Raw genomic sequence first — 115,343 nt, forward strand, 5'->3', positions numbered from 1 at the left:
GAATGAAAGCAATTCACAACCAATTTTTATAATAAATAATTCTTTTAAGGCTGCAATTCCTTTATGTTGCAGATGTGTTTGAATAGTGTAGTTTTAAACCTGTGTATTGACTTTTAAATTACGTTTAGGCTTCCCCTAGTCTAGCTATTTCACAGCAATAGCTTAAACATAAGAAAATTTGTAAGATTATCTTACTTAGCAATCGATAAGCATCTTAATTCAAAATAAATAATGTATTTTCGGAAAGAGTATTAACCTATTTTTTTTAATGCCCTTTAATTAACGGAAATTGAATTTTATAGAAGTGGAAATTACCATGTTTTTTGAATAATAATTTATAATCTATATTGGAATTATGACAGGGTATTATAGAATTTAATATTAGACAGCGGCCTTAAACGAAGGAATGTTACGACAACCTTTGTTTGATATTTCGCTATCGGGGAGAATATACTAATCTTTTACATCTTTTTTTATGAGAATTATACATTATCTTGATCCTGATCAGGTTTTTAACGCTTACAAGAAGCTTAAACATTATTTTTTTTATGACAATACTACTCTTTTTGTAAGAAAGAGTATAGCTAAATTCGAGAAGGAGAATTTCGATGGAATAAGTGATATTGATAAAATAAAAACAATTTTATATAGAAAGATTCAACATACCTTCAATAAATTGAGTAACTATCAAAATGTACCGTATACTTTGATTAAAACTCATTTACTACCCAAGAAAATTAAAAGAAATGCATCACATATTGTTACTACTAATAGTAAGGAGTTAAAAGAGATCGAATTAGAACGATTGAACGTATATGCTGACGTTCCTATAGAGATCCATGTTTTGTCAACTCTATGGGTTATGTACGCCGGTCGTTTTCTCGCTCCATTATTAAGCGAGTCTTGCTATGCTAATAAGCTTAATTTAGATATAAATGAAGAGACAGAAGATCCATATGAGAATTTGAAATTGTTCAAACCATACTTTGTACAATATCAACATTGGAGAGACGATGCGATCTTAAAGGCTGAAAATTTATTGGATGAAAAACGGAATGTTACTATTTTAAGTCTTGATGTAAAGGATTACTACCATTCGATCAGTTTGGACTTTGATAAAATTAAAAAAGATCTGAAAAAGAATATAAGAGATTATGCTAAGAAGAAAAAAGAATTCGACGTAGAAAGGTTTTTAGAATTATCGATAGATCTCACTGATATGCTTTTTATAGTACATAAGCTATACTCCGTACAGTTAAGGGATGTTTATCCATCAAATAAAAAACAGGATAGAAAATTAAAAAATAAATATCCATTGCCAATAGGATTACTTTCATCTTGTCTTTTAGGAAATTATTATTTAAAAGATTTAGATAAAATGATCGTTGAAAATATTAATCCAGCATTCTATGGTCGATATGTGGATGATCTAATGTTCGTTTTTTCGGATTTAACTGAACATTTTAAGCCAGACCTAAATTCTCCAACACTTTCCTTCTTATATAGAAATTTCTATAAAAAAGGAATTTTAGATATTCATCCTGATGGAAAAGTACAAGAAGTATTATTTACAAAAGTTGATGACAGTTGGCGATATAAGGAGTACTGCGATGATCTAAAAGTCGATGAAATTAATATATTTAAGGATTTTGGAATTTATAAAGATGATATAATTAAGCAATTGGTCAACTCAATTAAATTTACTATAAGAAATCCAATAAATATTGATCCTTGTATTGACAAAACTGAAAATATAGACTTGGGTTATTCTAATTTAGAAATACAAGTTTCGAAGACGGTTCTACATTATTTCGATTATAAGGAATCTAGGGCCGTATTAAATATTTTTAAGAAAAGGCTTAGAGAACAGAGAAGCGAATTTCGATTTTTACCAGATGAGGATGAGATAAGTGAACAGTTCGATGAAGAAGCTTTCAATTTAAAATATAATGATTCTGAAAATAAATTCAGAAGTATAGAGGACTTTTCAGAAAATAAATATGGTGCATCAAAATTTTTGGCAAAAAAGATTTTTGCTGTTAGTTTCGGTGATAGTGAGAATGATGATATAGCAAATCAACAAATACTTACCTTCTTTAAGGAATCGACTGCATTAAATTTCTACTCATTATGGGAAAAAGTAGCAACATACTTTGTAATTAGCAATCGCCCAGACAATTTGTTGATATTTAAAAGAAACGTGGAGAATGCTATTGATAAGCTGGAAATTAGTAAAGATTCGATAGGAAATGAAAATATTTCGAGCGATTATGTTAAGTCTAATTTGAAAAAGTCGCTTATAAATTATTTTAAGATCTCTGTTTCTATTGCACTGTCATTGAATCCTAAGTTAGAAATCCAGTATACAAATGGTACTGAGAAAGAACTATTTAAGGAATTACATCTTGATGCATTAATGCTTAGAAAGAGTAATTTATTTCGAACTTCATTAATAAAAGTTCCTGGTATAAATTATTTAAGGTTTCAAGATCCGGAATTTAGTTTATTAGGTAGTGACTATAACTCATATTTTCATCTTGAAAACAAAGAAATAGAAATAGATCTTTTAATCGCTAATTTGGCTCCTAATTATATCCCTTTCCATGAAATAAATATTTTGAAGATTGTTAGTAGGATTGCCAATATTGATATCACTGATCTGAAAAATAATAAAAATGGTAATAATCAAAAAAACAATTTAAGTGAGGGGTTTAATGTCAATGCACCAGAAAATGTAGTTAGTGAAAATAGATCAAATGATAGTGATCTACAATACGACAAGATAAATTCAATTCCGGATGAAGCCTTTGAATGGTATTATAGGTGTAATTATGGATGGAAAAAGAACTTCAATTCAGATATCAAAAAAAGAGAGCTCAAGAAAAAGTATTTTACTGTTTATAAAGAGGATGAAATTTCAAACGATCTTAAATATAATGAAATTGAAATACATGGGGAGAACATAGATGATTTTGACGATAAAGTAGATAAACGAATTGCTATTGCTAATATTAAGGTTGATGAAAGAAACGTGGAAAGAAGTTATCTAAAAATGCCTAATTTAGACCGAAAAAGACGAAAAACAATATTTAAATTATTAAATGAGGCAGATAGACATGAGTCTGACTTGATTATTTTTCCAGAAGTTTCCATCCCATATTCCTGGTTGCGGCTGCTCGCTGAACGCTCACATAAACGTTACATGGGTATTGTAGCAGGACTCGAACATTGGATTAATAACAATAATATAGCATTTAATTTCATGGTAACAATACTTCCATTTAAAGTTCATGAAAATGTAACATCGTTAATAAAGATCAGACTCAAAAACCATTATTCACCGAAAGAAAAATACTTATTAACAGGTTACAGACTGATTGTTCCAAAGCAAACTCTCAAGGATTATAAAATGTCTTATGATTTATTTCATTGGAGAAAAACTTATTTTTCCGTGTATAATTGTTTTGAACTGGCCGACATTTATCATCGATCGCTCTTCAAATCAAAAGTTGATTTTATCGTAGCTTCAGAATTGAATCCTGATACTGAATATTTCTCAGATGTTGCAGGCGCTTGGGTAAGAGATGTACATTCATATTTTATTCAAGTTAATTCCTCACACTATGGAGATTCTAGACTTATTCAACCGTCTAAATCATATAAAAAGGATCTTATTCAAGTCAAAGGAGGTGAAAACTCAACTATTTTAGTGGGAAATATGGAAATAGAAAGATTAAGAAATTTTCAATTAATGGAGTATCATTTACAAAAGGATAGTATTGAAAAAGAGAAGTATCATTTTAAACCTACTCCGCCAGATTTCGATAGGGATAACGTTACAATTAGAATGAATGATAGAAAAATTGGAAAAAGTATTTTATAATGGAAAATATGAGCTTTAGAATTCAGGATTTAATGAAGATTATTATACCTGGCACATTATCTTTGTTTTTTGCCACTTTATTAGTTTTATCTTATGAAAATTATGTTTGGTTAGTCAATAATATTAAAGATATTGTGGGGATATTTTTAGTGTTATTTTTTATAATTTGTTATGGTTTTGGTTATTTTATAGATTTTTTTGGTAGTATTTTAGAAAAAATCTATTACAAATTTAAATTTAAGCCATCCTATTATTTAATAAATGATATTGGGAAATATATTAGACTTTCGAAAAGAGAAGAAGTACTAGAAGAACTTTGCCTTAGAATGTCGCGGTGCACGACTAACTTATATAGCTCCAAAGAGGCCGAAGATATTTTTAAATTTGCTAATATTTTAAAGGATAAATCTCAAAACAGCAATAATAGAGATAGATTAAGAGAATATTACTTCTCTATGGTGTTTAGTAGGAACTTATCTAGCGGTTTTATTGTTTCATTGGTGTTATATTTAATTTATTTTATTTTCAATAATGCTACTGTTATGTTTAACTGTTACTCACTAATGTTATTTTTGCCATTTATAATTTGTGTTATTAGATGGAAGCAGCATGCATCTTATTATAGCCGACAAGTGTTTTATGTTGCGTGTGAAAATATCTTCAAAATTTAATACCTGAAATACGTTGAAAAACAGGATATTACAGATTGATTACAATGTTAATTCGGGGAGTGGTGAAGTCATTCCGCTTTTCATTTTCGCATTGAATAAATATAAAAATGCGCATTAAGAAACAAAAATGGTAGGGATAGCGGACTATCAGTCGTTTTCAAGTCGGATCGCTACTAATCTATCATTAAAAAATCGTTTTACTTCCGTTCATAATGATTTTTGTACATAAATATTAATGAAATAATAATAAAGGCAATGAAAGAATATCTATAGTCGAAACCTAAGTTGAATTCAAGAGGAATTGAATTTATAAAATCATTTACTAAGAAGTTTAGCAAGAACTTGCCAAAAGTTAGTAGAAGAAAAAGTCCTCCAAACATACCAAATACATAAATAAACAAAAGAGAAACCATCCACAAGTAGAAGTTGAAATTTTTTTCGGATTTAAATGGTTCGTTTAAACTAAGCTTATATTTTCTGTATTTATTCTCTTTATCAAATTCCTTTTGGGTGTATTTCGTCATTAAGTAGAAAAGTGTAATTAAAATTATATTAATTATCATATTAAAGTTGTTTTGCTTTTTGAAATTTCATAGTTAGTCGTTTTTATGCTTCATTATATTTCAAAAACGAAGAACGGACGAATATTCATGGGACAAATTTGTTTTTTTATTAAAACGTCCCGATTTTACCAAATTATTATGTCTGACTTTCAATTTTACAAAACTAAAATACCAGATTTAATGTGGCATTCGAAATGACCACATTCAACTTTTGGATTATAATGACTAGACGCCCATTTTATTTTTATTTTTAATTTAAATACTTCTGTACTAAATATCCTAGAAAAAAGATAAATATCCCCCAAGCTAGATTCAATATCCAATTATTTGCAACAATTTCCCTTATACCAGAAATTGTTAATCCATAGATTTCTTTTGGTTTTACTTTCACTTTCAAACTACCGTTTTCAGTTTTTTCAATTATACTCTCAATAATACTAACCTTGTTCAAAGTTGATTTATGAAGAGCAAGATAATTTCTGTTTTCAAAAGCTTCAGCTTCTTTTTTACCACTTAATGCATCCCTAAAAGATATTTCATTTCTTGCACACAAACTGAGTAATTTCCCACTTTCTCCATGATTTTCATAATCATAAGTATATATTTTGGAAAGTATCCGCGGTAGATCATACCTATTTTCAATATCAATCTCTAAGGGAGAACCACCAAGAATACGGAATCGAATTGAAATTGCTTCAAATCCAAAATTAGTATCTCGCATATTCCAATGAATCCATTTAAACTTAAGCCTTTCTTTAGCAAATTCGTAAAACTCATTTAGCATATAATATTCTAATTTATCGTAATCTTCATCAGATAAATTATTAAAATCCATTCTGTTAATTTGAGCCTGAATATGAATTGAAAATGATATGGTTTGTCCGGTTTGTAAATTCCGGATTGAAATAGAAGTTATTCGCGGGCTTCTACCAAATAAATTTACAAAAGACTCGCAAGAGTAATGTATAATTAGCGTCTTCTCTTTATTCTCTAAAGATTTTTCTAGGTCTTTCAGTCCTTCACTTCGCTGTTTTAACCTTTTAGATTGTATGAAATTCATGTGGTTATGGCTTTGTTGGATACAACAGCTCACGAATATCTGTGTCAAGAAGTTTCGCAATTTTGTACAACTCAGTAAGGGGCGGCTGCCGATGATTATTAACCCACCTTGAGACAGTTTCCTCAGTTTTTTTAATTTTTTCAGCTAGTTCTCTATTCGTTATTTTCTTTATTTCAAGAACTTCAGCTAGTCTGTTAATTTTAATCATATATTTTTCTTGTAAAAAGTTTGACTTTTTACGTCAAACTCTTATCTTTGTTTATGTAATAGCGAATTTTATATAACAACATGTGTTGTATTAAAACGAGTCTCTCTATTTGGGAATAAATCCGGCTTAAAATAAATACCCTAGAGAGTGCACGTGGATCGTCTATTATTACTGGAAATGTTTATCTTTACAAGCATATCCAGTAAGACGGTCCTTGCGTTTGTACTTCTGTAGGGTAAGGTAGTGGGCAACTGCTATCTGAATGGTTTTACTCCATTAAGCCGGATTTTCCAACTAATTACAGGAGGAGCAAGGGCCGACACTGCTGGTGTCGCTCTTGAAAAAGACTCGTTCACATAAAAACCAATAACGATTATGAGAACGAACACAAAAAACACCACCCATTACCCGCAATCGATCCAAGTTGGATTGACTGGGTATTCCCGCAAATCACTTTTAAAGAACATATTCCGCGCACCTGAATAGGTTGCGCTCCATCAAACACAGGCTGTAAAGAGCATTAAAAAGGGCAGGTCTTGACTTTCCTGTAAACGAAAAGACAGCAGAACCCTGTTCAGTCTAATGTCCCGCTATTTACGCCTGTAACCGACCTTTACACTTATATAATTGCATTAAAAAGGTAATATTGGCCAATGATACAGCTTGATTTAAAATTCGCACGTTAAAATTAAGCAATTTTTCATTGAGTCCAAACTTTTTACCCTTAGTTTTTATTGCAAGACGATATTACTGTAGGTCGGTCTTTACTTCTTTCCGGCAGGGAGCGCCATAATTAACCCTAATTTATGCTTTGAAATTGTATCAAGGCGCTTTTCGGACTTTTAATATTATTTGTCCATTTACCACAGGTCTGTTTTGATATGTGGTATGACAGGCCATTTTAACGCGAAAAAATCGCGAAAGGGGAAGCTATGCCTTTATCTGAGCCGGCACCTCAAGGTTTGTCACACTTGATGAAACTAAATTATGAACCAAAAATCAAACAATCTGCTACCCTTTGAGCTAGCATGTTATGAAATATACGACAATGGATACGATCCATTACATACCATTCGGGAGTTCTGGTCCCAACATACCATCACCGACTGTCAGGAAACCCTGTGGACACTCTTTGAAAACTATAGAAAGGGCATCGCACAGGAAGATGCTGCCGACGTAAAGCAGATGCACACCGTTTTGATGAAACTGTGCCGTGTGCTGATGGCTTATTTCCTGGTGCACTTCCGCAAGATCGAAATCGATGCGGTACCATTCACCTTTGCTGAACCTGCCGACGTCATTACGGCGGATCTGGAAGCCAAGCAAAGGATCCACAGTTTCTTTAACCGAATTGCAGAATAATACCTAATCCATAAGCAGATGACAAAAAGAGCTAATCTTTACGCTGCCTTATTGGATAAGGTAGTCAATATTCCAGTTATACAGTTTACATTTCTTGTAATCGTGTTCCTCTTAGTTTCTATGTTTAGTTTATCAGCTCAGACGCCCCGCGAGGACAGCGGGGCCAATGGGCTTTTAACAGTGTCTGGTACTGTGGTCTCCGCTTCGGATCGCAAACCGATAGCAGGGGTATCCGTCAGCATGGCCGATGAAAAGGGGCGGGCATCCTCCAAAAGTGATGGCTCCTTTACCATCGAAGTGAAAGCGAAGAATGGTAAAATACTATTTTCCCATTTGGGCTATAATGCACATTCATTGAATTATACTGCAGGAGTATCAATCGATGTCGAATTGATACCTATGGATAATAGACTGGATGAAACGGTCGTCATAGGTTACGGCACCACAACCCGCAGGTTCGCTACGGGTTCTGTTACCAAAGTAACCAGCAAGGATATTCAGCATCAGCCCATCAGTAACCCGATGCTCGCGCTGCAAGGGCTCGTACCCGGCTTGGACGTGATGCCAAGCAGCGGCATCAGCGGAGCCGGGGTGGACCTTAAAGTGCGCGGAATAAGTTCGCTTACGCAGGGTAGCGAACCCCTGGTACTGCTCAATGGCAATCCCATTGCGACGAATGGGCAGAATATTGCCGAACTTTCCAATGCGACCAAGTCGGGCTTAAGTTTGTTCAACGCCATTAATCCGGCCGATATTGAAAGTATCGAGGTGCTTAAAGATGCGGATGCCACAGCCATCTATGGTAGCCGGGGTGCCAACGGAGTCATCCTCATTACCACAAAGAAAGCTTTTGCAGAAAAGGCACATCTCAATTTTTCGTCCAATATTGGGGTTTCCAGCGCAGGAAATGTCATTCCGCTACTCGATACCAAAGGTTATCTGGCCATGCGCCGCGAAGCGTTCGCCAACAGTGGGCTGTCGCTGACGGAAGCAAACGCGCCTGATTTGCTGCTGGCAGATACCACGCGGTACACGGATTTTTCAAAATACCTTGTCGGTTCCAATAACCTGACGCAGGATTATAACCTCGGCTATGTGACGGGCGGTGACCGCACTTCTTTTCGTCTGAATGGAAACCTGCGCCGTGAAGCATTCCAATTTGACCGTTCGAAATCTTCGGATCGGTACAACATTGGGTTCAATGTCAACCACCGCTCTGCAGACCGTCGGTTTACGCTGGACATGGCAGGTAACTTTACGCAAAACAATTCCGACCTGACGGTGTATGATCCGGCCGCGTACCTTTACTTGATGCCCCATCTGCAGCTCCGTAATGACGATGGTTCGCTGAACTGGAAGATCGGACCGTACTCTTTTTCGAGTCTGGGTTTTACCAATCCGCTCGCGCAACTGGAAAATAGCTTCTCCGGAAAGTTCAAAAACCTGTTTGCCAATATCGGCCTGCAATATCAGCTTTATACAGATCTAAATCTGAAAGTAACCGGCGGTTATTCTTTTGGTAACAACAGTGAGAAAGCCCGTTATCCATCGACAGGAATAGATCCATCGACCTCGAATTTGCCCTTTGCAAATTTTTCAAACGGGAGCCGGTACAGCTGGATCGTAGAGCCGCAACTGGCCTATACTAAACAGCTAGGATTGCATAACATTAACTTTTTATTGGGTAGTTCTATACAACAGGATGGAAGTGAAAATACCTTACTGGCAGGAACGAATTATAGCGATGATAACCTCTTGGGAACCATTGCCGCTGCCGGGAAAGTAGTGCCCAGCTATACGCAGTCGCGGTACAAATATGCTGCTCTTTTCGCGCGCCTCGGATACCGATACAATGCACGTTATCTGCTCAATATCGCAGCACGTAGGGATGGTTCCTCACGCTTTGGACCGGGTAAACAGTTTGCCAATTTTTATTCCATCGGTGCCGGCTGGATCTTCTCGGAGGAAAAGTGGATGAAACAGCACAGTCCCTGGTTATCCTACGGGAAACTGCGCGGTAGCTATGGCATTACCGGAAATGATCAGATCGGTAACTATAAGTTTTTGGATACCTGGTCTTCCAATGCGCTGCTCTATAACGGGGTAGTGGGGATGGATCCCAGCATGCTCTACAATCCAGACTACGCCTGGGAAGCCAATAGGAAGCTTGAACTGGCCATGGATATGGGATTTTGGAAAGACCGCATACTCTTGTCTTTCTCCTATTACCGCAATCGGAGTGACAATCAGTTGATTGCTTATTCGCTGCCCTTTCAGGCAGGTTTTAGCAGTGTAAACCAAAACCTGGATGCCGAAATTGAAAACAAAGGTCTTGAGATCACTTTGGACGCCAATCTGATACAGGGCAGTCATTTCAGCTGGTCTACCAAATTCAATATAGCGCGCTCGAGAAATAAACTGCTCAGCTTTCCGGGGCTTGGAAACTCGTCTTACGCCAATAAATACGTGATTGGCCAATCCATTCGTACGCAAAAGTTTTACCGCTATACGGGCATCAATGCGCAGACTGGCCTTTATGAAATTGAGGATAGCAATGGCGATGGCAAATACACCATTCAGGATAGAACAGTGCTGGTCGATTATTCACCGGACTTTTTCGGTGGGTGGAGCAACACCTTTTCCTATAAAAGATGGCGTATGGGTTTTCTGGTGGACTTCAAGAAGCAGCGGGGCAATGGTGCGCAAGCAGCAAACCCCAATGCGCCCGGGCTTGGGCTTGTCAATCATGCGACACAGGTGATGGATCGCTGGCAGCAGGAGGGCGATGGGTCCGATTATCAGCGCTTTATTGCATCGCGGACGGATAAAGGCTACAGTGCTTTCCAGAATTTTCTTAATTCGGATGGAAAGATAACGGATGCCTCGTTCGTTAAATTGCGCAATGTATACCTCAGCTATAGTCCTGATGTGACTGTCTTAAAGTCTATAACAGCATTGGAACTGTTCTGCCAGATTCAGAATCTATGGACCTACACGCGGTACAAAGGCGGCGATCCGGAGATACAGAATTACTTGACCACGCCACCCATGCGCATTATCATGTTTGGGCTAAAAATCAGTTTATAAAATGGATCAAAATTTTAAAGCTATGAAAATTAACATACTACATATCTGTATCTCTAGCTGTATTGCATTTAATCTCCTGCTGCTGTCGGCCTGCAACAAGCTGGTGCAGGTAGATACACCGGATCATCTGGTCGACTCAGAAGTACTTTTCCAGTCGAAAAAGGGATATGAATCGGCGATGGCCGGCATCTTTATTCAGATGCGGGCACTCAACCTCTCCATGACCAATGGGGGTATGGAAGTGTACATGGGTGTAGCAGCCGATGAGATATATCCTACCTTAGTGGGTGGTGTTGAGGAGGAGTTTTTTAAGAATCAATTACAGAGTTCCAACGCAGTGGTAAGCAATTTTTGGATATATGCCTATCGGGGTATATATCGCGCCAATCTAGTGATCGAAAATGCAGAGCGCGATCAGATGCTTTCTCTTACCGACCGACAGAATTTTTTGGGTCAGGCACTTTTTGTCCGTGCATTCTTACATTTCCATCTATGTCAATTGTTTGGTGATGTACCCTATATTTCTTCGTCAGATTATAGGGCGAATGCTGTCAAAGCAAGAGATAGCAAATCAATAGTCATGGAATCACTGTCAAAAGATCTGGAACGAGCTGCAGAACTCCTCCCCAAAGAAATCAAGGGCGAGCGTGTTATGCCATCTTATTATGCCGCAATCGCATTATTGGCAAAAGTTAAATTATATCAGGGGCAATTTGAACAAGTACTTGATCTCACAGATGAGATATTGAGCAATAAAAATTTCACGTTAGAAATGGACCTCAACGATGTCTTTAAAATCAAATCGGCAGAAGTTATTTTCCAGATTGAAAGTACAGTAGCAAATACTGCTGTAGCGATGAATTTCCTTCCTTTTAGTCCCACGAGCAAGCCCATGTATGTCTTACAGCATGATCTGTTGCAAAGCTTTGAAGTTGAAGACCTCCGAAAGAAGGCTTGGACGGAATCAAATATACTGGATGGAACTGCTTATTACTACCCTACAAAATACAAGAACAAACTAATGACTCCGATTGAAGAATACAACGTGGTATTTCGACTGGCTGAGGTTTACCTGATGCGTGCCGAAGCGCTGTTTGGAGTTAAAGACTACGATCAAGTGCTATCGACATTGAACAGCTTGAGAAAAAGGGCAGGGCTAAAGGATAAAAAATACGCGGATGCAGTACAGTTATGGGAAGCTATCGTAACTGAAAGACGCCATGAGCTCTTTGTTGAAGGGGGCAACCGCTGGCTCGATCTCATCCGGTGGAATACCATTGATGACGTGCTTGGAGCATCAAAACCCTCTTGGCAATCCTTTGCAAAATATCTTCCTATTCCATCAAACGAAATTCTATTGAATACGCATTTAATTCAAAATCCTGGATATGATAATTAAACAATTTCTCTTTGTTGTTTTGGTGTTTTTTCTTTTTAAGGAAACTACGGCGCAACAGGTAAAGGTCGGCGATAAGCTGCCCGCAATGAATTTTAAACAGGTACTGGGTCCGGACAAGGAAATTGATCTAAAACCGAATAAGTACAAACTCACCATCCTGGATTTTTGGGCACACGGCTGTGGATCGTGTATCGCTTCCTTTCCTAAGGTCGAAAAATTACAAGCTATGTTTGGTGATTCTATTCAGATTATTCTGGTAAATTATGAATCGAAAGATTCTACTGAAAGCTTATTCGAAAAGCGTGACTGGATTAAAAAGCCCAATGTGAAAATGATCGTTGGCGATACCTTGCTTCACAAAAGATTTGCTGTGGTAGGCGTGCCGCATATCATTTGGCTAGATGAACAGCTTCAGATAAAATATATAGCTCGAGGTACCTCGCTCAATGCAGGGAATATCCGAAAGTTTCTAAAAGGCGAAAAACTAAACTCTAAGGAAGCCAAGCAAATGGTTGTCAAGACTTCTTTATTTGAGCGTGAATATGAATCGGATATGCAATCATTTAGTTACCTCGCACGGTATAATAGTGATTTTAGGTTTCGTGGAGGCGAATGGGGAAGTGCGCGAAGCTTTACCGCAAAAGGTATGACAGCAATAGATCTGATCAGATCTGCATATGCTGCAGACGGAACAGTGGATTGGCGAAGACCCTGGAAAACGGTCTTGAAAATTAAAAACCTCGATTTATGCCTGAAGCCAGACAATCTCGAAAATCCAGAAGATTGGCTTTACAATCATTCTTACGTCTATCAGCTTGTTATTCCGAGTGGAAGAGAGTCAGAAAAATATGAGATTATGAAAAGAGATCTCGCTAATCATTTTCCGCTTAAGTTTTATATCGATACCATAGCAATGGAAACATTGGTCTTGCGTAAAGTCGGAAAAGAGGACAAGTTGAAATCTAAAGGTGGAAAACCGGTAAACACTTTTCGGAAAAGAAATGAATCTGCCAAAGGTAGCATATTTGAAGATAAACGCAGGATTCTGAAAAATCAACCCTTCCACTATTTGCTGAATGGGATAAGGCCGCTAATAGAATATGATTTGGAAAAGCCTTTTGTAAATGATGTAGCTTATACAGCTAACGTGGACGTGGATTTTGATGGCTTAACTTTTGATTTCTTTACATTAGAGGCGCTGAATGAAGAGTTAATGCGCTATGGACTTCAACTCATTAATGAGATAAGACCTGTAGAAGTTTTAGTTATTAAGGATGTAGATTAGCTGGTAACGCCAAGCTTAGCTATAGAAAAGCCCGGATGAATTGATTTCATACCGGGCTTTCTACTGACCATATACAAACATTCGCTTACTTCAATACTATTAATTGTTGGATTGATTTATACGATGGTCTTCAGCTGGATTGGAGGGGGCAGGTGACCCGGGCGCTTGCGGTGTGGCAAAACCTACAATACAGCTTGCTTCCAGTTCATCCTGACAATTCGTAATCTGCTTGCTTCCACCGGGCATTGATTCTGACTTGGTTTGTGGTGTACTGTTGAGCTGTGCCCCTAATGTATTACTACTTGAAACGGAGTACCAATACAATGCAGGTTCTGCTTTTTCAACTGGTGTTACAGCTTTGCTGTTTTCGGTACCTTCGGATGTGAGCGACCAAGCTGATAATCCGATCATCATCGCCATACCTAGTACAGCTACGATATTTTTTTTGATGTTGTGAATGAGGTTCATGACCTTAATTTTTAAAATTGATTTAATCTTTCTTTTTTACTACCCGTTCCGACCGATTTTTCTGTGCGTTGCCATCGGCAGCCGAACTAGCTTCATAAATGTCTTTTGGCAGACTCGCCCTTTCTGCTGACAACCTAGCATCAGCATTCCGATGTCGCTTCACTGTCTTAGTTTTATTTAATTCATTCAGTTATGCCCTCCGCTTACAAATCTTTCCCCAATGACTGCTTTCAATCGAATAAACCGTCGACCATCTTATACCAAAGTTCGCCAGTAAATAGCAAGTGGGATATACAGAATCTGGACTCTCGTATATACAGAATCTGGATAATGGATGCCAATAGCTATAAAATGTATAATAGGGGCGTGTCAAATCATTGGTTATTGTGCTTAAAATATGCCGTTGGCGTCATGCCCGTTTGATTTTTAAAAAAGCGGACAAAGCTGCTGGGCGATGTGTAGCCGAGCTCGTAGGCAATTTCATCGGTGTGCATGCCATCAGCTATATACTTCTTGGCAAGGCGTAGCATAAACGCTATTTTGAGCTCCTGGGGGCTCTGTCCGTAATAGCTATGTATAAGTTGATGCAGATAGTCCTTACTGATTCCAAACCGGTAGGCAATATCTTCCAGTTTAAAATCCTGGCCATGCACTGTTACAGCCTGTTTGATGGCTGAATAGGCTGCTTTGGACTGTGTTTGCGATTGCGATATCTTCTCGTATTCTTCAAAAATCTTTTCCTTCGATAGCTGGATCAGTTTTTTGATGGCCCAGAGGATATTGACCTCGCTATCCAGGTCGCCTTTTTTGATTTTTGCCGCAATGGACTTCATCAATGAAATGGTTCGGGGCCCAACCCGAAAATCAATGCTGCAGCAGGATCGCTTGTCTCCATTTCGATAGGCATCGACCAGGTGATGCAAGAACTGGAAGGGGCGTTCGTTGCCAGCCCGGAAAATACTGCCGCGGAAATAAAAGTTGACAAGCGTATAGCTGCCCGCAGGGATGTATATTTCATAATCTCCTCTGGTTAAGTAGCAATAGCGTCCGCGATTGGAAGCGATGCTGTAACTGGTCTGCTGCCTAATATCCTTGATGTGAATAGCGGAGTCATCACTTAAAACATAGATGATATGCATATCGGAGCGCTTTACCCTTACCGGAATAGCGATATCGCTTGATAGCGCAACATCCAGCAGGTTGATGTAGCCAAGCAGCCCATCAAACTCCTGCAGGCAAGCCTGGCCAGAGGGGTGCCGGTAGTGACTTATCTTTCCATTTGATAGTGCTATCTGCGGCTGAATAGTCAACTCCGCAGGCGCACAGCACGCGCCAAAGACAGATTCAAGATGGAGATGTAATGCTTTTTTCATTCGCTTTAGGTGTATAAATTTCCCCCGGCCAGAATTTCGGGATGATCGGGGGAAGTTGATTTTTCGATAAGCTCCAATTGGCTTCCTACTGTTTTAAATTTTTCTTCATCTGATTACTATTTATGATAAATATGGCTTTTATTTGATCACGGATGCAAGTGTAGTGTCCTAACCTCCGCTATTTTGGAGGATAATTTTCCTTTTAAGTACCGCGAATCACTTTTTAGTAGATTTTATTTAGTAAATTGGATGATTAAATAATAACAACCTAAACCAATTAAGGGAATTCGAATGAGCTTATGAAGGGATTAAAACTAATTGCGCTGAGCCTGCTTATTGCCGTGCTTTTTAATTTGATCGGAACGAACGAAATCGGGCTAAAGCCTTTTTGGCCGCTCATGTCTTGGACCTATGTATTCCAATTTACCCTATCCATCCTCTTGCCTGTGCTGCTTACACAGGCGCTCCTAAAAGTTTTTTGGACCCATTGGCAGAAGCAATATCCCGATCTGAACCTGCTCGATAACGGCAAGATTAAGACCGAGAGCTTACCCTACACTAAGCGCATCAGGGCGATCTTATATACCGCCGCGGGGACTATATCCATCCACCTGGGTTGCATGTATGTGTTGTTTGATCGAATCGACGGTCAGGATAAGCTGTTTAGCATGTATTGCTTGTATTATTTGCCCTGGGTGAGTACGGGGTTGGTCGCCAATGTAATCGTTGTTTTCCGTCAAGGCAGGCTGTGGTGGCTAACGTCAGAAAACGTATTGGTCTTATTTGAGAAGGAGATTATGGCAAAGCAACATACCGTTGAAAATAGACCAGAAAGCGCAGGACGCGCACAGCTGCCTACGGTGTCGGATGCGTATATCGTACCCGGTTTTCTCTTTGACGTGCTCTATAATAGCAGCCCCTTCAATATCGAAAACTTGCAAAAAGATGCAGTACGGATGTTTGATGTACCCTTCTATTTTTCGCAGAAAAGAAAAAAGGAGATCATTCTGATCGACGGCAGCCGTGTGGACGGCAGTCATTTTGTGCAGGAGCTGGAACGGCTGGGGCTCGACAAATGGTATTTCCGTATCAGTAAAACGTGCCGGGTGAATATGATGCTCGTACGTTATCCTGTAGATCCTTATGCAACGCATCTGGAGTTTAGAAAAGAGGTGTTCGATTATCTGCATACAAAGATGTCAAAACTGGAAATCATGAGTCTACTGCTCGTCACGGAATGGATGCGTAAAGAAAAAAAACTAAAGGATTTTATCGATAACCTACATACACTGCGGCATGAGCACTGGGATCGCCTTATACCGCTAAACTGATGCATCCCGAAATTGTAAAACGCGATAGAGCGGGCGCGGCAGCCAGCCAACCTGTTCCCTATAGCACCCATTCTACAGGTGGACTTTGGCCTCTCCAAGTAGGATAAGATGACGTCCAACAATGTGGCACTGCAGCTGAATATTGCCCAGGCGGTAGGCGGTGCGTATCCAAACTTTAGCTCATATTACAGCAAGATACGCATTACTTTTTTCGGGCGTCTCTCTGATAGATAGACGTTTTATTTAGCTGTTTTTTTGCATTACGTAATTTATCAGTTCCACGCCCTTTCGGCTGACTTGTTGCTATTGGATAACCCGATATCCGCGGCGCTCAAAAAAGGGCTTTGCCGTAATCGAAGCATGGGTTGTAAATAGATCGCATCCGGCAGCATTTTCTAATTTATTGCACAGTGCAGTGGCAATACCCTGTCCCTGATAGTCTTTGTGCACGTAAAGTCGGTCGAGGTAGCCCGCTGTAGTGATATCACCAAATCCTACAAGCTGATTATTAACCACTGCAACGAAGGTATGGTGCGCCAAAAAGGATTCGTTCCAGGCCTCTAGGTCAAGCTGGCCCGTCGCCCACACATCCAATTGCTCCTGGCTGTAATCCGCTGCGTTGACCTTATGCACTGTATCATAAAATAACTGACTGATCTGTGCCAGATCGGAGGGCTGATAGTGTCGTATTTCCATTGTTTATTTTTAAGGGCTTCAAATTTAAGATTATTTGCACCATTGCCCAACTTTCTTGGCACTTTCTCCCAACCAAATCCTGCCTTTACAATAATCTTGCTCGTATTGGGCTCAGCTTTTCCTCGTAATAAATTCGAGCAGCGCCCGATGCCGTCCCGATGAAATCCCGATGAAAGCTGGGAGTTGATAGGGAATTGATTGCGTGTTGGCTTTGCAATGCTATCAATTTTTTTGTGCTAGAAAACTCAACGTTGAGATAAATTCGGTCTGTAATCGGTTAGGTTTCTGATGCTTTTCGGTCAGCTGTAAGTCTTTAATTGATTTGCTTTTTGTTGTTGATTTAAAGTTTTTTATGTTTGTTATATTAATTAAATGTGCCGGTATAAAACGGGGTTGGTATAAACTAATGGGAACTATTGTGCATGGAGCAAATGGGGGCTTTAAGGGTAAATCTGGCTCGGTAATCGGAAGTACGTGTATCTCCAAACGATACGCTCGACTATGCCAAGATCAGCATTGCTGATCTTGGCATATATGGGGCCGGGAGCGTAACGGTTTCTTTGGGGGATTGGTCACTTTATTACTTGTTAGAGAAGATATGTAATTCCACAGAATACGATTACCATTCAACACGCTAACTAAAAACAAAATCTCCTGAATGATTAATTTAAAAACATAGCAGTATCAGACATAGAATATAAAAAAATTGTTATCATACTTTTTGGTTTCAATTTGGTAAATTTGGATATCTGCGTTTGCTTAGATGTAAGCTACACAAACATTTTATTGAAAAACAGATAGAACCTTATTGGTTCACCTTTTGTAAAATCTATTTGTATAATCATTAAAAAAATAATATTTACTTTGAATGCGAATAAAAAGAGACGCTCTGTCGCCTCCACTTATAATAAAGAGAGAACCAAATCTAAGCTTATAAAAGCGGTAGGTAAAATACTCATAAAGGAAGGACACCAAAACATCCGGATCAATAAAATCGAAGAAGTTTCAGGGGTAGCTAAAAAAAGTATATATGATTATTTTGGAGGACTTAATGGGTTAATAAAGGCTTATCTTGATCAAGTTGATTTCTGGAAAGTTGTAGAGCATAAATTAGGGACTAAAGAAAATACTGAACTTCCAGATATAAGTGTCGATTTTTTGTTCAATCTTCTAAAAAGCGATTTTCAGTATTTTTTTAAGTCAACAGAAATGCAGAAAATTGTCTTATGGGGAATAAGTGAAAAGAATAAGATCATTCGGATGATGAATGAAGATAGCGAGAAACTTGGCGAACTGATATTTGAGAAAGCTGATGATAAATTCAAGGGGACTGAAGTCGATTTTCGTGCGACTACAGCTATATTTGTTGCTTCAATTTATTATATGGTTTTACATTCTAAAAACAACGGCAGTACTATGTGTGGAATAGATATCTCTACCGAAGCTGGAAAAAACCGCATTTTCAATGCTTTGTACCGTCTGATAAATTTAACATATAAGGATGCTGACGAAAAGTTCTAAATTTCTATTCATTCATTTATTTAAAATATTTTATCTTTTAATCTAAACAACCGATTAGACTACCGCGATAAAGGTTAAGAATAACGTCCAAATTTTGCCCACCATTTAGTGGTAAAATTATATATTTAAGGAATATATTAATTTTCACGAAAATATAACCTTAAATTATGAACCATCAAAATCTTATGGACGCAATTGACCTGAGTATCTCAGAAGGCGTTAAGAGAGGAATACTCCATTTAAACCAAGAAGGCATTCTTACAACGGACAACCAAATCAGAATAAACGGTTCCAACTTAGTAAATTTCACTTCTTGTAGCTATTTAGGCCTTGAGCATGATGTCCGGTTAAAAAATGCGGCAATAGCTGCTGTAGAAAAATATGGAGTACAATTTTCTGAATCTAGGGCATATGTATCTATTGGCCTTTACAGTGAATTGGAAGAACTGATGAGCAAGATTTTTGGATCCCCGACCATTATTGCCCCAACCACGACATTGGCTCACCTATCGGCTATACCAGTGATCTTAGACTCCCGAGATGCAGTAATAGCTGACCAACAACTTCATAACTCCGTACTGAGTGGGATAAATGTTTTTCGTGCCAATTGGCCTATTCATTTCGAAGTTCTTCGGCACAATAGGATAGATTTGTTGTTCGAGAGGATTGAAGTCCTCCAGAAAACCCATGATCGAGTGTGGTATTTTGCGGACGGAGTATATTCCATGTTCGGCGATCGATGTCCTTCAGATGAAATCTTCAATCTATTGAATGCATACCCTTCGTTCCATACCTACATTGATGATGCACACAGTATGAGCATAATGGGTAAACATGGAAAAGGATTTATACTTGGTGAACGTGACATTCATGACAGAATGATTGTAGCATCATCTATGGCCAAAGCATTTGCCACCGGTGGGGGAATCCTGGTACTCCCGAATAAAGAAATCGCAAGGAAAATAAGGGCATGTGGAGCGCCCTTTAATTCTTCAGGACCATTGCAGCCAGCCACTCTTGGAGCCGCTGTAGCCTCAGCTAAAATTCATCTATCGGAGGAGATTTATGCGCTTCAAGCTGAATTAGTAAGTAGAATAAAATATGCTAATTCTCTTTTTAAGGAAACATCATTACCGGTGATTTCGAATTTTGATTCGGGAATATTTTTTATTGGTACATCGAGATCGGAACTCGCTTACATCATTATGGAAAAAATGATGAAGAGGGGATTTTTTTTGAACATCGGTGTATTTCCAGCTGTTTCTAAGAATCATTCCGGTATAAGATTTACAATAACTGTGTTACAGTCTTATGAGCAAATAGAGATGATGATTATGATCCTAAATGAAGTGTTTTTAGAAACATTAAAAGAGCACCAGTACACAATCAACCAGATCTATAGTGCATTTAAGGTCGTAGCCCGATTGGACGATCGGCCAAATGGTGAATTCCTGAGTTAACATTTACCACCATTTGGTGGTAAATTACACACTATTTAGTGATATTGATACATGAAAAAAAATAGATTTTTATGTTTTTTTATAATTTTAAAAATCTTTAAATCAAGTGTTTATGTGTGAATTTCAAAATAGAAAAAAATAAAAAAAATTTCTTTATTGACCATTTGGTAAAATATATGTATAATTGTTTATTATACTCCTAAATATATGGAAAGAACCAAATCCAAACCGACCAAAAGAGTTAGAATAGTCTATATGCAGTTTATTCTACTTCTGACAATTGCTGCGATCTCATGCTCAAGAGACCATGACGTCATTGACGAAACGGAATCACAAAACCAATTTGTTGGCGAAATATCTCTTTCAGACGACGAAATTACTGGTCTCAAATATGCGGAACCTAAAGAAATTTCTGAGGGACAGGCCATACAAATAGTTAACGATTTCCAATTGAAATTTCAAAAGGATCCGCTGACGAAATCATTTAACAATACCGCTTATTCAATAATAAAAAAGACCTTTATTGATAAGGAAGGTACACCTTTAAAGAATAAAACCTTGACGAAAGGTAATTTTGAGGATCAAATGCCCGTATATGAAATATTAATAAGCACGAATGGAACAAAGTCTATCGCCTACGTTGCCGCAGATGAGAGAATTTCAGATATCATCGCAATTGTACCTACAAAAAATGGTATTTCTCTTAATGATGTATCAATCGACCCAATGTTGCAACTTTCCCAACAGACTCATGCTAAAAATGTTTCAAAACTGAACAATACCGTTGATTCTATCAATGCTATAACCTTAAAAAAGTTAAAAGACAAGTTTGGTACATTGCCAAGGTCAAATGTTTATCAGTCTTTAAAAAGAAATATTAAAACTACATCGAATAAATCGGTGGAAACGAAGAGTATGGTGCAGGGTACTATAAATAATCTCCTTTCACAAGTAGGCCCTCTAATGTATACTTTTTGGCATCAAGATTATCCTTTTAACGACCAAATGGCACCAAGTACTGATTGCGGAAAATATTCCGCAGGATGTATGGTAGTTGCTATCAGTCAAGTTATGGCATATTATAGACCGAATTTTAGTATAAAAGTTAATAATGCAACAACGCCACTCAATTGGAGTTTAATAACCAACAATTATAATGGAACTGATGCGTATGGGGAAGACTACCAATTTTCTTTATCTGCCAAACCTCATGTAACAGGTTTAATTAAAGCGATTTATGATCAAACTGGAACATCACCTTCTTGTTCCGGATCTTCAACTAATGCTTCAACTGGCATAAACTTCATGAAACAGTATTTCACTTTCAATAACTCTTCGAATCATACTCCTGGAATAAATATGAGCGATATAAAAAGCTCTTTGGATATGAATAGGTTGGTCTTTGCGACAGGGAAAAGAATACCTACTGGTGAAAGCCAAAAAGTAGGTCACGCATGGGTTGTGGATGGATATGCGGTAACAGAGTTAAATCCAGGGGAGTCAATTGTGGGTAACAATGTTTGGCAGCGTTATAACATGTATTTGCATGCAAATTTAGGTTGGGGGAGACCAATTATTGGTTGGTTTACAAATTTACATGGCACAGGTTGGTATTTGGTCGGTAAAGACAACAATGGATCACTGAGCTTTCAAGCGAATCAGGAGCAAGACTATAATATTGATCTAACATTTTACTCAAATATTGTTAAAAAATAATTTATTAAACCAAATATAATATTATGAAAAAGCACATTAGAAAAATCTGTGTCGTCATTCTTGCAATTATGGTTGTTTTTGCGGCTTGTCAGAAATCGTCCGAGCCTAAGAATAACGAAACGATAGAACGCAAAGATCCCAAAAAAGAATTTGGAAATTTTACTCCTTATACAATAAAGTATTATGATGACAATAATAGGGTAGATATCCATTTTGTGGAGACTCCGATGGTCTTTACCCTCAATCTTAAGGAAAAAAATAGTCATTCTTATCTGGAAATAGTCAAGAGTTCCATTAAATCAGCAACTCCTGTCCTTGTAAGCACTTATGAGGGTGGTATGATCGGAAGTAAAATTGAGATTGCCACAGTTGAAAAATCAACAGATGCCGTAATTGAAAAATTTAAGAAAGAAACATATTCGCCCGATGCGACGCCTTTATCAAAGGAAAGTGACATTGTACCAATGCCGAGTGAAGCAGTTATGAATACCGTTTTTAATCAATGTAAAAATGACCCTGACCAATCTTTCGCCTTCAAACCTGACGGCTGTTATGCACGTGCACATAAGATGATGGCTGTAATCAGCCAGAATGGTTATATGAGTGGTAAACAATTTGTTTATGGAAATTTGGCCGTAAATATAGGCGGTGGTTGCTGCCAAACTTGGGGTTGGCATGTTGCTCCCCTAATAAGGTTCAGGAATGCTGCGAATCAAATTGAAGTTAGAATCTTCGACCCTTCGGTTTCAAGCACACCACTGACAAAAGCTCAATGGGAGACATTAATCACAAGTTCCTGTACATCTGGATCAGGTATCGCATTAAGATTTTTAGCTAGACCGGAGGTATATAACAGAAATCCGAATACTGGACAGACAACAACTGACAACAATCTTACAAAAACATTCTGCACATTGAATTTATATAAGCAATATTCAGGTGGATGTATGGGACTTCCTCCAGGGGCTTGTTCTTGGTAAGAAAATATGATCAAAATGTATATTAGCCTATAACAAGTTATGAAATTTATTTTAATATTCACCCTACTTTTAGCGCTATTCTTTTCAACAGGCTGCTCAAAGGACAATGATAACCATATTCCTGAAGAAGTTCTTGTTGAGAAAATTTCTGGAACCATTCCCAAGACGATTGATCTGAATGGAAGGAAGATTGAAGATTGGTTAATTTCATATGGTAATTATAACTACAATACCCAATTAATAGGTTCAGAAGTCATGGGAACAGCTATAGGAACAGGGTATAACAACCTTTATCGAGCCTCTATTTTATTCGCCCCAAAAGATTGGCGAAATGAATTGGGTGAAATTCCATTGGTCAAATCATTGCCGCCTAGCAAGCCAAACTTTAAAAATCAGAATACATTGGATTCAATTTTATGGGCGGATATTCTTTACGCAAATTATGATGGCGAAAAAGTTTCTGAAATCAATGGGCTTGAATTTTCGCATGCTAATGCCCTGTGGGATTTCCACTTGGATGGGTTCCCAGAAGGAACAACCATTAAATTAACTCAATTGGCAAAGGGTGAATTTCTACCCTATAAGAAAGGTGATGGAAAGTTTCAATATGTTATGATGGGAAACTGGTGGACACCCGACCATTCAAAACAGTATATTTTAGCATATGTAGAAAATGAAATATACAAAATTGAACTGGATATGAACAAAAAGAACACGATCTATCGATTTGAACTCCATTTCGATAAATTAACTAAAACTCTAGTCATCAAAGAATTGAAAGAAGCTGTATGGAGCGATGAGCCTTGGCCTGAAGATTCAGAAATTTCCAAAAACTTATGACACAACTCAAGACATATATTTTCATCGTTCTATCTTTTATTATCATAAATGGTTGTGAGAAGTCCAATGATAAACCGCAAGAAGAGTTTGAGCATGGGATCCTTATATATATTGGGGCCAACAACAATCTTCATTATGATGCCATTAATACAATTGAGAAGATAAGGGAAGGTGCAAAATCACTGAAGAAGGATCAGGCCATTGTTGTTTATGCTAAAACTCAATCAATCTCTACACTACTAAAAATAACTAGGTCTGATAACGGGGTGAAGATCGATACCCTTAAGAACTTCAGTTCAGAAAATTCATCGAATCCAAATTTTTTGAAAGGAGTGGTCGAAATTACAAGAAACTCCGTTAGGGCAAAAAAATATGGATTAGTGCTATGGTCACATGCAACTTCTTGGATCCCCCCCACAAATTCGAAAACCAAATCTTTTGGATCTGACGACTTTCAGGAAATGGATATTAAAGACCTCAAATCAGCTTTGCCGGGGAAATGGGAGTACATTATGTTTGACGCCTGTTCCATGGCAAGTATTGAAGTATGTTATGAATTGAAGGATATAGCAAAGTTTATCCTTGGCTCTCCTGCGGAGGTTCTGAGCACGAGCTTTCCTTATGATGTTATTCTGATGGATCTGTTCAAAGGTGAGGAAGGGCTTGTAAGGGTCTGTTCTAAGTTTATGGAATATTACCGGAAACAAACGGGCCTATATGCCTCTGCTACAGTATCTCTCATAGAAACATCGCAGCTATCAGATATAGCCTTACATACACAACGCCTATTGCAAATGAAAAAGCCAGTAGAAGACTTCAATAGAAGCAAAATTCAATCGCTGGATTTTGATAATATAGGCGATGTGCCGGCTTATGATTTTATAAGTTTTCTAAAACAAAACTTTGAAGAAAGTGAATATGGCGAGTTAGCGCATTCGATCGAAAAATCGATCCTTTTTAAAGACCATACATCTGAATTCTTTAACTTTCCGATTAAGGAATATTGCGGACTCAGTATTTACCTGCCTGAAAAAAATGATCCATATCTAAATTATTATAAAACCCTACTTTGGTCAGGGGACAGTAAATGGCACCAATTATTTTAAATTATAATTTATTTTATGAAAAGAACCCTATCAGTATTACTTCTTATTTCGTTAATGGGATGTAATAAGACAAAACAAGAAATTCAAATAGAAGCACAGGATAAAGTAAATCTTACGCCAGTTGAATACAAGAGCATATTCATAAATGAGGGTGATGTAATCAACAATGAAAATATTGGTAAGTTACTTCAAGATTTTTCGGAACAAACCATAGACCCAAATTTGAAGACTAAGACCTCCAAATCAGTAAAAATTGTAAAGATGGAACCATTTAATGTAGGTACCAAATCAAGCTCTTCAATTAATACAAAATCTTTATTGAATGTTCTTTCTGTTTCTGAAAATGGGGATTCGACGTCTTCTTTGATTTCGGTAGATGCGAGATTACCTGCTGTATTAGCTTATATCAAAGGTAGTAGAGCCATAACCGAGAATAAAGCCCCCGAAGCTGTCTCCTTAATGTTAAATGCAGCATTGAAATCTTACGAGGATAAATTAAATGTAGCAAATAATCAAAGGGATTCGATTAAACTAGCAACAATATCTAAAATTTCTCAGAAAACGTCAATACCTAAAGAAGATCTAAGCCCTGAAAAGATAAAGTCCCTCATTTCTGTCAAAACAGAGATTGGAACAAAGTCTCAAATGCTCAAAGACCCTAGAGATCTGTATACAAGTTGGGTTGTTATTAATAATTATATCCCATTTTTGAGAACCTCTTGGGGGCATGCTATGCCATATAATCGATTAATGCCACAGACCTGTACAAATAATTGGCTTTGGGATTATAGATTCCCAATACCTTCATCTGCTGTTGCAATTGCTCAGATTCTTGCATTTTATAAACCGGCTGTTACAATGAATGGTATGACAATGGACTGGACTTATTTGACTGTAAATAAAGAGATCCATGAGGAAACCGATTATTTTGGAACCTATGTTCAAGATCCATTGTTACGTAGAAATATGGTAGCCGAACTCATGAAAGGAGTTATCGCTAATTGTAATATAAGTTATACTTGTACTGGAAGCTCAATGACAATTACTCCAGTAAAGAATTATCTCGCTACTTTTCAGATCACAACAGGAGCAGAAACTGGACTCACATGGCCACCTATTAGAAATTCAATAGCTGATTTTAAACCAGGCCTGCTTTATGGTCAGACTGACGCAGGTCAAGGCCATTTTATGGTCGTTGATGGGGGTATGCTGATGAGAACAACTCCAACAGACTATATTGATTTTCATTTCGTACATGTTAATATGGGGATGGGGGAAGCATATAATGGTTATTATTTGCAAGGTGACCAAAAGTTAGAGCCAGGTTTTGCAACTTTTACCAAAAACTGGAAATTACTTCCTTCGATCACAAAGAATTATACAAATTAATCACCAACTTCTGAACACCTAATTGATACGCTATAATATTTCAATTCTGGTCTTAAGATGTTAAGTCAGAACTTCATAAAAAGACAAGAAAGGATCAAATTTACAATGAACTGCGGTACTTTCTTGTTTTTTATTTGTGTTTCTCTAGATAGCACCACTCCAAAATCTGATTAACTGCTTTGAATATCCTAGTTTTACCTTCTTCTGTTTTCAAATCGATCTCACACATTTTCACTCCCGAAGTTTTAGCATGTAGCACCATATAATATATGGCAGATACCAGAATGGTATTTATTGCCCTAAAATCTACATCGGTACCTTTAAAATCTTTATCTGTTAATTGAAAGATAACTTTTCCAAATTCTTCCCGCTCTTCGATCAACTTTTCCAATGATGTATTTTTTTCACTAATACCCCATAAAATTACCTTTTGCATCTCTACAGATTTTTCAAGATAGTGGAAATTGTCCTTTAGTAAGGAAAGCATACTTTCTTTTGATATTGAAGATGTTAAATTATATGCATTTTCATTAAAATCTCTTTTTCGTTGATTCCAAAAATCAACTTGATCTAAATATGCTTTGGTAAGCCCATCAAGTCCATTAAAATAATTATATATTAATTGTTTACCAACCCCTGCTGTTTCTGCAATTCTGTTAATTTTAATAGCATGAAATCCCTCTTTGCGTAATAATTTTCCAACTGCATTAATCAATTTTTGCTTTGTTTTTTCTTTGTTTCTGATGATAATACCTTTTGCCATTTAATACTCTATATTTAATGTAGCTCGAAGAGCTTGTTTAACAAAGATAAGCTTTAGAATCATCATTAAGACTCACACTAAAATTGTTTAATAAAAACTGAACATATTCGATTTTTTAACATTCCCGTTTATGTAAGCCGGATCTTCATCAAGACACCTTCATCATCCGTCAAAGGAACCTGGCAGGTCGTTTAAAGCACAAGAAAGTGCCAACCGCCATAAAAAAGCCATGCATGGGCATGGCTCAATGCTATCAGTTGTAGTTAACTTAGGCAGTCGATGGGGAATTAAAATACTTCCTTCGGAACCAAAAAGCCAGATTGACCAATGCAATCAAGGCTGGAACTTCAACCAATGGGCCAATAACGCCGACAAAAGCCTGCCCGCTATTAATACCAAATACGCCGATGGCAACCGCTATAGCCAGTTCAAAGTTATTTCCTGCGGCAGTAAAAGCAATTGCCGTACTCTGTGCATAATCTGCGCCCACTTTCTTGCCAGCGATAAAGCTAACAACAAACATCAACGCAAAGTAAATCACCAGGGGAACAGCAATGCGCAGTACGTCGACAGGAAGCTGGAGGATCATTTCCCCTTTAAGGCTAAACATGACAACAATGGTGAACAGCAAAGCAATCAGTGTAACCGGAGAGATAAATGGAATAAAACGCTCCTGAAACCAGTTTTCACCCTTTAATGCTATTAGCCCATACCTACTGAAGATTCCGGCAAGGAAAGGAATACCCAGATAGATGCCAACGCTTTTTGCAATCTCCATAATTGATATATCAACGGAGAGCCCAGACACGCCAAACAGCGGAGGCAATACAGTAATGAACAGGTAAGCGTAAAGACTGTGCAGCAATACTTGAAAAATACTGTTGAGCGCAATCAGACCAGCAGCATATTCTCTGTTTCCAGCAGCAAGTTCGTTCCAGACCACCACCATTGCGATACAGCGGGCCAGCCCGATCAGTATCAATCCTGTCATATATTCCGGATAACCGTTCAGGAAGAGGAGGGCCAAGGCAAACATCAATACCGGACCGATAATCCAGTTCAGCAACAGCGAGGTTCCCAGCACCTTAATATTCCGGAAAACCTTTCCAATATGTTCATAGCGTACTTTGGCCAACGGCGGATACATCATCAGGATCAGACCGACTGCCAGCGGAATATTTGTTGTTCCGCTGCTGTAACTGTTCACCCAGGTCGAGAATGATGGAAAGAATTTCCCGAACATGATTCCAACGGCCATTGCCAAAAAAATCCATAGTGTAAGGTAGCGGTCAAGAAATTTAAGTTTCGATTGCATAGGCTAGCATTTAATAGTATAGAATACATAAAACATCGCTGTTGCGATTTGAAGACTCCGCTGTTCGTAAACCTGAGTCTGCTGCGGCGTTCCGTCTGATACCTTGGGATCTTCAAAAGTAAGGGGTATGCGCTTTTCTGCACCGGCAATGTAAGGACAACCACTGTCCGCCTGGGAGCAGGTCATAATTGCCGCAAATTCAGTTGATGGGTTGAACGGACTGTCATATTTTTTTGAAAATCCGATCATGGGCACCGCATTGTCGCTGCTCTTTATAGCATATACTGGATTATCGCCGTCAGCAATTGTTAAGATCTGAAAGCCCTGGGCTGTCAACGTTTTTGCAACCTGTGGGAAAAGCGCCGTTTCTTCTGTACCACCGGAGTAGCAGCAGACATTCGGTATCTTGAAATAAGTGGCGGCAGTTTGCGCCCAAATCTGGGCCAAATGGCTCCGGCGTGAGTTATGGGTACAGATAAAGTTCAGGTTTATGGGTTGCTTAGCTGTTACCTTCTGCTGGATATAATCTGTCAGAAGCTGTAAGGCGGCTTTGCGCTCTTCACCAGCGAACTGGTCCCATTTCAACTGTGCGATCGTATTGGATAATCTAGGGTACATCACGATAGTTTATGGTTTAACAGCATCCCGAACCCGGAGTGCAGCAGGATGATTGATTGACCGATAGCTCAATAAGCTTCTTTTTTTGTTTTTCAACGGGAATACCGCAGGCATCCTCAGCAAGACAGGCAGTTGTGCGGCTTTTTAAAACAAAAGTCTTCCCATTGAAATCAAGTCCATATTTACCGATGGTATCAAGCTGATATTCTACTTCGATCTCCGCATCTTCCATTCCCAACTTTTCTTCCGAAAGGTTAATAATGTGGAGCAGCTTGGCGGGTTTCAGGCGGTGATCATAATCATCGGCATTCCAAAGCTGAAAGTTTACCGTTTTCTCCTGACGGACAACACCGCCACAGTCAATAAAATTTTTTGTGATCTGGCCCACTTCGGTTACGTGGAAGTGCTCGGGAACCAATGTTCCGTTATCCAATTGGAATTCAATAGTTTCCAATGTTGGTAGGATTTCTTTGATTTCAGATAGTCTCATGGTATTGGATTTAAATTAGTGTAATTATATATTGCAATATTACGATATTGATAATTAAAAAAAAGCGCTACGGACAGCAGCTATTTACTTTTACTTCCTGGTTGAAAAACGTATTGAAATTGCGCTGCACCGACTTCCATACCGCTTCGTCAATACAATAGCAAACAGACTTTCCTTCAATAGTGCCCTGAATAATACCTGTAGCTTTGAGTTCCTTTAGATGCTGCGAAATGGTTGCCTGGGCAAGTCCCAGTTCATCCACAAGATCATTGCAGATACAAGCTTTCTTATCAATAATGTACTGAAGTATGGCAATTCTTGCAGGATGGCCCAATACTTTGAACGCTGAAGCCACTTTATTCTGCTCGTCCGTAAAAATCTCTGTCTTGGTAAGTCCCATAGTGAAGCTTATTTAATATTGCAATATTACGATATTAATAGGTGAAATACAAACTGATATAAAAAATTGTCAGCTTAATTGGGTTCGCAGCGTTTTCCCAATATTTCGCCAAAATATTCAAAAAAAGAGGTCCGCAAGGTATCTCAACCCAAAAGTACTGGCTCATTTTTTTTCTTGTGGTATCTCTTCTACCAGAATTTCGTTTCCGGCCGCATCGTAATACGCGCAGGTCATTTTGTCGAGAAAGACCGTCCATTTTTCGATACCGCATGTCGCACACATCGCTATAAAAGTGGCGTAATCTGTTTTGCCCTGTTGATGTTCTTTTAGCGCTTTCTTAAACTGTTCCGCATCGACAGTACGACCAAGTATTAATGGCTCATGGCTAGCTGCTGAGCTGGTTTTGAAATGATTATCCCCATAATAATCGGAATGGCCATCCGCAACAAAAACGTCGTAAGCGGTAACACCCAATTTTTTGATGTCCCGGATATAGGCCGGGAAATCCGCGCCTGATTTTACCTTGCTATGTGCAGCATTTAGTTGTGCTATTGTAAACATGTTTTCTTAATTGTGTGCGTTAAAGACCTGTGAAATATCCTCCCATTCAGTTGTGAAGTAATGAAACAAAAGCATCAAATCGCCAAAACGGTGTTGTTGAGGTTATGTTATTTTTTAGTAACTTGATCGAACTAAAGATAAGGAAAACAGACTTAAAATAATGCTTGAACAGTTTAAAAAACACCTGGATAAATTTATAAAAATTTCCGATGATGAATTTGTCGATATCACCCAATATGTTGAGCTGCAACGGTTAAAGAAGAAAGAAAACATACTGACCGAAGGACAGATCTGCAAAGCCAATTATTTTGTGCTGGACGGAATTCTGCGAAAATTTTTCATTAACGAAAAGGGGGTGCAGCAGACCACTGAATTTGCGATCGAGAACTGGTGGATGACAGAGACCTTCTCTTATATCAATCAGACAGCCACAGAGTTTTACATCCAGGCCGTACATCCGACGCAGCTTCTGGTCATTCGCCAGCAAGCTTATGATGAACTGCTCGAGAAGCATCCGCCCCTGGAAAAGTATTTTCGCATGGTGTACCAAAAAGCGTATGCCGCAGCGCAGATGCGTATCAAGTTCCTTTATGAATACTCTAGGGAAGAGCTATACCTTCATTTTCTCAAAGACCAGCCGGCCTTTCTCCAGCGCGTACCGCAATATCTTGTGGCGTCCTATCTGGGCTTTACTCCCGAATATCTCAGCGAAATACGCAAAAAAAATCTTTCTTAAACCCGTTTAAGTTTTTCCGGCTTCTCATTTCCCAATTTTGTAGAAGCAAAACAAAAAATAAGAAACATGGAAAAACGAATCAACATCAGTACGTCAGAACCACAGGGCTATAAAGCCATGTTGGGATTGGAAGGTTATCTTTCCAAAATTGACATTTCAAAAACGCTTAAAGAGCTCGTCAAAATTCGTGCATCACAGATTAACAACTGTGCATACTGTATCAACATGCACACCAAGGATGCCATTAAAAACGGTGAAAGACCAGAGCGTATCTTTATATTGAGTGCCTGGCGGGAGGCGACCAAATTTTTTACCGAAGAGGAGCAGGCCATACTGGCAATGACAGAGGAAATAACCCTTATACACCAGCAGGGATTAACTGAAGAAACCTACAGCAAGGCGGTTCAGTTTTTTACTGAGAACCAGATCGCTCAAATCATTATGCTCATCGTAACCATCAATGCCTGGAACCGTATTGCCGTAAGTACGCATCTGCAAATAGAAGATTAATGGTCAGAAAAACAGGGAGCTGTCGCAATAAAAGAGAAGTATTGCTTTAGCTCCCTTTATTTAAATCACAGCGGTATTCAGTGCCCAGTCCTCAAAATGAATCTTGCCGGCATGGTATGCTCCGGCAGGTACAAGCAATGATTTAGGAACAACAAGATGCATATATTTGCTGTCCTCGTCGGAAACTACCCTTATGTGCTTCCCGGTGATCGCGATATATTTCGCGACAAAATCGTCCATATTGGCCTTTATGGGCCCCGCAATCTCGACCGTACCATTTTTAGGCTCCTCGAGTGCAAACTGCACAATGTAGTCTGTGACATCTTCTACGGCAATGGGCTGGTAATCGATCTTGGAAACAAATACCTCGTCTCCCTGGCCCTGCACGGCAATGATGGCATCGGTATGCTCATAAAATTGTGTCGAACGAATGATGGTATAAGGTATTCCGGACTGCTTGATATTGTCTTCCTGATATTTCTTGGCGCGAAGATAGCCGATCTCTGGCGCGTCGTCCGTTCCGACAATGGAAAGTACGAGGTGATGCCTGATGTTTGCAGCCAGCTCTGCTGTTACCAGATGCTTTCCTGCGGTCTTAAAAAAGTGGATGGCATTTTCTTCTTCCGGAGAGGAGGAATTGGAGAGATCGATCACGATCGCTGTATTTTCCAGCGCCTGGGAGAGACCTTCTCCCGTCATGAGATCCACGCCATGTGATGGCGAACCAATGACCACCTGATGACCAAGGTTGGCCAGTTTTTTTGTGACCAGCCTTCCAGTAAGACCCGTACCACCGATTACTAAGATTTTCATAGCTGAGCGATTTAAATTTACAACTTATTTATACTGCAAAATTGATCAAAAAATGAACGCCGGTAAACTGACAAACAAAGGTAAAAGGTGGACAAAAAAAGAAGCCGTGTTTGAGTTGAATAGTATAAGGTTGTCTAATCCAGTTCCGCATTGGAGCGTAGTGTCTTTCTGTAATCGCCCGGGGATAGCCCAGTTTTTTTTGTGAAAAGCCGGATAAAGTACTTGGTGTCTTTATAGCCTAGCTGCACCGCAATTTCTTTAATACTTAATCGCGAATAATAGAGGAGGCGCTGTGCTTCGCTCAATATTTCCTTCTGGATCAATGCGGATGCGGATAAGCCCGTAACCATTTTAACAACATCGTTTAGGTGGGCCACGGAGATGTTTAACTGCTGGGCATAGTCCGATGGACGTTTAAGGTTGCGGTAATCGCCCCTGACAAGATTTCTGAATGCGTTGGCTATACTCATAACCCGTGGGCTATGACTGATGGAGCCGGTGGCCAATTTGCGATCGTGACAAATTACCGCTTGGGCTATAAAAGCTGAAAGCAAGGGTTGCTGCACTTCCTGATAGGAAGTATTGTTTATGCTGTGCAAATTTATTAGCGAATCGAGCACGGACGTAAACCATTGTTGCTCGGGCGCTGAGAGGGTCAATATAATGGTTTCATGTAAAGCTGCATCAAGAATGTCCTTGGCTGAGCGGGTTATATGACGGCCTTCGAACGACATGTAATAACCCGATGCCCCTAATGTGCTGGTGATCTGATGAACCTGATGCGGCGGGCAGATAAAAAGTGTTCCCGCAGGCATGGTGAGCGGTTCAAAATCAAATAGGACTTCCAGCTGACCAGCCTCCACAAACATGCAGGTATAGTGGTCGTGCCGATGCGGATCTAGCGCTTCTAAGATGCCCGGAGTGGTACCATCCCATAGCCCAACAGCCATACTGCTGCTGGAATCCATGCTGTTCACTAAAATAGGATCTCTTTTTGGCATGCGTCGCAATTTTAAATTCAAATGTAGTTCATATCCTTTAATAATTACGATCGATGGGATTTTATGTGATGTAATCTCGTATAAACTTATGCGTTTAATTTTGAGTAGACCACGGTATCGAGAAATTTGCCGTTATAAAATTCATTTTCTTTGAAATAAGCTTCTCTTACAAAACCGCATTTTTCGAGTACGGCGCGGGAAGCTATATTCTCCGGATCGACTAACGCTTCGATGGAATGAAGTCCCATCGCTTCAAAGCCGTAGTTGACTACCGCCGCAATTGCTTCGCTAACATAGCCCTTCCCCTGAAACTCCGGAAGCAGCATATAGCCAATCTCTGCGCGATAATGCTCAGGCTTAATGTAATAGAAGCCTATTGTGCCAATCAGGGTAGGGTCACCCTTGATGCTGATCTTCCAATTGATCATTTTATTGCTGGCTATTTTCTCATCCGTCAGGCGAAGGAACTCGGCGATCTCGTCTGGCGAAGTTGCCACAGGGCGCGGAATGTACTTCATGATCTGTTCGTCAGAACGCAAGCGGTAGAGCTGCGGTATATCCGTTGCATCTGCCCGTCTGAGGGTTAGCCTTTCGGTGTGTAGCGCAGGAAATGGGGAGAAATTCAGTGTTAACATGGCTAGTTTATTATAATGTTGTGCTATGCTCTAATACTTTAGACGATAGCTGATTCAACTGCAATGATAATAAAAACAGTATTAAATCCAGCTGTTAATTTAAATTTTAAAATAACTAAGCTGCCTTCTGGCCTTCTTTTTGTGAAGGCAAGCCCCTTAAATTGCTGCCGTCACTCGGACTGATTTTGAAATACTCAATTAACGATAGCATCGATAAAACGGCTATTAACTGCAGCGCCAAACTAAAATCGCGCATCTGATAAACCGTATCCTGGTAGTAACTGCTTGCCAGGTGCAGTGTTACTGCGCCCAGCGCGATACCCATACCGAGCGCCATTTGCTGCGCCGTATTGTACAGGGTATTGGCATTACTCATCTTTTCATTCGGTACGTCAGCGTAAGCCAACGTGTTGAGGCTCGTAAATTGAAGCGAGCGTGTCAGTCCGGAAAAAAAGAATACGATGGCCACCAGCCAAATCGGTGTCTGTATGGATAGCAGCGAGAGCCCGGCAGTGACAAGCGTCAGGATAATACCATTGCCGATTAAGACTTTTCGGAAATCATATTTCCGTGTGATCCACATGGCTACAGGCTTCATGCTCATACTGCCCAGCATGTTGGCCATGTAGAGCAGACCGGCATGGAATGGGCTCAGTCCAAAACCGAGCTGCAACATCAGGGGCAATATAAAGGGCGCCACATTGATCACCATCCGCGTGATCGAACCCGAATACACCGTAATCCGGAAGGTCTTTACTTTAAGGATACTGTAATCGATCAGCGGATATTTGATGCGTCTGGAGTGCCATACGGCGACGGCCATAAGCGCAAAACTTGCAACAATGGTCACAAGCGGTTTTGTATAATTGCCGTTGGCAGCACCGATCATTTCGGTCCCCAGCATAATGCCGGCAAGACCGATACCGCTGATAAAAAAGCCGACGATATCAAGTGGACGGCTACTTTCTGAATCCATCGCCGGGATAAATTGATGCACTGCCCACAGCGCAAATACGCCTACGGGTACATTGATAAAGAAAATCCAATGCCAGGTAAAATAGGTGGTGAAAAATCCGCCCAGTACAGGACCAATAATAGGGCCCAATAGTCCGGCCCAAGCAATATAACCGATCGCTTCAACCAGATCTTTCTTTTGGGTGTGCTTCAGTACAATGAGACGTCCCACAGGCACCATCAGTGCGCCGGCAGTACCTTGGCAGATGCGTGCCAGGACAAAGGCTGTTAAGCTGGTACTGAGCCCACAGGCGATCGACGACAGGATAAACCCTATAATCGCCATATTGAACACTTTTTTTGCGCCATAGCGGTCCGCGATCCAGCCACTGATCGGAATAAATACAGCCAACATAACGGTATAAGACGTAATACCCGCGCTGAGGTGCACTACATTTGTCTCAAAATCATGAGCCATTTTGGGTAAGGCCGTGGATATCGCTGTGGTGTCGAGCATCTCCATAAGCAGCGTTCCCCCGACAATGAGCGATATGATGCGTGATTCTTTCTTCATTTTGCTCTTCTTCAATCCCGAACGGGAAATATTTGCCACAAAAGTAAGCGTATCGCATCAAAGAAAAGTCATGTAAAGGCTATTTTTACCCGATAGTAATGGGGTTGCTTTCTCGCAGCAATCGGTTGGAAGGAATTTGAATTTTAGATTTTTTCAATGATTTTTGATATTTATTAAAAAAAGTTTAAATTTATGTCACTTTACTATTACTAATCTATCTGTAGACTTGAAAACAATATCGATCACTAGTGAAGAGGATCTGTTACAGAAATTACGGCGTGGCGATAGGGAAGCATTTAAAGAACTTTACGATTTATACCACCGCCGTTTAACCTTAAAGCTTGTTTACCTGCTCAAATCCGAGGAGTTAGCACAGGATGTGCTTCAGGATATTTTTGTGAAAATATGGGAAATCCGTGAAACCATAGACCCCAGCGGTAACTTCGGAGGCCTATTGTATAAAATGGCCGCTAATTTGTCGAAAAATGTTTTTCGTAAAAGCATCTATGATCAGCTCATGCGCAGCGAGTTTGCCAAAAACGACAGCTATTCACCTTTTGAGGATCTGGACGATGCATCCAACGCAAAGACCATTTTAAATATCGCCCTCGACAGGTTAACGCCTAGGCAACGCGAGGTGTACTGCCTGCACAAGATTGAAGGGATGAGTTACCGCGAAATAAGCAAGCTGTTAAGCATCAGTGATTCGGCCATTAACCATCACATCCAGCAAGCCAATAAGCAGCTTAAAGAGCTGTTGAAAACAGATCGTTTATTAATCATGCTATTGATTTCCTTTTTTAATAGCTTTTAATGTTGTAAACCTAAGTTTTTGCGGATGATAACGTTATAATTATCTATAATGTGGAGCTCTGTTAATCTTTTATAGCGCTAAAAACCCTCAACTTTACGTTTTCTTTTAATTTTTTTAAAATATTTTCATTTCGGGGTGCTATTTTTCCTTTTTGGCGTGTATTCATTGTATAAGGGCCCCGGAATATGGGGCTTAAAATAACAAGAACACCAAAAATGAGAAACCTATTTCTGAAATATCTTAACAATACAATCAGTGCAGACGAACTAAAGACCCTCTGCCACTATTGTCAGTTAGATGAAAATGATGCAGAAATTGATGTCCTTATCAAGGAATATTTCCAAACGGAATCTTCTGCGGATGATGCAGTAGTCTACCGCAATTTGGAAAAACAACGCGAGGACTCCTGGGAAAGCATAGAAAAACGGCTGAAAGTCGACCGGGCACCAAAGCGGCTGACGCGTTCCTTCACGTTTAAATTGAGTATTGCCGCCAGCGTATTGATTTTGGGTTCTTTTTCTTTTTACATGATCGGCCGGCTAAAACCGGACAAAACACAAGTAATCGAACTGCAGGACCTGCAGTCGAATCGGCAGCAGGCAAAACTTATTGTTTCGGATGGCACCGTTTACGATTTGAATGGAAAAAATCACGAGGTGATTTCCGATGAGAGCGGTATACGCTATAAAAATGGGGATACGCTTGCCAAGGTAACTTCAAGCAAATTGGTGACGTTATTGACGCCTAGAGGCGGGAACTATACGCTGACACTGGAAGATGGTACGCGTGTATGGTTAAACGCGCAGTCGTCCTTAAGATACCCTATATCCTTCAATGGTGTAAAGGAACGCGTCGTCGAACTGCAGGGTGAAGCTTATTTTGAAGTTGCCCACAATAGCAAACAGCCCTTTATCGTCAATACCGCCATACAGAAAGTAAAGGTGCTGGGCACATCGTTTAACATCAACGCCTACGCAAATGAAAATAGGACCATTACGACCTTAGTAACTGGGCGTGTTCAAATCAACGATAAATCGGATCGTAAATTACAGGTGTTGGCCCCGCTGCAGCAAGCGAGCAACAACGGCACATCGGTAGCGGTGGAAGATGTGGATACTGATCTTTACACGGCATGGAAAGAAGGTACGTTCAGGTTCCGGTCAACCTCTTTGCCCGTTGCACTGCGGCAGATTGAGCGTTGGTACGATCTGGAAATTGATTATAAAGATATCCCCGAAAATATTAAAATACATGCTTCGATTTCTCGGGATAGCAATCTGTCAACCGTATTACATGCATTGGAAAAAATTACAGGTTTAAAGTTTAATGTAAAGGGAAGGAGTGTGCATATGATGAAATAAAGGACTGTACATTTTTGAATCGGTTCTTGTAAAAAATTGTTGATGGTGTGGGGACACCACCAACATATAGATCCGATATCTGACGATATTGAAACAACTATCAAAAATCTAATCATTACAAAATTATGAATTATTTCCTTTTCCACAAGGGTAAGGGGAGCTGTGTATTGCCTCGGAGGTATGATCAACTAGCCATTCCATATACATTTCCAAGATTTATCACGAAAACACTGTTTATATTCATCTTATTGATGAGCGGGCTATGCGCATCATATGCGCAGACGGTGTCGCTCAATTTAAAAAATGCCTCATTTGTAGTGGCTACAGAAACGATCAGTAAACAGACAAGATATGATTTCTCTTATAATGATCAGATCTTGAAAAAAGCAAAGCCGGTCACCTTAAAGGTCGTCAACGAACCTTTGCAGGATGTCTTAAAAAAACTATTCGCGCAGCAGCCCTTAAGTTATGAGATCAAAGACCGGATGATCATTATTTTTGACAAAATTCCAACTGTTCCAAAGCGCAGTGGGTCCGTCTTATCGGTCACGCCGATCAACGGTCGGGTAACCAATGAATCGGGCAATCCATTGGTTGGAGCCACCATCAAAGTCAAGAATGAGGCGTTTTCTACACGAACGGATAAGTCTGGCAACTTTGTGATTCCGGCCGAATATGTCAACGCTATACTGGAAATACATCATCTGGGCTATGCCAAGCTGGAAGTGAATGCGCAACGCGCCCGAACGGTGGCGTTGCAAATGACGGCCGCCAAGTTGGATGAAGTGAACGTTGTGGTCAATACGGGTTATCAAAAAATTGATAAACGGCACCTCACCAGTGCGGTGACAACGCTAAAAATGGATGATATTCTTACGCCGGGCGTCAATACCATTGACAAGCTGCTGGAAGGAAGGGTACCCGGTTTGGTCCTTATGCAAAACTCGGGTCAGGTGGGGGCCGCACCGAAATTGAGAATACGCGGAACATCAACAATCTTGGGCAATAGGGAGCCCTTGTGGGTGCTCGACGGTATAGTATTGACAGATCCCGTCAATGTGGACCCCCAGCAGATCAATGACCTCGATTTTGTTAACTTACTCGGAAATGCGATTGCAGGTTTGAATCCGGAGGATATCGAACAGATTGATGTCCTTAAAGATGCATCCGCTACAGCATTGTATGGCGCCAAGGCAGGTAATGGTGTTATTGTCATTACCACAAAGAAGGGAAAGCCCGGAAAACCGACCATTAGCTATTCAACTGCTGCGACCTATACCAGAAGGCCGCGCTATTCAGACCGAAATATGTATATGATGAACTCGCAGGAGCGCATGGATGTGTCTCGAGAGATGATTGACCGTGGTATGCACTATAACAATGTAACCCAATGGGCAGGCTATGAAAAAGCGCTTCAGGATTATTATAAAGGTTATATTGATTATGCGGAGTTTAAACAGCAGAGTGATTATTATGCCAATATCAATACAGATTGGCTTGGTCTGCTGACCAATGATGCTTATTCACACAATCATACGCTAAGTCTCTCCGGAGGAGCGCAGGATGTGAGATATTATTCATCCATCGGCTATCTGGACGAACGCGGCGTTATTAAAGGCGAGGGTGCAAAACGTTACTCGGCGATGATGAACCTCACGGCGGATTATAAAAAGTTCATGGCGCAGATTTCTTTTAATGGAAATTATTCAAAAAGGAACTATTCACCCACGGACTTAGGGGTAATGAACTATGCGTATAATACAAGCCGAACGGTGCCAGCCTATAATCCGGACGGAAGCCTGTTCTTTTATCCACGGACCGATGGCTCTTTGATCTATAACTACAATATACTGAAAGAACAGGAAAATAGCGGCGATGCGACCGACCTCATGGCAGCCAACATCAAGGCTTTCCTAAAGTACAAGATGTTACGTGGGCTGGATGTAGAAGGAACATTTGCCTATGGTATCAGCAGCAATAACAGGGAGCTATATTATACCAAAGACACGTACTATATCCATAAACTGCGCGCTGATCGATCTTTTCGTAATGACCTGAGCCCTGTTGGTGGCGAGCTGCAGCGCAGCGAGTCGCGCAACCATAACTATACGGCTCGCCTGCAGGCCAATTATGTCACATCGTTGGGAGCGGAAAAAAAACATCTCGTATCCGCGACGGCTGGTATAGAGGTAAAGTCCAATGAATACAATGAATTTGATATCACCCGGAGAGGATATTTTAAGGAGATGGGCGGATATTTTGATATTGTACCTACAGAGTATACCGCTTATTATCAGCGATGGATGACCACAAAACCAGCATTGGGCTACTACGGTAGGCAGTTGACCAATGAGCTAGCTTGGTATGGCACTGCAGGATACTCCTGGAACGACCGCTATATCTTCAATGTGCATGTCCGCGGTGAACAGTCGAACCTATTCGGAAGACGGTCTAACAACAAATTTATGCCCATATGGGCGCTTTCCGGAAGGTGGAACATGAAACAAGATCTGCTCAGTAAGGTCGAGTGGGTCAATGATCTTGCCATGAAGGCCTCCTGGGGATGGCAGGGCAATATGCTCCCGGGGCAGTCTGCTTACATGATCATCCGGCAGTCTTTAAATACCGATCCCTATTACAATTCGACATTTTCCAATATTGTAAATTATCCAAATCCTGATTTGAAATGGGAGCGTACCTCGTCGTCCAATGTCGGTGTGGATTTCGCCCTTTTTGGAAATAAAGTAAAGGGTACGCTATCCTATTTTTACAAGAAAACGAAAGATGCATTCTTGAATAAAACAGTATCGGAGATCAACGGATTACAGTCTTATGTCATCAATAGTGGTACCCTCGAAAATAAAGGGGTCGAGGTGGCATTGAGCATAACGGCTATCGACAAAGCTGGCCTCGACAAGTCGCGCCGCGGTTTTGTGTGGCGGTTTGACCCACAGTTGGGGCAGGTGCTCAACAAGGTACTAAACCGGGCCATAAACAACCGGAATAATGTGCTCATCGACAATCTGACTTATAATAATTTTCTGAATGGAAGTGTGCAACTGGCGGGTAAGCCCATCAATACATTTTACTCCTATAAGTTCAAAGGGCTGAGTGCTGTGGATGGATCCCCAATTTTCTATGGAACGGAAGCTGAACAGGCCGCTGCGTACCAGGAGAAATACTCCCAAATGGAAAAAGAAGATGTATACCTCGAAGTATTGGATGAGTCGGGGCGTCGTGAACCGTTTATACAGGGAGGACTATCGAATTACTTTGGCTGGCGCAACTTTGGATTCTCGTTCAATCTGAGCTATTCCTTAGGAAACAAAATCCGTTTAATGAAAATTGCTTCGGGCTATGCATCCACCAATGTCTATCCGCAACAGAACATGCGTAAAGAGTTTGTCAGAAGGTGGCGCCAACCGGGTGACGAAGCCTATACCGATATCCCTGGCCTGCAGGCTTCCAACAACATCAACATGTCTTGGTGGCAAATGTATCCAGCAACTGAATATAATCTAGGCGGCAGTGCTTATGAAATGTATGATAACTCGGATGTACGCCTGGTAAGCGCAGATCATCTGAAGCTGCAGTCGGCCTCGTTGCGATACAATTTTGCGGAGAAACTGACCAAAAAACTCGGTCTGAGCGCTGCTTATGTCAGTATTACCGGCACCAATCTGTTTATGCTCAGCAGTAAAAAACTCAAAGGCCAAGATCCGACACAGTCTGGTTCTACACCCAATATTAATCTTTCAGTAAGGCCTACCTTTTCGGGAAGCCTTAATGTATCCTTTTAAATGGAGTCTATTATGAAATTTATGTATTTGATTTTACCATTGGTTTGCCTCACAGCTTCATGTGGCAAATTCTTGGAAGAGTACTCAACAGATCAGAAATATGTCGAAACCACAGCAGATCTTAAGAGTCTGATGATCGGCGAGGCCTATATCAATAAACTGACATTTTCGATCTATGATCAGGCAACCATGGGAACATTAACCGCAGAAACGGGCATTACGGCGCCTTGGTTACATGTAATGGATGATGACAGTGAACCTTTTTTAGTCGATTATGTGGCGACCGATCAATTGACGCCATTTTATATGTTATCGGGTTTTCACAATTGGAGTCAGGAACCTGCACGCAGTATCCTTAACATGGAATGGACAGACGTGTTTTGGCGAAAGATCTACAAACGTATCGGTGCGCTGAATGCCATTCTCTTTCAGGCGGCAAGCCTAGCGGAAAAGACGCCCGGTGATGATGAACTGAAGCACCTGCGCGGTGAAGCTTATTTTCTGCGGGCTTATTATTATTTCCTGTTGCAAAATACGTATGGTTCACCGTATCGCAAGTCCACCGCTGCTGCAGACGAAGGGGTGCCCCTAAAGGTCAGTGAAAAGGTAGAAGACCATTATTTTAAACGCGATAAGAATGAAGCGATTTATAAACAGATGGTAGCAGATCTCGAACAAGCTGCAAACTACCTCAGCAATTATAATCCTGTTTCCAAATTACAGGTGGGCATTGCGGCTGTTAAAATCTTACAGAGCAGGGTGTATCTTTATATGGAAGAGTACGATAAGGTCGTGGCTTCGCTGGATGGCTTCGAATCGTTGGGATATGCGGTGTCTGACCTAAACCAATATGTGCAAAATTCCAGTTTTAGCGCCCGCAGTTCCAGTGAGACGGTGTTTACCATGGGTACAAATATGATTCCTACGGTTTTTTTAAACGATTCGATGGGTGCGTATGGCGGCAATGACCGCCGTGCATCGGCCTTCAAAAGTTCAGATAACCTGATGGAAACCTATGCGCAGGAGGATTTAAGACCAGCAGCTTTCTTTATGCGTTCGACAAAGAACAAAGCCTGGTTACCGGCCAAATACCGTACATGGAAAACCTATAATGATCCTGAACAGGTGTCTTGTCTTTTTTCTTTCCGGGCCGCTGAGGTTTTATTGAACCGGGCCGAGGCGATGGCCATGCTTGGCTCAGACGTACAGGCACGAAATGAGCTGCAGACGCTTCGTCAAAAGCGCTTAAAAAATGCAACGGCCGAAGCAATACCGCAGGCAAACGCCGCGCTGGTCGATTTTATTAGGCAGGAACGCCGCCGTGAGCTGTGTTTTGAAGGCCACCGTTGGTTCGACCTGAGACGATATGCAGTCAACTCCAGGTATCCGCTGCCAGCTTCATTTACCATTAAACACCCGGCATACAATTACGATGCGCAATCCAATGCGTATACACGCGCAGGGTATTATGTGCTCCAAGGTGTTCAGCAGGATGCTCCTTGTTGGCAGGTGCCTATACCGAATTATGCTATAGAGTTTAACCGGGGTGAGCTAACGAATCCTGTGCGTCCGGTACGTGCTGTTCAACCCTTGTAATTCCGTCTTTATGAAAAATATACTTTATATAATTTCGCTCATCGTTCTTGCGCTGACAGGGGGATGCAGCAAAGAAGAGACCACCGCTTTTAACGACTATGACAAAAATTGGTTGGTGGTAGAAGATGATGCCAATGATGCTTCGACCCATGCAAGATACCTTTTCTTTAAAGAAACGGGAATACCGGTATTTGCAAATGACACGATTGGCACGCAGCAGCGCATCGATGTTTTCGGAAAGGAGTATACCCATTATGAAAAGCTATCCATGAGTTATTCCCTGGGTGGGGTGCAGACTGGGGCTCCGCCGCTGGTACAGTCATTTACCTATTGTAATAAAGCCGATGTGGGCACTGCGCTTACCTTTCTCAGGGATGAAATTATTCCTGTGTTACCGGAAGGAGTGCATGTTCCCAGTATTCTCTTGGTGGATGATATGACGAGCAATGCTTTTGGGTCGTATGCTTTTAAGGGGTTCAATACCGTAGTGATCGCGCAGGTATCTAAAATTCCGGGTATGGATGCGGCGACAAGGGCCAATTACAAAGCGGCAATTTTAAGGGCCATACTGACCAATACCATTCTGGAGAGCAGATTCAACAGCTTGCTGGACAAATTTTATGCCGTATCCAGAAAATATGTGCCCAACATGGATGCCTATGGCCTCTATATCTATTCATTAAACGCCACCAACGTGAAAGGACTTCCTGATGGCGTGCCCATCACTACACAAGCAATAGGCTTTTTGGGTACTGATCCCCGAAATTCCTATTATACCCCCATATCGACATGGATGGATGTGTGTATGTACCTCGAGGCGGCTGTGGCAAATACACAAGCACAGTTTAAACAGAAATATGGCGACAATCAGCGCATTATGGATAAGTATGCCATCATACGCCAGATATTCGAACAGATAAATTTTAAAATACAATAAGCCAATACGTAGTAAATAAAACAATTGTTTAGCAATTTTTAAAAATGAACAAAAAAACAAATAACATGAGAAACATCGTGATGTTAATGTTGGGAGTTACGCTTTCGACATCGCTTTCTGCGCAGACGACAATAGGGGGAAAGTTTAGTAAAATATTGCCGAATGGTGTAGATGTCGATCGGGTATTTTTCTCCAAACCGGACGATGGGGGGTTAATGACGGTGGAAGAAATGCTAAAATCAAAGACTGACCAAACTTTTCAGGCAGAGCTTAAACCGGCTGACCTGAATGTGATCCGGTATGTTGGCGTGTTCGAGGAGCAATATCCCGTTTACCTAAAGCCCGGTGAAAAGTTAACGATAGAAGCCGTTGATGGTAAAATAAATTATTCGGGCAACTTGAGCAAAGAAAATCAGGTTTTTGCAGCTTGGTATAAGCTTATTGCACCTTTAAGAAATTACGGCTATACAAAAAAAGGGTATACGCTACCTCCTGATGGCTATGTTTCTCTGCTTGATTCATTGGAGAAACCGGTACAGGATTTTGTGAAAAATATTCGTACAGGCAACGATAGCTTCGATAAGCAGGTCAAATATTTACTTCCCTACAGTTACAAGTTTGACGTATTGATGCCCTTGGCTACAGGTCTTTCCTTTAGATCCAAAAACGAATATCCTGCCCAGGTAGCTCAATTGGTCCAAGAAGAAAAATATGCCGATGCAAATCTATGGTCGCTGCCCATGGCATATCATTATATGATCAATTTAAGTTTTGTAAAATACATTCTTTATGATAATAAGCAAGGAATTGCAGCTGAGATGCTCGTTCCGGAAATTACAGATAACCCACTTCGGGCCAACTTTGTGTTGGCACATGCGCAACGCGGGACGACTCAAAGTCTCGTCAAGTTTTTGGAGGGGAATAGTAAATATATGATGAATGATAAGCAGAAAAAGGAATTGGCGCTGTTGCTTCGTCGTGCCAACTTGCAGGTTGCCGGCGGATCGTGGATTGATTTTTCTTACCCTGATGTCAATGGGAAGATGCACAGTCTTTCCGAAAACCTTGGAAAGGTCGTGTTGCTGGATCTATGGGCAACCTGGTGCGCCCCTTGTCTGGCGGAGGTGCCGGCACTTGAAAAATTAGAGAAAGAATTTCAGGGAAAAGATGTTGTTTTTATTAGTTTATCGTTGGATACGGACAAGGCTAAATGGCAGAATATGGTCAAACAAAAGCAACTGTCTGGTGTTCAGCTTTTTTCAAACAGCGAGCCGCGCTTTATGCAGGATTATGAAGTTAATGAAATTCCGCGTTACATTGTGTTTGACAAGAACGGTAAAACGGTCAATTTCAATGCGCCGAGGCCTTCTGATCCAAAATTGAAAACACTAATCGAGTCAAACCTTTAAAATTATCTTAACCGAAATAAAATGACTAAAATTTATACAGCGTTTCTATTCACGTGCTGCTTGTTGTGGCAGGTGACAGTATCCGCACAGGGAATTAATTTTGAGCACCTCACCTTAAATGAGGCCATTTCCAAAGCGTCTAATCCTGCAGATCCAAAACTGATTTTGGTCGATTGTTATACGTCCTGGTGCATTCCGTGCATCGAAATGGCTTCAACCGAATTTCCCAAAAAAGTGGCCGGTGATTATTTCAATCCCAAATTTGTATCCGTAAAATTTGATATGGAGAAGGGGGAAGGAAAAGAGATCGCACAAAAGTATAATGTTAAAGCGTACCCGACTTTTCTGCTGCTCAATGCCAAAGGGCACGAATTGAATAGGGTAGTGGGTAAATCGACAGCGGAGGAGTTTATAGAAAAAGTGACTGTCGCACTGGATCCTAAAAATTCGCTTCCGGGTATAAAAGCTGCTTATGAGGAAAAAAAGAGCATGGAGACCGGGATGCCTTACGCTTTGGCGTTATACCAAAATTCACAGGATCCGGGTCCGGTGCTGGACGAATTATTTGAAAACTCACAGGATTTTGAGCGCTTTAGCAAAAACTACCTCGAACTGGCCTTGGGCACCACCAAATTTGGCAGTCCGTTTTTTAAGAAATTGATGCTGGAAAAAGTGCGGATAGACCAGGCAATAGGTTCGGAAGTGGCCAATAGAATCATCTTTGATAAAGTCAGAAAGGACATGTATTTTATTGCCAATGAAAACGGCGCGCGCTTCAATATAGCTTATACCCCAAAAGAAGTGGAGGAGGTTGCCTATACCCTCGCTCTGTTAAAGTTGGATCCAAGTGTGCCCGAACACCATATGCCCAAGGTGGCACTGTATGTTGCAAATAATGACCTGGATGGCCTGATCCGCTACTACAACCGATACATCGGTCGATTGCGCTCTGATGATGTTTTTAAAGGTATTTTTGATGGTATTCTGTCGAGTAAGCTGAAAAAAGCTACTCCAGAGCAACATGCCGCTATCAAAGCGTATTTTCAGAACCAGGCTAACCGACTCAAAAAGGAATCGATGCAGTATCAAGAATATACTGATAATATTAAATAAACCAGCTCCGCGCAGTTGCTGCGCGGAGAATGTATAGCATATATAGGATATGGGTAACAAAAATATTGGAAAATATCTGGTTGCGGTTATTGTGGCTGCTGGATTGACCGTTGGAAAAGGGAAAGCGCAAGTTTTTACAAATGATGCAAAAATAATAGCCGGGTACGAACATGCTGTCGATTCGTTGCTTGCATTGGGTGGCTCGTTGTCCAGCGAGCTGGCACAACAACAGTTGAAGGAAGGAGGAAGTAGCGTTAAAATTAATGCTGTAAAACCTTTAAAGCGAATGCTAAAGAGTAATGAACTCTACAAATTGGCTAAGCAGGCAACTGTCATAACGGGCTGCGCTTATCTTTGTCCTAAGTGTGATAAGGTGCACCTTAGCGAATCTTCGGGGTATATCATTGATCCTAAAGGCATCGTTGTCACAAATTATCACGTGATGGCGACCTATGCTTTCATGAAAGATGGCAACAAGCCCAAAGGATTCTATGTGCGTCTTTCTGACGGAAAAACGTATAATGTAAAATCTATACTAGGTTCTTCGAAAATAGACGATCTTGCGATTTTGCAATTGGATACTCAAGGTGAAGCGTTGCCGGCCCTGCCGTTGGCAGCACGTGCAGAAGTAGGGGATAAGGTCTACGTGCTAGGGCATCCGAAGGGTATGCACTATTATTTTTCACAGGGCTATGTCAATAACAAATATCTGGAACAGACCGGCGAACCGAACAATAGGGTGTACCGCGAAATGATGGCTATTTCGGCCGACTATGCAACGGGCTCCAGTGGTGGCCCGGTGTTGGATATCTGCGGCAATGTCGTCGGAACGGTATCCAATACAAACATGCTGTTGCACAGCGATATGAATCCGAGTGTACAGATGGTCGTCAAAAACACGGTCCCCGTAGAGTCGCTGCGGAAAATAGTGTCACCGTTATAATTATTGAGGGGCCACGTAGAAATACGTTGGCCCCTTTTTAACCATGCCTGCGTTGTATCAGATCAATATACCGCTAAATTAGGGCTTTGCATAAGGCAGCCGTGCAATCCGGTTGGTGGTATGATAGCTGTCGAGCCCGCTACTTGTGACTGTGCCCGCTTCTTCGATATCAATATAGCCATCTTCCTTGACATAAGTATCCGGCACCAGCACGGTTGTGATCTGCCCAATGACCAAGGTCGTACCGTTGAGTTCAATGGCTGTTTGCTGCACAAATTTGCAGGCAAATTTTAGGGTACTTTCGCGCACAAAAGGAGCCGGAATGTTTTCCAGGTATTCGGGGCTGAGCCCGGCCTGTTCAAATTCGCTCACCCCTTTTGGATATTTGGCGCTGCACTGATGCGCCTGTTTTACAAAAGCTGGTGAAACATGATTGATGGTATAATACTGCTGTTCAACAATATTATCCAATGTACTGCTAAAGGGAGTGGCCGGCCGAACGATAATACCACAAAGTGCAGGATCTGCGCCCAAGTGGAATAAGCTACTGAACGTAGCTAAATTTTCACTTCCGTCGCTGTTCTTGGTACCTATGAGAACCAGGCTTTTAAACCCGCCCAGTGAATTGATAAAATTGGCCCTGTATCTTCGCTCAAATGCGTCGATTGCGTTTTTAGTATAAATCATCGTGTATAAATGCTTTGTGTTCGATTGTTAGCGATCCTGTCTAGCAGCCCCTGCATAGGAAGCTACAGAAAGCCGGTATGGCATAAGATTGCTATCTTTCAGCTGCAGCAGGTCATCACCTTTAAATTGATGCATAAATATACTAAAACATCAATTGCAACATCATGTTTACAAAAACTTTTGCTATGGCAATGTTACACGCACGTAATGCTCCATTTTTTATATTTGTGGCAGATGCAGATCAAATTGCATACGATAGTAATAATAAAGCCTATGTTAAGACGAGTCATCGTTCAATTTCTCTTACTTGTGAGTGCCATGATGCTTGTTGTGAAGCCTTTGATCGGCTTTTCACTCTACCATCAGGCAAAAACGCAGGGCGAGAATGAGTTTATCACCGTTATCAAAGCCTTTAGTAAACGCAAACAGGAATATTTGGACTGGGTGGATGCAAAGGATGGGGTCTGTCTCACGCTAGCGCCAGTTCGCCATTTTGCGGGTAAAATAAAAGAGTTTTTTATTACCCGTTTTTTCAACAGGTTTGTTCCTAATTTCGGCGCGTTTGCTACTACGCAGTTCCAATCTATCCTTTTGCCGCTAGACCGGCTCTACCTCCGTCACCTCCAGCTCACCTTATGATAAAAAAGCCATTTTAATTGTATGAAACACGTCCCCCGGGACGACAGACATTCATTTATTTTTAAAATAAGCTTTTTATATGTTTCAGAAACTTGTCCTTATGGGGCATGTGCTGCTCTGCTGTAGCCTATGGGGCTATGGTCAGGAGCGTCATGTGCCTATCAAACTCAACCAGCTGCTATCTTCGGTAACGGCGCATGCACCCGCTCTGCAAACCGACTATGTGCGTACACAGGTGCAGCAGGCTCGCGCTGCCGAAGTGAAAAATAACCGTCTGCCCAGCCTTCAGCTGTCGTATCAGGCAGATATCGGTTCCAATAATAATGTACCGGGGCCGTACTTCGGATTTGGTCTCGTGCCCACGAATAACGGTGGTATCAGAGCCGATAATAAGTATCAGGCGGTGAGCAGCAATCTTGGCATTGCAGCGTTCCAGTGGGAGCTGTATAATTTTGGTCAGTTCAAAGCCCAGGACGCACTCGCCCAGTCGGAGGTGAATGTCGAAAACCTCCGTTTTGAGCAGTCTAAATACGACTTACAGTCTTTTACCATCTACAGCTACCTGCAGTTATTAAAGCTGCACGACCTGATCGGTATTCAGTCGCGTAGTATAGCGCGTAATCAGGAAATACGGCAGTCCATATTTGCACTGGTCAAAAGCGGCATCCGGGCCGGTGTAGATACCAGTATGGCCGATGCCGAAATATCGCGGAGCCAGCTTAGCCTCATCGAGCTGGACAATCAGCAACAGCAATTGCAGATTCAGCTGGCCACGTTGTCGGGTATGTCGCCCCGGGAGATTGTCGCAGATACCTTGGCCGAAAAGATTCTTTTCGAGCAGGTAAAGAATGCACCCATTGAACTCGACGGTGGCCGCCAGCATCCGATGGTCGCCTATTATAATGCGTTGTTCGATAAGACCAAGATGGAAGAAAAGCTGGTTGCCAGCAGCTACCGCCCCAAGCTGTTCCTCTCCGGCGCAGTCTGGGGAAGGGCGTCCAGTGTGCATAGTGACAATAGCTATGGATCGCTCACCGATGGCTTTGGTTTGCAGCGTGGCAATTACCTCGTTGGCCTAGGCATCAACTACAACCTGTTCGACCTGCGCCGCAAAAAGGTAAAACTCAATACGCAGCGTCTTATGGTGGACGAGGCCGGACAAAAGCTGCAGGAACAACAGGCCAACATTGCCATGAATATCGCCCAGTCGGCCGCCGAAGTGGAAACCGCCGCACGACGGCTCAAGGAAATACCGCGGCAAACCAAGGCTGCGAATGCCGCCTATCGGCAGAAGTTTTCCCTCTACAAAAACGGCCTCATCGATATCGTGGAGGTCAACGTAGCCCAGAACATGCTCTATCAGGCAGAGCGCGATTACATCACCGCCAAGTATAATTATTACCTGGCATTGTTTCACCAGGTGGTGGCACAGAACAATGTCGATGGCTTTCTTCAACTTTTTAATTAATCTTTTATGTCACTTGTCACAGCTGCTTTACGAAGGCCCATTACCACGGTGATCATCACGCTGAGCTTGCTGCTCTTTTCGGTGCTGTCTGTACTGAAAATACCGATTGATATCTTTCCGCAGCTCAATTCGCCGACCATTTACGTCATCGAATCATATGGCGGGATGTCGCCGCAGCAGATGGAAGGTTTCTTTTCCTCGCGGATGCAGGATCAGTTTCTCTATGTTAATGGAATCAAAAATATATCTGCCAAAAATATTCAGGGCCTTACGCTCCTGAAACTTAGTTTTTACGAAAATACCGATATGGCCGAAGCCTCGGCGCAGGTGGCACTGCAGGTCAATCGGGCCATGAAGTTTTTTCCGCCAGGGGCATTGCCCCCGCAGGTGGTCCGTTTTGATGCTTCTTCACTCCCTGTGGGGCAGCTGGTGCTGTCTTCGAAGACCAGAAGCCTCAAAGAGATCTACGATATGGCGAGTACACTGGTGCGCCCAACGTTTTCGTCGGTACCGGGGCTCTCGGCACCGCCACCCTTTGGCGCCAACTCCAGAACGATCACCGTGAATGTAGACCCCAACAAATTGCGGAGCTACAACCTCACCGCTGATGAGGTGGTGATGGCCTTGTCCAAATTCAACGTCATGTCGCCGTCGGGTAACCTGCACCTCAACAACACCATGTACGTAACCACCATCAATTCTTTGATCAAAAATGTGGCGGATTTTGCTGATATCCCTATTCTCACAAAAAATGGAATCCCGATTTATATCAAGGATGTGGCGCGGGTGTCGGACGCTTCGGATGTAACCGTAAGTTATGCCCTCATCAATGGGCGGCGGTCGGTGTATATTCCTGCTGTGAAGACATCGGATGCGTCTACCTGGGCGGTGGTGAGCAACCTCAAAGCCAAACTGCCCGAAATCCAGAATCTGCTGCCAGAAGATGTCAAGGTCTCTTATGAATTTGACCAGTCGGTGGCGGTAATGAATTCCGTGCAGAGCCTCTTGCATGAAGGTGGACTGGGCGCTTTGCTTACTGGACTCATGGTGCTGCTGTTTCTGCGCGACTGGCGGAGCAGCCTTATCGTCATTGTGACCATACCGGTATCCATTCTGATCGGTGTACTGCTGCTGACTTTGTTTAGACAGACCATCAATATCATGACCTTGAGTGGATTGGCACTGGCTATCGGTATTCTGGTCGATCAGGCTACCGTGACCATCGAAAGCATACACCAACATCAGGAACAGGGGGCACATAAACGTAAGGCCATCTATCAGGCCTGTCAGGAAATCGCTGTACCGTTGCTGTTGATTCTGTTTTGTATTCTGGCTGTATTTGCACCATCCTTTATGATGACGGGGATACCGCGGGCCATGTTTCTGCCACTTTCTTTGTCCATTGGATTGACCATGATCGCTTCTTACTTTATGGCGCAGACGCTGGTACCTATTCTATCCAACTGGCTGCTCAAAGAGCATCATATCGGTCATTTCAAATCAGACTCGCCGGGATTTTTTGAGAAAATTAAAAAACGATACCGCTTTGGCCTGTACCGCTCCATGCGGCACAAGGGCAAAGTGATCATCGGTTATCTGCTGCTTACGGTAGGGCTTGCAGCAGCAGCGTTTATGTACATCGGCAAGGATATGATGCCCAAGGTCAATAATGGGCAGTTTCAGCTGCGCATCAAGGAACCGGATGGGACTAGGCTCGAACGTACCGAAGAGTCTGTCAAACAGGTGCTGCAGGTAATTGATAGTACGGTAAACCATCAGGTTGCCATTAGTTCGGCCTACGTGGGTTTGGTGCCCAGCAGCTATGGGGTGAGCAACCTCTATGTATTCAATACCGGTACGCATGAGGCAGTGATTCAGGTGAATCTCAATGCAGACTATCATGTCAATATGGATGAACTCAAAGATGCTTTGCGGCGAAATATCCGGTATAAACTGCCCAAATTGCGCCTCAATTTTGAGCCTATTGATATGACCGAAAAGATTATGAGCCAGGGAGCGGCAACACCGATCGAAGTGCGTGTTGCGGGCAAGAAAATGGACGAACTAAAGGTCTACGCCGATAAGGTGGTCAGCTCATTGCAGCACATCGACTACCTGCGCGATGTGCAGATCGCGCAGCCACTTCGCCTGCCGACGATTGCCATTGCCATCGACCGGCTCAAAGCCTCACAGCTCGGTCTGCAGATGGATGATATTGCGCGATCGGTGACCGCCAGTACTTCGTCTAGCCGATTTACGCAAAAAATCCAATGGCTCGACGAAAACAATACCTATACTTATCAGGTACAGGTGCAGGTGCCGGAATATGTGATGAATACCATGGACGAACTGCGGGAAATTCCACTGGTGAAAGGGCAGCTGACGCCAACCTTGGGCGATATCGCTACTTTCAATACCCAATACGTACCGGGTGAGTACGACCGGCAGGGGCCAAGGCGCTATTTGACCGTGATGGCCAACATTCATCAAAAAGACCTCGGCACAGCGACTGCCGATGTGCAACAGGCTATTCGCGAGCTGCCGGCGCCGCCGCGCGGTGTCGTTGTCGAGATGAAAGGGATGTCAACCTTATTGCTCGATACCATGGGCAGTCTGCAGCTCGGCTTAGCCTGCGCCGTCGTTGTGATCTTTCTGCTGCTGGCCGCCAATTACCAAAGTGTCAAGCTTTCGCTAACCGCATTGGTGACTATTCCTGCAGTGATCCTTGGATCCTTGGCCATGCTTTTGCTCACCGGTTCTACGCTCAATCTGCAGTCTTATATGGGTATGATTATGTCCACGGGGGTGTCGGTGGCCAATGCGATCCTGATCGTGTCCAATGCTGAAACGTTGCGCATAGATTTTCGCAATGCCCGCACAGCGGCGCTGGCCAGTGCGACCACACGGCTGCGCCCCATCCTGATGACCAGTATGGCCATGATTGCCGGCATGATTCCCATGGCCATGGGCATGGGGGAGACAGGCGAACAGGCCGCTCCGCTGGGAAGAGCCGTTATCGGTGGATTATTTGCATCTACCTTTGCCGCTCTCTTCGTACTGCCGCTCCTGTTTGTGTGGATGAAGGAAAAATCCACGTTTGATTCCGAATCGCTGTTGCCGCAGGACGAGCCTGAGCACCGGCCTTCATCCATCGAAACCCATCCGCAGAAACTGCGGTGATAAAGGCCGCAAGGTTGAGTACACAGAAAGAAATAGTAATTAAAGACAAAAATGCCAAAGGCATGCGCGCTGACTGAATGCAGCATGCCTGCGTTAAAGAAAATACAAACGCATGAAAAAGAACACGAATCGGATGCAAAAAATAGGCTATACATTACTACTGGCGGGCTTGCTGTCGGCTTGTGGTCACACCGAAAAGCCAATTGATCTGACGCCAAAAAATCCATCTAAAGCCAGTACTTACCAAACCACATTAATACAAGAGAAAGTGATGTCTAGCAGCGTACGCCTGCCCGGTAAACTCAAACCCTTTAATGAGGTAAATATCTATGCCAAGATGAACAGCTTTGTGAAGCATATCTATGTGGATAGAGGAACCCTTGTAAAAAAAGGACAGTTGCTGATGCAGCTGGAGGCACCCGAGATGCTCGCTGCGGTACAGGCGGCGCATTCCCGTTTTGTGCAGGCACAGGAAACGGCTTCGGCAAGTAAGGATAAATATAAAAGGCTTAAAAATGCAGCGCAGGAGGAGGGGGCAGTGTCGCCGCTTGATCTTGATAATGCCCTTTCGAAGATGAAAGCGGACGAAGCGGTAGCGATGTCCGAGAAAGCGAATGTGGAGGAAGTTGAAATGTTGCAGTCTTACCTGAATATCAAGGCGCCTTTCAATGGCGTCATTGTGCAGCGTAACGTCTCCGAAGGAGCGCTCGTAGGACCGGGGAAAGGGAATGATCAACCGCTATTGATCTTGCAGGATCTCCATAAGCTCCGGTTGGAGGTACAGATTCCCGAGACGTATGTAGATAAAGTGGATCTCGAGAAAAAAGTGACCTATCGTTTCAATAATACGCCAAATAGGGTGTTTGAAGGGATGATTGCGCGTTCGGCAAATTCTCTGGGCGCCATGCAGTCGGAAGCCATAGAGGTGGACGTGCCCAACTCGGATAATAGACTCAAGCCTGGGCTCTACTGTGAGGTGGATATTCCCTTATCTGCAGGAGCTAATTCACTATTGGTGCCCTCCAATAGTATTGTGCGTTCGACAGAAAGGCAGTATGTAATTCAGCTCAAAGACGGCAAGACGCATTTTGTGGATATCAAAGAGGGGGTGTCGACACATGATTCGACCGAAGTTTTTGGAAAGCTGAATAGGAATGATCAGATCTTGCTGCACGCCAACGATGAAATCAAAGAGGGAGTCAAACTGCCTTTGGAAGAGTAAGCATCCGCCAATGGCTGATCCGTATGAAAGGCCTCCACGAGGCCTTTCAAACTTTTGTTAGCCTTGGGTTGCGACCAATAACTCAGACGTTATACCCAAAAATTCATTTTCCGCAGCACAGCAATCGGATGCAACTATTCGCGTTTAAAAAAAAGATGATTTATTATCATTTTTTAAAGCAAAGACCGTCGCTTTTGGCACGATTATTTATCGATATTTATACTTTCATCGCATTCGTTTGGGCGTAACGACTATGGTTTAAAATTTTTAGAAGATTTATATTTATGCAAGGCACAATAGACAGGATAGACAGCGAGCATCACCGTTCGCAGGTGTTCCGTTTAACCTACAAAGGACAGGATTACCAGTTGGTGTTGTTAAAAAAATCTTTATCAAAGCTCGATATGGAGCTGCCAATTTTGCTGGATGGAATTGACCAAAAATTAGTTAAAAAAGGAGACAGCTGGTTTTTTGAAAATATGCATTCCGATCAGCACTTTGCTACCGAGATCTGGCGTAACCTATCGCTTCGGTACCGCCTGTAAGCGAAAATTTATTCTTGCCTCGTCTTCCTGTGGACAATAAAAGAATGGTGCAACTTAGCCAACCTCGAGGCAGTTTGTTGTAATTGTTTGATTTTCGCCATCTATTGTTTCTATTTAGTCACCACCGTCGTTGATCGATGTGCTAAATTTGTCTTATAAATAAATTGATATGGAGACAAATAAAGTATGGTTTATAACGGGAGCGTCCAAAGGTATGGGGCTGTCGTTGGTAAAAAAACTGATTGAAAAGGGCTATCGCGTAGCAGCAACAAGTCGAAAATTACTAACTTTAATTGATGCTGTGCAGCATGTTGATCCGATCCATTTCTTACCACTGGAAGTGGATTTGAAAAGTGAGAAAGCTATCCGTGAAGCTGTCGCACGTACCGTTGCTCACTTTGGAAAAATTGATGTTTTGGTAAATAATGCAGGCTACGGGATAGGGGGGGCGGTTGAAGAAATAGATCAGCAAGAAATCAAAGATAGTTTTGACATTAACGTCATGGCTGTCATCAAAACTATGCAGTCCGTTATGCCTTACTTCAGGCAGCAACGATCGGGCAACATCATTAACATTTCTTCTATTGCGGGGTTTGCCCCGGGAATTGGCTGGGCAATGTATGCTGCTACAAAATATGCGGTAACAGGGCTTTCGGAAGTCATGGCAGAAGATGTAAAGGAGTTTGGCGTGAAGGTGACGGTGGTGGCGCCGGGGGCTTTCCGCACCGAGTTTCTGCAAGATAGTTCACTTGTTTTGGCCCAAAAGAAAATTGATGGCTACAGCGCGGTGAGGGCCTCACATGAAAAATATGTCGCAATGCACGGGACACAGATCGGCAATCCCGAACTGCTGGCTCAGGTTTTTATCGATCTGGCAGAGCATCCCAATCCTCCTGTGCGCCTCTACCTAGGAAGCGATGCCTACAAAAGGGCAACGGAAAAAATCAAGTTACTTTCGGAAGAGCTGGAAAGCAATAAGCCTATTTCTTATGCGACTGATTTTAATGCAATGTCGTAAGCGACAAATAGAGACGTTGTCATTATCAGTGACAACGTCTTATTTGATTTTCGTATATTCAATGCATGGAAAAATTGCAGTCGCTGGAGGAATTTTATCAGTCTAAATTTGAACGTATTCCGGAGAACATCCGTCATGGGGTAGGGCATTTCAATGTCTTTACAATTGATGAATATATAGGGAAGCATACGAAGCCAGTCGTCTATAGCCGAAAAGATTATTATAAGATCACCCTGATTATTGGTAAAAACAGAATACATTATGCCGACAAGGTGGTCGAAATAAAAAAACAGGCCTTGTTTTTTACCAATCCGCAGATTCCTTACAAATTTGAATGGATTGATGATTATAAATCTGGATTCTTTTGTGTGTTTACGGCATCGTTCTTTCATCATTTTGGTAACCTCAACGACTACGAAGTGTTTAAACCCAACGCCTTACCCGTATTTGAGCTGACGGATGAACAACTGGAAGATATTAAGCAGGTGTATAGGAAGATGCAGGATGCCTTATATTCGGAGTATGTACATAAATACGATCTGCTGAGAAATCTTGTGTTTGATCTGCTTCATTATACGCACGGCATGCAGACGGCGTCTAAAGTGGCAAAGAAGCAAGCAAATGCATCTCAACGGATAACCCATATGTTTCTGGAACTCTTAGCGCGTCAGTTTCCGATTGAGGATGCGCGCCAACGGATCGGCTTTCGCTCGCCCTCGGAATTTGCAGCACAGCTCGCCGTCCATGTTAATCACCTAAACCGCGCCGTCAAGGAAACCACCGAAAAAACAACCTCCACGATTATTGCCGACCGTCTGCTGCAGGAGGCCAAAATATTGCTGCGGCATACGGAATGGAATGTTTCCGAAATCGCTTATTCGTTAGGTTTTAAAGAGGCTACTCATTTCAGTAATTTCTTCAAAAAAAAGATGCAGATGACACCGCTCCGCTTTCGGGAAATGGATATCGTCGGTTAAATCTGTGATTATTGAACTATTTGTGGACCTCTTGTGTTCTCAAAAGAACAGTAGATACATTGTAAAGATAAATTTAAAAACATAAACTGCAAAATATGAATGGATTGAATAAAAATATGCTGGGCGGATTGTTCGGTGCGCTCGTACTTAATATAGTCCATAGTGCTGCCAAACGGTTTGACTCCAAAGCTCCTGAAGTGGATAAAGTGGGGGAGGAGGCGATGCAAAAAACGGCGCGCTTTGCGGGTTTTAAACCGCCAAAAGGTAATGCATTGGTCGCGGCTACATTCGGTGCGGACGTCGCTTCAAATGCGATGCTGTATACGCTTATCGGATATGGCAGTCAGAATAACCTGCTGCTCAAAGGGGCGCTGCTGGGAACGTTGGTGGGCGTAGCCACATTGACTATACCAGAACAGGCCGGACTGAATGCCGAACCAATAAAAAAGACCGATCGTACCAAATTAATGACCGTGGCATGGTATGTAATCGGCGGAATAGCGGCTGGACTGGCAATAAAGGCTATGGGAAAAAAATAATAAACAGTTTCATCGCTTTATGCACAGGGGAAGTACCCTGCGCGTAAAGCGATGAGTTGATAAACAGTTTTATGTGCTGGCGAAGGGGCAAAGCGTAGGCATTAGTCTAAAATAAAATTTTCCTGATCTTTCGTGAGTATAATCGGATCTGTCATTATTTTTTGCACATCACTGAAACTAGCATTCCGGAATTTCGAAACAAATTTGGCAAGGTGAAAGGCATTTTCGGGTAAAAAAGATAAGGCATTATTCTTCGCATTGCTCTGAAACTTACTGATAACAGGCTGCATCAGGTGGTTGTATTTTTGACAGGCGGACGGCAGGTCGTCAGGCGCTAAAGCAAGATAATGGGCTAAAGCTTTGGCACCATAAATTGAAAGTGAAGCCCCCATGCCGGATAGCGCTGTAGGACAGTAGCCTGCATCACCCAACAACACCATCCTTCCGTTGATCAGGTTTGACGTATGTACCATGCCCATCTTGTCAATGAAAAATAAACCTTCATCCAAAAGACTGTCAAGTAACTGATTTACTTCAGCATTGTAATTGCCAAAAGCATTTTTAAGAATGGACGGTGCGCAGTTTCTTAAACTACTCAAGTTCTCAAAACTACGTAGGTAACATTGGATGGCAATCTCATCTTCTGCGATGGGATAGATCGACAGCATTTTGTCTACATCGATATAGATTTTGAAAGCACCTACTTTCTTGTGGTGATAGCGCTTCAATCTGCCGCCTACGTACAGCATATTGAAGTCCTCAAATTGAACGTCTTTAAAATACTGCTGCCGAGTAGCAGAACGTAGTCCTTCCGACACGATAATCAAATTGACACAAAGGGTCTTCCCGTTTGAAAGCTTTACTTCTGCGTAATCTCCCTTTTCGTTGACTTGTACCAGCGTGGTGTCAAAAAGGATTTCGACATCGCTCTTAATGGCGTCGTGCAATACCTCGTGCAATCCGCCGCGCGATATCAAAACCGAGCGTTCGATGTTTTCATTCATTTTGTCATAAGCGATGCTTTGGATGATGGTCTCGTCGGTTTCCACAAAATCAACGGTCTCGGAAGGGGATGATGCTGCCTTTAGGGCAGGGGTAAGTCCGAGCTCATCCATGATTTTTACACCGAAGCTTTTTAAAGATATAAGGAATCCTGCCTTGCTGAATGATGGCGTGCGATCCACCAGCGTGACACGATGACCTTGTTGCGCCAGGAAGTTTGCTGCAGTCAAGCCGGCAATGCCGGCACCAGTAATTAAAATATGTTTTTTCATTGCATTATTGTTAAGAATTAATGCAAACTTATGTATACTTTTAAGGCTAAAATAGTTCAATAAAAAGCAAAATTAGTCCAATAAAATGAGTGGTGTCCATAAAAATGAAGAAATGAGCTACTGGGCCGATCGCCTGGGCGTTTCGCTATCGCCCGACAGACACGAATTGGAAATGCTCGAACTGAATGAGCTGAAGATGGTCGATCTGTTGCCCGAAATGCTGCTTATGATTCGTTCGGTGGTGGCCAAGCAAACCTTTTGCTTTCGGAGGGAGCCAATCAAAATCATCGAAAATGGGGTATCGATTTCGTTTCAGAATATCATTCATTCACCCTCAACTGCGCATGCACAACCCCATGTCCGCATCGTACCCTTACATGTGGCAAGCGAGTTGACATTTCCAAAAGCCGTCAATATTCAGCAGGTCACCATCCTCGTGAGCCTCGGCTATTTAAAAAGTTTCATCGGAAAGGAACACAAGACATTCGATTATCTGTTTGATAACGACAAAACGCTCTGGATCGAGGAATTTATGTCGCCGGAGATAGCGGCAATCGCCAATGAAATAGCGAAGTGTACCGGTAGGGAACCGCTTTCTGATGCCTTTTATAGGTTAAAATCACTCGACTTACTCTTTCATCTGTTTAAAAACCTGTCTGCCAGAACGCAGGTCACGCATCAGCAATTAACAAAATATGAACTCGAGTCGATCTATCGGGTGAGGGATCAGCTCGCAAACGACATGGGCCGGCCTTTTCTTCAGGAAGAATTAGTGCGCATAAGCGGAATGAATGTCATTAAACTGCGTAAGCTTTTTACACAGGTTTTTGGGATGGGAATGTATCCTTACTACCAGCGTCTGCGCATGCAGGAGGCTGGACGGCTTTTAAAGGAAGAATTATTGTCTGTTTCTGAAACTGGCTACCGCTTAGGATTTAGCAATTTAAGTTATTTTGGCAGATTATTCGAGAGCCATTTCGGATCTAAACCGAAAAAATGGATGCAGCTTCACAAGCATGTTTCTTCCGGATCTAAAAAATTCCGAGATACGTTCTGAGTCTATTTTGACATGGCTTCCAATACTTTTAAATGCGATCGAAAAGCAGTCCCAAAGCTACGGAATTCGTTGTACTGTATTTTATATTCGCTACACGTCTGCTTGACAATCCGGTTGAGTGCTGGATAATGGACGTGGCTGATCTTTGGAAAAAGATGATGCTCCACCTGAAAATTGAGTCCGCCAAGCAACCAGGTTAGTACCTTGTTGCGGGTAGCAAAATTTGCGGTGGACTGGATCTGGTGGATCATCCATTCTTCTTCGACCTTAGACTGGTCAATGGTTTTGAATTCGGTCTCCTCAACCACATGGGCCAGTTGAAATACAGTGGCCAGACTCATGCCACATACCGCACCTGAAATCAGCAATCCGATAAGAGTGGGCAGCCACCCCACGAAGATGACCGGAATAATGACAAATAAGCTGATGTGAACAAGCTTACTGACCCAGAAAATAATACGCTCGCTGAGCGGAAAATGAAATCGCTCAATTTTATCACCCATACGGCCACGAAAATACTTCTCATAATCCTGGTAAAAGATCCATGCTAAATAGGAAATTCCATAAAGCAACGGAAAGTAAAACCGTTGATAGCGGTGGTGCTTACGCAGTTTCTGGTCGTGATGTATACGCATAAATTTGACCTCGATATCGTGGTCTTCGCCATCGATGTTGGTGTAGGTATGGTGGGCGATATTATGTTTGAGTTTCCAAAAGTAGATATTACCGCCCAATAGATTGAGCGAGTAGGAAAGTAAAGTATTGAGGCGTTTGTTGTCTGAAAAAGAATTGTGCCCCGCATCATGCATGATATTAAAACCAATGGCAGCCAGGTTGATGCCAAAAATCAGGCATAATACGATGGCAACGCTCCAGTGCAGGGGGGCGAATACGAGCAGGCTATATAACACAATGAAGCTGATGAGCAGGATAGCCGCTTTCAGATAAATTTTACGATTCCCTGTTTTGGGTTGTAGTGAACTTTGAAAATACGTATTGATTTTTTGTTTTAGCGTTTTAGAGAACAATGTATTTACATTGCTGAATTTTACAGACTGGGACATTTGACTTTTTACGGGAGAGATATGCTTTCTTTTTTTACGATTCGATCTTGAGTGATTGAATTGGTCTAAAGGTACGTTAATTTATTCGAACGACGATCATAATAAAGTTAAAGATTGTTAAAGCCTATCGTTCTCCTAAATTCAAGGGGTGAAACCGATGTCTTCTTTTTAAATAACCGATTGAGGGACTGTGGTTGTTCAAATCCAAGCTGATAGGCGATTTCGGCGACAGAAAGTTGAGACCGTGAAAGCAGATTTTTTGCTTTTTCGATGACCTTATGTTGGATGTGGTTCTGTGCGCTCTCACCGGTTTGCGCTCGCAGTAGATCGCTTAAATAGTTTTTTGACATATGCAGCCGTTCCGCAAAATACCCTACCTGCGGAAGGCTGGTACGTGCTGTGTCGGAGTCAAAGTATTCATCAAGCAGTTGCTCAAACCGGCTTACCAACGGTATATTGTGTGCCTTACGGGTGATAAACTGACGGTCATAAAAGCGCTGTGCATACACAAGTAACAATGCTATGAAACTGACAATGGCATCTTGGCTGTAGCTGTCAATCGTGCTTTCATATTCGCTCAAAATTCCCTTTCCGATCGTTCTGATCTGCTGCTTTTCCTTTTCGGATAGGAAAAGTGCTTCATTGACTTCATAGTCGAAAAAGCTATAGTTACCGATGTTGTTTGCCAAGTCATAGGTGCGGATAAAATCTGGATGGAAAACAACCGAATAGCCAACTTTGACATCAGAGCTCGTCGGATCTACAGTAATGGTCTGCCCGGGCTTGAAGAAGGTCATTAGGCCTTCGCGAAAGTCGTATTGATGGGGGCCATAGCGTAATACGCACTGTGCATCTTCTTTGACGGAAATGCAATACAGATTGAGCAGAAAGGTGGTTTCTACCGATGGATGTGTATGCTTGTTCTTCGAGAAATCGATGATACTGAAAAGCGGATGCTGCGGTTTGGGCAACTGCAATGCTTCATGATACTCCGCGATGGAATTTACCTTAACAAATGCTGGTTCTTTCTTTGACATGTTCGTAGTAGCTATCAAATATCTTTGACGTTTTTGTATTGCCTAGCGTATGATAGGCTAATTTAAGTAAAATGTCATGCGCTTTGGGCAAACATGACATTTATATTTTTTACGATTGCAGCGGTATACTGACATCGCGCGATCCGGTATCTAATCCTACAGGTAGAATAGCTTCAATGCGCTGTATCTCCTGGGCAGTCAATAGGATTTCGGTGGCTGCAATATTCTGCTCCACATAGCGCACTTTTTTAGTTCCAGGGATAGGCACAATGTCTTTTTGGATGAGCCAGGCAAGGGCGAGCTGCGATGGCGTAACTTGTTTTTCTACACCCAATCGTTCAAGCTCGCGTACGAGTTCCAGATTTTTGTAAAACTGCTCGCCCTGAAATCGTGGAATAAGTCTGCGAAAATCATCTGCTGGAATATCGTCCGGCGACTTGATTTCTCCTGTAAGAAAGCCGCGGCCCAAAGGGGAGTAGGCCACCAGGCCGATGCCCTCCGTTTGTGTGAGTTCGTATACACCGTTGGTTTCCACCTCACGTCCGAAGAGGGAAATTTCATTTTGCACAGCCGTAATCGGATAGGTAGCATGTGCTTTTTTTATTTGCTCGGCACTGACTTCTGATATGCCTATATACCGCACCTTACCCGCTTTGACCAGTTCGGCCATGGCACCGACAGTTTCTTCAATAGGCACATTGGGGTCGGGTCGGTGCATATAGTATAGATCAATGACGTCGGTATCGATATTTTTTAGGGATCGTTCGATTGACTTCTGGATATAATCTGGCCGGCCATTTATACGCCAGGTCACTTGACCACTGGCATCAATCTCAAAGCCGAATTTGCTGGCGATGATAAACTCATTCCGTTTCCCCCTGATGGCCTTGGCGATAAGCTTTTCGTTTTCAAAAGGACCGTAAAGATCGGCAGTATCCAAAAAGTTTCCACCGAGTGCTAAGGATCGATGGATGGTCGCAATGGATTCTTTTTCGTCGGCCTTACCGTAAATATCGCCTGTGGATGCAAAACTGCTCATGCCCATACAGCCGAGACCTATCATTGGAATTTCTAGCCCTTGGCTGCCTAGTTTTCTTGTTTTCATTTGATGCTATTTTTTTGTTACTCAAAATTACAGTGAAAGATCTGTTGGGTACTTACCCCAATTACAGAATAATGTAACCGAATTACGGATCGTAACGTATACTTCCCCGTATACCTTTTGGTAGGTGCTCCGGTGATCAGAGCAACTAAGGGATCTCGTTGATGGATAGGCAGAACGAGGCGACCGCATGGCAACGAATGTCGGCACAGCGATGACGAATTGTAAACGGCTGCAGTTAAATATTAAATCGCTGAACAAATCGATCATAAAAACGCTTAAATTACATCAAAATTGAGCCCATGATAGGCTTCAATGGATAATTTAAATAATCATGATGAGAAAATATTGTTCTATACTGCTTCTTCTAGCAGCTTTAGTCGGAAATGTAGAGGCGCAAATAGTAACGACTAAACTGCTCCCGCAGCGGATACCCGCAGGTTTTGACCGTGTGATGGAAGCGGTTTCCGACATATCCGGTAGGAACGGGGATAGCAAAATACAGGTCACACCGCTTGCAGCAACCGAGACGACGGCTACCTTTGAAATTGAAGAACAGGGTTTAAGTATCGAAACTGTGGTGGACGACGAAAAGAAGTTCAATAAACTAGTCGCTGAAGCGGCAAAGGACGTTTCCAAACCGAGTATTCATATCTTGCATACCTATACGTTGAAGGATAAAAAATTCAAAGTGCCACCGCCAAGAAAGATTTTTTTCTCTCCGGAGTACGGGGTAATCTGGACGTTGACCCTAAAAAAAATAGCAGACAAGGAAACGGAGCTCGTACTTAACTATAAATCGATAGCACCCACATTTGCCAAGAAGATTGAGCTTGAATTTGAAAGTGATACCTATTACAACAATAAGATCGTCAAAATTGCTGTCGATGATATCCGGATGCGTCATCTGATCCGTGAAATTTTAATCAATCAAATGCATGTCGACCGGGATTACCCTGCACCGACATATCCGGCGTCTAACTAAAAGTATTTGCGCAGCAATTTGCTGCATAAGGTAGTGGCCGAACCCCGCGTTCGGCCTTTTTAATATAGGCTATTTGACATTGGAACATGTAATACTTCGATTCTGGCAGTGGCTTATTAGGATGGTCGTCCAAGTCCGATAAAGGTGCCAACTTTTGTAGGATTTAATCTGTTCCAATAATTGTAATACTAATAATATTATAAATGTGTACCTTTACCAAGGTTCATAAGAGCCGCTAACTTTAATCAACTGTATGATTAACTTATATGGTGCGGATTCTACCTTTACGGTATCCCAAAAACATCTCGATCAGGCGCTTGAACAAGCCCGTATGGGCTTTTGGGAAGTAAGTTTGGTAGAACATAATTATATGTCTTGCACGGATCAGTGCAAAAGAAATTTTGGGCGGGACACGACTAAGGAATTTAGTTACAGTGATATGTTGGGCTGTATCGTAGAGGAAGACCGCGAGGCTATGCAAGATTGCGTGGCCCGATCTATTGAACTCCACATCCCCTATAACACGCAGTATCGTGTTCGTCATACCGATAATAGCATACATTGGATTGAGGCCTGTGGATGGGTTACTTATGATGAGGCTGGTCATCCTCAACTTATATCGGGGACAACGCTTGATATCACCGAAAAGAAAGAACTTGAAATTTTGCGCGATGAAATGTTAAGCATTGCCATGCATGAAATCAAGACTCCGCTTTCATCTGTGAAAGGAACGCTGCAGATGCTGGAAAGGAAATTGGAAGTGCAAGAAGATACACTATCGAACAAGCTGGTTCAGAATGCACTTAAAGCCACCGAGCGTATCAACCGATTGCTAAATGAAATGGTTGCGCCTGTAATGGTGATGGCCAGGGGAATTGCATTGGATAAGACCCAAATAAATCTATCACAGCTCGTACTTGAAATAAGTGAAAACGCTGGACTGGTGTTTCCTGAAAGTGATATACAACTACATATACCTGAACAGGATGTCTTTCTGCATGCTGACGGATATCGTATCGGACAGGTCATCACAAACCTGATCAATAATGCGATTAAGTACAGCGATGGAAAATCGCCCGTGCACGTCAAGATGGCAGCCAATCAGGACGGGGTATCGGTGCTGGTGAGTGATCAGGGAATTGGCATAAAACCTGAAGATCGGAAAAAAGTATTTGAGAAATTTTATAGGGCCAATCGTGAGGGGCATATTGAAGGACTTGGTATTGGACTTTTTCTATGCGCCGACATCATATTGCGGCACGGTGGTCAGATCAAGATCCTTGAAAAGGAAGGTCCAGGTACGGATATCTCGTTTACACTTCCTTATAACGGGTAAGGCCGTAACTCTTCGATAAAAACACCCGCTATGTAGACACCTGACTTGGATAGGTATTGGAGTTTTACAAACCACTTTAACGTAACATGTCAAGTCGAAATATCTATTTTCATTTATTTAAAACTATTGTTATTGAATGCAAGTTCTGAATTAAATGAACGGAAGAATGACTTCCTTTTTTCTGTTCATTTAAAGATGGAAAAAGATGAAAAGAAAAATAATAGTTTGCGATGAGAGCTCAATGGTATTGGAAGCCCTTTCGTTGGTTTTAACGGATAAGTATGAGGTGTATACCATTTCCCAGTCAAAAAAGCTGATAGGTGCAGTTGAAAGCATTCATCCCGATATCGTGCTCATGAGTGCAGAAATGCATTGGCAGTTTGATGGCAATCAAATCGTAAAAAGTCTTTTTACTAAAACCTTTAAAACTATTCCGGTGATCATGATGTCTGCCAATCCGACGGACAGTGAATCTGCAAAGGCATGGGGTGCTGACAGTTTTTTACCAAAACCTTTGGACTTAAATGAGCTATACTATCAGCTCAACAAATGTACAAAAATGACATGCCGATCGACTGCTTGATGGGCATCAGCGGCAGGTGTAGCTATCAAATTTTTCGTTTGAATAACGATGCAGCATAGTTGACGAATCAGCATGCATGGGGTATGGTAAACCAAAAGTTACTGCCTTCGCCCGGTGTGCTGTCCACGCCGATATCACCGCCATGCCGACGCACGATTTCTGCAGAAATATACAGCCCTAGCCCGAGCCCAGAGTATTTCTTTCCATCCGGATAGACGCGGTAATAGCGTTCGAAAATTTGATGCTGTAGTTCTCGGGCAATGCCTTCGCCATAATCGCGAACATGAATCTTGACATAATCTGCCTTATTTTCGATCCGCACATCAATTTGATAGGATTCGGGCGCATATTTGATCGCATTATTGATCAAATTGGAAAGGACTTGTTCGATACGCTGCTCATCGGCATTGATCAATGTGTCGAGATCCCCGATCAAGTTGAGCTGATGCTTTCCAATTATATTGATTTCTTGAAAACACGACCGAATTACATCAGCCGCTACCATGGGTTTTCTATCAAGTTTTAATTCACCTAAGCTGATGCGGTGCATGTTGAGCAGATCATCGACCAGCGCTGTTATTCTTTTGATACTGACGCTCGACATTTCAATCAATTTTCTTATGTTAACATCTGCCGATTTATCTTTGAGCATCTCCAGCATTTGTATCGTACCACGTAGACTGGTAATAGGAGTTTTGAGCTCGTGGCTGGCGATACTGAGAAAATCTTCTTTTTGAGCTTCGTAATTTTTGCGTTTGGTCACATCTACGGTTACGCCGATCAGGTCTAATGGTTTTCCTTCGGCGTCATAGCGGGGTAGCCCCGAGGAATTGATCCAATGTAGCGACCCATCGGGCCATCGGGTAAGATATTCAGCCTGATAGGTGATATTTTTAGCAATGGCTTCCTTAACTTTTTGTTCTACCGCCTCACGATGCTCTGGGACGATGGCCTGCATAAGGTCTTTAAATTGAAAATCTTTTGTTGTTGGAAGACCGAAATGAGCTTTGCAGGTGGCGGATGCCTGGTTTTTCCAGGTTTGAATATCCAGGTGATAGGTACCCAATTCTCCTGCTTTCAATGCGATTTCCAATTGCTGGTTGAGCCCCTCAAGATGTTCTTTCTGTAGTATACGCTCGGTTACGTCATTGGCGATTACGATGATTGATTCTGTATTTCCATCTTCGCCCTTAACGGGTTCATATATAAAATCAAAATAATGTTGACTCACTACACCTTCATAATCAAACAGCACTGGCGCTGTATCACCAATGTAGGTTTCGCCATGCATAAATACGTTGTCGAGAATTTCAAGGTAGGGCTGATCGTGCAATTCTGGCAATGCAACCGCCAGCGGCTTCCCGATTACAGCAGTCGTTTTGCCCCAGATTTTGAGCACCATATCGTTGGCCACTTCAATGTTCATTTCCCGCCCTGTTAAAATGGCGAAAGCAATAGGTGCTTTGGTAATAAATGATTTTAAACGCTGCTCGCTCCTTTTTAGATTCTTATTGAGTAATAGGGTGATATCGTAGGATTTATACAGTTTGCTGTTCGAAAGCGTGAGCTGTTCATTGGCAGCTTCCAGTTCACTGTTGAGGTCGAGTAGCCGCTGCTGCATATTGGCCAGGTTGGTGTTGGTGGAAGCCATTTCTTGTTCGTTTTCAATGGCTGCATAACGTAAAGCGACCTGATCCATTGCAGTACGGGCAAAGGACGCCAGCATACGCTCTTCGGCGGCACCAAATTCGCGATGTCGATCATCAGCAATACTGAAAGTACCGATATGAAATCCGTCGGGAGTGATCAATGGGGCAGCAGCATAGAAGCACAATCCATATACCTCGCTAAAATTAGCCTCCGGTCTGACCAGCACTTCGCCTTGCGGGATGATCTGCGATAGCAGGCTATCGGTATGGCTAATCTGTATCGGATCGATGCCGATGGCTGACTTAACAAAGATACGTTCTGCGTCAATAAAGGATAGCAGCAGTACCGGCGTCTGGAACACCTGGGCCGCTATTTCCAACAGCCCATCAAAAATATTTTCGCAAGGGCTATCCATAATTTCGTAACGCTGGAGTGCGGCAATCCTTTCCCTTTCCCTACGTGGTGTAGCCGCTTCGCTGAATACATCTTCTGTCATATGACCGGATTATCTTTGTGTAAAGATAACCCAATCTTGGCAGATATGCTATGCCGATGCCATAAAATTAATTTTTGTGTAATAAAGCTGTTCACAGTCGTCAGTCAGCTGTACTGGCACATTAACGAACAGTATTTAATACCTCCACCTCCTGAAATGTAAAACCCACGCGTATCGCCTTCAAACCTATCAGACCTTGTAGGTCTTCCACCTCAAACTGTTCGATATCAGTTTCAAGCAGGCCTTTGTGCTGAAGCAGGTTTATATAGCCCAGATATTCGGTTTCTTCGTGAATAGTGGAATAGACTATGACCAGTTTTCCTTTTTGGGTAATGCGTTCCGATTTTCCTTTAATCTTTGCTTTGTCGATGCGTTTCTTGGCAATTTCATACCGTACATTGTAGGAACCATCGATATCAAACTGTTTTTCGTCCATCCGGAAACGGATGGAAATAGGTGTTGCAAAGACAAGTACAAGCGAGGTCACCTCCAGCTGATGTGGAAGTGAGGGCTGCAGCACCTTAAATTCGTGTTCCATTGCACACATGACCTGCAGTTGCCATAAGCGTAAGTTGCGCAGGTAATACAGCTCAAAGTTGCGGTCGGGTGCAATGGATGCACCGATATACATATTGTGCTCGATACCATCCGTTTTATAGCGTTCGTAATAGTGAGGGAAATATTCCTGGGCTTCGACCTGTTTCTCGTCCAACACGGCCACGAGCTTTTTGTTGATCAGCGTGATGGAACTGTCGTAATCGCGACGTGCCTCATAAAAGCCGCCGATTGCTGGGTTGATACGGTTGAAATAACGGTCAATTGCATCTACAATGTTGGCATCTCGGTTGCTTTTTCGGAAATTCTCCAGGATAGGATGGATGTCAGCGTTAAAGTAATCGAGCATCTGCTGTTCGGTATCGGTCAGCAGCGCATGCTGCAGTGCCGCCAGGTTTCTTTCCAGATCGAAAATCTTCTGCTCAAACAGGGGTAATTTTTGTGTTTGATTGATGGCCCTGAATAGCGTGATCAGATCGCTGTTTTGGTTGTACAGATCTTGCCGTATCGCTTGGTTGCGCGATTCGGATGACCCCTGCACGTCGATCTGTCCGTAAAGTGGATAGACATGATCGAAGACAATCTCCTGCAGGGCATAGTCTTTCCCGAAAGCGTGGTCGTTAATAAAACGGACAGCTTCTTCCTGAAACCGCCATTTGACACTTGGGTGGATGGAGGTATATTCCTTTTGGATCACAGCCTCGATCTGATTTTCCGTTTCGGAAAATGCTTTCGACACTTTATCTTTGATAAAAGGCAAAATAAAGTTGAGCTTGTTGGCATTGACCGAATTGAGCGCGCGTACCCGCGACGATGACATCTCCAGCAGTCCCAAAACTTTGCCGCCCTCAATAAGGGGCACAAAAATAAAGCTCTTGACCTGCTGTTGCTTCAGCTTATTGATAAAATAAGCCTGTTTCGGATCGGTGATGGGCATCTTATCAATATCGGGTACGACAAGATATTCATCTTTTGTAAGCAGACTCTCGAGGGTATCGCTGCAGAGCATCTCTTCACACTCGGTGATGGTGGAATCATAGAGCAGATGGCTGTAAAGCTGCTTTTCGACAATCCGTAAGTTGTATTCGTTTCTGACCTTTTCGAATGAGGTAAGCCCAATGCGCAAGTCGCTAATTTTGTAGATAGACCTAAATATGCTTTCAATTTCTGCCAGCTGGATTGCACTCTTCTCGCGGAGTAAATTACTTTTAAAGCTCGATACCGCATTTTCAATGGTGGCATCAAAAAGGGTCATTATGGCAAAGCCCTTTAAGATCCAGCTCCGTTCTGGGAATTTGGATTTCCATAAGTCAATATCCGAAAAATTGTCGATCAGTTCAACAATATCTTCTTCTGAAAGATGGACAGCGCGTTCGGTGGGGATGATATCCATAAAATCGGCATTGAACAATACGCGGTAATGATGGATGATATTATTTTTATCTGGAATATCCAAAAATTGGGGTGCATCCATGGCATCTACCTTAAAGCCATAATACTGGCTGATAATGACGCAGCAATTGAGAATATAGTAGGTGTCGGCAGAGATGTCGCGAAGGGTGAATTCAAAGTGATCGCCAGCATCGCTTAAGATTTTTTCGAGCCTTGCGGTGTGATTGAACGTGTAGAGATGAAAAGGGATAGTAACGGCCTTGATCTCATTGTGTGTTAGTGAACTTGGGAACAGGTCGGCCAGCAGTACCCTGATGATAGGCTCGTAACCCAACAGCTCGTCAGTTTTCTCCACACCTTCGATAAGTTGGGGGTACTTCTTGATTTCTTCCAGTAACGCACGAGCGTAAACGGACTGAAACTCGACGGGCGATAAGGCAGCCCTTTCAAAAGCGGGTATAATTTTGTGAAAAGCGATCAGGGTTTTGAACGGACTGGAATCAAAGGAGAAGTTATACTGCATAGTGGTTGTTCCTGACTAAATTAGATTACTGCTGGAAGATGTACAAAATTAAAAAATAATCGGCGATTGCGGGATGGATTTTTAATACATTTTTCCATAAAACCATCAAACTGTATGGGCATGCGCTTGTTCTATACGTAAAAAAACTTGAGCTGTTGTAGCAGATCGGAGAGGATGAGTAGATCGATGTTGCTTAAAGCGGCGATAAACTTGCGCTCGTCGATTGGGAACGCAGACAGAGGTCAGCGGACTGTCCACATCGACAAGGATATAATAACGTATATAAAAATTAAAAACTAATACCATGGAAGAGAGAACAACATTTACCGGGATCCCCGTGACCAATGACGAAGGAATAGAAAAGTATTTTGATTTCGAAGTAGGTAGAGAGGAAGGCCAAAACGAATATGCACGCATTACAATGGATGGCTGCCAGCTCATCTTGGATGAACAACTGGCTTATCTCAGCGGAGATCTGCCGAAAGAATGGCACAGGCCAGCGATCGATAAACTACTCTTTTTATTGTCGGTGGACCGTAATAGTGATGATAGCGCACAGGCGTAATGGGGTAAAGCGCGCGAATTTGCAATGGACTTGGCTTGATGTACACGATTTCTTGAGGAAAGAAATTGGAAGATAAAAACATCATGCAATGAGATGGGAAGCAGCAAGAAGTACGAATTAAACGGATGCAAAAAATTGTTTCTTTCCTTAGCTCGAAAACCGTATACTTGCTGGACTACCAATTGAAGGATCTAAATGACAAAAAGATATGTCCGTTATATCGTTATCATTACCCTGCTTTACAGTTTTATCCCACTGTCGTTGCGGTCGCAGCCCCACTTTGGAAATCTAACTTACGATAAAGGACTGTCCAATAGTACAGTGTTGAGTATATGCCGCGATCATGCTGGATTTCTCTGGATCGGTACGAGGGATGGGCTGAATCGCTATGATGGCCATCAGGTCAAACAATACCGCTCTGATCATCGGGATATGCGTACGATATCGACTAACAATTATATCTATGCCATTGTTGAGCATCCCCGATTAAAGGAGCTTTGGATAGGCACGCAGCAGGGGTTGAACTGCTATGATCCAAAGCAAGACCGATTTAAGCGGATCAGTTACCCGGGCCAGCTTCCTAAAAATGGAAATCACTTTGCTGTGCTGACAATCCAATTTACGCCATCTGGCGCTTTGTTGGGTACTAACAATGGGCTAATGGTGATTCCCGATGCTAATAAGCCGTCTATAGCAGAAGCTGGTGTACTGCAAGGGCTTGAGATATTCTCCCTATTGCAGCTAGGCAATGATATCCTAATAGGTAGTAATAAAGGATTGTACCTGTGGCGTGATCAGAAGAATGTGCTGCCGGTCGCACTTGGCCCTGCGGGTGCAGCAGGTACGGCGGTCAAAGATATCCGGCGGGTAGGTGCGGGTAAGATCTGGGTGGCTACTGATGGGCAGGGGCTTTTTGAGATCGATGACCGCTATAGGCTTACTGCGCATTACGGCACTAAGACTGGGCTGGCAAGCGACTATGTACGCGCCATCGCTGTCGATAGCAGTGCAACGATCTGGATCGGTACGATGGATGGTGGCAGCCTACTGCAACCCGATGGTCATATCCTACAGCAGATCCGCTCCAGCGCAAATCATCCATTCAGTATCAATGACAACTCCATCAAGACCATCTATATTGATAAGCAAGGTATCGTCTGGATGGGGACCAACTTTGGCGGAATCAATTATCACCATGCTGCCGCGTATCCTTTTCGTGTCGATCTGGCAGACGGTCATTACAAGCATCTTAGCGGAAATCTCGTCAGTGCCATTGCCATGGACAGCGATGGGAATACCTGGGTGGGAACGGAACGTGATGGTCTAAATCTGCGACGGAAAGGGAGCGAGGAATATCAGAAGATACGGCTGCGCTCCAATACCATCAAATGTATACTGACCGATAAAAAATACATTTACGTGGGTACATTTGGTGCGGGGCTGGCACGGATCAACCGCCGTAACATCAAGGATATTATTTACTACAATAGCAGTGGCGAAAACGGTCTCACGCTGCTGCAAAATTATATTGGGAGCATCACTCAGGACGAGCACGGTCAACTATGGATCGGTACGGGAAATCGCGGCGTGCAACGCATTAACAGCCAGTTTAACGAAGCCATGCAACCCCATGTGGCGTTTACAAAAAATGCAGCCAACAATTACGTAAAGGATGTCTTGGTAACAAAAGCCGGTACTGTATTTATCGGTACAGCCCAAGGACTGGGCGAGCTACAGCAGTGTAGTCGGCCGCCTTGGCAGCGCAGCAGCAGGGAAGCTCAAAGTAGTATGCAAATAGATGGCGGCGGAAGGGCAATAAATCCTAATGGAGGCAAGCTAGGTCAAGAAAGTCAGTCCTCAGACCGCAATAATAGGCCACAAGATAACAGTTTAAGGGACAATAGGTGGGGGCCGCTTGATGCGGCACAGGGGGATGACTATATTTCGCGCGATATTCTGAAAGACCATTATATCAATACACTCTTGGAGGATGAGTCGGGGACAATCTGGATTGGCACGCAGGAAAAGGGCCTTTTCAGCTATCATCCGCAGACGGCAAAGCTAACCCGTATCGAGCTGTTCCCTAGCCGCAGCTATTATCATGTGCTCGGAATAGCCGAAAACAAACGCAATGAAATTATTGTCAGTACCAACAATGGCCTGGTCTTTTACCATACGGTTACGGGAAAAAAGCGGTATATGGATATTGAGGATGGCTTTCCGACAAATGAGTTCCTGCCCAATGCCATGCTCTGCTACGATGGGCAGCTGCTTGTAGGTTCGCATAAAGGTCTGATTACCCTTAACGTATCGCGCCATAAGGCCAATACCGATGTGCCCAATGTGCTAATCTCAGGTTTCACCATCAATGGGCAGGATCGGACAAGTAACGGTCAGATCCTGGGGCTTAAAAATCCAAACTACTTGACAACGATCGATCTGAATCATGATCAAAATACTTTTACCATCGATTTTAGTTCGGACAACCTTATCAATCCGCAGAAAAATACCTATGCGTATCAGATCGAGGAGATCGATCAAGGCTGGAACCTGACCGACAGGCCCAACATTACTTATACCAACTTAAGCCCGGGCAAGTATACGCTGAAAATCAAAACAGCCAATGACGATGGTGTATGGAGCACGGTGGTCAAATCGCTTGAGATCCGTATCGCACCGCCCTTTTACAAGTCGATCGGCGCATACACGCTGTATGCTGTACTACTGATTGCCGGCATCTTATATGTTTATCGGTATAATCTGGAAAAAAAGCAATTGAAAACCAAGTTGTACTACGAAGAAAAACACCACCAGGATCAGGCGGCTCTGATGCAGTCCAAGCTTGATTTTTTTACCAAGATTAGTCATGAAATCCGTACACCGCTAACCTTGATACATGCTCCAGTGGAGAAAATACTGCAGGAGAGCAAGCTTGATAATCATCTGGATGAACAGCTGCAGCAGGTCCGGCGTAATATCAAGCGGCTGCTCCAACTGACTCAGGAGCTGCTGACCTTCAATAAAATGGATGCCCGCAAGCTTAGCCTGGACAAGCAGGTCATCGACTCGGCGAGATATTTTGAACCGATATATCGCTCTTTTGAACCGATAGCGCGTAATCTAGGTATTGAATACAGGCTCGAAAACTGCTTTGAAGGCCACTTTATGGCCGATCCTCAGCAATTGGAAAAAGTGTTACTCAATTTGCTTTCCAACGCATTTAAGTTCAGGAGAGAGCACAACCCGGCGATAAGCATAGTGGTGCGTCGGAACAACAGCGATCTGCTGATCCATGTGATCGACAATGGTCTAGGGATCAAACCTGATGAGCGGGATCGTATATTTGATACCTTTTACCAGGGGGATGAAGGGCATACCAAGGAAGGCTGGGGGATCGGCCTGGCCTTCGCCAAAGAGCTGGTCGAGCTGCATCAGGGACGCCTCTATCTAGACGATGCGCAGGCTTTTTCCGAAAGAAAGGAGACTGTCTTTACAATCGCCCTTCCGGTCGGTATCATTCCACCGGAGCAGCAGGCGGACAGCGGCGTGCTACAGGCTCCCGAAGACACGACCAATGTACGTCCTGTCTACACAGTGTCAGCGCCAACGCGCGACTTTCATATATTGATCGTTGAAGACAATGATGAGCTGCGTTCCTTTTTGGTCGGTCACCTGCAACGACAATATCAGGTAAGCGCAGCGGCCCACGGCAAGGCGGCACTTGTTGCGGTGGCAGAATGTATGCCCGATCTGATCATAACCGATATTGCCATGCCCTATATGGACGGTTATACCCTCGTCAGGGCGCTAAAAGCTGATGCGGATACGGCGCATATTCCGGTGATTATGCTCACGGCAAAAAGCGAGGAACAGGATAGTGTATTTGGTTACCAGATTGGTATCATAAATTATGTGACGAAGCCTTTTAACCTGCAGGTACTCGATCTGCAAATTTTTAATACGGTGTCGGCACTGGAGCAGGCCAAAGAGCGCAACCGGAGCTACCTGCTGTTGTCCAAGCGCGACGAGATCATATCCAGTGCCGAAACGGCATACTTAGATAAGCTTCGTGCTACAGTAGAAGCACATATGGCCGATCCGATATTCTCCGTAGCAATGCTCGCTGATAAGATGGGACAGAGTCAAAGCGCCCTACTTAAGAAGGTCAAAGGGCTCACAGGACTCAGCGCTACTGAACTGATCAAAGATATTCGGCTCAACGAAGCCGCCAATCTGCTTGTTCAGTCGGATCAGGTAGCATCGGTTGCCTATGCCGTCGGATTTAACGACCGGAAGTATTTTAGTAAAGAGTTTAAAAAGAAATTTGGGGTAAATCCGACACAATACAGGGAAAATAAGATCAATTAAAAGATTTTACCCCTAAATTTACGTTTTTTTACCCCTATGGGATCCCATGAGTTCTACATATTTGTGAAGCTATTTGCTCGATCGCAAAACACAACAGCTCCGCTGTGCCGAAGCGGTCGTCAGACAGTACCAATATAAGTCCCAAGAATATGAATAGACTCCTATTAATCCTTATTATGCCGCTACTCTGCATGCAGGCTTTTGCTCAAGCTGAATTCCCTTTTGGAACCATCAGCAGACGGGTGGTGGACGATGAACTTGCTCAGCTATCTACGAAAGAACATCTTCTCAAGACCTACAGGCGGACACTGGGCAAAGATGGTGCGTGGTCCGATATTGACTATGCAGACCGTGCTGTTACCGAATGGAAACCTACCGCACACCTAGATCGGGTCAGGCAGCTGATCGGCGCATATGTGCACGCGGAAAGCCCGCTCTACCAAAATAGGGCACTGTATACGCAGATTATCAGCGCCCTGAATTATTGGGCACAGCATAATTTTACCAGCACCAACTGGTGGCACAATGAGATCGCTACACCCAAAGCTATTGGGGTGGCCCTGATCTTGATGAAGACTGGTCAAGAACAGGTTCCGAAGCAGCTGGAAGACGCACTGGTCTTGAAAATGACCAAGGGTGATCCGTACAAGATGACCGGAGCTAACAAAAGCGACATCGCGATGCATTACTTTTATCGCGCGCTGATCACGCAGGACAAGCATCTGCTGACTTCTTCGCTGGAACAGCTCTTTTATCCCGTCCAGCTGGTCGATGGCAAGGAGGGTTTACAGTATGATCTTTCCTATCTGCAACATGGCCCGCAGCTGTATATTGCGGGTTATGGGGAGGAATTTTTGAAAGGTATATCTACCATTATGTATTATGTCCGCGATACGCCCTACGCAATTTCGGATGAAAAGAAGCAGCTTTTTATACGTTTTCTGAAAGAAAGCTACTTGCCCATCATTCGAGCCGGTTACATTGATTTTAATGTACAGGGGCGTGGTATATCTCGGCCAAACATACTGAAGAAGAACGCTGGTGTAACTATGTTGCAGCATATGCTGGCGATCGATCCCCAGCAGCGGCAGATGTGGATGCATGAAATCGCCAAGTTGGACAGCACGACCCCATACGATACGCCCGGATCTCCACTACATAGACATTACTGGAAGGGTGACTACACTACGCATAGCCGCAAAGGCTATCAGGTCAATGTCCGCATAGCAAGTGCCCGAACGAATCGCTCTGAGTCGGGAAATGGCGAAAATATATATGGAAAGTATATGACGGATGGGGTGACCAATATCCAGGTATTCGGGCCAGAATATATGAACATCATGCCCATTTGGGAATGGGATAAAATTCCGGGTACCACGACGCGGGATATGACAGCCGACCCTGTGCTCGTAGAGCAGTGGGGCGCGTTGGCTAGCAACCGATTTGCAGGGGGGGTATCGGATGGCCAATATGGTTGTACAGCCATGGTGCTCGAATATGATAGCGTACAGGCTCATAAGGCCTGGTTTTTCTTTGATCAGCAGGTGGTCTGCCTAGGTGCTGGCATAACCTCCAACAGCAACGCACCAGTGGTGACAACGCTCAATCAGACCTGGCAAAAAGGTAAGGTCAAATGGGGAGGGAAGGCAATGGCTGCAATCGACTCTTTGAAGCGCAAGGTGAACACGGGGGAGTACGTGAGTCATAATCAGGTAGCTTATCTGTTTAATGATCGCTCAGCGGTCACCTTGACCAGCAAAAAACAGACCGGATCATGGTATCACATCAACCGCTCACGATCTAAGGAAAGTATAACAGGTATGGTGTTTAAGCTATGGATCAACCACGGCGTCAGACCAGTGGATGCAACTTACGCTTACAGTCTATATCCTGGAACCGAATCACCAAACAAACTTGAAGCTGAAAAAGTCAGGATCATTACAAATACCAAGGCGGTACAAGCCGTAGAACACCGTGGGCTCGAATACATACAGGCTGTATTTTATCAGGCAGGTCAGCTAGAAACGGATCAACTGTTTGTTGAAGTTGATCAACCTATTATTTTACAGATCAGTAAAGAATCTTCCGGCTATACGCTATGTGTAGCAGATCCCAATCAGCAAATTGATGCTGTGCGGGTCAATGTGCGCGACAAGCGGTCCGGTCAGTCGAAAGAGGTTCGGATCGCACTGCCGCAAGGCGCCTATCGGGGAGCCACAGCAAAGTCTGCTATCCGTTGACAGCTTACCGTAAGACCTGTAGGTGGGGAGTACCACTGCAGACCTACACATCGCCGGGGCTAAAGCAGAATGTGACAACCCAAAGAACCAAATCCTAAAATCAATTAATAAATCATAGATTATGATACCTTATGTAAAAACTATTGTGGTGGGGGCTACCTGTATGTTGTATGTTTCACAGCTCTATGCGCAACAGCGGCAGGTGACAGGCGTCGTAACGGATGCGACCACGGGCAAACCGCTGCCAGGTGTGAGCATTTCGCAGAAGGGGGGCGGCACAAAAGGGGCGACCGATGTGAATGGTCGTTTTTCAGTCGACATTGCGGCCGGGTCGGAAAAATTCATCTTCAAATTTATCGGTTATGATGAACAAGAAGTTTCGTTAAGTGATGGTAAACTATTAAATGTAAAACTATTGCCTAAGAGCAGGTCGCTAGATGAAGTCGTCGTGATCGGCTACGGTGAGGTGCAGCGGAAAGACCTGACCGGATCGGTGGGGTCGGTAAATATGCAGGACATCAAGAAGGCGCCTGTTGGTTCAGCCCTGGAAGCTTTGGCCGGTCGTGTGGCCGGGGTGCAGGTAACCTCCGAAAGTGGCAAGCCCGGCAGTGAGATGAATATTGTCATCCGTGGTGCCAACTCGCTGACGCAGGACAATTCACCCCTTTATGTCATCGACGGCTTTCCGATTGAAAATGCCAATAGCAATGTGCTCAATCCTGATGAGATTGCTTCTATCGAAGTACTCAAAGATGCTTCTGCAACGGCGATATATGGTGCGCGGGGTGCTAATGGGGTCATCCTCATTACCACCAAGAAAGGGGAAAACGGTGCTCCACAGATCAGTTATACAGGCTATGTGGGGTCGCAGCAGATCATCAACAGCATGCAGTTGATGAATGGCTATGAGTTTGTCAAGCTGCAAGCCGAGCGCGATCCGGTCGGTTCGCAGTTGACTTATTTTAGCGATGGCAAAACGCTGGAGGATTACAAATCCATCCCCAGCAACGACTGGCAAGACTATATCTTCCGTGATGGCGTCATGCACAATCATAGCCTTTCCATAATGGGGGGCAACAACAATACCAAGTACGCTGTTTCGGGCAATATTTTCGGGCAGCAGGGGATCATTATCAACTCCGGCTTCAACCGTAAGCAAGGGAAAATGACCTTGGATCAGAGTTTTCAAAAACTAAAAGTCGGCATCAATGCCATGTATACAGGGACACTAACCGATGGTAGTAATCCTGCTGCACCAGAATCCGCCTTTTCAGCCATGAACTACCTGATGTATAGTGTATGGGGATACCGTCCCATTGCTTTTCCTGACGAAGACTTACTGAACGATCCGACAGACGACCTGGCCAATCCGACCAATGACTATCGTTTTAATCCTATTTTGTCAGCGCAGAATGAACTGCGCGAAAGTTATAACAATCGTCTTATTGCCAATGGTTATGCCGAATATGCGTTTTCACCTGCGCTCAAATTACGTATCAATGGCGGTATCAACAATTCGGATACACGGCTGGATGTCTTTAACAACTCCCGCACACGCTACGGATTTGCGGGCAGTACCAACGGTGTGAACGGATCGGTTCTATATACGCAGAGCAACACCTGGCTGAATGAAAATCTATTGACCTACGCTAAGAAAATCAAGGATCATACGCTCAATGTGGTCGCAGGTATCACCTTTCAGGGTAACAAATACCACCGATACGGTATGTCGGCTATTCGGCTGCCCAATGAGATTAAAGGCTTGGCGGGCCTGAGCGAAGGTATTCCTCAGCCCGTCACATCGGTGAAATCCGAATGGACCATGCTCTCCTACCTAGCTCGCGTAAACTATAATTACAAGAGCCGCTATCTCTTGACGGCATCATTTCGTGCGGATGGCTCTTCCAAGTTTACAGGTACGAACAGGTACGGCTATTTCCCCTCGGGAGCATTTGCATGGCGACTGATTAATGAATCGTTTATGAAAAAGCAAAGCTTGTTTTCGGATGCGAAAGTTAGGCTGGGCTATGGTATAACGGGCAATAACAGGGTGAATGAGTACGCATCCTTTTCACCGGTTTATTTTGAGAATACCAGTGTGAGCACTAATGGTTATTACTCGTGGGGAAATAATCTGCTGCAAGGCATGTTTTTGGGTATAGGTACGCCTGACCTGCGCTGGGAAAGTACAGCGCAGAGCAATGCAGGTATCGATCTGGGACTTTTTAAAAACAGGCTATTGTTGACAGCAGATTATTACCACAAACGCACATATGACCTGTTGCTCTATGCGGCACTGCCATCGACCACTGGCTATAGCAATGCATTTAAGAATATCGGCGAAACGAGCAACAAGGGGATCGAACTGACGGTGGCAGGCGATATCATTCAAAAGCCTAATTTTAGCTGGAACAGCTCCTTCAACATCTCTTTTAACCGCAATAAAGTGGTTGAGCTCACCGAAAATCAGGAGAGCCTCACCACAGCGCTAGCCTGGGATCAGGATTATCGAACCACACCATTGTATCTTGCTAAGATCGATCAACCGCTGGGACAGATGTACGGTTACCTTTGGGAAGGGGTGTATCAATACGACGATTTTGACCGGCAGCCTGATGGTAGCTATCTATTGAAGCAGACGGTTGCCACAAATGGCAATACGCGCAGTTCCATTCGCCCCGGCGATGTCAAGTACAAGGATCTCAATGGCGATATGGTGGTGGATAATCTGGACAGAACGGTGATCGGTCGGGGATATCCCATCCACCAGGGGGGATTGGCCAACACCTTTAAGTATAAGAACTTTGATCTGCACCTGTTTTTCCAATGGTCCTATGGCAATGATATCGTCAATGCCAACAGGTTGCTGTTTGAAAACGGCAGCAAGGCTCACCTTAATCAGTTTGCCAGCTTTGCGGACCGCTGGACTCCGGAAAATACATTATCGAACATGCCGCGAGTAGGTGGACAAGGGCCTAACGTCTATTCGAGCCGGATCATTGAGGATGGATCATATCTGCGCCTGAAAACGGGTTCGATTGGCTATACCTTTGATCGGGCGCTACTGGCCAAATGGAAGGTCAAGAGCCTGCGGGTATATGCTTCGGTGCAGAATATCTGGACACTGACCAGCTACTCGGGCTACGACCCCGAGGTGGCGGTGTATTACTCGGCGCTAACCCCAGGGTTTGACTATTCCTCATACCCAAGACCCAAGACCTTTGTGTTTGGTATTAACCTCAATCTGTAACCCTATCACTAAAAAACGATGAAACGATCAATAACAACAACATATACCTTCCTACGCCTAGCGGGCTTAGTGACATCCATGACGCTGCTGGGAGGTTGCTCCGGCTTTCTGGACAAGCAACCTTACGATGTGGTCAAGGAAAACTATTATCAGAATGAAAAGGAGTTGATGACAGGACTGGTGGGCGTGTACGATATACTGGGTAGGGAAGATTTTTACGGGTCGACATACTCCACGTATTTAACCTTGGGTGATGAGGGTGCCTACTTTCGTTCTTCGTACCTCGCTGGACCGGAAATCTACAGCTACGACGCCTCCAATCCGAAAATAAATGATATCTGGCGATTTTTGTATGAAGGGATCGAGCGGGCCAATTTTTTACTGAGCAAAGTCGACGCCGTATCAATGAACGATGCGGATAAGCAGGCCGTCAAAGGAGAAGTGAAATTTTTGCGGGCCTACTACTATTTTATACTGGTTAGTAACTGGGGTGCTGTACCCTTGAAAACAGAGCCGACAAGCTCTGTCAATCATGTAAATATCGCGCGTACGCCGGAGGCTGATGTCTATGCTTTTATCGTGCAGGAGATGGAATCTGCGGAAGCCATGGTGAAAGATATTCAGTCCTATGGCCATGCGGGCCGCGTCAGCAGATCTGCGGTGCGTGGTATACTGGCCCGTGTATACCTCAAGATGGCGGGTGCTCCGCTCCATGCGGTCTCCAACTATCAGAAAGCGCTAGAATGGTCCAGTAAACTGGTCTTTCCGCAAGGTGGAGATTACAGCCACAGCCTGGTGGGTAGCTATAAAAAAATCTTTACAGACATGGCAGCAGACCGATACAACATCAATGAGGGCATCTGGGAAGCAGAGTTTTATGGTAATCGCACGGGCGATTTTGAAGCCGGTCGTATCGGCAATCAGAGCGGTATTCAGACCAGTGATGAAAGCAAGGGTTTTAGTTATGGTCTGCTAGCAGCCACGCGCAAGCTGTTTGAATCGTACGAGGCTACTGATCAGCGTAGGGACTGGAACATCGCGGGATACCGATACAACCATGTCAACAATCTGGTCAAAGATTCGGTATTCTACACATCGGCAGAGATCGAGCGCCGTCATGTCGCCAAGTTCCGTCGAGATTACGAAACTTTAAAACCGAAAAACAGAAATTATACACCCATTAATTTTCCACTGCTGCGCTATGCCGATGTGCTGCTGATGTTTGCCGAAGCTGAAAATGAGGTGAATGGCCCGACAGCCCGAGCTAAAAATGCACTGCAGCAGGTCCGCGACCGTGCAAAGGCGTCCAATCGAAACAACCTCATCAGCAATGAAAGTGAAATGCGGACGGCTATACGCGAGGAGCGATTTCGGGAACTCTGCTACGAGGGTCTCCGAAAATTTGACCTCGTGCGCTATGGTACCTTTGTCGCGGAGATGAAGTTAGTCGCCCAGCAATATACACAGCTGGCTCCGGCCGACTACCGCTACTTGGCACTGGCATTCAACAATGTGAGTGAACGGGATGTTTATTTACCCATCCCGATCAGCGAACTATCACTCAATAACTTAATGACGCAGAACCCCGGATGGTAACTACATTTAATACGTAAACATGATGAAAAGATCGATCAAATTATTTCTATTTCTTGCCCTATATAGCTTACAATCCTGCGAGAAAAAGGAGGTGACCCCTTTACACTTGGAAATCGGCACGGCCAAGAGCAGCTACAAAGTAGACGAGCCGGTGGTGTTCCAGATCGGTGGCAACCCCGACCAGCTTACGTTTTACTCAGGAGAGGAGGGACACAAATACAGCTACCGCGAGCGTACCAAAGCAGTGCCGATGGCGGTGACAGTAGAGTTTGCCAGCAACCGTCGCTATGGTACCGATGCACAGCAGCCGCGCTCGCTTCGATTGCTCGTATCGCAACGTTTTTCGGGCATTTATCAGGCCGATGCAATTGTCGAGAGTGAATGGGTGGATATCACTCCGGCGTTTAACTTATCGGGTATCCAGTCGAGTGATGCCGTATATCTGCCCTCCGGCCGGGTGGACCTCTTCAAATTGAGCAACCTTGGTTTTACAATAGACCCCAATGCACTGGTTTACTTTGCGTTTAAATATACGGGAAGTACGGGGTCCACGCAGCCCCGCTGGTGGATCAACCTATTTAACCTGAATACCCTGACGACTGAAGGTGTTACCTTGCCCATCGCAACGCTACAAGGGGCGGAATGGCGATCGATCGGGCTACAAGGTTCGTCGGTCTCGTGGCTGCTCAGCAGCAGTGGACTGCGCTTTCAGGGAGGTGGTGCAGCCATATCCTCCAATTTGGTGTGGGCTGTATCCAAGCCCCTCGATCTGACCAGCGTAACGCCTGACAAAGGGGTAGCCTTGAAGAATATGAGCACCCGAATAAATTCCTACGCCTACATTTTTCGGACGCCGGGAAACTACGAGGTCACCTTTGTCGGTAATAATGTAAACGCCTATGGCGAAAACCCGGTAACGAAAACAATCCAATTAACAATTACGGAATAGTACAACAGAATAACTTAATTAAAATAGTCCAGTAAATTACATAATATGAAGCAGATACAATGTTCATTTGATCTTAAAATTATTTTTTTATATCTGGTGGTAACACTTTTTTCCTGTCAGCAGAGTAACGCCCAGAATTCGGTGGCATCTTCAGATTTTGTGGCATCAGACTTTGCCTTGGCGAAAGACCAATACCAGCTGTTGCTTGGCAGCCGTGATTTTCCACGCACTTTGGATACCGCAGGCCGCGTCGTGGGTACGGATGAATGGGACTGGACGGGGGGATTTTTTCCCGGCGCATTGTGGTATATCTACGAATATACGAAAGACCCAGAGGTAAAAGCCAATGCCACGATATGGACCGAGAAGCTTGAGAAAGCAAAAGACCTCACCCAACATCACGATATCGGTTTTGTAATGTATTGCGCTTACGGCAATGCTCTGCGCCTGGAAACTAATCCGGACAAAATAAAGCAGTATCAGCAGATTTTGGTTCATTCGGCCCAATCTGCCCTAAAAAGGTTTGACCCGAAGGTAGGGCTGATCAAATCGTGGAATGAGAAAGCTTCTTGGGACGGTAAGACGGTCTGGAAATATCCGGTCATCATCGATAATATGATGAACCTCGAGCTGCTGTTTTTTGCTTCCGAGTTGACCGGTGATCCGAAGTACAAGCACGCAGCCATTAGCCATGCCGATCATACCCTGAAAAATCACTTTAGATCCGACTATAGTACGTACCACGTCGTGGACTACGATCCTAACACAGGAGCGGTCACCCATCAGCAGACCAATCAAGGTTACGCGGACAATTCAACTTGGTCTAGGGGGCAAGGATGGGCCATCTATGGCTATACTTTACTTTACCGGGAGACTAGGGAAGACAAATATCTTGAAGCGGCAAAGAAAGCCGCTGATTTCTACATGAATCATCCCAACCTGCCGAAAGATAGGGTGCCCTATTGGGATTTTAATGCCGGACAGCAGGGATATTGGCCAGACGTAGATTATTCAAATCGAAAGCTGAAGGTGATACCAAGGGACGCATCGGCAGCGGCATTGGTATCTTCAGCCTTGCTAGAGCTTTCCACCTACACTTCGGGAGCGGATGCAAAGCGCTATTTCGACTTTGCTGAAGGTACGTTAAAAACGCTTTCTTCCAGCGAATACTTAGCAAAACGCGGTACCAACGGTGGCTTTATCCTCAAGCATTCGGTCGGAAGCATGCCGCATCAAAGTGAAGTGGATGTGCCGCTGATCTACGCGGATTATTACTTTTTGGAAGCCCTGCTGCGCTATAGGAACTTAGCTAAAGCGTTATAAAAGGGTAAAAATAATGTTTAAAAAAAAATGCGGCAGCTGTTGAATCGTGTGCAGACATCGTCTAAGTCGGCTGCTTTAAATAACGAACGAAATTCCACACCGATGAGAAGAATAGTATATCTGTGCTTTTTGCTCGTTCTTGCGGCAAATGCACTCTGTCAGCAACAACAGCATCGAAGTCCTACTGTCACCGATAAATTAGCTTGGTGGTCGGCAGCCCGATTTGGGCTATTTATACATTGGGGATTGTATGCCCAAACCGCGGGCGACTGGAATGGCAGGCCTACACGCGGTGGTGAACATTTTATGTTGTACGAGAAGATTCCGCTCCACAGGTACGCACAAATTGCCAAAGATTTTAAGCCGACTTGTTTTGATGCCGATAGCTGGGTAAAAGCAGCAAAAGACGCAGGCATGAAATACATAGTCATTACGGCCAAGCACCACGACGGATTTGCCATGTTCCGTTCCCCAAGTAGTGACTATAATATCGTGCAGCAAACGCCCTGGCAAAGGGATCCGATGCAGGATCTGGCTGCGGCCTGCAAAAAATATGATATGAAATTGGGCTTCTACTATTCGCTGGGCCGTGACTGGGCCGACCCAGATGTGCCAACCAATTGGCCGACCAGAGGGGGCAGAAGCAACTCATGGGATTATCCGGACGAGGATGCAAAGGACTTGACGAAATATATAGCGCGTAAAGTAAAACCTCAGTTGCGCGAACTACTGACGCAATATGGCCCTATTGGTCTCATCTGGTTTGACACGCCTGAACTTTTCAGCAAAAGACAGAGCGAGGACATCCGAAGTTTTATAAATGATCTACAACCGCAATGTATCGTGAATAGCCGGATCGGGAATAATTTAGGCGACTATACGGTGGTGGAGCAGTCATTGGTCAGTAAAGCAACTGAAAACTGGGAAGCCTGTATTACCATGAGTGCCAATTGGGGGTATAACCGGCATGATACGATCTGGAAAAGCCCGGAGATATTGGTGCGAAACCTGGTTGAAGTGGTGAGTAAAGGAGGTAACTTACTATTGAACGTGGGACCAAAAGGTGATGGTACCTTTCCGCCAGAAAGCATAGCGCGCTTAAGGAGCATCGGCGATTGGATGGCTATGAATGGGGAAGCGATCTATGGATCCCGGACGTGGAAGGTCAGCGGCGAAGGAAACCTGCTTATTGGTGAACAGGAACAGCTTCTTACAGGGCAAACTGCTGGAAAACAAGTTGATGATAAAATGGATATCAAAGATGCTGTAAATGATGCAACCTCGAAAGAGGTGGTCCCCGATATCCGCTTCACAGCAAAAGATAATTGTGTCTATGTATTTATTAGAAGTCCAAACACCCGGTTTGCGATGATCAAGAGCCTGGCCGCAGGGCAGGCTAAAATCGATAAAATCTCCTTGCTGGGCAGTCGGGAAAATATACCATGGACACAGCATGCTGCAGCATTGCAGGTGCCCATACCTCAGACGAACAACGGAAATATACCAGTGTATGTATATAAGGTTGCACTAGTAAACTAAACCTCTTGTATTATGTAAATAATCTAACGATAAACTGATGAAAAAAAACTTTTTAAACGGATTTATTCTTGCTTTGATCGTAAGCTCCTGCTCCAGTCCCTTGGAGGATCCTGCGCTTGACACTGTAGGTAAAAATATAAATAAGCGTGCGGCAATAGGCAAAGCCAGCCTCGTGGGATCAGCTATGGTGACTGCCGGCATGACACTGGCCCAGATCAATGCAGTGATTGCAGGGACAACTGCTGGCGATACGGTATGGGTGGAAGCCGGGACCTATCACATCGATGGAGTGCTGGTTATGAAGCCGGGCATTACGATGATGAAAAGCGGAACGGTCAATCCTGTATTTGATGCGCGCTCATCGACGGCGCAGCTGTTTCGGCAAAACTACAGTGCGGCGGCAATTGCTAATTGTACTTTTTCGGGAATCACATTCTGGAACTTGACCTTCTACATCAATAATGCTTCGAACGTAACTTTCAAATGGTGTATCTTTGACTATGGTGTCAAGAAAGCAGGTAGCAACAAGTCAAATGATCTGCACGACGCTTATATACGCCTGCTTGGAACAGATCAAGCTACTATCAGCAATTGTGTGTTTGCCCGCAGGCAGGGTCATAGTGGCAGAGGAGTATGGAATGGATCAGGCAGTACAAACAGCAAGATAATCAATAACACATTTGGCAATGGTGGCACCACAGGGTACTTTATTACGGCTATAAACGACAATTCGAAAAGTAATAGCCTGATTGCCGGTAATACCATCATGCGAAATGAATCTTTTAATAGTGAAGATGCCAATACCGACCACGGTATTTATGCGCATAGTTTCAATGGCCTTACCATACAGCACAATGTAATTAAAGGCTGGCCGGCCAACGGCAGTGGAGGGGCTATTAAAGCGAGAAATGGGCAGAACTTAGTGATTAATGCCAATCAAATGCATACCTCGGGTGTATTATTGTATATCTATATCGAACCTTCTGCTTACCAGTTCCTCAAAAATGTACAGGTTACCAATAATAAAATCTATATAGATACACTGGTCGGTGGAATGTATGGTGGAATTGGATATTGGCGGCAGGCCGGCGTAACGGGCCAGGAGGAATCGTTCCTGATTTCGGATAATGAGATGCCCAACGGGTCGATCAGCATATCGGGTTCGAATGGATTTAGCAACGCACAGTTTAACATGGGGGGCGGGGGCGTCTTTAATAATGATCTGCATATGCCATTTTTGTCCCTGGCAGCGGGGATCAATCAGTCCGGCAACTATTAGTCTTTTTTATTTTTATCGCCGTCATTATCTCTGTCATAAAATTCGCGTGCTTTTTTGAGACCGGTTGCGATAGCGATACCGTCGTCTGTCCCTTCGGCCAATATCGCATTAGCGATCTCGATGGCTTTTTTGCGGATTTTAGCTGGCTGATTTTTATAAGATGTTGGGTAATCTTTGCTGCTCCAGGGCATAGTTCCTCCTTTTTTAGGAAGGAACAATTGTGGGTAATGGATCGTTTGATGAAGGTAGTGGTTTAAGGCTGTAAAAGCTGATTCCTTTTTACGTAGGGGAAGAGCTTTGCGTTTTGTTTTTTGGATAAGGGGCGAAATCCATCATAAACAAAAAAAGCTCATCGTATGATGAGCTTTTTTTGTACCTAGGGCGGGAATCGAACCCGCACTCCCTTAACGGGAACAGGATTTTAAGTCCTGCGTGTCTACCAGTTCCACCACCTAGGCAGGTGAGCGAAAAACGAGATTCGAACTCGCGACCCCAACCTTGGCAAGGTTGTGCTCTACCAACTGAGCTATTTTCGCATTGGAATTATTATTCTTTCAATCGGTCAGAACATTGCGTTCTTCCTTTTCGGTGGTGCCAGCTGGATTCGAACCAGCGACACAAGGATTTTCAGTCCTTTGCTCTACCAACTGAGCTATGGCACCTTTTCAACGTAAGCTGTTTGCCTTATTGATGATGCAAATATAGACGGATTATTTGAATTACAAAAGTCAAAAGTGCTTTTTTTTGCGTTTAAACGCCAACCTGCTGATTTTTAAGTAAAAAAAATAAGGGGCTATCCGAATGGAATAGCCCCTGTATAGTTGGTTGACGCAGTTGATTACGACAATTTACCAACTTCTAAGACCAAATCAACAATTTTGTTTGAATAACCCCACTCGTTGTCGTACCAAGATACCACTTTAACGAAGTTGTCATTTAATGAAATTCCAGCTTTAGCATCGAAGATTGATGTACGTGCATCACCTAAGAAATCTGAAGAAACAACTTCGTCTTCAGTATAACCCAAGATACCTTTCAATTCACCTTCAGAAGCTTCTTTCATTGCAGCTTTGATGTCTTCGTATGAAGCACCTTTGTTTAAACGTACTGTCAAGTCAACAACTGAAACGTCTGCTGTAGGAACACGCAATGACATACCTGTCAATTTACCTTTCAATTCTGGAAGAACCAAACCTACTGCTTTAGCAGCACCTGTAGATGAAGGGATGATGTTTTGGTATGCACCACGGCCACCTCTCCAGTCTTTTACTGAAGGACCATCCACTGTCTTTTGTGTTGCAGTTACGGCGTGAACTGTAGTCATCAAACCTTCAACGATACCGAATTTATCATTCAATACTTTAGCGATAGGCGCTAAACAGTTTGTTGTACATGAAGCGTTTGACACGATGTTCTGATCAGCTTTCAATTCTTTATGGTTAACACCCATGACAAAAGTAGGGGTGTCGTCTTTTGCTGGAGCAGACATCACCACTTTCTTAGCACCTGCGTCGATATGTTTTTGAGCCAACTCTTGAGTCAAGAAGAAACCTGTAGATTCGATGATCACTTCAGCACCTACTTCATTCCATTTCAAGTTTGCTGGATCTTTCTCAGCTGTAACGCGAATAGTTTTTCCGTTAACAACCAAATTACCGTCTTTTACTTCTACAGAACCGTCAAATTTGCCATGTGTTGAATCATATTTCAACATATAAGCCATATAGTCTGGTTCAACTAAGTCATTGATACCAACAATTTCAATTTCTGGACGATTGATTGCTGCTCTGAATGCTAAACGACCAATACGGCCAAATCCGTTAATTCCAATTTTCATATTCTTAATTTTTATTGATATAATATTTAATTAAATTGTGTATTGGTTCTTTTACTACAGATCCAATACTGATATTAAATTCTTCTGTGGCAACTTCCCGGAGGATGTTCTCATAATTGAACGCTACTGAACCCGTAAAGTTTACATCACTGTCGGGATATTCTTTCATTAGCGGTTTGATGTAAGTTTTTATAAACGTGCGGAGCCCGTTTTTAACCAGCTGATTGATGAATAAATGATCTTTGTTATCGAGGACAAAATCAGTGAAGGAATTTAGAAAATTTGTCGGTTGAGGTGCAAAATACACCCGCTCCAAAATCATTTTCTTATCGACATTAAATTGTCTTTCCAACTTGTCCCGAAGATCTATAGGAAGAGACTCCGTCATATAATGTTTGAGCAGCTGTTGGCTGTTCCAATTTGTCGCCCCCTCATCGGCTAGGATGTAACCTAGGCCATAGTTGTTATCAATGATTTTTTTTCCTGTATAATAAGCTGCATTCGATCCACTGCCTATAATCCCAATGATGCCCTTTTCGTCGCCAAACGTAGAAATCGCCGAAGCGATTACATCATGGTCTACGCGCACACGAGCGTTGACAAAAAAACGTTCTAAGACATTCTTTATTTTATCCTTGCGCTCCTTGGACGATGACCCCGCACCAAAAAAATAAATCCGCTTTATTTTCTCGGCGTTGTTGATCAGATTGGTGTTCTTGTGCAGGTGCTGTAGTATGGAACGCTCATCTTGAAGATAGGGATTGATCCCGTTCATGCGAAAACCAGTGGTTACACGGCCTTTATCGGCCAATCTCCAGTCCGAAAATCGCGATCCACTATATACTACTGCTATCATGTCTGTTCAATTTATGATTATAAAATCTCAGCCATTTCCAATAAATCAGGGCTAAGTTTGATTTCCTTATTGCTGATTGCTTCTTCAATTGGAGTTGTCTGGATTTCATTGCCACGGAGTCCAACAGTAACACGTGTATTCCCTGCCAACAATTCATTGACAGCAGCAAAACCCAATCGACTAGCAAGCACGCGGTCGAAACTCGTTGGAGCACCACCACGCTGCAAATGCCCTAATATACTAACTTTCGTGTCGTAATGATCAAACTTTTCCTTTACTTTTTTCGCTACATAATATGCTCCACCGTTTTGGTCGCCCTCAGCAACAATAACGATAGAGGATGATTTCTTCTTAATCGCCCCATCTTCCAGGTGGCGGATCAGATCGTCAATAGCCGTTTCTTTTTCAGGAAGTAAAATCGCTTCGGCTCCGCCTGCAATACCGGCATTTAAAGCGATGCAGCCTGAGTCTCTACCCATTACCTCCACAAAGAAAAGACGTTCATGCGAAGCAGCCGTATCTCTGATTTTATCAATGGCTTCGATAACAGTATTATTGGCCGTATCATACCCAATGGTATAATCCGAGCCATACAAATCGTTGTCTATTGTTCCGGGTATGCCGACAACAGGAATGTCAAATTCTTTGGAAAAAAAGTTTGCACCTGTAAAAGATCCATCACCGCCGATCACCACCAAAGCTTCAATACCGGCAGCTTTAAGATTGTCGTAGCCTTTTTGACGACCTTCCGGCGTTTTGAACTCCATGCAGCGCGCCGTTTTCAATATTGTACCACCACGTTGGATGATATTGCTGACCGAGCGCGTATCCATTTCTATAAAATTGGCATCGATCATGCCTTGATAACCTTGGTAAATACCAGTTACTTCTAATCCTTTATGTAATGCTGTACGAACTACAGCACGTATACAGGCATTCATGCCAGGAGCATCACCTCCAGATGTTAAAACGCCTATTTTTTTAATTTCTTTTATCACACGCAATATTTTAGGTGATACGAATATAAGATTTTTATAGTGTATATTCTACACTTTGAGTAAATTTTTCAATATTTTTTTGCGCATCACGTTTAGGAAGCGTATAATTGTTACAGATAACCCGAAGATTAGTAACCGCTAAATTTAGCTCAGTATATTGCACATAAATTGATTTAGAAGTTTTGTATAGTAATTTTACCGTAGACTGTGTCATATTAGGCTTTCACGAAGGAGAATTAAAAGTTCTTCTGGCCGAAAGAAATGAATATCCTTTTAAGGATTGGTGGGCATTGCCAGGCTTTTTCGTGGACAACGATGAAGAGATGGAAGATGCCGTGAAGCGGATTTTGTATGAAAATACAGGGTTAAAAGATGTCTTTATGGATCAGCTCCATTCCTTTGCCGGTTTAAAAAGGCACCCAAAGGGAAGAATTTTGACCGTGGCTTATTACGCACTCATTCAATTGGATAATACCAAACTAAAAACTAAGCCTGTTACAAATTACATGAAACAGGCCAAATGGTTTCCTGTTCGTAATGTACCCGAACTAGCCTTTGACCACAAGCAGATTTTGGACCTCTGTCTGGAAAGATTGCAGCGCCGACTCGCTTATAAGCCTATCGCTTTTGAATTGCTTCCCGAAAAATTTACCCTCACCCAGCTACAGCTGGTCTATGAGGGAATATTGAATAAACAACTCGATAAGCGCAATTTTAGAAAGAAAATGCAAAACTATGGGTTCCTAAAAGAACTCGACGAGGTACAGACCGGGGTGGCGTATCGCGCAGCACGGCTCTATAAATTGGACAAAAGGAAGTTCCTAAAACATTTTCAGAATACGGTCGCGTTTTGATTGAACGATTTATCATATTAAAGGCAAACTTGTAAAGTTTGCCTTTTTTGTTGTCAGCTCAATATCAAAATTATTACAATTTCAAAATATATTTTGTACAGCATGTTACTTTTTATATTTTTGAACAATTTCTGATAAAAGTCAGAAAGTTGAAAGGAATTTTTTGAAGAATGGAAGATAGAAAAGATCAAATCATCGAGGCGGCGATACGACGCTTTATGCATTACGGTTTTAGTAAGACTACGATGAATGAAATTGCGGAGGATATAAAAATTACTAAGGCGAATTTGTATTACTATTATTCAGAGAAGAATGCATTGATACGCGATGTGATTGTGCGTTTGACAGATGAGTATAGGGAAGAGGAAGAAAGGATGGCGGATGCACATCAAGGCACAACGTACGAACTGATCATCAAGGTTTTGGAGCTACGTGATGCTTTTGTGCGGAAATACTACATGTTGCACATGAACGAAAATCTGGAATGGATAAAGGGACTTTCGATGCAGGATTTTTTTCAGTGCCTGCATGACCGGGATGTGAAGGCATTATTTGAGATTTTACAGGTAGGTGCCGAAAAGGGCGAAATCGATGGGGAACATCTCTATGAAACTGCCGAGATATATGTGGAATTGATGAAGAGTCTCTCGCTGATGTGCAATATTTCGGATATCATTTCGGGCATACCAAACCAGGATCGTTTTGATGAAGTATTGCAAAAGCAAAAGTTGGCTACCAAGCTTTTTTTTAACGGTATAGGTAAAAAGTAGATATAAAATTAGGATAAACAAATTAGGAATGAAAACAATCAGAATACTAGCCAGCCTTTTATTAGGTACGATGGTTTTCCAAAGTCATGCACAACAACAGTTAACCTTAAGTGATGCCATTAAATTTGCGTTACAAAATAAGGCGGATGCAAAAAAGGCAGGTCTTGATGTCGTCAATGCCGAGCATAAAATTGCGGAAGTTAAGTCAGGAGCATTACCACAGGTGAATTTTAACGGTGGAATTACCTACAACCCGATGATCCAAAAAGTTGCATTACCCGGGGAAATCGTCGGTCAGCCCGGAACAACCGTGATGGCGGCTTTTGGACAAAAATGGCAATCTACTAATACCATCAGTTTAAACCAACAGCTGTTTAACCAGACGGTATTTACGGGGCTGAAAGCCGCAAAAACCACCCGCGAATTTTATGTGATCAATAAGACCTTGACCGATGAGCAACTGATCGAGAAAGTGGCGAATAGTTATTATGATGTTTACCAATCTAAATTACAGTTAAAAACGGTTGAGAACAACCTGGAAAGTACCACCAAAACAAGGGATGTAATCGAAGGCTTGGTCAAAAACGGATTGGCAAAAAAAATTGACCTGGATCGTACCAATGTTTCCGTAACCAACTTGAAAGCGTCCAGGCAACAGCTGATCAATGCGGTGGAACTGAAAGAAAATGCACTGAAATTTGTGATTGGCATGTCCATGACCGAGCAAATTACAATGCCTAGTTCAACTTTTGAAACCGTTGCATTGGATGCAATATATGATCCGCTTGATGTGTCGAGTAGAACAGAAATTCAGGTGCTGTCAAAACAGAATGAATTGCTTGAACTAAATAAAAAGGCAGAGATCTCCAAATATTATCCGACGCTTTCGTTGACAGCGAATTATGGAAGACAGGGATTGGGACCTGTATTTCCGATATTTTCTAAGGCACAGGGGGTAAATTGGTCTGGCTTTTCTGGCATCGGACTAAACCTTACGGTTCCTATTTTTAACGGTTTCCTTACACGATCCAAAGTGCGTCAGGCGCAGATTGATATCGATAAACTGCAGATCGATATTGCCGACACCAAGCTGGCCTTGAATATGGCGGCTGAGAACTCACGGGTACAGATCAAAAACTCCTTATTGACAATCGAATCGAACCGTAAAAATGTTGATCTGGCAAAATCAGTCTTAGATGATACCAACAACAATTATAAAAATGGACTAGCGACATTGACTGATCTGCTGGATGCTGAAAATGCGTATGCAGATGCGCAAAATAATTTAAATACTTCTTTGCTGGATTATAAAATTGCTGAGGTGCAGCTGATCAAAGCGAATGGAAAACTTAAATCATTGATTAACGAATAATTGACTAATACAATATGAAACGCGGAATTATTACCCTACTTATTATTGCTGCTGGCTTAGCAGGAATATTTTTTGTGTTAAATAAAAATAAAAAGAAAAATGAAGCTGAAACAGCGGAGGTTGCCAAGAAGAATGCAGCAATCGCTGTACGTATCGATACAGCGAAAGTGTCTTCCATGGATTTACGCTATACCGCAAATGGCACCTTCTCGCCCAAACAGGAAGTAACTGTTTCGGCTCAAACTGCCGGCAGAGTTGTGAGAGTATTGGTGGATGAAGGTTCGCGTGTGAGCGCCGGGCAGACCTTGGCGATCATTGAAGGCGATAAGCTGAATGTCAATGTAGCCAATGCCCAAGCCGCATATACCAATGCGCAGGCCGATCTGCAACGCTTTGAAAGTGCTTACTCAACAGGGGGGGTGACCAAACAACAGTTGGATCAGGTAAAATTACAGTTTGAGAATGCGAAGAATAACCTACAGGCTTCCAAATTGAATGCAGGCGACGTGACCATCAAAACATCGGTGTCTGGTATTGTCAATGCGCGTAAAATCGAACCAGGTACTTACCTGAATATTGGAGCTCCGGCCTTTGATATCGTCAATGTGGCGACGTTGAAATTGCGTGTTAACGTTGATGAAAAGAACGTTGCAACGTTAAAGATCGGTCAGTCTGTGGATGTGAGTGCAAGTGTGTATGCCGATGAGCGCTTTACAGGAAAGATAACGTTTATAGCCCCCAAATCGGACGGTAGCTTAAATTTTCCGGTAGAGATAGAGGTCAACAATGCATCAAACAAATTGCGTGCAGGTATGTACGGCACAGCCATCTTTGGTGAGGGTGTTGCCACCAACACCTTGATCGTGCCGCGCAATGCTTTTGTAGGTAGTGTGAGCGACAACAAGATTTTTGTGCTTAAAAATGGTAAAGCAATTGAAACAACGGTCAAATCGGGTAGAAACTTTGGTGATTACATCGAGATTTTAGGTGGTTTGCAAGATGGTGATCAGGTGATTGTATCGGGTCAGATCAATTTATTTGACCAAAGCCCTGTAGAAATTATTAAATAGAGAATACTGTAATCAATAGCCGATGAAACGCTGTCTTTGCACGGCTATTTAAAATAAAATATTCTAATGAAAATTACCGAAATATCGATAAAACGCCCCAGTATCATTATCGTATTATTTATAATACTGACATTGGGTGGGTTGTTTTCTTATACGCAATTGGGCTACGAACTGGTCCCTAAGTTTGAAATTAACGTAATCACGGTACAAACAATCTATCCGGGGGCATCGCCTGCGGAAGTGGAAAGTTCGGTCACCAAGAAGATAGAAGATGCAATCTCTTCGTTGGAAAGTATCAAAAAGGTGGAGTCGACCTCGCTCGAAGGGGTTTCGATTGTGATGGTTACCCTGAATAACGGTGCAGATGTCAACTTCCTCCTGACAGATGCCCAGCGAAAAATCAACGCTGTCGTCAACGATTTGCCGGACGATGTGAAGACGCCTTCGCTCTCCAAATTCTCATTTGATGACGTGGCAATCATGAGTCTGGCCGTTACATCCAACTTGTCAGAGAAAGAGCTTTACGACTTATTGGACAATAAAATACAACCGGTCTTTGCCCGTATCAACGGGGTTGCCAAGGTGGACATGATCGGTGGGGAGGAACGCGAAATACAGATTTCTGTAGATCCCAAAAAAATTGAAGGCTATGGACTCACAATTTCGCAGGTGCAACAAACGATTGCATCGTCCAACCTGGATTTTCCTACAGGTAACGTCAGTACCCGCGACAACCGTACAACGATTCGTCTTGCAGGTAAAGTAACCTCTATCGAAGAATTGCGCAATCTGCCTATCACTACGCCTGCAGGCGTGCAGATCTATCTGCGCGATATCGCCGATGTACAGGATGGTATCAAAGAGATTGAAAAGGTGGCACGTTTGGACCGCCAAAACACGATTTTGCTCCAGGTATTTAAACAGTCTGATGCGAATGCCGTGGCTGTCTCTGAGGCCGTAAAGAAAGTGATCGCTGTGCGTGATAAAGATGGAAAGGTGATTAGTGGGGTAGAGAAAGATTATGCGGCACAGAATATTAAAATTCTGGTGGCCAATGACTCTTCTGATTTTACCTTGAATGCGGCTGATAACGTTATCCACGATTTGATGATCGCCATTGCTTTGGTGGGTTTTATCATGCTTTTCTTCCTGCAAAGTTTGCGTAATGCTGCCATTACCATGGTAGCGATCCCGCTCTCCTTGATTGCAACTTTTATCGGTTTGCTACTGATGGGGTATACCTTAAATCTCATGTCCTTACTGGGATTGTCGCTGGTGGTAGGTATCTTGGTGGATGATGCGATCGTAGTGATCGAAAACATTCACCGCCATATGGAGATGGGGAAAAATAAAGTACGCGCAGCGTATGATGGGGCGTCTGAAATTGGATTTACGGTAACGGCAATCACCTTGGTCATTGTCGTCGTGTTCCTTCCAATCGCCATGTCAACGGGATTGGTGGCCAATATCCTTGCACAGTTCTGTGTGACTGTCATCATCTCGACGCTATTGTCCTTATTGGTATCCTTTACGGTCGTACCGTGGTTGTATTCACGCTTCGGTAAATTGGAGCATCTAAGCAAGAAGTCGCTGTTTGGTCGTGTTATCCATGGTTTTGAAAGTGGTCTGAACAGCTTTACACATTGGGTTGCCGGTTTGTTAACCTGGTCATTAAAAAATGTCAAAACCAAATTGGCGACTTTAGGTTTAGCGATCGGTTTACTTATTGCATCATTCGCACTCGTGGTAAAAGGTTATATCGGTTCCGATTTCTTTCCGAGTGTAGACCGGAAAGAATTTTTTATCCAGCTGGAACTCGATAAGGATGCTTCTTTGGAAAAGACGAACTTGTTAACACAGAAAGCGGAGGCCTATATTACGGCGAAGCCAGATGTCAAGGAAATCATTACGACAGTTGGTCAGTCCTCAGACGGAATGGCGTCGACAACAGGCTCGCGTTATAAATCGGAGATCCATGTGATTCTCGACAAAGAAAATTTTGAAGGCAACTCACAGGTGTATTCAGCGACTTTAAAACGCGAACTGGAAAATAAGCTGATCGGTGCCAAGATCAAAACGGTAAACGTAGGTATCATGGGAGCGGAACAAGCACCATTGAAATTGACCATTATTGGTGCCTCGGTTGAAGATGCCCAGGAATTTGCTGAGAAAGCAGCAGATCTATTGCGTAAAATTCCAGGATCTGCGGGGGTTAAGTTGACTTCCGAAGCGGGTAATCCGGAGATCAATGTGAAGATAGACCGCGATAAAATGACTTCGTTGGGATTGAACGTATCTACCGTAGGTATGACCATGCAGACAGCATTCTCCGGTAATACGGATAATAAATATAGAGCAGGGGACAACGAGTACGACATCAACATACGCTATAACGAAAGTGGTCGTGCAACAATCGACAATGTGCGAGCCCTTAAATTTATCAACAATAATGGTGCTTCCATTTCATTGGATCAATTTGCTGAAGTGACGTATGGCTCTGGACCTACTTTGTTAGAACGACGCGACAAGTCGCCAGCCGTATCTATTCAGGGGCAGGTTATCGGTAGACCGATGGGTACTGTCGCTCAAGAGTGGCAGGCGCAGTTTGAGAAATTGCCGCGTAAACCGGGAATTGTATTTGTATGGGGTGGTAATATGGAAAATCAAACTGAAGGTTTCGGTACATTGGGAATTGCTTTGTTAGCATCCATCATACTAGTATACCTTGTTATGGTCGCACTGTACGACAGTTTTATCACGCCGTTTGTCGTGTTATTCTCAATTCCATTGTCGTTTATTGGTGCATTGTTGTTCCTGGCATTGGGAAATCAGACCTTGAACATCTTTACTATTTTGGGTATTATCATGTTGATTGGTCTAGTTGCTAAAAATGCGATCATGCTCGTCGATTTTGCCAATCACCGTAAGGAAGCCGGCGATAATACTCATGACGCTTTAGTGGCTGCCAACCATGCGCGTCTTCGTCCGATCCTGATGACGACAATTGCGATGGTTTTCGGTATGATCCCTATTGCAATCGCTACAGGCGATGGTGCAGATATGAACAGAGGGCTCGCTATTGTCATCATCGGTGGTCTATTGTCCTCCCTATTCTTGACGTTAGTTGTAGTACCCGTGGTGTACTCCATTTTTGATAGTCTTCAACGTCGTTTTGGAAAGAAAGAGAAGACTGACTATGAAGCCTTGATAAAGGAAGATTATGACCATGTGGACGTGGCAGAACATTAAAAAATAAGTAAATCTAATAGCCAAAAAAGGCGGTTAACATATGTTAACCGCCTTTTTTGTATTAATTTTAGGTTAATCAATCGATTGCATAAATATTTTTTATTACATTGCGTCGCATTAACAAAATATACACTTAAAATTGAGACAAGCATGTGTGGAATTGTAGGATACACAGGTTATCGTCAGGCGTACGGTATCGTCATTGACGGATTGAAAAAGTTAGAATACCGTGGATATGACAGTGCTGGGGTGGCATTGCATAAAGGTGATCAGATCGATGTTTACAAAAAGACAGGTAAGGTCGCAAACCTAGAAGAATTTGTGTTTGGTCACGATCTCCAATCCACTACAGCTATCGGCCATACACGTTGGGCAACACACGGTGAGCCTTCGGACAGAAATGCACACCCCCATTATTCGAATAGTGGACGCATAGCCATGATCCATAACGGGATTATCGAAAACTACGCTTCTTTGAAGTCGGAGTTGATCAACAAAGGATACACATTTAAGAGCGATACGGATACAGAGGTGCTCGTCAATTTTATTGAAGAGATTCAATCTCAGAACGAATGCTCGCTAGAAGAAGCTATTCGTATTGCCTTGAAACGGGTAGTAGGCGCTTATGTGATCCTCGTATTGGAGGCGGGTCATCCAGATCGTATTATTGCAGCGCGCAAAGGAAGTCCTTTAGTTATCGGTATCGGTAAAAATGAGCATTTTTTGGGTTCAGATGCTTCGCCGATGCTGGCCTATACCAAAGAGGTGGTATACATCAACGATTACGAATTGGCGATCATTACGCCAGATGAGCTGATCTTAAAAAATCTGGGTAACGAGCGCATCACACCGTACGTTCAAAAATTAGATTTGGAATTGTCAGCGATAGAGAAAGGCGGTTATGACCACTTTATGCTAAAGGAAATATTTGAACAGCCCGATACTATTTTTGACTCCATGCGTGGTCGCCTAGACCTGCAGTCACATCAGATTACCCTGAGCGGTATCGAAAAGTTTGCAAATGAAATCAGCAATACCAACCGCATTGTGATTGTCGCTTGTGGAACAAGCTGGCACGCCGGACTTATCGCAGAGTATATTATTGAGGAACTGTGCCGAATTAATGTCGAGGTCGAATATGCTTCGGAATTCCGCTACCGTAATCCGGTTATCCATCCTGGAGATGTAATTTTGGCCATCTCTCAAAGTGGGGAGACTGCTGATACGTTAGTCGCTTTGGAAAATGCCAAAAAACAAGGTGCTATTATTTTAGGTGTCGTCAATGTGGTGGGATCTTCTATTGCCCGTCTTTCGGATGCTGGTGCCTATACCCACGCAGGCCCTGAAATCGGTGTGGCAAGTACCAAAGCGTTTACGGCACAGCTAACAGTACTAAACCTCATTGCTTTAAAAATCGCTTCGTTAAAGGGTTCCATCAGCGACGAACGTTACCAGACACTTGCTCAGGAATTAAATGAAGTTCCGAAGAAAGTAGAATGGATCTTGGATACGCAGGTGGAGAAAATCAAGCAGATTGCCAGTAAGTACAAAGATGCCCGCGACTTCCTATTCTTAGGTAGGGGATATAACTTTCCGGTTGCCCTCGAAGGTGCCCTGAAGTTGAAGGAAATTTCATATATCCATGCCGAAGGTTACCCGGCAGCAGAAATGAAACACGGTCCTATCGCGTTGGTAGATGAGAACTTACCAGTTGTATTTATTGCCACTAAAGATGCTTATCACGAAAAGATTGTATCGAATATCCAGGAGATCAAAGCACGTAAGGGCAAAATTATCTCGGTTGTCACCCAAGGCGATACTGTCTCTGAGAACTTATCGGATGATTTTATGGAAATACCGGCAGCCGATGAAATCATTGCGCCATTGATTTCTGTTGTGCCATTGCAACTCCTGTCGTATTATATTGGCGTCGAGCTAGGGTTGGATGTGGATAAACCACGTAACTTAGCTAAGTCCGTAACTGTAGAGTAAGGAGGCTGATGAGTATATTGAAGAAAAAACCTTTGGAACAGTTGGGATATGGATTTATCCCGGCTGAATTTATTCCAGCAGGACAGGACGAATATACCCTTCGTTTTCAACAAAATCCGCGGAATGACTTTCGGGATCTGACCGATGAAGAGGTTGAGCAGCTAATCAAAAACGGCAACTGGTCCAGCGACTGGTCCAAAGTTAAAGTATCGGCGGTCTTTGATCCAAATCAGATCCAGCATTGTAAATTCTATGGTCTGGTCCGTATCGGAAATCTGAGCCCAAGTTACCTGGACTACCGCAATTTGAAATTGCCTATAGGCCTGTATCATTCGACGATCGTAAGTTCGGATTTTGGCGACGATGTTGCTGTCCACCACGTGGGTTTTCTGTCTTACTTTATCGTTGGTAATGAGGTGCTGTTAAGCCAGATTAAGGAAATGGAAACAGGCAGTACAGCGAAATTTGGCAATGGTATTCTCCGGGATGGAGAAGAGCCCGAAAAGCGCATACAACTGGAGCTCTGCAATGAAAATGGTGCCCGCTCGGTCTATCCTTTTGATGGCATGCAGTCTGCAGACGTGTACCTCTGGACCCGCAATCGACAGGATGTTGCGCTGCAAAAGCGCTTTGGAGAATTAACTGATCAAAAGTTTGGCAGTCAACGTGGCTTTTACAGTCAGATCGGCGACCGTTGTGTCATCAAAAATACCTTCACGATCAAAAATGTAAAGATCGGAACCGATGCTTATATCAAAGGGGTCAGCAAACTGAAAAATGTGACGGTAAATTCCTCGCAGGAATCGTTTACGCAGATTGGCGAAGGCTGTGAGCTTGTCAATGGTATCATAGGCTACGGCTGCCGCATATTTTACGGTGTTAAAGCGGTACGTTTTATCTTGGCGTCCTATTCGCAGTTAAAGTACGGCGCCCGTCTGATCAACTCTTATCTGGGAGACAACTCCACGATTTCCTGTTGTGAAGTATTAAATTCTTTGATCTTCCCGGCACATGAGCAGCACCATAACAATTCTTTTTTATGTGCGGCGCTTGTAATGGGCCAAAGTAATATGGCTGCCGGAGCTACGGTAGGATCCAATCACAACTCCAGAGCAGCGGACGGTGAAATTATCGCGGGACGTGGTTTTTGGCCCGGACTCTGTGTCAGTTTAAAACACAACTCCAGATTTGCATCGTATTGTCTCATTGTCAAAGGAGATTTTCTGCACGAATTGGACATTAGATTGCCTTTTACGTTGGTGAGCAATGATGTGCAGCATGATCAGCTGGTGTTGATTCCGGGCTATTGGTTTATGTACAATATGTACGCGCTGGTGCGTAATGCCAATAAATATGAGGCCAGGGATAACCGGCATTTCAAAAACCAATATTTTGAATACGATATGTTGGCACCGGATACGGTGAATGAAATGTTTGAAGGAATGGATCTGTTGGCTTTGGCTGTTGCAGATAGTCTTCATACGGCAGCAGGTAAGGATGTGCAAGAACGTATTATTGCCGGTCGTGCACTGCTCGCCAACAATATGGATCTTAAGAATCAGACCATCGTGCTCCAAGGAGCAGAGAATTCCCGAAGACCTACCGTGATTCAGAAAGTTGGTGAGGCGTATCATTTGTATCGTTCTTTTATCAAATATTACGGTGTGTTGAATCTGATGGATGCTTTGGAGGACGGTCTTTCGCTACAGGACATCATTGAATCCTTAGCGGATAAGGCGCGTACAAGCTGGCAGAATATTGGTGGACAGTTGATCGAAAGCAATGCGTTGCAAGCTTTTCTGAATGATATTAAGTCTAAAAAAATAGATTCTTGGGATGAAGTCCACGAATTCTATCATGATAAAAGTAAAACTTATGCCTTGGATAAACGTGAACATGCGCTCTTGTCTTTAATGGAGATTCTAAATTTAGAAGGGATGGCTTTATCAGCGGATAAAATTGTATCTTTGTTGGATCAGGCACTCGGACACCGAGTCTGGATTGGTGAACAGATTTACAAATCGCGCGCTAAAGACTACAAAAATCCATTCAAAAACATGGTGTATGCCAATGATGAAGAACGTGATATTGTGGTCGGAAAGCTGGAGGAGAATTCCTTTATCAATCAACAACAAAAAGAATTAGAGACATTTAAGATAAGGGTTGCTAATTTGAAAGGGCAATTTTAAAAGAAAGGCTTCCGCTCGGAAGCCTTTTCTTTTTTGAACTCCGCACGGCCTGAAGAAGATCTACACGGCCTGAAGAAGCTCCACACCGCCCGAAAATCCACACTGCCCCCGAGCATGCGTTACAGTTCTTTAATCATTAATCTTATCCAGCGGTTTGCGTTTATTCTCTTTGATCTGTTTAAAGTGACTCGGTGTAAGTCCGGTAACCTTTTTAAATTGATTACTTAAATAAGCAACACTGGAGTAATTGAGTTTGTAAGCAATTTCACTCAGCGTGAGTTCGTCGTAAACCAATAACTCCTTGACATATTCAATTTTCTGCCCAATGAAGTATTTTTCAATGGTCATGCCTTCCACGTCTGAAAAAAGATTGGAGATGTAGTTGTAGTCGTGATGCACTTGCTTACTGATAATTTCGGAAAGATTGAGGTTAGTATCATTATGCTGATTGCGGATAAGATCCAATACAACATGTTTGACCTGCTCGATGATGACCGTTCTTTTATCGTCAATCAGCTCAAAGCCAAGGCTGGAGAAAGTGGAAGCAAGTTGCTCGGTCTCCGCTTTGGTTAGCTCTTCATCGATTTCAACCTGACCCAAGGAAATATGTTTGATATGAAGATTGAGCTTGGTCAGTTCACTTTCAACGACCATAATGCACCGATTGCACACCATATTCTTTATCGCAAGTTTCATATGTAAATTATTTTAAATACAAGTTACCCATGTAAACCCAAAAATCGATAATTTATTGGACTTGGGGTTGTAAGATTTAGAGAATATCTTGTAGTATTTTTTAAAGCGTTACGGTTTGATTTCAATTGGAGTGCCTATTGGAACGGCTTTAAAAAGTTCGTCAATTTCCGAGTTCGTAAGCGCGATACAACCTAAAGTCCAGTCCATGTGCCGCTGCAACTTGCCGATAAAGCCCATACCATTTCTGAGGCCATGTATCTTAATGTCGCCGCCGGCTTCCTTTCCTAGGCCTTTGGCGTGGGCTACATCTGCTTGATTGGGATAGGAGACCCCAAGGTTTTTGTGGTAATCGCTATATTGATTTTTATCGTTGATTGTATAGAGACCCTCCGGTGTTTTCAAGTCGCCTTCAAACTGTTTGGCACCGATAGGTTGTCTACCCAGTGAAATCCGGTAAGTTTTTAAAAGCCTTCCATCACTGTACGCTAGTAACGACCTTTTTGATTTGTAGACGACAAGCTTGTCGACTTTAGCGTCGTTCCCTAATGTAGGTTCCGGATAGCTGTTGTAGCCCCACAGGCCAAGAGCAAAAAGGATAAAGATAGCGATAACCGTTTTTAATACTATTTTACGTTTTTTTTGTCGCTTCATCTTTGTGGCGTTTTAAAAGTGTATTAAAGGGTAAACGAAGTGCCTGGCACTGCGCTGGCACTTCGTTTATTTTTATGCTTGAGGTTTTCGGAAGATAAAGTAAAATCCGACCAATATGAAAGGTATACTCAATAACTGACCCATGTTTAAAGCCATACTTTGCTCGAAAGCTTCCTGGTCGATTTTAAAATGTTCTAGAATTATACGCGCGCCAAACAGTAGGACCATAAAAATCCCGAATAGCTGACCTCGCTGACGATTGGGATTTGATTTAAATAGGGAGCCGATGATGATAAAGATCAAAATATAAGCGATAGCTTCATAAAGCTGTCCGGGATGACGGGGTATATTGTCTACACGTTCGAAGACAATAGCCCAAGGAAGATCACTGGGGGTTCCAATAATTTCGGAATTAAAGAAATTTCCAATCCGGATAAGTGCGCCGGCAATAGGGACAACGACGACGAGTCGGTCTGCAAGCCACAGAAAATCGGTTTTCGTTTTTCTGCAAAATAAATAAAGAGCGACAAGAATCCCCATGGCTCCGCCATGGGAAGCTAGGCCTGCAAAGCCTGTGATATGGAACCCTGTATTATCCCACCTGAACGGTAGGAAAATCTCCAGGATATGATCTTTATAATATTCAAAATCGTAAAACAGGCAGTGTCCTAATCGTGCTCCGATTAATGTGCCCAGAAAAATATAAATTGATAGTTGATCGAGCTGCTCCTGTGTACGGCCTTCTTTTTTGAAAATACGCAACATGATGACGTACGAAACAAAAAATGCCAATAGCCAGCACAGTGCATAATAACGCAGGGCAAAGGCGCCGAAGTTGAACATTTCAGGGTCTATATTCCAATGTATTGCACTTAGTATTGAATTCATAAATTTTATAGCTGTTTAAATTACTTTGGAGTAAAGATAAGCTTTAATCTCATTTTTTTGGGGTATAATTTACTTAAACAGGAGAACACACTCATGGCGTTTGTTATTTCAGGTAGGTAGGCCTTCTTTCTGTTATTATTTTCCAAAAAACATTTTTACTTTTGCAATTCATTGAAATTTTCATATTTTGACGAAAGTAAATAGAAAAGGAAAAGATGGCAGAAAAAAACAAGAAAAAAGAGCCGAAACACAATACGATTGTGACTAAAGATTCGCTTTCATTTTTTGAAAAATATATCAACAACGCTTCTCCGACAGGATTTGAGTGGGATGGACAGCGTTTATGGCTGGATTATTTAAAGCCTTATGTCGACGAGACATTTGTAGACAACTACGGTACTGCCGTGGGCGTAATTAATCCGAAGGCGGAGTACAAAGTGGTGATAGAGGCTCACGCTGATGAGATTTCTTGGTTTGTCAATTATATAACAAAAGACGGGTTGATCTATGTGATACGCAACGGTGGTTCGGATCACCAGATAGCACCCTCGAAGCGCGTAAATATTCATACGGAAAACGGTATCGTCAAAGCCGTATTTGGCTGGCCGGCTATTCATACACGTTCGGGCGAGAAAGAGGAGAACCCGACATTAAAAAATATCTTTTTGGATTGCGGTTGCAGTACCAAAGAGGAGGTCGAAGCATTGGGTATCCATGTTGGTTGTGTGATCACTTATGAAGATACATTCTCTGTCCTGAATGATCGTTACTACGTCGGACGTGCGATGGACAATCGGGCAGGTGGCTTTATGATCGCTGAGGTGGCACGGTTGTTAAAAGAGAATAAAAAGAAATTGCCATTTGGATTATATATCGTAAATTCGGTGCAGGAAGAAATTGGTTTACGTGGAGCAGAAATGATCGCAGACCGGATCAAACCGAATGTCGCTATCGTTACCGATGTAACGCATGATACGCAGACTCCGATGATTAATAAGATCACGCAAGGAGACCTGTTCTCAGGAAAAGGCCCGGTATTATCGTATGCTCCAGCTGTGCAGATCAACTTAAATAAGCTGTTGGTGAAGGTTGCTGAAAAGAACAATATACCTTTCCAGCGTCAGGCTTCTTCCCGTTTTACTGGAACGGACACAGACGCATTCGCCTATAGTAATGGTGGTGTACCGTCGGCGTTGATTTCTTTGCCACTGCGCTATATGCACACCACAGTAGAAATGGTTCATAAAGAGGATGTCGACAATGTGATCAGACTGATCTATGAAACATTATTGAATATAGAGAATGGACAGGACTTTAGAACATTTACAAAGTAGAATTTAGAATATATTAACTTATCATTAGAATTATTATGGAAAATAACCAAAATCAAAACGAATTGAGCATCGAGTTGACAGAAGAAGTAGCAGAAGGAATCTACTCAAATCTTGCGATTATCACTCACTCTAATACTGAATTTGTGGTTGACTTTATCCGTGTGATGCCAGGAGTGCCAAAAGCAAAAGTGAAATCAAGAATCGTTTTGACTCCGGAGCATGCGAAACGCTTGTTAGGTGCATTGGTTGATAACGTGAATCGTTTCGAAGCATTGAACGGTCCGATCAAAATGGATGTAGGTGCTGCTGAACAACCTCAACAAGGTGGTGACCCTACTGTAGCATTTCCTTTTGGAACTCCACAAGGTCAAGCATAGTTGATAAAAACTATCCCTGAGATATAAAAAGCGTCAATGATCCCATTGGCGCTTTTTTTTGTTTGTAATTTGATGATTACTGTTGTTACGCTCTTAAAAACGTGCTTCAAAATGTAATATAGCAACGTTTTATCGATCCTGCTGACATCCTATCGTACCTAATCTTTTCGGATTTTCTCGATATGAACGAACTTATGTATTTAAAAGTTGTTATCTATGGATGCTGGCCCTTTTGTGCATGCGGCATACCCGGTATATTACCTATGGATAGCCCTTGCGTCAGGCCTTTACATTTACTAAATTTAACAAACTAATTTCAAAAAGGAGAATGATATGGATATTCAAGTGCGGAACTTGACAAAGAAGGATTATGTTGATTTGAAAAAATCGATGGAACAGGCATATGATGGTGTAGGTGAAACCTGGTCGAAGGAGAATATTCAGGACCTGATCGATTTATTTCCAGAAGGACAATTATGTGTGGAGATTGATGGACATGTTGTCGCCTGTGCCCTGTCCATTATTCTGAATTCAAAAAAGAATAATATCTACGATAGCTATTATGAGATTATTGATAATGGCAAGTTTACCAAGCATAGTGATGATGGCGATACCCTCTATGGGATAGAAGTGTTTGTACATCCCAGTCATCGGGCTCTTCGGCTTGGACGCCGGCTTTATGATGCACGCAAGGAGCTGTGCGAACAGATGAACCTCAAGGGTATCATTGCTGGCGGTCGGATACCCAATTACCACAATTATGCGGATAAAATGAGTCCGCGGGTGTACATTGAGAAGGTCAAACGCAAGGAAATTTTCGATCCTACATTAACTTTTCAGCTTTCAAATGATTTTCACGTCAAGAAAATCCTCAAGCATTATCTGCCTGAAGATGCTGAATCGATGGAGTTTGCGACGCTCCTCGAGTGGAACAATATTTATTATGAGGCCGAGACGCGATCGATTTCGACAACAAAGCAAACCATCCGTCTGGGATTGGTTCAATGGCAGATGCGCTTATTTGATAATCTGGACGCATTTTACGATCAGATTGAATTCTTTGTGGATACCGTAAGTGATTATGGAACCGATTTTATTATGTTTCCCGAGTTTTTCAATACGCCGCTCATGAGCCCGTACAACGATCTTCCGGAGCGTTTGGCAATGGAGAGGCTTGCGCAGCACACGTCGGAGATTATTGATCGCATTCAGCAATTTGCCGTTTCCTATAACGTTAACATTATTGCAGGCTCTATGCCTTTGGTAGAAAATAAAAAACTCTACAATGTTTCTTACCTCTGCCATCGCAATGGCAAACTAGATCAGTTTAAGAAAATCCATATTACACCTAACGAATTTAAATACTACGGTATGGTCGGAGGGAGTGAAGTAAAGGTTTTTGATACCGACTGTGGTAAGGTAGGGTTGTTAATCTGCTACGATGTCGAATTCCCTGAGTTGAGCCGAATTTTGGCAGACCAGGGCATGCAGATTCTTTTTGTTCCCTTTATGACTGATACACAAAATGGTTATATCCGTGTACGTACCTGTGCGCAGGCCAGAGCGATAGAAAACGAGTGTTACGTAGCTATCGCTGGTTCTGTGGGCAATTTGCCGCGTGTAAACAATATGGATATTCAGTACTCGCAGTCTGCTGTCTTTACGCCTTCAGACTTTGCCTTTCCGAATAATGCCATAAAAGCGGAGGCAACCCCAAATGCCGAAATGGTACTGATCGCCGACGTTGATCTGTATGCGCTTCGGGATCTACATGAATATGGTACCGTTAAAATTAAGAAGGATCGGCGTAAGGACCTGTATGAAGTAAAACTGCTCAAGTAATTTTAAATATGCTTTTAATTTATTAAAATATGATACAAAAAGTCAAGTGGGGAACGCTGTCGATCGTTTTCATGATCATGTCATGTCAGTCAAATAAGAAAAGCGATACAGCTCAAACGGTCCGGACCAATTTTTTTGATGTTTCGGGAATGGATACCACGGTGCATCCAGGGGATAATTTTTTTGAGTATGCGAATGGAGCCTGGATGAAAAATACCCAGATTCCGGCATCTGAAACAGGATGGGGGTCGTTTTACATACTGGAGAATGAAAATTTGGAGAAGCTCCGATCGGTTTTGGAAAACGCTGCAAAAGGAGCTAATAAGAAGGGGTCCGATCAGCAAAAGGCAGGCGATTTCTATGCGAGTGGCATGGATACCGTGACCATCGATAAGTTGGGCGCAAAGCCGATCGAAGGAGCAATCCAGAAAATCAATGGACTGAAAAGCATCGATGAACTGATTGCGTATGCCGCAGATGGATTTAAGGAGGGTGATGGTGATCTCTTTACGTTTTATGTCGCTGCAGATGATCGGATCAGTACGAAAAATGCATTGCAATTTTTTCAGGGCGGACTTAATCTGCCTGAAGCAAGTTATTACCTCGATCAGGATGATAAAGCAAAGAACATCAGAAAGGCTTATGTGGCTTATCTGGTTAAATTGTTTGGATTGATCGGAGAGGGAGCCAACGCACAAAGATTGGCAGAGGACGTACTTCAGCTGGAAACCGCTATCGCCAAATCGCATGCGACGCCAGTAGAATTGCGTGATCCCGTTAAAAATTATCATAAATTTGCGGTGCAGGATTTCCAAAAGCAGACCCCAAATCTTAACTGGAAAGATATCCTAAATCGCTTGGATATCAAAACCGATACCATCCTTGTGCAGCAGCCTAAATGTTATATTGCTTTAAATAATTTGTTGAAATCACAATCGCTAGAGGTCTGGAAGACAAAGCTAAAAGCAGATTTAGCGAATGCTTCTGCTGACGCTTTGAGCAAGGAATTTCGGGAGGCTAAATTTGAGTTGTTTGGAAAAATATTGAATGGTCAGCGGCAGGAGAAAGAACGCTGGAAATTAATGGTAAGCTCCGCAGATCAAAACTTGGGGGAGATTGTCGGAAAGTTATATGTGGATGAGTATTTTAAACCTGAAGCAAAGAAACGGATGCTTGAACTGGTCGACAACCTGCAAAAGGTGTATAAAAGCCGCATCGAGCAATTGGACTGGATGACACCGGAGACCAAGAAGAAAGCAATCGAAAAATTGGAGGCCTTCACCAAGAAAATCGGTTACCCCGAAAAATGGAAAGATTATAAGGACGTGGAAGTGGCTAAAGATACCTATTATGCCAATTTACAGTCTGCAGCAAAACATGCTTATAAAGAAATGGTAGGCAAAATCGGTAAACCGGTTGACAAGTCGGAATGGCTGATGACAACACCTACGGTAAATGCATACTATAATCCGCCTTACAACGAAATTGTATTTCCAGCTGGGATATTGCAATTTCCATTTTTTGATGTGAACGCTGACGACGCCGTAAACTATGGCGCTATTGGCGCCGTTATCGGTCACGAGATGACCCACGGCTTTGATGATCAGGGACGTCAATATGATAAAGATGGTAATTTGACCGATTGGTGGACTGCGGTCGATGCAAAGCAGTTTACAGAAAGGGCCAATCACGTAGCGAAGTTATACAGTAGTTTCACTTTGTTGGACAATCAACATGTGAATGGTGAACTCACGCTGGGCGAAAATCTCGCTGATATTGGAGGGCTCAATATTGCCTATGACGCCTTTAAATTGACCAAGCAAGGGCAGGGGCAAGAGAAAATCGATGGTTTTACACCGGATCAACGCTTCTTCCTGAGTTTCGCGCAGATGTGGCGCGTAAAGAGTAGTGATGAAAGAATGCGTTTGCGCTTAAAAGTCGATCCGCATAGCCCCGAACAATTTCGCGTAAATGGCCCCGTGTATAATATGGAGGCTTTCTATAAGGCATTTAATATACAGCCCACGGCAAAAATGTATGTGGCACCCGAGAAGAGAGTTTTGGTTTGGTAATAACTTTTGGGGACGAATGGTATTGTCTTGATGCTCCTTAGGGCAATACTATGCAAAAAATAACGTTTAAGTAGAAATGAAAATATAAATTTGTCTTTGAATTGTGAGAAAAACTGATTACTTTTGCCCTTCATTTAATAACACATTTAATTAATTAACAATGTACGCAATAGTAAATATAGCAGGACAGCAATTTAAAGTTGCAAAAGACCAGTTCCTTTTTGTACACCGTTTACAAGGAGATGAAGGCGCTAGTATTGAATTTGACAATGTATTGTTAGCAGAAGACGGTGGTAAATTTACCATTGGTACACCTAGCGTTGCTGGTGCAAAAGTTTCGGCTAAAATTTTGTCTCATTTAAAAGGCGATAAAGTTATCGTTTTCAAGAAAAAACGTCGTAAAGGCTACAAAAAGAAAAACGGTCACCGTCAACAATTTTCTAAAATCCAGATCACTGGTATTACGTTATAATTGAATTTTTAATCAGACAAACAGTCTTAAATTAAGATAAAGAAATGGCACACAAAAAAGGTGCGGGTAGTTCGAAGAACGGCCGTGAGTCACATAGCAAGCGTTTAGGTATCAAAATCTTCGGTGGTCAACAAGCAATCGCTGGTAACATCATCGTACGCCAACGCGGTACACAACACAATCCCGACACAAATGTTGGTATTGGTAAAGACCACACATTGTTCGCTTTAGTAGACGGTAAAGTAGTTTTCCGTAAAAAAGCTAACAATAAATCTTATGTATCTGTAGTTCCTACAGAACAAGCATAAGGTTATGCAACAATATTTGAAGAGGCATCAAGAAATTGATGCCTTTTTTATTTTTACTACTTATCTGCTTATTCCTCATGCCTGCGGTCGCCACTGGCCGGCTCTACAGCTGTCGCAATAATGTACTGACACCATCTTAAAACGTTTGGTTGCAGCATAGCGCTATTCAAATGTCTCATCCCGCCGTAGGCTATATCGTCTGGCTTGATAATGAACTGTTTAAATTTTTAAACAGATTTAAATTGTTATTTTCTGTTAAATGTAACTGCTTTGGTACAATTTTTATAAACTATTAGTGTTTTAAAATAAACGCCAATTGATGAAATATCGACACAGATTGAACAGAAATTTACAAGCAGTAGCAGCGAAGCCCGCTTAATTTATATATCTGGATACGATATGCGTGTGTAGACGAGATGATAATAGCTATTTTATACCAATAACAGCGCGTAATGTGATGCATTTATGTGTCCATATCATGCAGACAAGAACGAATAAATACTTACATATGAAATACAATAAGTTGGGATATGGTATGTGCGCTGGATTATTTGCCTGTTCATTCTATTCCTGTAGTTCCATTTATATGCCCAATGTGCCATCCGCGCCAATGTTTACAGAAGCTGGGGAAGTGTATGTTTCGGGTAATATTAATACCAAAGCTAATGTATCGGCCAACCTCGGTGTCGCGGTCACAGATCACGTGGCGGTGATTGCCAACGGTTCTTATGTGGACAGTAGATCCAATATCAAAGACTATGCGCAAAAAATGGGAGAAGCGGGAATAGGCTATTATACACGGTTTGGCCGTAAAAATAACCGCGTATTTGAGGTTTATGGCGGTTATGGGGTGGGCAATACGAATGTACTAGATAAGCGTTCATCGACCATGGGACAGGCTATTGTGGAAACGAAGGATATGGATTTTGACAAAGTATTTGTGCAGGTCAATTTTTCATCAGAAAAAAAGGATGCCCTGAAACTATTTGGTAACCGGCATGACATCGATTATGGTACCATCATCCGTCTCAGTAATATGCGCATGAAGAATTTTGCCATCGATGGCCTTCCGGCAGAAAAAGAAGAAAATATGCTGGTCGAGCCTGTATTTTATACCCGGATGGGGCTTGGAAAAGGGTGGAAGCTGCAATATACAAATGGTATGGTTTTCGGTCTAAAAAGTAATACCTATTTAAAAGCAGGTTATCCATTGTTTACGTTGGGAGTTTTATATAAATTTGGAGGAAAATAGCGGCTATGAACAAGAAAATATTATTGGCGTTTTTTGTAGTGCTGGGTGTGTTTATATCCGGCTGTGGAATAAATCGGCAAAAAGCGCAGATCGAGAACTTGGCGAAATGTAAGTTCGATGTAGAATCGGTGGATAGTATCCGCTTGGCAGGGACATCGCTGCAACGACTGATCAGAAATAATCAGATTGACTTAGGGGCAGCGCCAAGCTTAGCATTGGCGTATCTTCGGAAAGATATTCCCTTAGACGCTGTTATCCGGCTTAAAATAGATAATCCGACGCTTAAGAAAGCGTCTATTAATAAATTCCAGTATATCATTCTTTACGGTGGGCAGCAGCTTGTTGAAGGTATTGTCAATCAATCCTTACAAATAGAACCCGGACAATCTACGATCGCTAATGTACGTATAGCAACCAATATCTACGATTTGTTGAAAAATTCGGATCTACAGGATTTTTTAATGTCAAGCGATGAAAATAAAAAAGGAATATTCACGTTAAAAGTGAAACCTTCAATCAATATCGCTGGTCAATCTGTTTTCTATCCGGGCTATATTACCATAGATAAAGCGGTAAGCCGCAAGATCCTACTTTAGCGTATCGGTGTAAGCGATAAGATAATAAGGTTTTTCATGAAAGTGGAAAACCTTTTTTGTTTGTTCGGCAGACAATGGATCGGTTAAAGGCAGTTTAGCATTTGCGTTTAAAACTGTGAGCCTAGTTGAAGTGGGGGAGATTGTAGGGAATGATTTTGCTAAACCGTTATTACAAATAGACTATTATGTGAAGAATTAAACTGTAATAAAAAAGTTATAGTGTCAAAGTGTAAAGTATACACCTTATTTTATATTTTAGTCTTTAATTACAAACCTAAATATGTTTAAAAAAATCTTTATTCCTGTTTTATTATTGACTGGTGTGCATGCTATGGCGCAAAAGACCTTTGAGCCTTACGAGCAGTCTATTGAAGGAACTAATTTGACATTTAAAATGCTCGCCATCCCAGGTGGTAGCTTTAAAATGGGAAGCACGAGTGGAGGTAAGGTGGATGAAAAGCCTGCACATGAGGTGAAATTGGATCCATTTTGGATGGGTCAATATGAAGTAACATGGGATCTGTTTGAGCCATTTCTCTATAAAGACTATGAAATTGCAAAGAGTAAGGACGGCCAAATAAGTAAAGAAATCGATGCTGTTACTCGTCCTACCAAGCCGTATTTGGATATGACTTTTGGTTTTGGGAAAGAAGGACATCCAGCGCTGGCAATGACGCATTACAATGCCATCCAATTCTGTAAATGGCTATATGTGCGTACCGGCGTGTTTTATCGTTTGCCCACAGAGGCGGAGTGGGAGTATGCTGCCAGAGCAGGTTCCAAGACGGCGTATTTTTTCGGTGATCAAGCAACGCAACTAGCAGATTATGCTTGGTTTAAAGAAAATGCGGAAGAGAAAACACATGTTGTCGGACAAAAGAAGCCAAACCCCTGGGGGCTTTATGATATTTATGGCAATGTAGCGGAGTGGACTTACGACCAATATAAAGCCGATAGCTACAGCGAAGGTACGGGAAAGGTGTTGACCAACCCGGTAGTGTTGCCGACTACCCTCTATCCACATGTTGTCCGTGGTGGTGCATTCGATAGCGCGGCTGATGACCTTCGTTCGGCGGCTCGGGGAGCTTCAGATCCAGTATGGAAGCAACTGGATCCGCAAGTACCAAAAAGTAACTGGTGGTTTCCGGAAGCACCTTTTGTCGGATTGCGATTGGTAAGACCGGCTAATCCGCCTAGCCATGAGGAGATTATGGCGTATTATGATAAAAAACCAATTAAAGATTTTTAAAAATAAAATAATCAATATAAAACTGTTATGGAGAATCTAGAAAGAAGAGATTTTATTAAAACTTCTGCCGTAGTGGCGGGTGGCGCAATGTTGAGTTCGTTACCGCTATCGGGTGCCTATGCTGCAGGTTCGGACGTCATCAAAGTTGCCTTAGTCGGCTGCGGGGGCCGGGGAACAGGAGCCACTTTCGATGCACTGAGCTCAGGAATGAACATCAAGGTTGTCGCGTTGGCCGATGCC

At 42.7% G+C, this 115,343-nt stretch carries 92 protein-coding genes and 3 tRNA genes (1 of these 95 running past the window's edge); 62 read left to right on the plus strand and 33 right to left on the minus strand.

The genetic code is table 11. From position 1 onward, the window contains the following. Positions 1–475 precede the first annotated feature (475 nt). Positions 476–3,883 carry a hypothetical protein gene (locus B2107_RS05440; RefSeq protein ID WP_293953845.1) on the plus strand — a complete coding sequence of 1,136 codons (3,408 nt, stop codon included), beginning with the start codon at positions 476–478 and terminating at the stop codon, positions 3,881–3,883. Then, the gene (locus tag B2107_RS05445; protein WP_293953847.1) at positions 3,883–4,554 is read left to right on the plus strand and encodes a hypothetical protein; all 672 of its coding nucleotides are present in this window, start codon (positions 3,883–3,885) and stop codon (positions 4,552–4,554) included. The genes B2107_RS05440 and B2107_RS05445 overlap by 1 nt, the downstream gene beginning before the upstream one ends. A gap of 813 nt (positions 4,555–5,367) precedes the next feature. On the opposite strand, the gene B2107_RS05450 is transcribed toward B2107_RS05445, so the two are convergent. Beyond that, the gene (locus B2107_RS05450; protein WP_293953849.1) at positions 5,368–6,177 is read right to left on the minus strand and encodes a hypothetical protein; all 810 of its coding nucleotides are present in this window, start codon (positions 6,175–6,177) and stop codon (positions 5,368–5,370) included. A 4-nt stretch (positions 6,178–6,181) separates the two neighbouring features. After that, entirely contained in the window at positions 6,182–6,385 is a 204-nt protein-coding gene (locus B2107_RS05455) for a helix-turn-helix transcriptional regulator (protein WP_108634506.1), read from the minus strand. Positions 6,386–7,372: 987 nt separating this feature from the next. On the opposite strand from B2107_RS05455, the gene B2107_RS05460 reads away from it, so the two are divergent. The 4 genes from B2107_RS05460 to B2107_RS05475 are packed head-to-tail and all read left to right on the plus strand — an operon-like array spanning position 7,373 to position 13,518. Next, positions 7,373–7,747, plus strand: coding sequence for a hypothetical protein (locus tag B2107_RS05460; RefSeq protein WP_293953852.1), 375 nt, complete (start codon positions 7,373–7,375; stop codon positions 7,745–7,747). An 18-nt stretch (positions 7,748–7,765) separates the two neighbouring features. After that, on the plus strand, positions 7,766–10,834 hold the full coding sequence (locus B2107_RS05465) for a SusC/RagA family TonB-linked outer membrane protein (protein WP_293953854.1): 3,069 nt from the start codon (positions 7,766–7,768) through the stop codon (positions 10,832–10,834). 22 nt (positions 10,835–10,856) lie between these two features. Further along, a complete protein-coding gene (locus tag B2107_RS05470; RefSeq protein ID WP_293953856.1) occupies positions 10,857–12,233 on the plus strand; it encodes a RagB/SusD family nutrient uptake outer membrane protein in 1,377 nt (458 codons plus the stop codon). Further along, the gene (locus B2107_RS05475) at positions 12,223–13,518 is read left to right on the plus strand and encodes a TlpA family protein disulfide reductase (RefSeq protein ID WP_293953858.1); all 1,296 of its coding nucleotides are present in this window, start codon (positions 12,223–12,225) and stop codon (positions 13,516–13,518) included. Before B2107_RS05470 ends, B2107_RS05475 begins: the two co-directional genes overlap by 11 nt. 99 nt (positions 13,519–13,617) lie before the next feature. Here the strand turns inward: B2107_RS05475 and B2107_RS05480 are convergent, their stop codons facing one another. The 3 genes from B2107_RS05480 to B2107_RS05490 all read right to left on the minus strand — a co-directional run bounded on the left by B2107_RS05480 (position 13,618) and on the right by B2107_RS05490 (position 15,296). After that, entirely contained in the window at positions 13,618–13,986 is a 369-nt protein-coding gene (locus B2107_RS05480; protein ID WP_293953860.1) for a hypothetical protein, read from the minus strand. A 22-nt stretch (positions 13,987–14,008) separates the two neighbouring features. Further along, positions 14,009–14,149: a hypothetical protein gene (locus B2107_RS05485; protein WP_293953862.1), complete on the minus strand. Its 141-nt coding sequence runs from the start codon at positions 14,147–14,149 to the stop codon at positions 14,009–14,011. Positions 14,150–14,360: 211 nt separating this feature from the next. Beyond that, entirely contained in the window at positions 14,361–15,296 is a 936-nt protein-coding gene (locus B2107_RS05490) for a helix-turn-helix domain-containing protein (protein WP_293953864.1), read from the minus strand. Between the two features lie 362 nt (positions 15,297–15,658). On the opposite strand from B2107_RS05490, the gene B2107_RS05495 reads away from it, so the two are divergent. Continuing rightward, positions 15,659–16,690: a hypothetical protein gene (locus B2107_RS05495; RefSeq protein ID WP_293953866.1), complete on the plus strand. Its 1,032-nt coding sequence runs from the start codon at positions 15,659–15,661 to the stop codon at positions 16,688–16,690. A gap of 303 nt (positions 16,691–16,993) precedes the next feature. Here the strand turns inward: B2107_RS05495 and B2107_RS05500 are convergent, their stop codons facing one another. Beyond that, positions 16,994–17,386: a GNAT family N-acetyltransferase gene (locus B2107_RS05500; RefSeq protein WP_293953868.1), complete on the minus strand. Its 393-nt coding sequence runs from the start codon at positions 17,384–17,386 to the stop codon at positions 16,994–16,996. Positions 17,387–18,250: 864 nt separating this feature from the next. Between B2107_RS05500 and B2107_RS05505 the strand changes: the two genes are divergently transcribed. The 7 genes from B2107_RS05505 to B2107_RS05535 all read left to right on the plus strand — a co-directional run bounded on the left by B2107_RS05505 (position 18,251) and on the right by B2107_RS05535 (position 26,398). Then, complete coding sequence (locus tag B2107_RS05505; protein ID WP_293887938.1) at positions 18,251–18,907, plus strand: TetR/AcrR family transcriptional regulator; 657 nt, start codon at positions 18,251–18,253, stop codon at positions 18,905–18,907. Positions 18,908–19,074: 167 nt separating this feature from the next. Then, a complete protein-coding gene (locus B2107_RS05510) occupies positions 19,075–20,367 on the plus strand; it encodes an aminotransferase class I/II-fold pyridoxal phosphate-dependent enzyme (RefSeq protein ID WP_293953870.1) in 1,293 nt (430 codons plus the stop codon). A gap of 207 nt (positions 20,368–20,574) precedes the next feature. Further along, on the plus strand, positions 20,575–22,083 hold the full coding sequence (locus tag B2107_RS05515) for a C10 family peptidase (protein ID WP_293887940.1): 1,509 nt from the start codon (positions 20,575–20,577) through the stop codon (positions 22,081–22,083). 23 nt (positions 22,084–22,106) lie between these two features. Continuing rightward, the gene (locus B2107_RS05520) at positions 22,107–23,063 is read left to right on the plus strand and encodes a protein-glutamine glutaminase family protein (protein ID WP_293887941.1); all 957 of its coding nucleotides are present in this window, start codon (positions 22,107–22,109) and stop codon (positions 23,061–23,063) included. 39 nt (positions 23,064–23,102) lie between these two features. Beyond that, a complete protein-coding gene (locus B2107_RS05525) occupies positions 23,103–23,903 on the plus strand; it encodes a hypothetical protein (RefSeq protein ID WP_293953872.1) in 801 nt (266 codons plus the stop codon). Next, a complete protein-coding gene (locus B2107_RS05530; protein WP_293887943.1) occupies positions 23,900–25,009 on the plus strand; it encodes a clostripain-related cysteine peptidase in 1,110 nt (369 codons plus the stop codon). Before B2107_RS05525 ends, B2107_RS05530 begins: the two co-directional genes overlap by 4 nt. A gap of 15 nt (positions 25,010–25,024) precedes the next feature. After that, a complete protein-coding gene (locus B2107_RS05535) occupies positions 25,025–26,398 on the plus strand; it encodes a C10 family peptidase (RefSeq protein ID WP_293887944.1) in 1,374 nt (457 codons plus the stop codon). 130 nt (positions 26,399–26,528) lie between these two features. Here the strand turns inward: B2107_RS05535 and B2107_RS05540 are convergent, their stop codons facing one another. The 6 genes from B2107_RS05540 to B2107_RS05565 all read right to left on the minus strand — a co-directional run bounded on the left by B2107_RS05540 (position 26,529) and on the right by B2107_RS05565 (position 30,545). Continuing rightward, positions 26,529–27,161 (minus strand): TetR/AcrR family transcriptional regulator, encoded by a 633-nt coding sequence (locus tag B2107_RS05540; protein ID WP_293887945.1) that lies wholly within the window; start codon positions 27,159–27,161, stop codon positions 26,529–26,531. A gap of 268 nt (positions 27,162–27,429) precedes the next feature. Continuing rightward, positions 27,430–28,476 (minus strand): ACR3 family arsenite efflux transporter, encoded by a 1,047-nt coding sequence (arsB, locus tag B2107_RS05545; RefSeq protein ID WP_293953874.1) that lies wholly within the window; start codon positions 28,474–28,476, stop codon positions 27,430–27,432. 3 nt (positions 28,477–28,479) lie between these two features. Next, positions 28,480–29,094, minus strand: a complete 615-nt coding sequence (locus tag B2107_RS05550) for a low molecular weight phosphatase family protein (protein ID WP_293953876.1) — start codon at positions 29,092–29,094, stop codon at positions 28,480–28,482. 16 nt (positions 29,095–29,110) lie between these two features. Then, complete coding sequence (locus B2107_RS05555; RefSeq protein ID WP_293887947.1) at positions 29,111–29,584, minus strand: DUF6428 family protein; 474 nt, start codon at positions 29,582–29,584, stop codon at positions 29,111–29,113. 67 nt (positions 29,585–29,651) lie between these two features. Continuing rightward, positions 29,652–29,984, minus strand: coding sequence for an ArsR/SmtB family transcription factor (locus tag B2107_RS05560; protein ID WP_293953878.1), 333 nt, complete (start codon positions 29,982–29,984; stop codon positions 29,652–29,654). Between the two features lie 162 nt (positions 29,985–30,146). Continuing rightward, complete coding sequence (locus tag B2107_RS05565) at positions 30,147–30,545, minus strand: DUF1398 domain-containing protein (RefSeq protein ID WP_293953880.1); 399 nt, start codon at positions 30,543–30,545, stop codon at positions 30,147–30,149. A gap of 160 nt (positions 30,546–30,705) precedes the next feature. Here B2107_RS05565 and B2107_RS05570 point away from each other — a divergent pair, with 160 nt between their 5' ends. Together B2107_RS05570 and B2107_RS05575 are read left to right on the plus strand one after the other, a co-directional pair. Continuing rightward, positions 30,706–31,281 (plus strand): Crp/Fnr family transcriptional regulator, encoded by a 576-nt coding sequence (locus B2107_RS05570; RefSeq protein WP_293953881.1) that lies wholly within the window; start codon positions 30,706–30,708, stop codon positions 31,279–31,281. Between the two features lie 66 nt (positions 31,282–31,347). Continuing rightward, positions 31,348–31,791: a carboxymuconolactone decarboxylase family protein gene (locus tag B2107_RS05575; protein WP_293887951.1), complete on the plus strand. Its 444-nt coding sequence runs from the start codon at positions 31,348–31,350 to the stop codon at positions 31,789–31,791. Between the two features lie 60 nt (positions 31,792–31,851). Here the strand turns inward: B2107_RS05575 and B2107_RS05580 are convergent, their stop codons facing one another. The 4 genes from B2107_RS05580 to B2107_RS05595 form a co-directional block, all read right to left on the minus strand. Beyond that, complete coding sequence (locus B2107_RS05580) at positions 31,852–32,604, minus strand: SDR family oxidoreductase (protein WP_293953883.1); 753 nt, start codon at positions 32,602–32,604, stop codon at positions 31,852–31,854. A gap of 134 nt (positions 32,605–32,738) precedes the next feature. Next, a complete protein-coding gene (locus B2107_RS05585) occupies positions 32,739–33,605 on the minus strand; it encodes an AraC family transcriptional regulator (protein WP_293953885.1) in 867 nt (288 codons plus the stop codon). Positions 33,606–33,691: 86 nt separating this feature from the next. Beyond that, on the minus strand, positions 33,692–34,240 hold the full coding sequence (locus tag B2107_RS05590) for a GNAT family N-acetyltransferase (protein WP_293953887.1): 549 nt from the start codon (positions 34,238–34,240) through the stop codon (positions 33,692–33,694). 115 nt (positions 34,241–34,355) lie between these two features. Next, positions 34,356–35,768, minus strand: a complete 1,413-nt coding sequence (locus B2107_RS05595) for a DHA2 family efflux MFS transporter permease subunit (RefSeq protein ID WP_293953889.1) — start codon at positions 35,766–35,768, stop codon at positions 34,356–34,358. A 226-nt stretch (positions 35,769–35,994) separates the two neighbouring features. On the opposite strand from B2107_RS05595, the gene B2107_RS05600 reads away from it, so the two are divergent. From B2107_RS05600 to B2107_RS05635, 8 genes are all read left to right on the plus strand, one after another. Beyond that, positions 35,995–36,582, plus strand: coding sequence for an RNA polymerase sigma factor (locus tag B2107_RS05600; RefSeq protein WP_293953891.1), 588 nt, complete (start codon positions 35,995–35,997; stop codon positions 36,580–36,582). Positions 36,583–36,797: 215 nt separating this feature from the next. Continuing rightward, positions 36,798–37,943: a FecR family protein gene (locus B2107_RS05605; RefSeq protein WP_293953893.1), complete on the plus strand. Its 1,146-nt coding sequence runs from the start codon at positions 36,798–36,800 to the stop codon at positions 37,941–37,943. A gap of 125 nt (positions 37,944–38,068) precedes the next feature. After that, on the plus strand, positions 38,069–41,743 hold the full coding sequence (locus tag B2107_RS05610) for a SusC/RagA family TonB-linked outer membrane protein (RefSeq protein ID WP_293953895.1): 3,675 nt from the start codon (positions 38,069–38,071) through the stop codon (positions 41,741–41,743). Positions 41,744–41,755: 12 nt separating this feature from the next. Next, positions 41,756–43,339 carry a RagB/SusD family nutrient uptake outer membrane protein gene (locus B2107_RS05615; protein WP_293953897.1) on the plus strand — a complete coding sequence of 528 codons (1,584 nt, stop codon included), beginning with the start codon at positions 41,756–41,758 and terminating at the stop codon, positions 43,337–43,339. Positions 43,340–43,349: 10 nt separating this feature from the next. After that, the gene (locus tag B2107_RS05620) at positions 43,350–44,276 is read left to right on the plus strand and encodes a hypothetical protein (protein WP_293953899.1); all 927 of its coding nucleotides are present in this window, start codon (positions 43,350–43,352) and stop codon (positions 44,274–44,276) included. Positions 44,277–44,341: 65 nt separating this feature from the next. Beyond that, entirely contained in the window at positions 44,342–45,685 is a 1,344-nt protein-coding gene (locus tag B2107_RS05625) for a TlpA family protein disulfide reductase (protein WP_293953901.1), read from the plus strand. A gap of 21 nt (positions 45,686–45,706) precedes the next feature. Beyond that, complete coding sequence (locus tag B2107_RS05630) at positions 45,707–46,798, plus strand: thioredoxin family protein (protein ID WP_293953903.1); 1,092 nt, start codon at positions 45,707–45,709, stop codon at positions 46,796–46,798. A gap of 49 nt (positions 46,799–46,847) precedes the next feature. After that, complete coding sequence (locus tag B2107_RS05635) at positions 46,848–47,741, plus strand: S1 family peptidase (protein WP_293953905.1); 894 nt, start codon at positions 46,848–46,850, stop codon at positions 47,739–47,741. A gap of 78 nt (positions 47,742–47,819) precedes the next feature. Here B2107_RS05635 and B2107_RS05640 read toward each other — a convergent pair whose 3' ends face one another. Next, positions 47,820–48,428: a flavin reductase family protein gene (locus tag B2107_RS05640; protein WP_293953907.1), complete on the minus strand. Its 609-nt coding sequence runs from the start codon at positions 48,426–48,428 to the stop codon at positions 47,820–47,822. Between the two features lie 273 nt (positions 48,429–48,701). Here B2107_RS05640 and B2107_RS05645 point away from each other — a divergent pair, with 273 nt between their 5' ends. The 8 genes from B2107_RS05645 to B2107_RS05680 all read left to right on the plus strand — a co-directional run bounded on the left by B2107_RS05645 (position 48,702) and on the right by B2107_RS05680 (position 58,016). Continuing rightward, complete coding sequence (locus B2107_RS05645; protein ID WP_293953909.1) at positions 48,702–49,067, plus strand: hypothetical protein; 366 nt, start codon at positions 48,702–48,704, stop codon at positions 49,065–49,067. Positions 49,068–49,146: 79 nt separating this feature from the next. Beyond that, positions 49,147–50,535 (plus strand): TolC family protein, encoded by a 1,389-nt coding sequence (locus tag B2107_RS05650; protein WP_293953911.1) that lies wholly within the window; start codon positions 49,147–49,149, stop codon positions 50,533–50,535. Between the two features lie 6 nt (positions 50,536–50,541). Then, positions 50,542–53,715 carry an efflux RND transporter permease subunit gene (locus tag B2107_RS05655; protein ID WP_293953913.1) on the plus strand — a complete coding sequence of 1,058 codons (3,174 nt, stop codon included), beginning with the start codon at positions 50,542–50,544 and terminating at the stop codon, positions 53,713–53,715. Positions 53,716–53,827: 112 nt separating this feature from the next. Beyond that, entirely contained in the window at positions 53,828–54,937 is a 1,110-nt protein-coding gene (locus tag B2107_RS05660; RefSeq protein ID WP_293953915.1) for an efflux RND transporter periplasmic adaptor subunit, read from the plus strand. A gap of 284 nt (positions 54,938–55,221) precedes the next feature. Next, on the plus strand, positions 55,222–55,482 hold the full coding sequence (locus B2107_RS05665; RefSeq protein WP_293953917.1) for a hypothetical protein: 261 nt from the start codon (positions 55,222–55,224) through the stop codon (positions 55,480–55,482). Positions 55,483–55,651: 169 nt separating this feature from the next. Then, the gene (locus B2107_RS05670; protein WP_293953919.1) at positions 55,652–56,500 is read left to right on the plus strand and encodes an SDR family NAD(P)-dependent oxidoreductase; all 849 of its coding nucleotides are present in this window, start codon (positions 55,652–55,654) and stop codon (positions 56,498–56,500) included. 65 nt (positions 56,501–56,565) lie between these two features. Continuing rightward, positions 56,566–57,477: a helix-turn-helix domain-containing protein gene (locus tag B2107_RS05675; protein WP_293953921.1), complete on the plus strand. Its 912-nt coding sequence runs from the start codon at positions 56,566–56,568 to the stop codon at positions 57,475–57,477. A 95-nt stretch (positions 57,478–57,572) separates the two neighbouring features. Next, complete coding sequence (locus tag B2107_RS05680; RefSeq protein WP_293953922.1) at positions 57,573–58,016, plus strand: hypothetical protein; 444 nt, start codon at positions 57,573–57,575, stop codon at positions 58,014–58,016. A gap of 101 nt (positions 58,017–58,117) precedes the next feature. Here B2107_RS05680 and B2107_RS05685 read toward each other — a convergent pair whose 3' ends face one another. Then, positions 58,118–59,290, minus strand: coding sequence for an FAD-dependent monooxygenase (locus B2107_RS05685; protein ID WP_293953924.1), 1,173 nt, complete (start codon positions 59,288–59,290; stop codon positions 58,118–58,120). 85 nt (positions 59,291–59,375) lie between these two features. On the opposite strand from B2107_RS05685, the gene B2107_RS05690 reads away from it, so the two are divergent. Next, complete coding sequence (locus B2107_RS05690; RefSeq protein ID WP_293953926.1) at positions 59,376–60,347, plus strand: helix-turn-helix transcriptional regulator; 972 nt, start codon at positions 59,376–59,378, stop codon at positions 60,345–60,347. A gap of 2 nt (positions 60,348–60,349) precedes the next feature. Here B2107_RS05690 and B2107_RS05695 read toward each other — a convergent pair whose 3' ends face one another. The 3 genes from B2107_RS05695 to B2107_RS05705 form a co-directional block, all read right to left on the minus strand. Then, positions 60,350–61,411 (minus strand): fatty acid desaturase family protein, encoded by a 1,062-nt coding sequence (locus B2107_RS05695; RefSeq protein ID WP_293953928.1) that lies wholly within the window; start codon positions 61,409–61,411, stop codon positions 60,350–60,352. A gap of 107 nt (positions 61,412–61,518) precedes the next feature. Then, positions 61,519–62,448 carry a helix-turn-helix domain-containing protein gene (locus tag B2107_RS05700; RefSeq protein ID WP_293953930.1) on the minus strand — a complete coding sequence of 310 codons (930 nt, stop codon included), beginning with the start codon at positions 62,446–62,448 and terminating at the stop codon, positions 61,519–61,521. Between the two features lie 109 nt (positions 62,449–62,557). Beyond that, entirely contained in the window at positions 62,558–63,553 is a 996-nt protein-coding gene (locus tag B2107_RS05705) for an aldo/keto reductase (protein ID WP_293953932.1), read from the minus strand. Positions 63,554–63,884: 331 nt separating this feature from the next. Here B2107_RS05705 and B2107_RS05710 point away from each other — a divergent pair, with 331 nt between their 5' ends. The 3 genes from B2107_RS05710 (at position 63,885) to B2107_RS05720 (ending at position 66,454) form a co-directional block, all read left to right on the plus strand. Further along, positions 63,885–64,535, plus strand: coding sequence for a transcriptional regulator (locus tag B2107_RS05710; protein ID WP_293953934.1), 651 nt, complete (start codon positions 63,885–63,887; stop codon positions 64,533–64,535). A gap of 253 nt (positions 64,536–64,788) precedes the next feature. Then, positions 64,789–65,871 (plus strand): PAS domain-containing sensor histidine kinase, encoded by a 1,083-nt coding sequence (locus tag B2107_RS05715; RefSeq protein ID WP_293953936.1) that lies wholly within the window; start codon positions 64,789–64,791, stop codon positions 65,869–65,871. Between the two features lie 205 nt (positions 65,872–66,076). Continuing rightward, the gene (locus tag B2107_RS05720; protein ID WP_293953938.1) at positions 66,077–66,454 is read left to right on the plus strand and encodes a response regulator; all 378 of its coding nucleotides are present in this window, start codon (positions 66,077–66,079) and stop codon (positions 66,452–66,454) included. A gap of 67 nt (positions 66,455–66,521) precedes the next feature. On the opposite strand, the gene B2107_RS05725 is transcribed toward B2107_RS05720, so the two are convergent. After that, complete coding sequence (locus B2107_RS05725) at positions 66,522–68,600, minus strand: ATP-binding protein (RefSeq protein ID WP_293953940.1); 2,079 nt, start codon at positions 68,598–68,600, stop codon at positions 66,522–66,524. Positions 68,601–68,721: 121 nt separating this feature from the next. Then, positions 68,722–71,070, minus strand: coding sequence for a GAF domain-containing protein (locus B2107_RS05730; protein WP_293953942.1), 2,349 nt, complete (start codon positions 71,068–71,070; stop codon positions 68,722–68,724). Between the two features lie 304 nt (positions 71,071–71,374). Here B2107_RS05730 and B2107_RS05735 point away from each other — a divergent pair, with 304 nt between their 5' ends. The 9 genes from B2107_RS05735 to B2107_RS05775 all read left to right on the plus strand — a co-directional run bounded on the left by B2107_RS05735 (position 71,375) and on the right by B2107_RS05775 (position 88,179). Next, positions 71,375–71,635: a hypothetical protein gene (locus tag B2107_RS05735; protein ID WP_293953944.1), complete on the plus strand. Its 261-nt coding sequence runs from the start codon at positions 71,375–71,377 to the stop codon at positions 71,633–71,635. A gap of 195 nt (positions 71,636–71,830) precedes the next feature. Next, complete coding sequence (locus B2107_RS05740; protein WP_293953945.1) at positions 71,831–76,003, plus strand: hybrid sensor histidine kinase/response regulator transcription factor; 4,173 nt, start codon at positions 71,831–71,833, stop codon at positions 76,001–76,003. Positions 76,004–76,152: 149 nt separating this feature from the next. Then, complete coding sequence (locus B2107_RS05745; RefSeq protein ID WP_293953947.1) at positions 76,153–78,243, plus strand: polysaccharide lyase 8 family protein; 2,091 nt, start codon at positions 76,153–76,155, stop codon at positions 78,241–78,243. A gap of 121 nt (positions 78,244–78,364) precedes the next feature. Further along, entirely contained in the window at positions 78,365–81,493 is a 3,129-nt protein-coding gene (locus B2107_RS05750) for a SusC/RagA family TonB-linked outer membrane protein (RefSeq protein ID WP_293953949.1), read from the plus strand. 18 nt (positions 81,494–81,511) lie between these two features. After that, a complete protein-coding gene (locus B2107_RS05755) occupies positions 81,512–83,089 on the plus strand; it encodes a RagB/SusD family nutrient uptake outer membrane protein (protein ID WP_293953951.1) in 1,578 nt (525 codons plus the stop codon). A 22-nt stretch (positions 83,090–83,111) separates the two neighbouring features. Next, the gene (locus B2107_RS05760) at positions 83,112–84,038 is read left to right on the plus strand and encodes a DUF5017 domain-containing protein (RefSeq protein WP_293954079.1); all 927 of its coding nucleotides are present in this window, start codon (positions 83,112–83,114) and stop codon (positions 84,036–84,038) included. Between the two features lie 45 nt (positions 84,039–84,083). After that, a complete protein-coding gene (locus tag B2107_RS05765) occupies positions 84,084–85,361 on the plus strand; it encodes a glycoside hydrolase family 88 protein (protein WP_293953953.1) in 1,278 nt (425 codons plus the stop codon). 102 nt (positions 85,362–85,463) lie between these two features. Beyond that, entirely contained in the window at positions 85,464–86,900 is a 1,437-nt protein-coding gene (locus B2107_RS05770; RefSeq protein WP_293953955.1) for an alpha-L-fucosidase, read from the plus strand. A 37-nt stretch (positions 86,901–86,937) separates the two neighbouring features. Continuing rightward, on the plus strand, positions 86,938–88,179 hold the full coding sequence (locus B2107_RS05775) for a right-handed parallel beta-helix repeat-containing protein (protein WP_293953957.1): 1,242 nt from the start codon (positions 86,938–86,940) through the stop codon (positions 88,177–88,179). On the opposite strand, the gene B2107_RS05780 is transcribed toward B2107_RS05775, so the two are convergent. The 7 genes from B2107_RS05780 to pfkA form a co-directional block, all read right to left on the minus strand. Further along, positions 88,176–88,370: a hypothetical protein gene (locus B2107_RS05780; protein ID WP_293953959.1), complete on the minus strand. Its 195-nt coding sequence runs from the start codon at positions 88,368–88,370 to the stop codon at positions 88,176–88,178. The two genes, B2107_RS05775 and B2107_RS05780, sit on opposite strands and share 4 nt — an antisense overlap. Positions 88,371–88,552: 182 nt before the next feature. After that, a tRNA-Leu gene (locus B2107_RS05785) sits at positions 88,553–88,637 on the minus strand. A gap of 5 nt (positions 88,638–88,642) precedes the next feature. Next, positions 88,643–88,715 (minus strand) — tRNA-Gly (locus B2107_RS05790). A 53-nt stretch (positions 88,716–88,768) separates the two neighbouring features. Beyond that, positions 88,769–88,841: transfer RNA gene (locus tag B2107_RS05795), tRNA-Phe, on the minus strand. A gap of 176 nt (positions 88,842–89,017) precedes the next feature. After that, a complete protein-coding gene (gap, locus tag B2107_RS05800) occupies positions 89,018–90,016 on the minus strand; it encodes a type I glyceraldehyde-3-phosphate dehydrogenase (protein ID WP_293953961.1) in 999 nt (332 codons plus the stop codon). A gap of 4 nt (positions 90,017–90,020) precedes the next feature. Continuing rightward, a complete protein-coding gene (locus tag B2107_RS05805; protein WP_293953963.1) occupies positions 90,021–90,872 on the minus strand; it encodes a hypothetical protein in 852 nt (283 codons plus the stop codon). A 17-nt stretch (positions 90,873–90,889) separates the two neighbouring features. After that, positions 90,890–91,867, minus strand: a complete 978-nt coding sequence (pfkA, locus tag B2107_RS05810) for a 6-phosphofructokinase (protein WP_409456554.1) — start codon at positions 91,865–91,867, stop codon at positions 90,890–90,892. A 185-nt stretch (positions 91,868–92,052) separates the two neighbouring features. Between pfkA and B2107_RS05815 the strand changes: the two genes are divergently transcribed. From B2107_RS05815 to B2107_RS05845, 7 genes are all read left to right on the plus strand, one after another. Then, positions 92,053–92,724: an NUDIX hydrolase gene (locus B2107_RS05815; RefSeq protein WP_293953967.1), complete on the plus strand. Its 672-nt coding sequence runs from the start codon at positions 92,053–92,055 to the stop codon at positions 92,722–92,724. A 170-nt stretch (positions 92,725–92,894) separates the two neighbouring features. Next, positions 92,895–93,494, plus strand: coding sequence for a TetR/AcrR family transcriptional regulator (locus B2107_RS05820; protein WP_293953969.1), 600 nt, complete (start codon positions 92,895–92,897; stop codon positions 93,492–93,494). Positions 93,495–93,522: 28 nt separating this feature from the next. Beyond that, positions 93,523–94,866 (plus strand): TolC family protein, encoded by a 1,344-nt coding sequence (locus B2107_RS05825; RefSeq protein ID WP_293953971.1) that lies wholly within the window; start codon positions 93,523–93,525, stop codon positions 94,864–94,866. Positions 94,867–94,880: 14 nt separating this feature from the next. Continuing rightward, on the plus strand, positions 94,881–95,936 hold the full coding sequence (locus B2107_RS05830) for an efflux RND transporter periplasmic adaptor subunit (protein WP_293953973.1): 1,056 nt from the start codon (positions 94,881–94,883) through the stop codon (positions 95,934–95,936). Between the two features lie 66 nt (positions 95,937–96,002). Beyond that, complete coding sequence (locus B2107_RS05835) at positions 96,003–99,185, plus strand: efflux RND transporter permease subunit (protein WP_293953975.1); 3,183 nt, start codon at positions 96,003–96,005, stop codon at positions 99,183–99,185. Positions 99,186–99,335: 150 nt separating this feature from the next. Then, positions 99,336–101,177 (plus strand): glutamine--fructose-6-phosphate transaminase (isomerizing), encoded by a 1,842-nt coding sequence (gene glmS / locus B2107_RS05840; RefSeq protein ID WP_293953977.1) that lies wholly within the window; start codon positions 99,336–99,338, stop codon positions 101,175–101,177. 8 nt (positions 101,178–101,185) lie between these two features. Then, positions 101,186–103,366, plus strand: a complete 2,181-nt coding sequence (locus B2107_RS05845; RefSeq protein WP_293953979.1) for a DUF4954 family protein — start codon at positions 101,186–101,188, stop codon at positions 103,364–103,366. A 129-nt stretch (positions 103,367–103,495) separates the two neighbouring features. Here B2107_RS05845 and B2107_RS05850 read toward each other — a convergent pair whose 3' ends face one another. The 3 genes from B2107_RS05850 to lgt form a co-directional block, all read right to left on the minus strand. Then, the gene (locus tag B2107_RS05850) at positions 103,496–104,062 is read right to left on the minus strand and encodes a helix-turn-helix domain-containing protein (protein ID WP_293953981.1); all 567 of its coding nucleotides are present in this window, start codon (positions 104,060–104,062) and stop codon (positions 103,496–103,498) included. Positions 104,063–104,170: 108 nt separating this feature from the next. Continuing rightward, positions 104,171–104,713: a L,D-transpeptidase family protein gene (locus B2107_RS05855; protein ID WP_293953983.1), complete on the minus strand. Its 543-nt coding sequence runs from the start codon at positions 104,711–104,713 to the stop codon at positions 104,171–104,173. Between the two features lie 72 nt (positions 104,714–104,785). After that, positions 104,786–105,601: a prolipoprotein diacylglyceryl transferase gene (lgt, locus tag B2107_RS05860; protein WP_293953985.1), complete on the minus strand. Its 816-nt coding sequence runs from the start codon at positions 105,599–105,601 to the stop codon at positions 104,786–104,788. A 215-nt stretch (positions 105,602–105,816) separates the two neighbouring features. On the opposite strand from lgt, the gene B2107_RS05865 reads away from it, so the two are divergent. From B2107_RS05865 to B2107_RS05910, 10 genes are all read left to right on the plus strand, one after another. After that, a complete protein-coding gene (locus B2107_RS05865) occupies positions 105,817–106,935 on the plus strand; it encodes a M42 family metallopeptidase (protein ID WP_293953986.1) in 1,119 nt (372 codons plus the stop codon). Positions 106,936–106,970: 35 nt separating this feature from the next. Next, a complete protein-coding gene (locus B2107_RS05870) occupies positions 106,971–107,312 on the plus strand; it encodes a DUF3467 domain-containing protein (protein ID WP_293888008.1) in 342 nt (113 codons plus the stop codon). A 333-nt stretch (positions 107,313–107,645) separates the two neighbouring features. Beyond that, positions 107,646–109,154 carry a carbon-nitrogen hydrolase family protein gene (locus B2107_RS05875; protein ID WP_293953988.1) on the plus strand — a complete coding sequence of 503 codons (1,509 nt, stop codon included), beginning with the start codon at positions 107,646–107,648 and terminating at the stop codon, positions 109,152–109,154. Positions 109,155–109,183: 29 nt separating this feature from the next. Next, the gene (locus B2107_RS05880; RefSeq protein ID WP_293953990.1) at positions 109,184–111,226 is read left to right on the plus strand and encodes a M13 family metallopeptidase; all 2,043 of its coding nucleotides are present in this window, start codon (positions 109,184–109,186) and stop codon (positions 111,224–111,226) included. 160 nt (positions 111,227–111,386) lie between these two features. Then, positions 111,387–111,698, plus strand: coding sequence for a 50S ribosomal protein L21 (gene rplU / locus B2107_RS05885; protein ID WP_028068281.1), 312 nt, complete (start codon positions 111,387–111,389; stop codon positions 111,696–111,698). A gap of 44 nt (positions 111,699–111,742) precedes the next feature. Beyond that, positions 111,743–112,006: a 50S ribosomal protein L27 gene (rpmA, locus tag B2107_RS05890; protein ID WP_046672918.1), complete on the plus strand. Its 264-nt coding sequence runs from the start codon at positions 111,743–111,745 to the stop codon at positions 112,004–112,006. 508 nt (positions 112,007–112,514) lie between these two features. Then, the gene (locus B2107_RS05895) at positions 112,515–113,258 is read left to right on the plus strand and encodes a hypothetical protein (protein ID WP_293953992.1); all 744 of its coding nucleotides are present in this window, start codon (positions 112,515–112,517) and stop codon (positions 113,256–113,258) included. Between the two features lie 5 nt (positions 113,259–113,263). Next, positions 113,264–113,854: a hypothetical protein gene (locus B2107_RS05900; RefSeq protein WP_293953994.1), complete on the plus strand. Its 591-nt coding sequence runs from the start codon at positions 113,264–113,266 to the stop codon at positions 113,852–113,854. Between the two features lie 280 nt (positions 113,855–114,134). After that, positions 114,135–115,103, plus strand: coding sequence for a formylglycine-generating enzyme family protein (locus tag B2107_RS05905; protein ID WP_293953996.1), 969 nt, complete (start codon positions 114,135–114,137; stop codon positions 115,101–115,103). A gap of 27 nt (positions 115,104–115,130) precedes the next feature. Next, positions 115,131–115,343, plus strand: partial view of a Gfo/Idh/MocA family oxidoreductase gene (locus tag B2107_RS05910; RefSeq protein WP_293953998.1) — the beginning only. The gene runs 1,101 nt beyond the window's last position; only the first 213 of its 1,314 coding nucleotides appear in the window; the start codon lies at positions 115,131–115,133; the stop codon falls past the right edge of the window.

The sequence above is a fragment of the Sphingobacterium sp. UBA7855 genome (assembly GCA_002500745.1).
Classification (GTDB): domain Bacteria; phylum Bacteroidota; class Bacteroidia; order Sphingobacteriales; family Sphingobacteriaceae; genus Sphingobacterium.

What these genes read in the sequence shown, in the direction of transcription:
- B2107_RS05440 (WP_293953845.1), top strand. Translation starts at nt 476, where the DNA reads ATGAGAATTATACATTATCTTGATCCTGATCAGGTTTTTAACGCTTAC.
- B2107_RS05445 (WP_293953847.1), top strand. Translation starts at nt 3,883, where the DNA reads ATGGAAAATATGAGCTTTAGAATTCAGGATTTAATGAAGATTATTATA.
- B2107_RS05450 (WP_293953849.1), bottom strand. Translation starts at nt 6,177, where the DNA reads ATGAATTTCATACAATCTAAAAGGTTAAAACAGCGAAGTGAAGGACTG.
- B2107_RS05455 (WP_108634506.1), bottom strand. Translation starts at nt 6,385, where the DNA reads ATGATTAAAATTAACAGACTAGCTGAAGTTCTTGAAATAAAGAAAATA.
- B2107_RS05460 (WP_293953852.1), top strand. Translation starts at nt 7,373, where the DNA reads ATGAACCAAAAATCAAACAATCTGCTACCCTTTGAGCTAGCATGTTAT.
- B2107_RS05465 (WP_293953854.1), top strand. Translation starts at nt 7,766, where the DNA reads ATGACAAAAAGAGCTAATCTTTACGCTGCCTTATTGGATAAGGTAGTC.
- B2107_RS05470 (WP_293953856.1), top strand. Translation starts at nt 10,857, where the DNA reads ATGAAAATTAACATACTACATATCTGTATCTCTAGCTGTATTGCATTT.
- B2107_RS05475 (WP_293953858.1), top strand. Translation starts at nt 12,223, where the DNA reads ATGATAATTAAACAATTTCTCTTTGTTGTTTTGGTGTTTTTTCTTTTT.
- B2107_RS05480 (WP_293953860.1), bottom strand. Translation starts at nt 13,986, where the DNA reads ATGAACCTCATTCACAACATCAAAAAAAATATCGTAGCTGTACTAGGT.
- B2107_RS05495 (WP_293953866.1), top strand. Translation starts at nt 15,659, where the DNA reads ATGAAGGGATTAAAACTAATTGCGCTGAGCCTGCTTATTGCCGTGCTT.
- B2107_RS05500 (WP_293953868.1), bottom strand. Translation starts at nt 17,386, where the DNA reads ATGGAAATACGACACTATCAGCCCTCCGATCTGGCACAGATCAGTCAG.
- B2107_RS05510 (WP_293953870.1), top strand. Translation starts at nt 19,075, where the DNA reads ATGAACCATCAAAATCTTATGGACGCAATTGACCTGAGTATCTCAGAA.
- B2107_RS05515 (WP_293887940.1), top strand. Translation starts at nt 20,575, where the DNA reads ATGGAAAGAACCAAATCCAAACCGACCAAAAGAGTTAGAATAGTCTAT.
- B2107_RS05520 (WP_293887941.1), top strand. Translation starts at nt 22,107, where the DNA reads ATGAAAAAGCACATTAGAAAAATCTGTGTCGTCATTCTTGCAATTATG.
- B2107_RS05525 (WP_293953872.1), top strand. Translation starts at nt 23,103, where the DNA reads ATGAAATTTATTTTAATATTCACCCTACTTTTAGCGCTATTCTTTTCA.
- B2107_RS05530 (WP_293887943.1), top strand. Translation starts at nt 23,900, where the DNA reads ATGACACAACTCAAGACATATATTTTCATCGTTCTATCTTTTATTATC.
- B2107_RS05535 (WP_293887944.1), top strand. Translation starts at nt 25,025, where the DNA reads ATGAAAAGAACCCTATCAGTATTACTTCTTATTTCGTTAATGGGATGT.
- B2107_RS05540 (WP_293887945.1), bottom strand. Translation starts at nt 27,161, where the DNA reads ATGGCAAAAGGTATTATCATCAGAAACAAAGAAAAAACAAAGCAAAAA.
- arsB (WP_293953874.1), bottom strand. Translation starts at nt 28,476, where the DNA reads ATGCAATCGAAACTTAAATTTCTTGACCGCTACCTTACACTATGGATT.
- B2107_RS05550 (WP_293953876.1), bottom strand. Translation starts at nt 29,094, where the DNA reads ATGTACCCTAGATTATCCAATACGATCGCACAGTTGAAATGGGACCAG.
- B2107_RS05555 (WP_293887947.1), bottom strand. Translation starts at nt 29,584, where the DNA reads ATGAGACTATCTGAAATCAAAGAAATCCTACCAACATTGGAAACTATT.
- B2107_RS05560 (WP_293953878.1), bottom strand. Translation starts at nt 29,984, where the DNA reads ATGGGACTTACCAAGACAGAGATTTTTACGGACGAGCAGAATAAAGTG.
- B2107_RS05565 (WP_293953880.1), bottom strand. Translation starts at nt 30,545, where the DNA reads ATGTTTACAATAGCACAACTAAATGCTGCACATAGCAAGGTAAAATCA.
- B2107_RS05570 (WP_293953881.1), top strand. Translation starts at nt 30,706, where the DNA reads ATGCTTGAACAGTTTAAAAAACACCTGGATAAATTTATAAAAATTTCC.
- B2107_RS05575 (WP_293887951.1), top strand. Translation starts at nt 31,348, where the DNA reads ATGGAAAAACGAATCAACATCAGTACGTCAGAACCACAGGGCTATAAA.
- B2107_RS05580 (WP_293953883.1), bottom strand. Translation starts at nt 32,604, where the DNA reads ATGAAAATCTTAGTAATCGGTGGTACGGGTCTTACTGGAAGGCTGGTC.
- B2107_RS05585 (WP_293953885.1), bottom strand. Translation starts at nt 33,605, where the DNA reads ATGCCAAAAAGAGATCCTATTTTAGTGAACAGCATGGATTCCAGCAGC.
- B2107_RS05590 (WP_293953887.1), bottom strand. Translation starts at nt 34,240, where the DNA reads ATGTTAACACTGAATTTCTCCCCATTTCCTGCGCTACACACCGAAAGG.
- B2107_RS05595 (WP_293953889.1), bottom strand. Translation starts at nt 35,768, where the DNA reads ATGAAGAAAGAATCACGCATCATATCGCTCATTGTCGGGGGAACGCTG.
- B2107_RS05605 (WP_293953893.1), top strand. Translation starts at nt 36,798, where the DNA reads ATGAGAAACCTATTTCTGAAATATCTTAACAATACAATCAGTGCAGAC.
- B2107_RS05610 (WP_293953895.1), top strand. Translation starts at nt 38,069, where the DNA reads ATGAATTATTTCCTTTTCCACAAGGGTAAGGGGAGCTGTGTATTGCCT.
- B2107_RS05615 (WP_293953897.1), top strand. Translation starts at nt 41,756, where the DNA reads ATGAAATTTATGTATTTGATTTTACCATTGGTTTGCCTCACAGCTTCA.
- B2107_RS05620 (WP_293953899.1), top strand. Translation starts at nt 43,350, where the DNA reads ATGAAAAATATACTTTATATAATTTCGCTCATCGTTCTTGCGCTGACA.
- B2107_RS05625 (WP_293953901.1), top strand. Translation starts at nt 44,342, where the DNA reads ATGAGAAACATCGTGATGTTAATGTTGGGAGTTACGCTTTCGACATCG.
- B2107_RS05630 (WP_293953903.1), top strand. Translation starts at nt 45,707, where the DNA reads ATGACTAAAATTTATACAGCGTTTCTATTCACGTGCTGCTTGTTGTGG.
- B2107_RS05635 (WP_293953905.1), top strand. Translation starts at nt 46,848, where the DNA reads ATGGGTAACAAAAATATTGGAAAATATCTGGTTGCGGTTATTGTGGCT.
- B2107_RS05640 (WP_293953907.1), bottom strand. Translation starts at nt 48,428, where the DNA reads ATGATTTATACTAAAAACGCAATCGACGCATTTGAGCGAAGATACAGG.
- B2107_RS05645 (WP_293953909.1), top strand. Translation starts at nt 48,702, where the DNA reads ATGTTAAGACGAGTCATCGTTCAATTTCTCTTACTTGTGAGTGCCATG.
- B2107_RS05650 (WP_293953911.1), top strand. Translation starts at nt 49,147, where the DNA reads ATGTTTCAGAAACTTGTCCTTATGGGGCATGTGCTGCTCTGCTGTAGC.
- B2107_RS05655 (WP_293953913.1), top strand. Translation starts at nt 50,542, where the DNA reads ATGTCACTTGTCACAGCTGCTTTACGAAGGCCCATTACCACGGTGATC.
- B2107_RS05660 (WP_293953915.1), top strand. Translation starts at nt 53,828, where the DNA reads ATGAAAAAGAACACGAATCGGATGCAAAAAATAGGCTATACATTACTA.
- B2107_RS05665 (WP_293953917.1), top strand. Translation starts at nt 55,222, where the DNA reads ATGCAAGGCACAATAGACAGGATAGACAGCGAGCATCACCGTTCGCAG.
- B2107_RS05670 (WP_293953919.1), top strand. Translation starts at nt 55,652, where the DNA reads ATGGAGACAAATAAAGTATGGTTTATAACGGGAGCGTCCAAAGGTATG.
- B2107_RS05675 (WP_293953921.1), top strand. Translation starts at nt 56,566, where the DNA reads ATGGAAAAATTGCAGTCGCTGGAGGAATTTTATCAGTCTAAATTTGAA.
- B2107_RS05680 (WP_293953922.1), top strand. Translation starts at nt 57,573, where the DNA reads ATGAATGGATTGAATAAAAATATGCTGGGCGGATTGTTCGGTGCGCTC.
- B2107_RS05685 (WP_293953924.1), bottom strand. Translation starts at nt 59,290, where the DNA reads ATGAAAAAACATATTTTAATTACTGGTGCCGGCATTGCCGGCTTGACT.
- B2107_RS05690 (WP_293953926.1), top strand. Translation starts at nt 59,376, where the DNA reads ATGAGTGGTGTCCATAAAAATGAAGAAATGAGCTACTGGGCCGATCGC.
- B2107_RS05695 (WP_293953928.1), bottom strand. Translation starts at nt 61,411, where the DNA reads ATGTCCCAGTCTGTAAAATTCAGCAATGTAAATACATTGTTCTCTAAA.
- B2107_RS05700 (WP_293953930.1), bottom strand. Translation starts at nt 62,448, where the DNA reads ATGTCAAAGAAAGAACCAGCATTTGTTAAGGTAAATTCCATCGCGGAG.
- B2107_RS05705 (WP_293953932.1), bottom strand. Translation starts at nt 63,553, where the DNA reads ATGAAAACAAGAAAACTAGGCAGCCAAGGGCTAGAAATTCCAATGATA.
- B2107_RS05710 (WP_293953934.1), top strand. Translation starts at nt 63,885, where the DNA reads ATGATGAGAAAATATTGTTCTATACTGCTTCTTCTAGCAGCTTTAGTC.
- B2107_RS05715 (WP_293953936.1), top strand. Translation starts at nt 64,789, where the DNA reads ATGATTAACTTATATGGTGCGGATTCTACCTTTACGGTATCCCAAAAA.
- B2107_RS05720 (WP_293953938.1), top strand. Translation starts at nt 66,077, where the DNA reads ATGAAAAGAAAAATAATAGTTTGCGATGAGAGCTCAATGGTATTGGAA.
- B2107_RS05725 (WP_293953940.1), bottom strand. Translation starts at nt 68,600, where the DNA reads ATGACAGAAGATGTATTCAGCGAAGCGGCTACACCACGTAGGGAAAGG.
- B2107_RS05730 (WP_293953942.1), bottom strand. Translation starts at nt 71,070, where the DNA reads ATGCAGTATAACTTCTCCTTTGATTCCAGTCCGTTCAAAACCCTGATC.
- B2107_RS05735 (WP_293953944.1), top strand. Translation starts at nt 71,375, where the DNA reads ATGGAAGAGAGAACAACATTTACCGGGATCCCCGTGACCAATGACGAA.
- B2107_RS05740 (WP_293953945.1), top strand. Translation starts at nt 71,831, where the DNA reads ATGACAAAAAGATATGTCCGTTATATCGTTATCATTACCCTGCTTTAC.
- B2107_RS05745 (WP_293953947.1), top strand. Translation starts at nt 76,153, where the DNA reads ATGAATAGACTCCTATTAATCCTTATTATGCCGCTACTCTGCATGCAG.
- B2107_RS05750 (WP_293953949.1), top strand. Translation starts at nt 78,365, where the DNA reads ATGATACCTTATGTAAAAACTATTGTGGTGGGGGCTACCTGTATGTTG.
- B2107_RS05755 (WP_293953951.1), top strand. Translation starts at nt 81,512, where the DNA reads ATGAAACGATCAATAACAACAACATATACCTTCCTACGCCTAGCGGGC.
- B2107_RS05760 (WP_293954079.1), top strand. Translation starts at nt 83,112, where the DNA reads ATGAAAAGATCGATCAAATTATTTCTATTTCTTGCCCTATATAGCTTA.
- B2107_RS05765 (WP_293953953.1), top strand. Translation starts at nt 84,084, where the DNA reads ATGAAGCAGATACAATGTTCATTTGATCTTAAAATTATTTTTTTATAT.
- B2107_RS05770 (WP_293953955.1), top strand. Translation starts at nt 85,464, where the DNA reads ATGAGAAGAATAGTATATCTGTGCTTTTTGCTCGTTCTTGCGGCAAAT.
- B2107_RS05775 (WP_293953957.1), top strand. Translation starts at nt 86,938, where the DNA reads ATGAAAAAAAACTTTTTAAACGGATTTATTCTTGCTTTGATCGTAAGC.
- B2107_RS05780 (WP_293953959.1), bottom strand. Translation starts at nt 88,370, where the DNA reads ATGCCCTGGAGCAGCAAAGATTACCCAACATCTTATAAAAATCAGCCA.
- gap (WP_293953961.1), bottom strand. Translation starts at nt 90,016, where the DNA reads ATGAAAATTGGAATTAACGGATTTGGCCGTATTGGTCGTTTAGCATTC.
- B2107_RS05805 (WP_293953963.1), bottom strand. Translation starts at nt 90,872, where the DNA reads ATGATAGCAGTAGTATATAGTGGATCGCGATTTTCGGACTGGAGATTG.
- B2107_RS05820 (WP_293953969.1), top strand. Translation starts at nt 92,895, where the DNA reads ATGGAAGATAGAAAAGATCAAATCATCGAGGCGGCGATACGACGCTTT.
- B2107_RS05825 (WP_293953971.1), top strand. Translation starts at nt 93,523, where the DNA reads ATGAAAACAATCAGAATACTAGCCAGCCTTTTATTAGGTACGATGGTT.
- B2107_RS05830 (WP_293953973.1), top strand. Translation starts at nt 94,881, where the DNA reads ATGAAACGCGGAATTATTACCCTACTTATTATTGCTGCTGGCTTAGCA.
- B2107_RS05835 (WP_293953975.1), top strand. Translation starts at nt 96,003, where the DNA reads ATGAAAATTACCGAAATATCGATAAAACGCCCCAGTATCATTATCGTA.
- glmS (WP_293953977.1), top strand. Translation starts at nt 99,336, where the DNA reads ATGTGTGGAATTGTAGGATACACAGGTTATCGTCAGGCGTACGGTATC.
- B2107_RS05845 (WP_293953979.1), top strand. Translation starts at nt 101,186, where the DNA reads ATGAGTATATTGAAGAAAAAACCTTTGGAACAGTTGGGATATGGATTT.
- B2107_RS05850 (WP_293953981.1), bottom strand. Translation starts at nt 104,062, where the DNA reads ATGAAACTTGCGATAAAGAATATGGTGTGCAATCGGTGCATTATGGTC.
- B2107_RS05855 (WP_293953983.1), bottom strand. Translation starts at nt 104,713, where the DNA reads ATGAAGCGACAAAAAAAACGTAAAATAGTATTAAAAACGGTTATCGCT.
- lgt (WP_293953985.1), bottom strand. Translation starts at nt 105,601, where the DNA reads ATGAATTCAATACTAAGTGCAATACATTGGAATATAGACCCTGAAATG.
- B2107_RS05865 (WP_293953986.1), top strand. Translation starts at nt 105,817, where the DNA reads ATGGCAGAAAAAAACAAGAAAAAAGAGCCGAAACACAATACGATTGTG.
- B2107_RS05870 (WP_293888008.1), top strand. Translation starts at nt 106,971, where the DNA reads ATGGAAAATAACCAAAATCAAAACGAATTGAGCATCGAGTTGACAGAA.
- B2107_RS05875 (WP_293953988.1), top strand. Translation starts at nt 107,646, where the DNA reads ATGGATATTCAAGTGCGGAACTTGACAAAGAAGGATTATGTTGATTTG.
- B2107_RS05880 (WP_293953990.1), top strand. Translation starts at nt 109,184, where the DNA reads ATGATACAAAAAGTCAAGTGGGGAACGCTGTCGATCGTTTTCATGATC.
- rplU (WP_028068281.1), top strand. Translation starts at nt 111,387, where the DNA reads ATGTACGCAATAGTAAATATAGCAGGACAGCAATTTAAAGTTGCAAAA.
- rpmA (WP_046672918.1), top strand. Translation starts at nt 111,743, where the DNA reads ATGGCACACAAAAAAGGTGCGGGTAGTTCGAAGAACGGCCGTGAGTCA.
- B2107_RS05895 (WP_293953992.1), top strand. Translation starts at nt 112,515, where the DNA reads ATGAAATACAATAAGTTGGGATATGGTATGTGCGCTGGATTATTTGCC.
- B2107_RS05900 (WP_293953994.1), top strand. Translation starts at nt 113,264, where the DNA reads ATGAACAAGAAAATATTATTGGCGTTTTTTGTAGTGCTGGGTGTGTTT.
- B2107_RS05905 (WP_293953996.1), top strand. Translation starts at nt 114,135, where the DNA reads ATGTTTAAAAAAATCTTTATTCCTGTTTTATTATTGACTGGTGTGCAT.